The organism is Variovorax gossypii (assembly GCF_003965815.1).
GTDB classification, from domain to species: Bacteria; Pseudomonadota; Gammaproteobacteria; order Burkholderiales; family Burkholderiaceae_C; genus Variovorax; species Variovorax gossypii.
In genome coordinates this window covers 281,427-392,674 of the sequence record NZ_RXOE01000003.1, presented here as the reverse complement: position 1 = coordinate 392,674, position 111,248 = coordinate 281,427, and the positions used below count along the sequence as shown (strand labels likewise).

Here is a 111,248-nt window from a genome sequence, read left to right as displayed (position 1 = left end):
GGCTCGGGCGTCGACGCGACGGTGCCGGCCAGGTCGGCCACCAGTTCGAGCAGGATGTCCTTCACCGCCTGCGCGGGCTCCGACAGCGGCAGGTGGTCGGACTGGCACAGCGCCAGCGGCGCCTCGATGACCGGATCGACGATCGGGAACTGCCAGGCGCCGCAGCTCGCCACCACCTCGCGCGCCATCGACGCCGGCAGGATGGTGGCGCCCAGCCCGTCGGCAATGGCCGCCGTGAGGGTGAAGGCCGACTCGATCTCCGCCACCACGCGCGGCACCATGCCCGCGCGCACGAAGGCCGCGTCCACCAGCTTGCGCACCACGTTGTACGGGCGCGGCAGGAAGAGCTCGATGTCGCGCAGGTCGGCCAGCTTCACCGGCTGCGAGGGAGCGGGCATCGACGCGGGGCCGACCAGGAAGAGCGGCTCCTTGAGCAGCGGAAGGAAGGTCAGCCCGTGGATGGCCTTGTCGCCGTACAGCACGGCCAGGTCCATCCGGCCGTTCATGATGAGTTCGCTGAGCGTAGTGCCGTAGTTCTCGTTCAGGTAGAGCAGGATGCCCGGGTGCCGCGCGCGCACGGTGCGAAGCAGCGGCAGCGAGAGCGCCGAGGCGGCCGTGCCCGGCGCGAGCCCCACAGACACCTGGCCCGAGAGCCCCTCGCCCGCGGCCTCCATGTCGACACGCGCCTGCTCGCACTGGCGCAGGATGATCTGCGCATGGCGGTACAGCACCTTGCCGGCTTCGGTGGGCGTCACGCCGCGCTTGGTGCGCACCAGCAGCTGCTGCCGCACCTCGCCTTCGAGCGTGGCCAGTTGCTGGCTCAGCGCTGGCTGGGCGATGAAAAGAACCTCGGCCGCCTGCGTGAGGCTTCCGATGTCCACGATCTTCACGAAATATTTGAGGCGTCGCAGGTTCACGCCTTGTCCCCAAGCAAAAGCCAAGCCTAGCACCGGCCCCGCGCGGCGGATATGGGTGCTCACCATGAGTCATAAGCTGCGCCTATACGACCAGTGCAATCTCGTCTTGGCCTCGCGGGAGCGATGTGCGTACCGTTCGGTCCATGCAAGCCACTACCTCCAGCGCCGACTCCAACGTTGCCTCCCGCATTGCCGCCCGCGTGCGGCGCATCAAGCCCTCGCCCAGCACCTCGGCCGCCGACCGCGCCAACGAGCTGCGCAGGCAGGGCAAGTCGATCGTGAACCTCGTGGTGGGCGAGCCCGACTTCGACACGCCCGCCCACATCCGCCAGGCCGCGGCCGCCGCCATCGAGCGCGGCGCCACCCGCTACACGCTGATGGCGGGCACCGTGGAGCTGCGCGAGGCCATCGTCGCCAAGCTGCAGCGCGAGAACGGCCTGAGCTACGCGATGAACGAGATCATCGCCACCAGCGGCGCGAAGAGCGCGATCTACAACGCCTTCGCGATCACGCTGGAGCCGGGCGACGAGGTGATCATTCCGGCGCCCTACTGGGTGTCGTACCCCGACATGGTGCTGGCCTGCGAGGGCACGCCCGTCACCGTGGCCTGCCCCGAGGCCAACGGCTTCAAGCTGACGCCCGCGCAGCTAGAGGCCGCCATCACGCCGCGCACGCGCTGGCTGCTCATCAATTCGCCGAGCAACCCGACCGGCGCGAGCTACACCGCCGCCGAGTACCGCGCCCTGGCCGAGGTGCTCGGACGCCATCCGCAGGTGATGGTGATGACCGACGAGATCTACGAGCACATCCGCTTCGACAGCGAGCCGCTGCCGCACATCCTGGCGGTGGCGCCATCGCTGCGCGACCGCACGCTGATCGTGAACGGCGTCTCCAAGACCTATGCGATGACGGGCTGGCGCATCGGCTACGCGGCCGGGCCGGTGGACCTCATCAAGGCGCTGGACACGCTGCTTTCGCAATCCACCGGCAACTGCTGCTCGGTGAGCCAGGCCGCCGCCGCCGCGGCGCTGAACGGCGACCAGAGCTTCGTGGCCGAAAGCGTGGCCGTCTACCGGCAGCGGCGCGACCGCACGCTCGCACTCGTCAACGACATTCCCGGCCTGAGCTGCGCCACGCCGCCCGGCGCCTTCTACCTGTACATCAACTGCGGCGGGCTCGTCGGCAAGACCACGCCCCAAGGCAAGCGGCTGCAGGAAGACGGCGACGTGGTGATGTACCTGCTCGAGAGCGAAGGCGTAGCCGTGGTGGCGGGCACGGCATATGGCCTGTCGCCCTACTTCCGGCTTTCCATCGCCACGTCGCTCGAGACGCTGGAAGAAGGCTGCAGGCGCATCGCGCGCGCCGTGGCCGCACTGCGCTGAAGACTTCACGACCAGGACGATCCCCATGCCCTACAAAGCCATTCGCAAGAACCCGTCGGCCCCGCAGGTGGCGGCGCACATCCTCGCCGCGCTGCAAGACATTCCGGTCGCCGCGCTCAGCGACAACCTGCACCGCAACATCGGCAGCGTCGGCCTGCAGCCCTACCACCGCCCCGGCCACAAGACCATGGCGGGCACGGCCGTCACCGTGAAGACGCGCGGCGGCGACAACCTCACGCCCATGCGCGCCTTCGAGTTCTGCCGGCCCGGCGACGTGCTGGTGATCGATGCGGGCGGCGACGTCACCAACGCCGTCATCGGCGGCATCCTGTCGTTCTATACCGCGACCATCGGCACCGCGGGCCTGGTGCTCGACGGCGCGATCCGCGACGTGGCCGAGATCCGCGAGCGCGACTACCCGGTGTATGCGCGCGGCGTGAACCATCGCGGCCCCTACAAGGACGGCCCCGGCGAGATCAACGTGCCGGTGTCGGTCGGCGGCATGGTCGTGAACCCGGGCGACATCGTGGTGGGCGACCAGGACGGGCTGCTGGCCTTCTCGCCCGACGAGGCCGAGCTGCTGATCGAGAAGGCCCGCGCGCATCTGGAGACGGAAGCGCGCACCATCCAGGCGATGAAGGAAGGCCGGTGGGACCGCAGCTTCCTGGACGCGCTCGAAGCGCGCTGCATGAACTAGAACTCCCCCAGGCTTCGCGCACTTCGTGTCGCTGCGCCTACCCCCTCGCCGGGGGCGACACCTGCGGCCCGGCAAAGCCGGTTCCGCGGTGTCCCGCGAACAAGCGGGGCCAATCAGGCGGCTGAGGTGCTTTCGCTGACCAGCGCCCACAGCGCCTCGGCCACCGGCGCCATCTGCGCCTGCTGGCGGTACAGACGAATGTCCACCGGCACGCGCCAGCCGCCCGCGCCGGCGTCCGTCAGCGCACCAGTACGCAGATCATCGGCCACCAGGCTCATCGGCAGCCACGCAAGGCCGCGCCCTTCCAGCGCCATGGTGCGCAGCAGCGCGGCATGGTGGGCCGTGAAGACGATCGACAGCGACGCGGCGAAGTCCTTGCCGAACTCGCTGTCCTGCATGGCCCGCATGATCCGGCCGAGCCCCGAAGCCTCGCTGTAGGCGAGCACGGAGGGCGATCGGCCCTCGCCCAGCGCATGCTGCGGCGCGCCTTTCGCGTCGGGTGCGCTCACGGGCACCAGCACGTCCTCGCTCAATCGCTGCACCGGGTACTGCGCCTCGTCCAGCCGGCCGGGCGCACCCGCATGGCCGTGGCACAGCACGAACTGCACGCGGCGCTGCAGCATCAGGTCTTCGCAGGCGTACGAGCTGTCGGAGATGGTCTGGATCGGCCCCATGCTCAGGCTCGACTCCACTCCCGCCAGCCAGCGCGGGAAGAAGGTCAGCGAAAGCACATGGGTGGCGGCGAAGCTCAGGCTGGCCGCCGCGAGGTCGTGGGCGGCGCGGGCCTTGATGCGCGCGGCCTCCAGGCCCGCCAGCGCTTCCTGCAGCAGCGGCTGGAAGCGCTTGCCCGCCGCCGTGAGCGCGGTGGGATGCGCGCTGCGGTCGAACAGGTCGACGCCCACCCATTCCTCCAGCGAGCGGATGTGCCGGCTGAAGGCGGGCTGCGCGATGGAGCGGGCCTGCGCGGCACGCGAGAAATTGCCGGTCTCGGCCAGGGCCAGGAAATCTTCCAGCCATTCGAGGTCGAGCGGTCGGTTGCCGGGGCCCATGCGCTGCGCGATCGGTTGAATAGTTGTATGCGATTCGAGTATTGGACGGCCCGTGCCCCGCCGGCAAAAGATGCACCCATTCCTGCAACTTGAACCATCACGGAGACAAAGCATGCCTTCCATCGCGAATTATCGCGGGATCATCCCCGCCATTTCCTGCCCCTTCACGAACGACCACCGCATCGACGAACCGGCCCTGCGCAAGCTGGCCTCGTGGCTGGCCGGCCACGACGGCGTGGTGGCGATCATGACCAACGGCCACACCGGCGAGGTGTTCTCGCTCACGCCTTCGGAGCGTGCCGAGGTGACGCGCATCGTCGCCGACGAGCTGCGCGGCCGCATGCCGGTGATCTCGTCGATCGTCTGCGAGGGCCTGGCCGAGGCCGCCGAGCATGCCCGCGCCGCCCAGGCCGCCGGCGCGGTGGCGCTGGACGTGATGCCGCCGCACCACTGGCTGCGCTTCGGCTTCACGCCCGGCCATGCGCTGCAGTATTTCGAGGCCATCCACCGCGCCGCGCCGGAGCTGGACCTGGTCTGCCACGTATACCCGGCATGGACGCGCGCCTCGTACTCGTCGCAACTGCTGGCCGAGCTGGCGCGCCTGCCCTACCTGCAGGCCTTCAAGGTGGGCCAGCGCGACATGAACAAGTACGCCCGCGACATCCAGGCGATCCGCGAGGCCGATGCCTCGAAGGCCATCCTCACCTGCCACGACGAATACCTGCTGGCCTCCATGGTCCAGGGCGTGGACGGCGCGCTGGTCGGCTTCGCGACCTTCATCCCGCAACTGATCATCGACCTGTGGAACGCGGTGAAGGCCGGCGACCTGAAGAAGGCAATGGCGGTGCAGGCGCTCATCACGCCGCTGAAAGATGCCGTGTACGGCGGCGGCGAGCCCACCGGCGAGGCGCATGCGCGCATGAAGGGCGGCATGTACCTGGCCGGCGTGCTCGAGAACGCCACGGTGCGCCCGCCGACCGAGGCGCCGAACGCGCGCGAGATGGACGCGCTGCGCGCCGCCGTCGAGCAAGCCGGGCTGTCGAAGCGCTGAGCCCACGGGCCATGGCGCCCGATCGAGAAAACACAAGGAGACAAGAGACATGCAACGCAAGCACTTCCTGCGCGCCACCCTGGCCGCCCTCGCGCTGGCAGCCGCATCGACCGCCGGCTTCGCCCAGAACTGGCCCAGCCGCCCGGTGCGCATGGTGATCCCGTTTCCGCCGGGCGGCACGCTCGACACCATCGGCCGCCTGCTGGCGCAGAAGCTCGGCGAGCAGACGGGCCAGAGCTTCATCGTGGAGAACCGCGCGGGCGGCAACGGCGTGATCGGCGCCGACGTGGTGTCGAAGGCGCCGGCCGACGGCTACACGCTGCTGTTCAACGCCTCGACCTTCACCACCGCGCCGATGACCATGAAGTCGGTGCCCTACGAGGTGGTGAAGGACTTCACCCCGGTGGCGCTGGTGGCGAAGGCGCCGCTGTCGGTGGCGGTCAACAAGAACCTGCCGGTGAACGACGTGAAGTCGCTCATCGCATACGCCAAGGCGCACCCCGGCAAGATGACCTTCGCGGTGGGCTCCATCGGATCGGCGGGGCACCTGTCGACCGAGCTGCTCAAGCGCGCGGGCGGCGGGCTCGACTACCTGATCGTGCCGTACAAGGGCACGGCGCCGGCCTTCCAGGACCTGATCGGCGGGCAGATCGACGGCTTCATCGACCCGATCCTCGGCTCGCTGCAGTACCACAAGAGCGGCATGCTGAAGGTGATTGCGGTGACCTCGGCCACGCGCGCGACCAGCCTGCCGAACGTGCCCACGGTGGGCGAGAGCATCCCGGGCTACGAGTTCTACAGCTGGTACGGCCTGTGGGGCCCGGCGAAGCTGCCGGCGGCCATCACGCAGCGGCTGAACGCCGAGGTCAACAAGGCGCTGGGCACCGACATGCGCGAGACGCTGAATGCGCAGGGCCTGCTGTTGACGCCGGGCAGCGTCGAGGACTTCTCGAAGTTCCAGGCCGAGGACATGGCGCGCTCGAAGAAGATCATCATCGAAGGCAACATCCATGTCGAATGAGTTCGCCACGGCGCCCCATGCGGTGGTGACGGGCAGCAGCGGCGGCATCGGCCGCGCCATCGCCTCGCACCTGCTGGAGGCCGGCTGGCGCGTGAGCGGCGTCGACCTCGCCGCGCCGACGCTGTCCTCCCACGCAGGCTTCACGCACACGGCGGTGGACCTGTGCGATGCCGATGCCATCGCGCGCGCAGCCGCCGCGCTGCAGGATGCCGATGCGCTGGTGCATGCGGCCGGCGTGCTGCGCGTCGGCGAGCTGGGCTCGCTCGACCATGTTGGTGGCGAGCTGATGTGGCGCCTGCACGTCGACGCGGCCACGCGCCTGGCCGACGCGCTCGTGCCCGCGATGGCCGCGCGCGGCAGGGGCCGCGTGGTGTTCGTCGGCAGCCGCGTCGCGCAGGGCCTGCCCGGGCGCGGCCAGTACGCCGCGACCAAGGCCGCGCTGATCGCGCTCGCGCGAAGCTGGGCCGCGGAAGTCGCGGCCCGGGGCGTGACCGTCAACGTGGTGTCGCCCGGCGCGACGCAGACCTCGATGCTGCAGGACCCGGCCCGCGCGGGCAGCGCGCCGCGCATGCCGCCCATAGGCCGGCTGATCCAGCCCGGGGAGATCGCCGCGCTCGTGGGCTTTCTTCTCTCGCCGCAGGCGGCGGCCATCACGGGGCAGGACGTCGCCATCTGCGGCGGTTCGTCGCTGCACCGCTGAACAACCTTTTCGCTTCTTTCTCATCCCCGGAACCCGACCATGAAAATCGTCAACATCCTCGAATCCACCCGCCCCATCAAGTCGGACATCCGCAACGCCTACATCGATTTCTCGAAGATGACCCTGAGCCTCGTGGCCGTGGTCACCGACGTGATCCGCGACGGCAAGCCGGTCATCGGCTATGGCTTCAATTCGAACGGCCGCTACGGCCAGGGCGGGCTGATCCGCGAGCGCTTCCTGCCGCGCCTGCTGGAGGCCGAGCCCGCGTCGCTGCTCGACGAGACCGGCGACAACCTCGATCCGCACAAGATCTGGGCCCGCATGATGATCAACGAGAAGCCCGGCGGCCACGGCGAGCGCTCGGTGGCCGTGGGCACCATCGACATGGCCGTGTGGGACGCCACCGCCAAGATCGCAGGCAAGCCGCTCTACCAGCTGCTGGCCGAGCGCTACGGCACCGGCAAGCCCGACCCGCGCGTGTTCGTCTACGCGGCCGGCGGCTACTACTACCCCGGCAAGGGCCTCGAAGGCCTGCAGCGCGAGATGACCAGCTACCTGGAGCGCGGCTACTCGGTGGTGAAGATGAAGATCGGCGGCGCAACGCTCGCCGAAGACTGCGAGCGCATCGAGTCGGTGCTGAAGATCCTCGGCCCCGGCCAGCAGCTCGCGGTGGACGCCAACGGCCGCTTCGACCTGCAGACGGCCGTCGACTACGGCCGCGCCCTCTCGCAATACCCGCTCTTCTGGTACGAGGAAGCCGGCGACCCGCTCGACTACGAACTGCAGGCCAAGCTCGGCGAGGTGTACGCCGGTCCGATGGCCACGGGCGAGAACCTGTTCTCGATGCAGGACGCGCGCAACCTCATCCGCCACGGCGGCATGCGCCCCGACCGCGACTGGCTGCAGTTCGACTGCGCGCTGAGCTACGGCCTCGTGGAGTACCTGCGCACGCTCGACATGCTGAAGGAGAACGGCTGGTCGCCCTCGCGCTGCATCCCGCACGGCGGCCACCAGATGTCGCTGGCCATCGCCGCCGGCCTCGGCCTCGGCGGCAACGAGAGCTACCCCGACCTCTTCCAGCCCTACGGCGGCTTCCCCGACGGCGTGAAAGTGGACAACGGCTACGTCACCCTGCCGCCACTGCCCGGCATCGGCTTCGAAGGCAAGGCCGACCTGATCTCCGAGATGCGAGCCCTCGCCGCCTGAACAAGCGCGGCCCATTCGCGGGACACCGCGGAACCGGCTTTGCCGGGCCGCAGGTGTCGCCCCCCGGGCGAGGGGGTTGGCGCAGCGACACGAAGTGCGCGAAGCCTGGGGGGAGTATCAAGTTCAGGGCTGAAAGCCGGAGCGGCGCACGACCGGCTCCCACTGCGCGCGATAGGCCTTGAGCATCTGCGCGGTCTCGGCCGCGTTGCTGACCACCGGCGTGATGAAGAGCGCGTCGGCCGCCTTCTGCAGGCCCGGGTCCTTCATGACGTCGCGGATCGAGTTGGCCAGCAGCTGCACCCTGGCGGGCGCCATCGAGCTGGGCGCGAAGAAGGTGTTCCAGCCGTCGGCGTCGATCTTCATGCCGGCCTCGCGAAAGATCGGGATGTTGGGCGCGAAGCTCGCGCGCTTCTTGCCCGAGGTGGCGAGGATGCGGATCTTGCCGGCCACGTGCTGCGGATAGAGCGAGTCGAGCGTGTCGATGGCGATCGGCAGGCTGCCTCCGCTCAGGTCGGCCGCCAGCGGCGCGGAGCCGCCGTAGCCCTTGATCTGCGGCTGCACGCTCAGGGCGTCGCCCACCATCAGGCCGAAGAAGTGGGGCAGGCTGCCGGTGGCGGGCACGCCGAACACGGCCTCTTCCGGATGCGCCCAGAGCCGGCCCACCAGGAACATCGCGCGGTCGAGCTGGAGCTTCTGGCCGACCGCGAGCGCGAAGTCGTAGCTGCTGACCTGCGAGACGGGCACGAAGTCCTTGTCTGGGTCGTAGCCCGCGTCCTTGAACACCAGCGGCGCGACCACCATCACGGCGGGGTTGCCCAGCATCAGCACGTTCTGCCCGGCGGGCGCGCGCTTCACTTCCTTGGCCGCGAGCCGGCCGCCCTCGCCCGGGCGGTTTTCCACGCTCACCTGCACGCCGAGCTTCGGCCCGAGACGCTCGGCGATCAGCCGCGCGATGCGGTCGGTGCTGCCGCCCGGCGCATAGCCGACCACGAGGGTGAGCGGCCCGCCGTCCAGCGCGGCGGGCGCCTGGGCATGGGCCAGGGGAGCGCAAGCGGCAAGGGCCATGCCCCCTGCCATGATGAGCTTGCGCCTGGAAAGAAATGCGGGCATCGGATCTCCTGCGGGACAGTTGTCGTGAACGGGAAGGCGCGGGTTTCACGGCGAAAATCGCGCGTCAAGACTGTTTCCGCTCGTTCAAATTTGTTACTGGTTTATACGTATGGGCAAACAGTTGATCTAATCAATCAACTGCCCGCCGAGGCGGGCGAACCACACTCACCCCGCCGTTCCGCCACCCATATGCAACAAGCTTTTCCCGATGCAGGAGCGTTGCGCGCGCCCCGTTCCCTGGACGACCTGCTGCTCTATCGCATGGCGCGCGCCGTGCGCGCGGGCAGCGGCATGGCCACCCGGCTGGTCGAGGGCGGCTTCGGCATCACGCGCCGCGAATGGGGAATGATCGCCACGCTCGCGCAGGAAGGCGAGATGACGTCGTCGGCGCTCGCCGCGCAGCTGCACCTGGACCGGGTGCGCACCTCGCGCGGACTGCGCAGCCTTGTCGAGAAGAAACTGGTGCACCGCCGCCAGAACGCGGAAGACCGGCGCGAGGTGCACGTGCGGCTGAGCGCCTCGGGCCAGCAGCTGTTCGGCGGACTCTTCCCGCGCATCGCGGGGCTGAACACCGAGCTGCTGGAAGGCATCGCGCCCGCGGACATGGAGGCCTTCCTGCGCTGCCTGCGGCACCTCGAGCAGCGCGGGGAAGAGCTTCTCGCGCAGGGCGTAGTGGCGGAGAAGGCCGACCGGCGCTCCGGCGGCACGCGGCACCGGTGGCCCGAGCGCGGAGGCTGAGTCAGGCCTGCACGTCCACGATGCCGCCGATCGAAGCGTTGCGGCTGCCGTTGCCGGCACGCTGCGAGGCGGTGGCGCTTTCCTCCATCGACGCCATGGCGCTCTTCTGGACGGCGCCCATGCGCAGCGCGTTCATCTGCTGCTGCAGCATGGCCAGCTGGGCCGCCAGCGCCTGGAGCTGCTGCTGGACCATCTTGCGCGCATCGCCTTCGGGCGTGCTGAGCAGCAGGCCCTGTGTTTCCTTGATCTGCTTCTGCGTCGCCGTGATCTGGCGTTGAATCTTCGCAATCTCGACGTTCACGTCGCCCCCGCTTCTCGCGCTGCCGGTTGCACCGATGGCATTCACCATTTCGATCCTCCTTTTTCGTGTACGAGCAGGAGTTATCGGCAGCCGGCGCGAAAAATGAAGGGTAGCCTGCCCGGCTTGCATGGCCGCGATCGCGAACTAGACTGAAGTGTGGGCACCCGCGGTGCCGGGGGCCAAGGAGCCTGCCATGTACAAGCGCGTTCTTGTGGCGACCGACGGCTCGGCGCTGTCGGAGCAAGCGGTCAAAGCCGCCATCGACCTGGCTCTTCTGACCAATGCGGACCTGGTGAGCGTCACCGTCGCGCACATCGAGCCGGTCGGCTACTTCGAGGGCTCGATGATGCTGAGCCAGCGCGACATCCAGGAATCGCAGGCGCACACCGACCGGGCCGCGCAGCAGCTGGTCGACAAGGTGGCGGCTTCGGCACTCGCCAAGGGCGTGCGCAGCGCGCAGGCCATCGTCATGCGGTCGAACCAGGTGGCCGAGGCCATCATCACCACCGCGAAGAACCAGCAGTGCGACCTGATCGTGATGGCCTCGCACGGACGCCGCAGCCTCGCGCGCCTGCTGATGGGCAGCGAGACGCTGCACGTGCTGACGCACTCGCACATTCCGGTGCTGGTGCTGCGCTGACGGAACGGTCTCCTGCCTCCTGTTTCCTATTTCGGCGCGACCTTTCGCAGGCAGTCCATCAGCAGCAGGCTGGCCGGCGTCTGCGAACGGCCGCGCAGCGTGATGATGCCCACCGGCGGGAGTTCGATCGGCACGTCGATCTTCAGGATGCAGAGTTGTCCCTGCTTCGCGAAGTGCCGGGCGACGCCGCGCGCCAGGAAGCCGACGGCCGGCCGCTGGTGCATCACCGAAAGCGTCACGAGGAACGAAGCCGTCTCGACGATGTCCGCCGGCGGCACGAGACGATGCTTGTAGAACATCTGCGCCAGCTTCGAGCGCGACGAAGCCCACGGCGGCGGTACCACCCAGGGCAGCCCGGCGAGCATCGCCCAGTTCGGCCTGGAAGCCTTCGCCAGCGGATGCTCCGGGCTCACGACGATGCACATCGGCTCCGCGTAGAGGGCCTCGGTCTCCAGGTCGGGCGATGCATAGCCGGGCTCCAGCCGGCCGACGATCAGGTCGAGTTCGCCCACGCGCAGGCGGGGCAGCAGCCGCGTGAGATCGCCCTCCTCCACCATCACGGTGGTCAGCGCCGACTGCTTCTTCAGCCGCTGGATGGCCTGCACCAGCAGGCTCGGCGTGGCCACCACCATCGCGCCGACGCTGGTGCGGCCCGCGCCTCCGCTGGCCACGGCGTCGATCTCGTCGCGCGTGCGTTGGTAGTCGGCCAGCACCGAGCGCGCGAAGCGCACCACCGTCGCGCCGTAGGGCGTGGGCTCGGTGCCGCGCGTGGAGCGCACGAACAGCTTCAGGTCGAACATGCGCTCGATCTCCGCCAGCATCTTCGAGACGGCCGGCTGCGTGATCGACAGGAACTCCGACACGCGGCCCAGGTGGCGGAACTCGTCGAGCGCCACCAGCAGTTGCAGGTGGCGCAGCTTGAGGTTGGAGCGAAGCACGCGGTCGATCTGGCTCATGGTGTCGTGGGGCGTCATGCGGCCTTTTTCTCTTCATAACCTGAAGCTCATGAAGAGAGTCCGCTATTTCATTGGATGGCAATGATTGTCTCCGGAAGAATCCGCCCTGCCTGCCGAACAACGATTCCTGGAGACAACGATGAAAACCCCTCGCAAGCTGGCACGCCGTCAGTTCGTGCTGGGCGGCCTGGGCGCCGCCGCACTCGCCAGCGCACCAGCACGCGCGCTGGCCGCCGACTACCCCGAACGCCCCCTCACATTCATCTGCCCATGGCCCGCGGGCGGCACGGCCGACCGGTCGATGCGCATCATCTGCCAGATCGCGTCACGCGAACTCGGCCAGCCCATCGCGCTGGAGAACCGCGCGGGCGCCTCGGGAATGATCGGCACCAAGGCACTGGCCTCGGCACGGCCCGACGGCTACACCATCGGCCAGATACCGATCTCCGTGACGCGCTTCTCCCAGATCGGCACCGTGCAGCTCGATCCGCTGAAAGATCTCACCTACCTCGCACGCACTTCGGGCCAGACCTTCGGCATCGCGGTGCCCGCGCGCTCGCCGTTCAAGTCGCTGCGCGACGTGGTGGCGCATGCCAAGGCCCACCCCGGCACCGTCACCTACGCGCATGCCGGCATCGGCGGCGCGACGCACGTCGGCATGGAGCAGTTCGCGCAGGCGGCCGGCGTGAAGTTCAACGCCATCGCCTACAAGGGCGGCTCGGCCGCGCTGCAGGACGTGCTGGGCGAACAGGTCGACATGCTGGCCGACAGCAGTTCCTGGGCGCCGCACGTGGAAAGCGGCAAGCTGCGCCTGCTCGCCACCTGGGGCGAGACGCGCACGCCGCGCTTCAAGGACACGCCCACGCTCAAGGAACTCGGCTACGACGTGGTGGTGGAAGCGCCCAACGGCATCGGCGCGCCCAAGGGCTTGCCGCCGGCGGTCGAGAAGAAGCTGCGCGATGCGTTCCGCACCGCCGTCAACAGCGAGGAATTCCGCAAGGTTGCGGAAAGCATCGACGCCCCCGTCATGTACCAGGACGGCCCCGAGTACCAGAAGTACGTGCAGGCCGTCTACCGGCAGGAGACCGAGCTCATTCGCAAGCTCAACCTCAAGGAGCTGATGGAAAAGGGCTGAGCAAGCCTTCCATCCGCAAGCACCTTTCCATTCCTTTTTCTTCATGAACGACAGCCCCCTGCTTCGCCTGCATCCGAACGACAACGTGCTGGTCGCCAAGAACGCCATCGCCCTGGGCGAGGCGATCGCCGAGTTCGGCGTGCGCGCCAGGGCGCAGATTCCCGCCGGCCACAAGATCGCGTCGCGCGCCATCGCAGCCGGCGAGGAGGTGAGGAAGTACGACACGGTGATCGGGGTGGCCTCGCGCGACCTGCAGGCCGGCGACTACGTGCACAGCCACAACCTCACGCTGGTCGACAGCTACCGCGACCCGGCCTTCTGCCAGGACGTGCGGCCCGTGGACTTCGTGCCCGAAGCCGAGCGCGCGACCTTCATGGGCTTCGAGCGGCCCGGTGGCGGCGTCGGCACGCGCAACTTCATCGGCATCCTCTCGTCGGTGAACTGCTCGGCCACCGTGATCAAGCGCATCGCCGCGCACTTCACGCCCGAGCGCATGGCGGCGTTTCCCAACGTGGACGGCGTGGCCGCATTCGCGCAGACCAGCGGCTGCGGCATGTCGTCGCCGAGCGAGCACTTCGACGTGCTGCGCCGCACGCTGGCGGGCTACGCGCGCCATCCGAACCTGGCCGGCGTGCTCATCGTGGGCCTGGGCTGCGAGCGCAACCAGGTCGATGCACTGGTCGATTCGCAGGGCCTCCAGGCGGGCCGGCTGATGCGCACGCTGGTGATGCAGGAGGTGGGCGGCACGCGCGCGACCATCGAGGCCGGCATCCGCGCGATCGAGGAGATGCTGCCCGAGGCCAATGCGGCGCAGCGCACGCGCGTCGGCGCGCACCACCTGAAGATCGGGCTCGAATGCGGCGGCTCCGACGGCTTCTCGGCGATCACCGCCAACCCGGCGCTGGGCGCGGCGATGGACCTGCTGGTGCGCCACGGCGGCACCGCCATCCTGTCGGAAACGCCGGAGATCCACGGCGTCGAATTCATGCTCACGCGCCGCGCCGCCACGCCCGAGGTCGGGCAGAAGCTGCTCGACCGCCTCGCCTGGTGGGAGCGCTACGCGGCCGGCCAGAACGCGCAGTTCAACGGCGTGGTGGGCCACGGCAACCAGGCCGGAGGTCTGGCCAACATCTTCGAGAAATCGCTGGGCTCCGCCATGAAGGGCGGCACCACGCCGCTGCGCGCGGTGTACGAATACGCGGAACCCATCGACGAGCCGGGCTTCGTCTTCATGGATTCGCCGGGCTACGACCCGGTGGCCGTCACCGGCCAGATCGCCAGCGGCGCGCAGCTGATCTGCTTCACCACCGGGCGCGGCTCGATGTTCGGCAGCAAGCCCGCTCCGACGATCAAGCTCGCGAGCAACACGCCGATGTTCCGACGCCTGGAGGAAGACATGGACATCAACTGCGGCGTGGTGATCGACGGCGAACTCTCCGTGCCCGAACTGGGCCGGCACATCTTCGAGCAGATCCTGCGCCACGCATCGGGCGAGCCGACCAGAAGCGAGACGCTGGGCCTTGGCGACCACGAGTTCGTGCCATGGCACCTGGGCATCGTGAGCTGAGCGCGCCGTTCAAGAAAAAATGCAAGACGCAACCCCCATGCCCCTGACCCTCTTGCGCCCCGACCTGCAACGCACCGAAAACTTCATCGCCGGCGAGTGGCTGCGCACCGTCTCCGGCCGCACGCTCGACGTGACCGATCCGGCGACCGGCGCGCTGGTCGCGCAGGTTCCCGATTCCGATGCAGCCGACGCACGCGCGGCCACCGACGCAGCGCACGCCGCCTTCCCCGCATGGCGCGCCGTGCCCGCCAAGCAACGCGCCCAGATCCTCAAGCGCTGGAACGACCTCGTGATGGCGCACCAGGAAGACCTGGGACGGCTCATCTCCCGCGAACAGGGCAAGCCGCTGGCCGAGGGCCGCGGCGAGGTCGCCTACGCGGCCAGCTACATCGAATGGTTCGCCGAGGAAGCCACGCGCGCCAACGGCGAGATCATTCCCGCACCGGTGACCGGTCGGCGCATGCTCGCGCTGAGGGAGCCCGTGGGCGTGGTCGCCGCGATCACGCCGTGGAACTTCCCGGCCGCGATGATCGCGCGCAAGATCGCGCCGGCCCTTGCCGCAGGCTGCACCGTGGTGTGCAAGCCGGCCGAGGACACGCCGCTGACCTCGCTGGCGCTGGTGAAGCTGGCGCAGGAGGCCGGCGTGCCGCCGGGCGTGCTCAACATCGTGACCGCCTCGCGCGAGCGCACGCCCGAGGTGGTCGACGCCTGGCTCGACGACCCGCGCGTGCGCAAGATCACCTTCACCGGCTCGACGCCCGTGGGCAAGCACCTGGCACGCCGCTCGGCCGACACGCTGAAGAAGCTCTCGCTGGAGCTCGGCGGCAATGCACCCTTCATCGTGTTCGATGACGCGGACATCGATGCGGCGGTGGAAGGCCTGATGGCTGCCAAGTTCCGCAACGGCGGCCAGACCTGCGTGTGCCCGAACCGCGTGTTCGTGCAGGCCAAGGTGCACGATGCCTTCGTCGACAAGCTGGCGGCGCGGGTCGGTGCACTGCGGGTCGGGCCGGCCAGCGACGAGAGCTCGCAGATCGGGCCGATGATCAACGCGCGCGCGGTCGACAAGATCGAGCGCCACGTGCGCGACGCCGTCTCCCGCGGCGCGCGCGTGGTGGTCGGCGGCAAGCGGCTGCGCGATGCGCGCTGCGACGGGCCCAACTACTACGCGCCCACGGTGCTGGTGAATGCCGACTCGACGATGGAGTGCAGCTGCGAGGAGACCTTCGGGCCGGTGGTGCCGGTCACGCGCTTCGAGAGCGAGGCGGAGGTGATCGCCGCGGCCAACGAGACGCCCTTCGGGCTCGCGGCGTACTTCTATTCGACGGACGTGAAGCGCATCTGGCGCGTGGCCGATGCGCTGGAGTCGGGCATCGTGGGCATCAACGAAGGCGCGCTGGCGGCCGAGGCGGCGCCCTTCGGCGGCGTGAAGGAGTCGGGCTACGGCCGCGAGGGCTCGGTGCATGGGCTGGAGGACTACATGCACATCAAGTACGTGTGCCAGGGCCAGCTCGACTGACTTCATTCATCTCACTCATTTCCCGGATTCGAAAGCATGCCCGCAAGCAACTCCTTCAAGGCGGCCCTGGCCGCGCGCCAGCCGCAGGTCGGCCTCTGGCTCTCCATGGCCGATCCGTACATGGCCGAGGTCAGCGCGACCGCCGGCTTCGACTGGCTGCTGATCGACGGCGAACACGCTCCCAACGACCTGCGCTCCACGCTGGCCGCGTTGCAGGCGGTGGCGCCGCATCGCGCACAGCCGGTGGTGCGCGCCGTTCAGGGCGACACCGCGCTCATCAAGCAATTGCTCGACATCGGCGCGAAGAACCTGCTGGTGCCGATGGTCGACACCGCCGAGCAGGCACGCGCGCTGGTGTCGGCCACGCGCTACCCGCCGCTCGGCATCCGCGGCGTGGGCAGCGCGGTCGGACGCGCATCGCAGTGGAGCGCGCGCTCCGATTACCTCGACATCGCCGACGGCGAAGTCTGCCTGCTGGTGCAGGCGGAGACAGTGACAGCGCTTTCCAACCTCGAGCAGATCTGCGCGGTCGACGGCGTGAACGGCGTCTTCATCGGACCGGCCGACCTCGCCGCCTCGATGGGCCATCGCGGACGCCCCGGCCATCCCGAAGTGCAGGCCGCCATCGAGAACGCGATGCGGACCATCGTGGCCTCGGGCAAGGCGGCAGGCACGCTGACTTCAGACCCGAAGCTGGCGCGGCGCTATCTCGAACTCGGCTGCACCTTCGTGGCCGTGGGGGTGGATGTGCTGCTGTATGCCGGCGCGGCGCGCAGGCTGGCGGCGGATTTCCTCGGTGCGCCTGCCGCGGCACCTGCGCCTGCCGGGTCGCAGGGCGCGTACTGAGCAAGGCGTTCAACGCTCTAGTTCAGCGGCAGGCGGCGCAACGGACTGTCCACCGCAACCGCTTGCTAGACGCGCGCGCGCCGGTAATGCATGGCGACCACGCCGTTGCCGAGCGGATTCGCAGAGACCAGTTCGAGCCGTCGCGTACAGGGCAGTCCGCCCTGGTACAGGGTCGGGCCATGGCCGGCGATCCTGGGATGGACGAGGAACCTGTACTCGTCGATCAGATCCAGCCGGTCCAGCTCGGTCGCGAGCTTGCCGCTGCCGAGCAGCACGCCTGCCGGGGTCGCGTCCTTGAGCTTCTGCACCTCCGAGCGCAAGTCGCCGGCGACGTGGTGGCTGTTGGTCCACGGGAAATCCGATCGCGTCGACGACACGACGTACTTCGGCTTGATCTCCAGCTTGACCGCCCATTCGCGCACCGCCGGCGGCGCGTCCACATCGCCGCGGGCGACCGCCGGCCAGTAGCTCTCCATCATCTCGTAGGTGGTGCGGCCCCACAGCATCGCGCCACCCTCATCCATGAGGTTGGTGAAGAAGGCGTGCGTCTCGTCGTCGGCGATTCCCTCCTGGTGGTCGACGCAGCCGTCCAGGGTGAGGTTGAGGCTGAAGGTCAGAAGTCCCATGAGAGTCTCCTTCGAGTGGGGTGCTCCGCTGGAGCATTGCTTGTCGACGAATACCTCGCAGCGGCCGAAGTGGCGCGGGCACGGCAGGCGGGGCTCAGTTGATGATCTCTCCCATGCCAACGCGCACGCGCTCCCTGAGCTGCCGGATGTACTCCGGATCGAAGGGCTCCCAAGTCTCCAGTTCGCCGACGATTCGCAGCGGCTCCCTGCTTCGGTACGAGCGCGTGGGATTGCCCGGGAACTTCTTGTCGGTGACGTTGGGATCGTCCTCGCAGGCCCCCATGGGTTCGACGATGTAGACGCGGCCACGACCGTCGCCCTTCGCCATCTCGGCAGCCAGCCCGGCGCCCTTGGGCCAGGCGGTGAAGTAGATGTGGTTCATGACGACGCTGTCGTCGTAGTTCGACCGAAAGCCGGCCGTGAGCAAATCGCCTACCTGAAGGTCCGCGCGCGTGCCGTGGAAATAGGGGCCGGCATCCAGGATAGCCATCGCGGGTCGCACCTCTGCGGAAAGGAAAAGCCGCGGAGTCTACTCGTGTCGTTCTTCTTCGCGGAAGCCGCCTCACGTGAGGTCCGGTCCTGGACTAGACCTCGGGCCTGAGCTGCTTTCGCATCGGTTGCGCCTCCATATCGAAGGCCAGGACCGCAGGCCCTTCGGCAACGAATCCGTTGCGGAGATAGAACTCCCGGGCTGTACGCGTACTCTCCAGGCGCAAAGCCTCGACCCCCGATCGATTGGCCTCGTCTTCGATTGCCGTGAGCAGCGCCTTGCCCACTCCTGCGAAGCGCACGGAGGGCACGACGTAGCAGAGCGTCACCTCACCGGATCTCGAGGCCGACCCGAATCCGACCGTCACCCCGTCGACACTGGCAACAACCGAGAACGCGCTTGGCGAAGAGATGACCATGCGCACGAAATCAGGCGTCTTGTTGCGCAGCCACCCTTGAAGCACTTTCGTGTCGCCGCGGTGGTCGTCGTGACAGCACTCGAGGATTGAACTTCGAATGACATCGCAGGCGTCGATCGCATCGCCTGCCGTCGCTGGTCGGACTTGGATTTTCATTGGCTTCCAGGGTGTCGGCTCTTGGCCGAATTGTGCCGGTGAGCCTGACCAGTTGGCTCTGGCCGACTCGAGCCGCACGCGTGGCTCGCCCCTGAAGCCGGGGCCTCGACCATTCGCGTGCCGATGCACTGGAGCGAAGGCCTGCGCTCCGAGGTATGAGAAGGGCCGAGCTTCAGCTGAAACGTGGGTCACCTCTGCGCGGGAATCAACAGACCATTTACAAGCGCCGTACGCACGACACAGCACAACACAAACCACTGCACCGTTGCCCTCATAGTGCTCTTCCGCCGTCACCGGCGCGTTGCCACGGAGTTTGCGTAAGCCACCCCACAACGCCCTTCGGTCACCTTGCCGAGGGCCCATCGGAGCACAAGTCGTGTCATCGCCGAAAAAGAACGCCGCCTTCCTCGTCTCGATCTTGCCCCCTCCCGGCGTGGCCGTGGAGTCCAGGAAGAAGCAGGCCTCGTTCGCGTGGACCGGCCGGATCCAGCGCGCAAAAATTAGCGCTTTTTAGTTAATGCCATGTAACACCATCGGGCACTACCGACAGGCCAACCAGACGCTTGGACGCACGCGCATGGCTGAACGCACGCCGACTACGCGACGTCAGAGAGGCATGTCATGTTCACACGCTATGCCATCAGCGCCCTGCTTTGCATTGCCGCCGTGCCCGCCGTCTCCGAGGAGTCCGCCCCCGTCCAGAGCCGCGTGTTTCTAAGCAAAGCCGAGATCGAGACCACCTTGATCGGCAAGCCCATCATTTCAAGCAATCTTTCGACCGGCATGGTGTCGCGCTGGCAGTTCTATTCGGATGGCCGCGTCGACTTTGTCAATCAAAGCGGGCCCGGCAAGGCGTCGGGCAAGTGGGTTCTCAACCCCGACGGCTCGATGTGCGTGACGATGATCTCTCGAACCGGCTGTCGCTACTGGTTCAGGAACGAAAAGGACGGTGGCATTGCGAATGCCCAAACCAGGGAGCCGAATGCGCCTACCGTGGCTGAGATCCGATTTGAGTGATGGTGCGAGATTGGGTGGTTCGGCCTCGCATGCAAGGCCTCGCACAGCCCATCAGGTATACCGCTTCTCCAGCGCATCCCACTCCGGCTTCCCCACCAGCCGCTGCCGCTCCGCAAAAGGCGTGACCAGCCCGCTGGACTCCTGCACTTCCTTCTCGTCGCGCAGCACCGTCAGCGCCTTCTGCATGCCCGCCACCGCCCCCTGCAGCGCCGCGTTGGCATACAGGACGATGCCGTAGCCCAACTCGCCGAGTTCGGTCGCGTTGAAGATCGGCGTCTTGCCGCCGATCACCATGTTCATGAGCTGCGGCCTGTCCAGGCGCTTCGGCAGCGCCCGGACCTCCTCCTCTTTCGTCACGGCCTCGACGAAAAGGATGTCGGCGCCGGCCTCGGCGAACTTCTGCGCCCGCTCGACCGCGGCCTCGAAGCCGTGGACGGCGGCCGCGTCGGTGCGGGCCATGATCAGCAGGTCCTGGTCCTGGCGGGCGTCGACGGCGGCCTTGATCTTGCTCACGGCCTCCTCGGTGGAGATGACTTCCTTGCCCGAGAAATGGCCGCAGCGCTTGGGCGCCACCTGGTCCTCGAACTGGATGCAGTCGGCGCCGGCGCGCTCCAGCGTGCGGACCGTGTGGCGCACGTTCAGGGCATTGCCGAAGCCGGTGTCGGCATCGACGAGCAGCGGCACCGAGACCGCGTCGCGGATGCGCGCGGTGTGGTCTGCGATTTCGGCGAGCCCCATGAAGCCCTGGTCGGGCATGCCGAACCACATGTTGGTGACGCCCGCGCCGGTGATGTAGATCGCCTTGAAGCCCAGGTCTTCGATGACCCGGGCCGACAAGGCGTTGAAGGCGCCCGGCACGATCAGGCCGCGGCGGGCCTGCGCGAGGGACTTGAGTTGCTTGCGGGTAGACATTCGAAGAACTTCCAATCGATCAGAAACTGTCGCCGGGCACGCGCACCCAGCCTTCCATCAGCACTCGGGCGCTGCGGCTCATCAGGGCCTTGGTCACCACCCATTCACCGCCGCTCTTGCGGGCCTCGGCGCCAACGCGCAGCGTGCCCGAGGGATGGCCGAAGCGCACCGCCGCGCGTTCGCCGCCGCCTGCCGCGAGATTGACCAGCGTGCCCGGAATGGCCGCCGCCGTCCCGATGGCCACGGCGGCCGTGCCCATCATGGCGTGGTGCAGCTTGCCCATCGACAGCGCGCGCACGAGCAGGTCGATGTCCGCCCCGCGCACGGCCTTGCCGCTGGAGGCCGTGTAGTCCTTCGGCGGCGCGACGAAAGCGACCTTGGGCGTGTGCTGGCGCTTGGCCGCCTCGGCGATGTCCCCGATGAGGCCCATCTTCAGCGCGCCGTGCGCGCGGATCGCCTCGAACACCGCGAGCGCCCTGGCGTCGCCGTTGATCGCGTCCTGCAGCTCGGTGCCGGTGTAGCCGACGGCCTGCGCCTCCACGAAGACAGTCGGGATGCCCGCGTTGATCATCGTCGCGCGCAGCGTGCCGACGCCGGGCACCTCGAGCTCGTCGACCAGCCGGCCCGTCGGGAACATCGCCCCGCCCGCGCCTTCTTCTTCCGCCGCCGGGTCCATGAATTCGAGCTGCACCTCGGCGGCCGGAAAGGTCACGCCGTCGAGCTCGAAGCCGCCGGTCTCCTGCACCGCGCCGCCGGCCATGGGCACGTGCGCGACGATGGTCTTGCCGATGTTGGCCTGCCAGATGCGCACCACCGCCACGCCGTCGCGCGGCACGCGGATCGCGTCGACGAGGCCGTTGGTTATGGCGAAGGGGCCGACTGCCGCCGAGAGGTTGCCGCAGTTGCCGCTCCAGTCGACGAAGGGCTGGTCGATGGACACCTGGCCGAAGAGGTAGTCCACGTCGTGGCCGGGCCGCTCGCTCTTCGAAAGAATGACGGTCTTGCTGGTGCTCGAGGTGGCGGCGCCCATGCCGTCGATCTGCTTGCCGTAGGGGTCGGGGCTGCCGATGACGCGCAGCAGCAGCGCGTCGCGCGCCCTGCCGGGCACGCGGGCGGCCTCGGGCAGGTCCTGCAGGCGAAAGAACACGCCCTTGCTGGTGCCGCCGCGCATGTAGGTGGCGGGGATCCTGATCTGCGGTGCGAAGGAAGAAGCCATGGTGTCGCGATTCTCCGCTCAGGCGATGGCGGGCGCCGCCGCGTTCGAGGCGAGGAAGTCCTGCGCGAAGCGCTGCAACACGCCGCCGGCCTCGTAGATCGAGACTTCCTCGGCGGTGTCGAGGCGGCAGGTCATGGGCACTTCGAGACGCTCGCCGTTGCGGCGGTGAACAACCAGCGTCAGGTCGGCACGCGGCTCGCGCGCGCCGCTCACGTCGTAGGTTTCGGTGCCGTCCAGGCCCAGCGTCAGGCGGCTGGTACCGGGCTTGAACTCCAAAGGCAGCACGCCCATGCCGATCAGGTTGGTGCGGTGGATGCGCTCGAAGCCCTCTGCCGCGATGGCCTCCACGCCGGCCAGCCGCACGCCCTTGGCGGCCCAGTCGCGCGAGGAACCCTGGCCGTAGTCGGCGCCCGCCACGATGATCAGCGGCTGCCTGCGCAGCATATAGGTCTCGATGGCTTCCCACATGCGCATGACCTGCCCTTCGGGCTCCACGCGCGCCAGCGAGCCGGCTCGCACGCTGCCGTCTCCCTTGCGCACCATCTCGTTCTTGAGCGTGGGGTTGGCGAAGGTGGCGCGCTGCGCGGTGAGGTGGTCGCCGCGATGGGTGGCGTAGGAATTGAAGTCCTCCTCGGGCAGGCCCATCCTGTGGAGGTACTCGCCGGCCGCGCTGTCCATCAGGATCGCGTTGGAAGGCGAGAGGTGGTCGGTGGTGATGTTGTCGGGCAGGATCGCCAGCGGCCGCATGCCCCTGAGCGCGCGTTCGCCGGCCAGGGCGCCTTCCCAGTACGGCGGGCGGCGGATGTAGGTGGATGCGGGGCGCCACTCGTACAGCGGCGCCACCTTCTCGCCGGAGTCCGGCTGGATGGCGAACATCGGCTCGTACACCCGCCGGAAGTGTTCGGGCTTCACGCTCGACTTCACGATGGCGTCGATCTCCTCGTCGGCGGGCCAGATGTCCTTCAGGCGCACCTCCCTACCGTCGACCACTGCCAGCACGTCGCGCTCGATGTCGAAGCGCACGGTGCCGGCAATGGCGTAGGCCACCACCAGCGGGGGCGAGGCAAGAAAGGCCTGCTTCGCATACGGATGGATGCGGCCGTCGAAATTGCGGTTGCCCGAGAGCACCGCCGTCGCGTACAGGTCGCGATCGACGATCTCCTGCTGGATTGCCGGGTCCAGCGCGCCCGACATGCCGTTGCACGAGGTGCAGGCGTAGGCCACCACGCCGAAGCCGAGCTTCTCGAGCTCGCCCATCAGGCCGGCCTCCTGCAGGTACAGCGTCACCGCCTTCGAGCCCGGTGCCAGCGACGACTTGACCCACGGCTTTCGCACGAGGCCCAGCCGGTTGGCGTTGCGCGCCAGCAGGCCGGCGGCGATCACGTTGCGCGGATTGCTGGTGTTGGTGCAGCTGGTGATGGCCGCGATGATCACGGCGCCATCGGGCATGCGGCCCGGCTCGTCGCGCCATGGCGCCGCGATGCCGCGCGCCGCGAGCTCGATGGTGGCCACGCGCGCATGCGGATTCGACGGGCCCGCCATGTTGCGCACGACGGTCGACAGGTCGAAGTGCAGCACGCGCTCGTACACCGCGTCCTTCAGCGCGTCGGCCCACAGGCCGGCGTGCCTCGCATAGGTTTCGACCAGCCGCACCTGCTCGTCGCTGCGGCCGGTGAGGCGCAGGTAGTCGATGGTCTGCTGGTCGATCGCGAACATCGCGGCCGTGGCGCCGTACTCGGGCGCCATGTTCGAGACGGTCGCGCGGTCGCCGAGCGTGAGGCTGGCCGCGCCCTCGCCGTGGAACTCGAGGTACGCGCCCACCACCTTCGACTTGCGCAGGAACTCGGTCAGCGCCAGCACCACGTCGGTGGCGGTGATGCCCGGCTGCGGCCGGCCCGAGAGCTTCACGCCGACGATGACGGGCAGGCGCATCCACGAGGCCCGGCCCAGCATCACGTTCTCGGCTTCCAGTCCTCCCACGCCGATGGCGACCACGCCCAGCGCATCGACATGCGGCGTGTGGCTGTCGGTGCCGACCAGCGTGTCGGGGTAGGCCACGCCGTCCTGCGCATGCACCACGGGCGACATCCGCTCCAGGTTGATCTGATGCATGATCCCGTTGCCCGGCGGGATCACCTCCACGTTCCTGAAGGCCCGCTTCGTCCAGTCGATGAAGTGGAAGCGGTCTTCGTTGCGCCGGTCTTCTATGGCGCGGTTCTTCTCGAAGGCATCGGGGTCGAAGCCGCCGCACTCCACCGCCAGCGAATGGTCGACGATCAACTGCACCGGCACCACCGGGTTCACTTGCGCCGGGTCGCCGCCCTGCTCCGCGATGGCGTCGCGCAGGCCCGCCAGGTCGACCAGTGCGGTCTGGCCCAGGATGTCGTGGCACACCACGCGCGCCGGAAACCACGGAAAGTCGTGCTCCCTCTTTCCCTCGACGATCTGCGTCAGGCTCTGCCGGAGGATGGCCGGGTCGCAGCGGCGCACGAGGTTCTCGGCGTGCACGCGCGAGGTGTAGGGCAGCGTGGCCCAGGCGCCCGGGCGGATGGCCTCGACGGCCTCGCGTGCGTCGAAATAGTCCAGGGAGGTGCCGGGGAGCTTCTTGCGGTATTGGGTGTTCATGGGGCGGCGCTCGGGCCTCTTCTTCGTCTTGGCTTGTCTCGTCTCTTCTTCGCTTTTTACTTCCGATCCTGGATCGGCGCGAACTTCAGGTCTTCCGGGCCCGTGTAGTTGGCGCTCGGCCGGATGATCTTGTTGTCGACGCGCTGCTCGATGATGTGCGCCGCCCAGCCCGAGGTACGCGCGATGACGAAGAGCGGCGTGAACATCGCCGTGGGCACGCCCATCATGTGATAGCTCACGGCGCTGAACCAGTCGAGGTTGGGAAACATCTTCTTGGCCTCCCACATCACGCCCTCCAGCCGCTCGGCGATGTCGAACATCTTGGTCGAGCCGGCCTCCTGCGACAGCGACTTCGCCACGCCCTTGATGACCACGTTGCGCGGGTCGCTCACGGTGTAGACCGGGTGGCCGAAGCCGATCACGACTTCCTTCGCCTCGACCCGGCGGCGGATGTCGGCTTCGGCCTCGTCGGGCGAGTCGTAGCGCTTCTGGACCTCGAAGGCCACCTCGTTGGCGCCGCCGTGCTTGGGCCCGCGCAGCGCGCCGATGGCGCCGGTGACGGCCGAGTACATGTCGGAGCCGGTGCCCGCCACCACGCGCGCGGTGAAGGTCGAGGCATTGAACTCGTGCTCGGCGTAGAGGTTGAGCGAGGTGTGCATCGCGCGCTCCCAGCTCGCTGGAGGCTTGCGCCCGTGCAGCAGGTGCAGGAAGTGCGCGCCGATGGAGTCGTCGTCGGTCTCGACATCTATGCGCCTGCCCTGCGTCGACCAGTGGTACCAGTACAGCAGCATCGAGCCGAGCGAAGCCATCAGCCGGTCGGCGATGTCGCGTGCGCCCGGCAGGTTGTGGTCTTCCTTCTCGGGAAGCATGCAGCCCAGCGACGAGACGCCCGTGCGCATCACGTCCATCGGATGCGCGCCGGCGGGCAGTTGCTCGAGCGCCTCCTTCAGGCTCGCGGGCAGGCCGCGCATCGACTTCAGCTTGGCCTTGTAGGCGCGCAGCTCCGCTGCGGTGGGCAGCTTGCCGTGCACCAGCAGGTGCGCGATTTCCTCGAACTCGCAGACCTCGGCGATGTCGAGGATGTCGTAGCCACGGTAGTGCAGGTCGTTGCCGGTACGGCCGACGGTGCACAGCGCGGTGTTGCCGGCCGTCACGCCGGACAGGGCCACGGATTTCTTGGGCTTGAAGCCGGGAGCCGTGGGGGTTGCGATGTCGTTCATGCTTCTTCCTTCTCTCGATGCAGGTAGGCGCCGGGAATGCGCGCGGGCCGGCCGTTGCCGTCGACGGCGACCATCTCGAACCAGGACCGCAGCACCGCCCGCGGCTCGCGCCCGAGCTGCTGCGCGGTGCCGCTCACGCAGACCGTCAGCGAGCTGCGGCCGACGCGGCTGATCCAGCCGCGCAGATGCAGCACGTTGCCCACCGGCACGGGCGCGAGGAACTGCGCGTCGCCGCAACGGGCCATTACCACGTCGGACTTCGCGAACGCCCGCGCGCACAGGAAGGCCGCCTTGGACATCAGCATCAGCGCGTTGCCGCCGAAGAGCGTGCCGTAGTGGTTGGCGTGCTCGGGAAACACGATTTCCGTGAGCTCGACCGCCTCGTTCTGGTTTGTCATGGATTCGCAATTTACGCAAATGCGTGGCCATAATGAAGGACTGAAACAGCCAATCATTGCGAATGGAAAACGCGATATTTGCGAATATTGCAAATACGCCAGGAGCCGCACGATGAGCAAGACATTCATGGGCGTGCGCCTGCGCAAGCTGCGCGCGGAGCGCGGCATGACGCAGGTGGCGCTGGCCCAGGCGCTCGGGCTCTCGCCCAGCTACCTCAACCAGATCGAACAGAACCAGCGGCCGCTGACCGTGGCCGTGCTGCTGAAGATCAGCCGCACGCTGGGCATCGACGTGCAGCAGTTCTCCGAGGACGAGGAAGCCCGCCTCGTCTCGAGCATGCGCGACGCGCTGGCCGACAACCCCGGCGGAGAAGCCGTCGCGCTGCCCGAGCTGCGCGAAGTCGCCTCGCAGATGCCGGCGGTGGCGCGCGCATTGCTCGCACTGCACCACCGCCACCAGGAAGCCATGGAGCGGCTCGAGATCATGGCCGCCGGACTCGGCGACGGACGCGGCGAGCTCACGAGCGCGCGCCCCATGCCCTTCGAGGCCGTGCGCGACTTCTTCTTCGCCCACCAGAACCACTTCGAGGAGCTGGACCTGCGGGCGGAAAGGCTCGCGGAAGAAGCGCGCGGCCACGGCGGGCCGCTGTCCGAATGGCTGCAGCAGCGGCTGCTGGAGCAGCACGGCGTGCGCGTGGTGCCCACCGAAGACGACGCCATCGACAGCCAGCGCCGCTACGACCCCGCCAGCCGCGTGCTGCGCCTGTCGGGCGGCCTGGAGCCGGGCCAGCAGTCGTTCCAGCTCGCGACCCAGCTGGCGCTGCTGGAGCAGACGCGGCTGATCGAGTCATTGCTGGAAGGCGCCGGCTTCGACGACGCCCCGACGCATGCGCTGGCCCGCATAGGGCTGGCGAACTATTTCGCCAGCGCGGTGTTGCTGCCGTACGAACTCTTCCTGAAAGCCGCGGAAAGCCTGCGCTACGACATCGACCTGCTGGGGCGCCGCTTCGGCGTGGGCTTCGAGACGGTCTGCCATCGCCTGAGCTCCATGCAGCGGCCCGGCGCGCCCGGCGTGCCCTTCTTCTTCATCCGGGTGGACCGCGCGGGCAACATCTCGAAGCGGCAGTCGGCCACGCACTTCCACTTCTCGAAGACCGGCGGCACCTGCCCGCTGTGGAACGTGTACGAGGCCTTCGCGCAGCCCGGTCGCGTGCTGAGGCAGCTCGCGCGCATGCCCGACGGACGCACCTACCTGTGGGTGGCGCGCACGGTGTCGCACGGGCAGCGCGGCTTCGACTCGCCCAGCAAGACCTTCGCGATCGGCCTGGGCTGCGACATCCGCCACGCGCCGCGCCTGATCTATTCCAAGGGCCTCGACCTGGCCGACCAGGAGGTGCCCACGCCCATCGGCATGGGCTGCAAGGTGTGCGAGCGCACGGCCTGCCCCCAGCGGGCGTTCCCGTTCATCGGGCGGGCGCTGGACGTGAACGAGAACGAAAGCAGGTTCACGCCCTACGCGGTGGCGGACGCGTAGGGCGCCGCCTCAGACGGCCGACACGGCTTCGGACGCGGCGAGGCGACTGTCGCCGAAGACGGGCGGCGTCTTCACGATCGACTTCAGCGCCGGTTCTGCCGCGCGCAACGCGCTCAGGTCGGGAATCGGCCGGCACAGGCGCGGGTCGGGTGCGAACGCCGCCTCCATCGCATGCGCCGCGCCCAGCAGCTGGTGGTCGGCCCTGAAGCCGCCGACGATCTGCAGCCCGAAGGGCATGCCCGCGTGGTCGACGCCGCAGGGCAGCGAGATGGCCGGGTGCGTGGTCAGCGTGACCACGTAGGTCAGTGCGAGCCAGCGGTAGTAGTTGGCCTGCGGCTCGCCGTTGATGGTTGCGGCGTACAGCTGCGTCCACGGGAACGGCGAGACCGGCGTGGTCGGCGACAGCACCAGGTCGTAGTCGGCGAAGGTCGGCTGGAAGCGCTTGAGAAGCCGCGTCTGCTCGGCCTGCGCCCAGGCGCTGTCGAGCAGGCTCATCTTCGCGCCCATCTCGTAGTTGGCGCGCGGGTTGGGGCCCAGGCTTTCGGGGTCGCGTTCGTAGGCCGCCTGCATCCCTGCGACGAAGGCCTCAGCGCGCAGCACGTCGAAGCAGCGGTGCGCCTCGCCCATGTCGAAGCTGACCTCGTCGCAGCGGACGAACAGGTGCCGCATGGCTTCGATCTTCCGGCGGAAGGTGGCGCGGATGTCGTTGTCCACTGCGCAGGTGCCGAAGTCTTCGGTCCACGCCACGCGCAGCCTGCCGAGGTCGACGCGCTGCGGCACGAGGAAGGACAGCGGATCGAGCGGATAGCTCAGCGGATCGCCCGCAGTCATGCCCGCGGATGCCGCCAGTTGCAGGCAGGCTTCCTCCACGGTGCGGCCCATGGGCCCGACGACCGAGATGGGCGTCCAGCCCAGAGGCTTGCGCACGCTCGGCACCACGCCGGGCGAAGGCCTGAAGCCCACCACGCCGCACTTGGCCGCGGGAATGCGCAGCGAACCGCCGGTGTCGGAGCCGGTGCACACCGGCAGCATGTCGCAGGCCAGCGCGGCCGCGGAGCCGCCGGAAGAGCCACCTGCGTTCAGGTTCGGATTGAAGGGGTTGCCGGTGGCGCCCCACACGTCGTTGCGCGAATTGGCGCCCGCCCCCATCTCGGGCACGTTGGTCTTGCCGGCGACGATGGCGCCCGCGCGGCGCAGGCGGGCCACGAGTTCGATGTCTTCCGTGGGCACATGGTCGCGGTAGATCGGCGAGCCCCAGGTCGTGAGCAGGCCCTCTGTGGGCTCCAGGTCCTTCACGCCCATCGGCAGGCCGTGCAGCAGGCCGAGCGTGTCGCCGCGCATCACGGCGTTCTCCGCCTCGCGAGCCTCGGCACGCGCGCGCTCGAAGCAGGTGGCGGTCACCGCATTGACGAAGGGGTTCACGCGCTCGATGCGCGCGATGCATGCCTCCAGCAGTTCGACGGGCGAGACTTCCTTGCTGCCGATGAGGCGGCGCAGCTCGACGGCGGATTTCTCGACGAGCTCCGTGGCGGTGTCGTGCGTGGTTTTGGTGAAGCTCATCAGTCGGCGGTGATGTTGGCGCGCGCAGCGACGGCACGCATGATCGGCAATTCGCGGTTGATCAGCTCGACGCTCGCGGCGGCGTTGCTGTAGCTCGGCTCCAGGCCAGCGGCCAGCAGCTTGGTCTTCGTCTCCGGATCGGCGATCGTCGCGGCCAGCGCCTTCTCCAGCCTGGCCTTCACGTCGGCGGGCACGCCCTTCGGTGCCGCCAGCATGAGCCACGAATCCATGTCGACCTCGGCATAGCCGCTCTCGGCGAAGGTGGGCACGTCGGGCAGCAGCGCCGAGCGCCGCGCGGTGGTCAGCGCGATGGCCTTGATCTTGCCGCTCTTGAGCTGTGGGACGGCCGCGCTCACCGTGTCGATGCTGAACGGGATCTGGCCGCCCATCAGGTCGGTCATGGCCGGTGCGCTGCCCTTGTAGGGCACATGCGTCATCTTCAGGCCGGTGGCATGCAGCATGGTTTCGCCCGCGAACTGCGCGGTGGTGCCGGTGCCGAAGGAGCCGTACGAATACTTGCCGGGCGAGGCCTTCACGTACTCGACGAACTGCTTGACCGTCTGCACCGGCACTTCGCTGTTCGCCAGCAGGATCAGCGCGACACGTCCGGCGATGCCGATCGGCTCGAAGCTCTTCACCGGGTCGTAGGGCAGGTTGCTGCGGATCGCCGGATTGACGGTGAAGGTGGAGCCCGAACTCAGCAGCAGCGTGTAGCCGTCGGGCGCGGACTTCGCCACGTAGCTCGCGCCGACCACCGTGCCGGCGCCGCCGCGGTTCTCGATCACCACCGGCTGCCCGAGCTCCTTGCCCAGCCGCTGCGCGATCACGCGGCCGTTGACGTCGGTGGCGCCGCCGGGCGGGAAGGGAATCACCAGCGTGACCGGCCGGGCGGGAAAGCCCGTCTCGGCGGCAAGAGAAGTCAGCGGCACGGCGCCAAATCCAAGGCTGCAGCAAAGCAATGCCATGCGCGCCACGAGCGGGAGACGGTTCATCGGAACTCCTGGAATTTCGACTGGATGACGGGGGTTCGAGGTGCGAACGAGTTCATCCTAGGATCGTCATGCCGGTGTCACAAGCGCAATGTTTAGAATTCTGCGTTGCCGAATCGGCAATCGACAGCATCCATTCCACCCACGCGCAGGAGCCATTCATGCCGTCGCCTCGTGCCCTGCAGGAACCCGCGGTCCGCTACTTCCTCGAGGTCGTGAAGACCGGTTCGGTGAAGGAAGCCGCGCTCAAGCTCAACGTGGCGCCATCGGCCGTGAGCCGGCAGGTGGCGCGGCTGGAACGCGAACTCGACACGCTGCTCTTCGAGCGCCATGCGCGCGGCATGGTGCCCAACGCCGCCGGTGAGCTGCTGGCCGCGCACGCCAAGCGCGCGCAGCAGGACATCGAGCGCGTCGCCAACGACATCGCCGGCCTGCGCGGACTGCGCACCGGGCACGTGCGCGTGGCGAGCACCGAGGGCTTCGCCTTCGACTTCATTCCCAGGCTGATCGCGCAGTTCCGCCTCAAGCACGCGGGCATCCGCTTTCACCTGGAGGTCTGCGCGCCCGCCGACATCTCTCGGCTGGTGCGCGATGGCGAAGCCGACGTCGGCATCACCCTGGCCGCCTTGCCCGAACCGGGCGTCGAGGTCGAGCTGCGGCACCCGAGCCCCATCCTCGCCGTGATGGCCATGGACCATCCGCTCGCGCAGCAGCGGCAGCTGTCGCTTCGACAGGTGGTGGCGTATCCGCTAGGGCTGCCGCAGGAAGACAGCTCCATCCGCCGGCTGCTCGATGCCAGCTGCTCGCGGCAGGAGCTGCGCTACGAGTTGGCCATGTCCAGCAACCACGCGAATTCGCTGCTGAGCTTCGCGGCGGCTGGCGGCGGCAGTATCGCCTTCTACGGCCCGCTGTCGATCCGCACGCTGCTGCAGAGCAAGGCGCTGGTCGCCATTCCCCTGAAGGACCGCGAGATGCACGAGCGGCACCTCGCCATCGAAACCATGGCGGGCCGGTCGCTGCCCGATGCGGCAAGGGCCTTCGTGCGCTTCCTGGTCGACGCGGTGAAGGCTTCGGGCTGAGCCCTCAGGGCTTCAGCCTCTGCCCTACTGCTTCATCAGCGTATTCGAAGGCAGCGTCTCGTCCAGCAGCTTGCGTGCCGTCTCGACGCCCGCCACCGGCAGCAGCTTCGCATCGAGCAGCCCCACCTGCACCAGCACGCTGGCCTGGTCCCAGTAGATGTGCTCGTGATAGAGCTTGTCGCCGCGGAACTTGATGACCGCCAGCAGCGGGATCTCCACGCGCTTTCCGGTCGGTGCCACGCCCGGCAGCATCCACGGGATCTCGGTGGTGTGGGTGAAGCAGAACAGCATCTCGTCGACCACCTGCGTGGCGCCCACCGTGCGCGAGATCGGCACCAGCGAGGTGTCGGGCGGGTTGCTGTTGACGAAGTGGTTCGTATAGAACGCGTGCAGCGCCTTGTAGCCCACCCCGCCGGTCATGGTCGGGATGTGGTTGACGTAGGGCTCGGCCACCATGGTGGACATGGTGTCGTCGACGTTGCGGGTGCCGAACTCGTACTCGCAGTGCTTGTCCCAAAGCGCGGGCAGGTCGTAGTGCGGGCCGATGGCGCCCTTCAGCGTGGCGATGCTGCGCTCGTGGGCCATCAGGGCCGAGGGCTTGTGGAAGTGCTCGCCGCCCAGGCGGGCGAAGGCGTGGTCCATGCCCGGGTACACGTGCAGCGAAACGCCGGGGCGTCCCTTGAGTGCCGCGACGATGCGCTCGCGCGCCTCGGGCGGGCAGAACTTGTCGAGCTCGGCGATGTGCAGCGTGAGGGGGCGCTTGATGTTGTCGGCTTCGTCGAGGGCGGCGTCGATGCCCACGCCGTAGTAACCGACGGCGACGTCGGCGTCGGTGCGGCAGGCGCTGAGGTAGGCGAGCTTGCCGCCCAGGCAGAAGCCGAGCACGCCGACCTTGGCGTCCTGCACTTCGGGCCGCTGGCGCAAGGCGGTGATGGACGCCTGCATGTCCTCCATGCCCTTGGCTTCGTCGAAGCCCTGGTAGAGGGCGAAGGCGCGCTGCCAGTCTTCCGGCGAGTAGCCGAGCTGCACGCCGGGCTCCTGCCGCCAAAACAGGTCGGGCACGAGCACCACGTAGCCCTCTTCGGCGTAGTAGTCGGCCACCTCGCGCATCGTGGCGTTCACGCCGAAGATCTCCTGCGCCAGCACCAACCCCGGGCCGGTGCCCGAGCGCGGCACGGCGAGATAGCCGCTGAAGCTGCCGCTTCCATCGGTGGCCTGGATGCGGACCTGCCGCGTGGTGTCGGTGGCTTTTTGCTGCATGTGAATTGCTCCGTTCATTGGGTGAGTGGTTCAGGCTGCGCGCTCATTGCACGCACTCCGGGTGCCGCGTAGTCACCTGGTAGTAGCCCGAGTGAAAGACCAGCGGCTCGCCGTCGAAGCGCTCGTAGCGCTCGACCTCGCCGATGAAGATGAGGTGGTCGCCGCCGTCGTACTGCCTCACGTTGCGGCACACGAAGCGGGCGATGACGCCGTTGAGCAGCGGCACGCCGGCCGTGCCCTCGCAGCAGTCGACCCCACCGAACTTGTCCGGCTGCGGCGTGGAGAACTGCCGTGACAGGTGATGCTGGTTCGCCGCCAGCACGTTGATCGCGAAGTGGCTGGCGCCGGTGAAGTCGGCCACGCTCGGCGCCTGCCGCGCCAGGCTCCACAGCACCAGCGGCGGATCGAGCGAGACCGAGGAGAACGAGTTGGCGGTCATGCCCACGCGGCGGCCGTCGATGGCCCGCGTCGTGATGACGGTGACGCCGGTGCTGAACTGCCCGAGCGCCCTGCGGAAGTCGCGCCGGTCGAAGCGGTCGACGGCCGCCTCGCGCGCCCGGTCCTCCAGGAAGCGGTCGGCCTGCGCGGCGTCGAACCACCAGGGCGCGAACGCGCGCGGGTCGTCGAAGCCGTTCACGATGGTGCTCGCCACCGCGGGCATGTGGGTGGCGCTCTGCAGCAGCTTCTGCAGGTGGGGCCGGGGCGGGGCGAGCAGGCTGTTGGTCCAGTCCGTGGCCCAGCGGGCGTAGCCTTCCCAGTAGCGGTCGAAGGTCTGCTGCATCCATTCGGCGTCGAAGGGCGCGTCGACGTTCTCGAGGATGCGCTTCAGGTAGATGTCGGCGCACTTGGCGGCGTTGTTGGAGCCTTGCCCCGTGATCGGGTCGTTGAGCACGATCGCATCGGCCAGGCCCAGCACCTTGCGCCCCGAGGGCAGCGTCGCCACCGGCTTGCGCACCACCGGCGTGAAACGGCCCGAGAGGATGCCGTTGTCGTCGGTGAGCTCGATATCCCTGCAGCGCTCGGCTTCCCAAGGCAGGAAGGTTTCGAGGATCCGCTTGCTGCGCGCCAGATGCTCCTGCGGCGTCTTCACGTCCTCCCAGCAATCCATCGGGCCGCCGGGCACGCCTTCGAACACCATGATCTCGCAGGGGCCCGTGGTGGTCAGCGCGGGGAACACGAAGTATTCGCCCACGCCGGGGATCAGGTTGAAGCACACGGCCGAATGAGGCTCGCGCGGCTTCATGCCCTTCACATAGGTCAGCGCCAGCGCGCGCTGCGGCTTGTCGTAAGGAGACCGCGCCTCGTCGCGCTCGAAGAGCCTCGAGATCTCGCCCTTGCCGCTCGCGACGACCACGAGCTCGTGCGAGCGCGCGCAGGCTTCCAGCTCGTCGATCCCCACGTCCTGCAGCACCAGGGTGCCGCCGCGCTTCTCGAACTCGGCCATCCAGGCGGGTATCTTGAGCCGCTGGTCCACCGACCGGGCGGGGCCGTCCAGCATCGCGCTCCATTCGATGGCCTTGCCCCCTTCCGGATTGCGCACCGCCATGCCGATGCCCTGCACCGGCGGGCATTCGTCGGCCCACCAGTCCAGCTCCAGTTCGCGCTCGGTCTGCAGCGCTGTCTCGAACATGCACTGGCTGGACATCACCGGCCCCTCGAAGATCTCGCGCGGGGCGCGATTCGAGAAGACCGTCACCTCATGCCCGGCACGCTGCAGTCCCAGCGCGAGCTGCATGCCGGATTGCCCCGCGCCGACGATGGCCACGCGTCGCTTCATGCCTTCGCTCCGGCGTCGGTCAGGCGACCGCCGCGCAGGTCTCGATGTAGCGCCCGGCCTCGTCCGGATCGGCGAACCACGGGAAGTAGGTGCGCGGATCGTCGAAGCCGTTGGCGAACGCGCTGGCCAGCGGCGGCATCGCGCCGGCGGCGCCGAGCAGGTTGAGCACGTGGGGCGGCGGCGGGGCCAGCAGCATGTTGGTCCACTGCGTGACCCATTGCGCGTAGCCGAACCAGTAGCGGTCGAAGGTCTGCTGCATCCATGCGGCGTCGGCCGGGTCGTCGCCGCGCGCGAGGATGCTCTTGAGATAAGTGTCGGCGCACTTGGCCGCGTTGTTCGATCCCTGCCCCGTGATCGGGTCGTTGAGCACCACCACGTCGGCCAGGCCCAGCACCTTGCGGCCCGAGGGCAGCGTTGCCACCGGCTTGCGCACCGTCGGCGCGAAGCGGCCTGCGAGGATGCCGTTGTCGTCGGTCAGTTCGATATCCCTGCAGCGCTCGGCCTCCCACGGCGTGAAGGTGTCGAGGATCCACTTGCTGCGCGCCAGATGCTCCTGCGGCGTCTTCACGTCGGCCCAGCAGTCCATCGGGCCGCCTGGCACGCCCTCGAACACCATGATCTCGCAGGGGCCCGTCGTCGTCAGCGCCGGGAAGACGAAGTATTCGCCCACACCTGGAATCAGGTTGAAGCACACGGCCGAGTGCGGCTCGCGCGGCTTCATGCCCTTCACGTAGGTCAGCGCCAGCGCGCGCTGCGGCTTGTCGTAGGTGGACTTGTGCGCGTCGCGCTCGAAGAGCCTGGAGATTTCGCCCTTGCCGCTGGCCACCAGCGTGAGATCGTGGCTCTGCGTGCAGGTCTCGAGCTCGTCGATGCCCGCGTCCTTGAAGACCAGCTCACCGCCCTTCTTCCTGAATTCGTCCATCCAGGCCGGGATCTTCACTCGCTGGTCGACCGACTGCGCGCTCGAATTGAGCCGCGCCACCCAGTCGATGACCTTGGCGCCCTTCTGCTCGGGATGCGGCACGGCCAGGCCAATGCCGTCCACCGTGGGACACACGCTCGCCCAGTGGTCCAGGCCCAGGTCGCGCTCGATCTGCAGCGAGGTGTGGAACATGCACTGGCTGGACATGACCTTGCCCTGGCGGATGTCCTCGCCCGTGCGGTTGCTGAACATCGTGACCTCGTAGCCCGCGGCGAGCAGTCCGAGACCCAGTTGCAGGCCCGACTGGCCCGCGCCGACGATGGCGATTCGCTTCATTTCATGCTCCTTCGATGCTCCGCGTGGAGCGGGTCAGTCCATCAGCTTGGGAATGGCGGGCACGGCCTGCTCCGGGCCCATGGCGGAGTAGCCGCCGTCCACCGCATAGTCGGCACCGGTCACGAAGCTCGCGTGGTCGGAGCACAGGAACAGAACCACCTGCGCCACCTCGTCGGGGTCGCCGACGCGCCCCAGCAGGTGGAAGGGCGCGGCCACGCGGTCGGTCTTGGCGCGGTCGCCGTTGGTGAGCTGGTTCATCACGGCCGACCATGTCCAGCCCGGGGACACGCTGTTCACGCGGATGCGGTCGGGCGCAAGATCCATCGCCATGTTGCGGGTGAGCTGCGCCATCGCGGCCTTGCTCACCGGATAGAGCCAGCGGCCCGTCTGCGCCACGCTCGACGAGATGCTCGTGAAATTGACCACCGCCCCGCCGCCGGCCGCCACCATGTGCGGATGCACGGCCTGCAGCATCGCCACCGCGCTTGCCACGTTCACGTTGAACGAGGTGAGCCAGTCGGCGCGCGGCGACTTGAAACCGTCGTCCACGTACGAGCAGGCCAGGTTGATAAGGAAGTGCACGCCGCCGTGGCGCTCGGCCGCCTCCGCCACACAGGCCTTCACCTGGGCGTCGTCGGTGATGTCGGTGCGCACGAAGCGCGCGCCGGCGCCCAGCGAATCGGCCAGCGGCTGGCCGTTGCTGGCATCGATGTCGGCGATGACGACCTTCACGCCGGCCGCGTGCAGTGCACGCACCACGCCGGCGCCTATCAGCGTGGAACCGCCGGTGACGATGGCGCTCCTGCCTTCGAGTCCCTTGAACATGACGCTTGCTCTCCTCGGTTGATCGAACATCGGGCAACAGGCCGGGCGGCCTGTGGAGCGAACGTTATGGGGAGGAGAGCCCGCGGCGGATCCCGCAAACGCAGGCCGTGTCCCTGGCGCGCAGTTTTCTGGCCCGGGGCGTGCAGAGGTGCCGAGGGACTGCCCGAATTGTGGGCAGGAGCGGTTTTTGCTACGGTGCCCTCGCCCCATGGAAACCGCCGCGACCCCACAGCTGCCGCTGCAGCGCTACCGGCTCTTCGAGAGCCACGACGTGGACGAAGCCCGCGAAAGCGTGGCACGCGTGTTCTGCCCGCACGGCCTGGTCACCCTGCGCCCCCGCGCCGACCTCGATGCCTGCCACCACAGCGCCCGGCTGCACCGGGACGTGAGCCTCAACTACGTGCAGTACGGCCCCGGCGTGCAGATCGACCCCGGCTACCTGCAGGACTTCTTCCTGCTGCAGATTCCGCTGCGCGGCGCGGCCGAGATCCGCTGCGGCGCGCAGCAGGTGGACGCCACGCCCCGCCTCGCGTCGCTGCCCTCGCCCACCGAGCTGCTGTCGATGCGCTGGGCCGACGACAGCCCGCACCTGATCGTGCGGCTGGCGCGCCCCGCCCTGCTCTCGCGGCTCGAATCGCTGCTGCAGGCACCCGTCCGGCAACACCTGGTGTTCGACCTCGGCGTGCCGCTGGACAACCCCGCGCTCGCGCCGCTGGTGCACTTCATCGACTACCTGCGACTCACGCTCGACGCCGGCAATGCGCTGCAGGCCGGCAGCCCGCTGGCCGAGCACGCCGAGGCGTACCTGATGGCCAGCCTGCTGATGTCGGCCGGACACAACCACTCCCGCGCCCTCGCCGGCGACACCCAGCGGCGCAGCCTGCTGCCGCGCGTGGTCCGCAGGGCCCAGGAGTACATGGAGGCGCATGCCGACCAGCCTCTGTCGCTGGCCGATGTCTGCCGCGAGGTCGGGTGCAGCGCGAGGGCCCTGCAGCTGGCCTTCCGCCAGCATGCGGGACAGGGTCCGATGGAGTTCCTGCGCGAGACCCGGCTCGAGAGGGTGCGGGCCGAACTGCAGGCATCAGCCGGAGCCAACGGAGCCGGCGTACGCGAGGTGGCGCAGAAGTACGGCTTTCTTCACCTGGGACATTTCGCGGCGCAGTACCGTGCGCGCTTCGGGGAACGGCCTTCCGAGACGCTGGCGGAAGAACGCCACGGCTGATTCGCGGCTGCCGCACCTGCGGCCCGTTCGAAACACCGGGCCCGAGGGCGAAGGCTACGCAAAGTCGGTAGCGACGAAATCCTCGGCCACATGCACGCCGTCTTCGTCGCGACGCACCAGCCCGCGGATTTCCATGGCGCGCATGATCTTGTTGACCATCTCCCGCGAGAGCCCGGAGTACGAGGCGATCACCGACTGCGTGATGCGCTTGTCGTATCCGCCCGGGCCGATCGGTGCGAGGCGGGTGAGTTCATGCAGCACGCGCAGCACCAGGTCTTCGGCGGGAAGCACGGAGATGCGGCGGAACTGGTCGCGCAGCACGTTCATGCGCTTCATCGTGAGCCCGAGCAGGCCCAGCGCCACTTCGGGACGACGCACGCAGAGGCCGCGCATCTTCGCGATGGGTACGAGGAACACCGACGAAGGCAAGGTGGCGATCAGCGTCTGCTTCGTCCGGTAGCGGTCTTCCCGGATCGAGAGATCGAAGAAGAAGTCGTTCGGACCGATGAGCTCCGTCGTCATCTCGGAGCCTTCGGCGTGGCCCGGCGTGACCACGCGCAGCAGGCCGCTGGCCACGCAATAGATCTGGTCGGTCGTATCGCCTGCCGCCAGCAGGACTTCGTTTCGCTTGTAGGAACGAGGCCTGCTGCATTCGGCGAGCGCCTCTCGTTCCGCCGGCGGAAGTCCCGCCATCAGGGGGTGCAGATACATGCCTGCATGATGCGCACCAGAGCCCGTCGGCGAAACACATAAACATGGGGGGCTCAGTCGTTTCCGGAGTCGCGCTCCCCGCGCATGCGCAGCGAATCGAACAACTGCGGCGGCAGCATCGGGCCATCCGGCTGCTGCACCGCAGCGCCGGAAAGGCCGGGCTCGGCCGGCCGCAGCTCGCCGAAGTCGGTGGCGGCGAAGTCGGGCGACACGTGCACGCCGTCTTCGTCCCTGCGAACCAGGCCGCGGTTCTCCATCGCGCGCATGGTCTTGTTGACCACCTCGCGCGAAAGGCCCGAGTAGGAGGCGATCACCGACTGGGTGATGCGCTTGTCGTATCCGCCCGCGCTCGCCGGCGCGAGCAGCGTGAGCTGGTGCAGCACGCGGCTCACCAGGTCTTCGGCCGACAGTGCCGAGATGCGGCGCAGCTGGCCCCTGACCACGGCCATGCGCTTCATCGCGAGCCCGAGCAGGCCGATGGCCACTTCGGGATGCGCGGCGCACAGCCGCCGCATGGCGGCCACCGGCACCAGATAGACGGCCGAAGGCAGCGCCGCGATCAGCGTCTGCGTGGCCTGGTAGCCGTCCTGCGCAAGGGACGGCCCCATGAAGAAATCGTCCTGCCGGATGAAGTCGGTGGTGACGTCGGTGCCTTGCGCGCTGCCCTTGCCGTGGACGACGACGCGCAGCAGGCCGCTGGCCACGCAATAGATCCGGTCGGTCCAGGTATCGGCGGCGAGCACCGTCTCGTTGCGCCTGAAGGAACGCAGCTCGCAGCTCTGGACGAGCGCCTCGCGCTCTGCCGGAGGCACATTGGCAATGAGGGGATGCAGGTACATGGCTTGTGGAACACCCGGCCATGCAGCCGTGCACGCCGCGCTGGCGGAAAAGCCCCGGCGGGCGCACGAGCGCTCGCCGGGGCATGGATGGCGCGCCGGTCAGCGCGCCGAAGCGATGGTCGACACGGCGGAGTTGCCCACCGCGGTCGCCGTCACCTGGTTGCCGGCCGCGCGCAGCGTGCTGCCGGTGGTGGCGCCGGTGATGCCCGTGCCGTAGTTCACGCCGCTCGCAGTCGCGACGATGGCACCGCTGTTGGTCTGGTAGTTCGCCACCGCCACCGTCGGACGGTTCGCCACCGTGGCCGCGACGGTCACGGCGTTGGTCGCCGTGTTGCCGTAGGCCTGCGCAGCGACGGTGTTGTCCGTCAGCGCGGCGGTGCCGTTCGTCAGGCCGGGAGCCGTGCCCGCGCTCACGCCGTTGAGCGCGACCTGGTACGTGCCCGTGGCGCTGGCCGTCACGTTGCCGCTGTTGCCCTGCGTGTTGAGCAATGCCGCCGTGGCCTGCGTGGTGCCGCCCGCGGTGCTGCCCGCGACCGCCGCGGCGGCGGCATAGCCGCTGCCCGCCGACAGGTTCAGCGCGTTGGTGGCTGCGTTGCCGCGTGCCAGCGCCGTGGTGCTGTTGCCGTCGATCGTGATGCCGCTGTTCAGCGCCGCCGGCGTGGCCGGGCTGGTGCCTTCGAGCTTGAACGTGGCCGAGGTCGAGGCGCTTGCCGTCACTGCCGCGCTGCTGAGCTGCAGGTTGTTCAGGCCCGCGCTCGCGCCCTGCACCGCGGTGCCGTTGAGCGCCACGCTGTTGTCGGCACGGTTGGCCGAGGCTTCGGCGGTCGTGCTGTTGCCGCTGATGGTCGCGGTGCTGTTGACCAGGCCCGTCGTGGCCGCGGCCGTCTGGTCCTGGTTGTACAGGCGCGTGGTCGCGGTGCTGCTCACCGAGGTCGTCGCCAGCTGGGCATTGTTCAGCACGTGGTCGCCGGTGGCCGTGCCTTGCACCAGCACCGCGTTGCCGGTGGCGCCGGCCGGCGTCACGTTGGAGGCCTTCACGCTCAGGGTGTTGGTCACGTCGTTGATCACGCCCAGCGACGTGTTCTTGTTGCGCGACAGGTCCACCGACGATGCCGAGACAGCGCCCGGCGCGTACAGCTCGAGGTCCGAAGCCGCCGAGACAGCCGCGGCGCCCGACTGCGCCGACGACAGCGCCGACGTGCTCGCGACGTTGGTGCCGCTCAGGCTCAGGCTGTTGGCCGCGGTGTTCGCCACGGCGGTGCCGCGCTGGCTGTTGTCGGAGACGCTCAGCGCCGAACCCGAGATGGCCGCGCCCGCGGCAGTGTCGACGGCGAAGGTGCCGTAGACGCTGGTCGACAGCGCGGGCACGCCCGTGACCTGCTGCACGTTCGACACCGTGTGGTCGGCCTGCGCACCGGTCGTTCCGCCGACCAGGCCGCTCGCGCTGGCCGTGGTCGCGCCGCCCGAGGCGATCGTGTTGCCGGTGACCGAAGCGCTGTTGGTGGCGCTGTTGCCGGTGACGGCGGCGCTGCTGCTGTTGCCGGTCACGGCGAGCTGCGAGCCGGTGACGTTGCCGGCCACGGCCACCGTCACGCCGCCACGGTTCGGAACCGCGGCCACGGCCGGAGTGCCCGGGATGGTGGCATCGAACGGCACGGCGGAGCCAGTCTGCAGCTGGCTGTAGGTCGCGACCGAGACCGGGCCCAGGATGGACGCGGGCGCGGTCAGCATGCCGGCCGTGTTGCCGCTGCCGACGCTCCAGCCGTTGGCGGTCAGGTAGTTGATCTGGGCCTGCGTGAGGCTGGCGATCTGCACGCCCAGCACGCCGCTGGTGATCGTCGTGGTGTTGCCGACGGTGTTGCCGCCGAGCACGTCGGTGTCGATCACGTGCGCGCTGTAGCTGAAGGGCGCCGATGGCGACGCGGGCGTTCCCGGCGTGCCGGCCTGGCCCGCCAGTGCCTCGATGGCCGCACTGGTCGTCTGCACGTTCTGCACCGCGCTGGAGGTCGACAGGCTGTTGCCCGCGAGCGTCAGGCCGTTGACGGCGCTGTTGCTCGTGGCGGCGGCGCTGGCGCTGTTGCCGTTCGACGCCACGCTGGAGCCGGTGACGTTGCCGCCAACCTGCGTGCGGATCTGCGAAGCGTCCGTGCCCAGGACGCCGTTGCGCAGCGATGCGCTCAGGCTGCCCGAACCGTTCTGCACGCTCTGCACGCTGAAGGCCGCATCGGTCGTCGCGGTGGCGCCGACGCTCACGGCGCGCGGCTGTTCCGTGACGGTGGCCAGCGTATTGCCGGACACGTCGAGGGTATTGCCGCTCGCGCGGTTGCCGTAGGCCAGGGCCTGCAGCTGGTTGCCGGAGGTGGCGACCGTCGATGCCACGACGTTGTCCTCGATCGCAGTGGAGACCACGTTGCCGCCCGGCACCGATGCGGTGATGGCCGCGCCGTTCACGTTCTGCACGCTGGTGACATTGCCCACCGATGCCGCGCCGGCCACTGTGGCGCCGGTGCCCAGCGCCAGCTTGGCGGCGTTGGAGACATCGTTGCCGTAGGCGGCGCCGACCAAGGCGTTGCCCTGGTTCGAGACGGTGCTGCGGGTGACGTTGCCTTCGATCAGCACGGTCTGCGAGCCGACCGGCCCGACACCGCGGCCGTCCGCAACTGCCGAGACGTCACCGGACACCGACTGGTTGCTCAGCACGCCGTAGGCGGCATTGACGCTGGCCGTGCCGGCCGCGGGCGTCGCCACCGAGGCAGGTGTCTCCGACAGCGGCACGCTCGCGCTGTTGGCCGACACGTTCAGGCTGTTCGCGCCCGAGTTGCCGTACGCCACCGCGCGCTGCAGGTTGTTCGTCAGCGCGACGGAGCTGTCGGTGGTGTGCGTGCCGAGATAGACGCCGGCCACCGAGCTCGTCAGCTCCGCGCTGACCGGCGAGCCCTGGTCCACGACCTGGACGCTCGCCACGCCGGCGCCCGCGCCGACGGTGGTGCCGGTCAGCGACAGCGCGTTGTTGGCGCCGTTGCTCACGGCCACGGCTTCCTGCGTGTTGCCGCCCACGGTGAAAGTGCTGCCGTGGATGGTGTCGCCGCCGGTGCCGCGCGAATCGGCCATCAGGCCGATGACGGAGCCCAAGGTCTGGGCGCTGACGGGGGCGGAGTAGTTGCCCTGCAGGTTCGTCACCGTGGCCGCGCCCGCGGCCGTGACGTTCCCGTCGGGCAGGCTGCCGCCGGCGAGCGTGGCATTGGCGCCGGACAGCGGCAGTGCGTTCGCCTGGAGCGCGAGGCTCTGGCTCGCGCTGCTGCCGTAGGCCGTCGCGGCGGTGCGGTTGCCCGTCACCGAGACTGCGCTGGCGTTGTTGGTGCCGTCCTCGCCGCCGGTGATCGCGGCGATCGCGCTCAGGCCCGCGGCGGCGTTCACGCCGCCGTTGTAGTTGCTCTGCTGGTTCGCCAGCGCCGCGGTGGCGGTGAACGAGGCGGCGTCCTTGCCGCTGAGGATCGCGCTCGACGCGGCATTGCCGGTCGCCGATGCGGTGGTCGCGTTGTTCGCGACGGTGACGGTACCGCCGTCGACCGACTGCACGCCCGCGACGATGCCCGCGCCCTGCGTGGCCGCGCTGAGCGAGACGCCCACGTTGCCCTGGCTGTTCGACACGACCAGATCGGCCGCGACCGTGCTCGACAGGCTGCCCGCGTTGTAGACGCCGGTGTTGGAGGTGGCGCCGCCCGAACCGGCGACCGAGACGCCGTCGGCCAGCACGATGCGATTGCCGGCCGTGCCGGTGGTGGCGCCGAGGGCTTCGTTGCCGGTGGCGCTGCTGGAGATGGTGTTGCCCTGCACGGACAGCGCGCCTTGCAGCGTGTTGGTGCTGCCGGCGGTGTCGCTGCCGATGGAAGCGATGATGGCGTTGCCGCTGGCCGAGGCCGTGTGCGTCACCGGCGTGGCCGACTGGTTCAGCTGCTGGTTCGCGACGACGGCCGAGCCGGTGAAGGCCGGCGCGCCGCCGGCCTGGATGCTGGCCGTGCTGTTGGCCGCGTTGCCCTTGAGCGTCGCGGAGACAGTGTTGCCGTCGAGCGCCGGTGCGGCGTCGACCGCGTTGGTGCCGGGTGCCGTCAGCGTGAGCGTCAGGTTGTTGCCGCTGGCCGACGCGGACGAAGCCGCGCCGGTGGCCTGCTGCACGGAGTTGACGACCAGGCTGCCCTGGGCCGTCACGCTGCCGCCGGCGGGCGTGTAGGCCAGCGAGACCGAGCCCGGATTGGTCGAGGCATAGTCGACGGGCACCGCGCCCGAGATGGTCGACGAGCCGCTGTTGAGCGTGGTGCTCGCCGCGATCGTGTTGCTGGTGTTGGCGGCACCGCCGCTCGAGAAGCCGTCGAGATCGACCTTCACCGTGTTGCCAGTGGCGAGGCTGGAAACGACGCCGCTGTTGGTCTGCACGCCGAGCGAGGCCGCGCCTTCGGCGGGCGTCGCGCCCGTGCCGCCGGTCAGCGAGAGGTCGACCGCGTTGACGAAGGCGTTGCCCGTGGCGCTTGCCTTCACCGCGTTCTGCGTGACCGTGTTGCTGTTGCCGGTCTGCGGGCCGGCCGTCGTGATGTCGATGGTGGTGCCGGCGGCCGTGGCGGTCACCGGCAGCGTCTTGTCCTGCACCGACTGCACGCTCTGGTAGGCAGTGGTGTTGGCGGCCACGGGCGTGACGACCGTTTCGGCGGCCTGCGCGCCGCTGGCCACGAGCGTGGCCAGCACGGCCATGCCGATGCTGTTGAGCGGTGCGCCGTTGACGCGGCGGCCCGAGTGCTTGCGATTCTTCTGCATGACGTTCCTTTGATGGATCTGAAAGAAGGACTGACTGGATGGATTGCTGATCGGCGGATTGCCGTTGTTTGCTGCGATGAAGACCTTGTGTGTCCCGGTTACTTCCCTTCGGTTGCGTTCCCCTCACGGACCGGACGGGCCGGTCCACCCCTCACCGCACCCTGGACACGGAGCTTTGCGATCTCCTGCAGGCCGGGGCCGTCGCGATGAATCGACGTATCCGCCTTGTCCGGGCGCCATGTGACGCTGATGCCGCCGGGCGCCAGGCCGCGCGACGCGAGCGCCGTCGTGACCACGCCGATGCGCTGGTCGGTCAGCAGGTCGCGCTTGCCGGCGTCCCAGTTCTCGGTGTCGCGCGCGACCAGCACGACCTCGGTGGGCGCCTTGGCGGCGGCCGCCGCGATCTGGTCGAGAAGGTTCAGCGTGCCGCCCGTGAGCGCGGCCGCGCCGAACTCGAAGGGGATCTGCACGCTCGAGCCCGTCAGGCTCGCGCCGGTCTGGCTGGCCGCGTTGACGGCCTCGCCCTGCTGCACCACCGCGCCGGCCGAATCGACGAGCGGGTTGGCCACCTTGCGCAACTCCTCGGCGGGCGCGACGCGCAGGTCCTCAGTCAGGCGCATGCCCAGGCAGGGGTTGGGGTCGACCTTGGCGACCGCGGCCACCAGGCGCACCACGCCCTCTTCCAGCGCGGCGCGCACGCCCATCTGCACGGGCTCCTGGCCCTTGGCGCCGACGTCGATGTCGTAGAGCTTGCTGCCGAAGAAGCGGAAGACGTTGAAGCCGACTTCGTAGCCGTTGAACTGCTTCGTGAGGCTCACGGTCTTCACGATCATCAGCGTCTTGGTGTCGACGATGCGCAGGTCGACGCCCACCGACTGGGTGAAGGTGCGCGCCTTGATGCCCACCTGATTCACGCCGATCTCGGCACCGCCCGAGTTGATGTTGTAGTTGAGCTCGGTGATGCCGCCGACGATGAAGTAGTCGGACTTGTTGATGGTGCCGCCGAAGTACGGCAGCCACGGCACGGCCTGGCCGCCGCTGGGGCCGCCGAGCTGGTGCGTACGGCCGTCGCCGAGCTGGCGGCGATCGGCATAGCCCAGTTCACGTTCCGCGATGACCGGGTCGAAGCGCTCGGCCACCTGCACCGCGCCGCCGAGCTTGCCGAGCGCCGAATACACCATCAGCGCGCCGCCCTGCGTGATGGCGTTGCCTTCGTTGATGCTGTACTTGCCGGTGTAGTCCTTCACGTCGCCCACGGTGATGACGAAGGGCGGGCGCTGGGTGGCGGCCACGTGGTCGCCGAAGCAGGCGAGAACCGCCTCCATGGGCGTGACGTTCTGGCGCACGGCGGGGCCGAGCACCACGGGCGCTTCCTTCGGCGCCATCTGCTGCTGCGGCGCGGTGACGCAGCCGGCCAGACTCATGACGGCGGCCGCCGCGGCCAGTCCGCGCGACGCGGCTTTTCCGCGCGGCAACGCGCGGATCGACTTGAATGTGATCATTCCTCTTGCTTCCCTGTCTGCTTTGGGGGTCAGTTGAGCGCGCCGAAGGCGCAGGCCGAGCTGCCGCTGATGCTTGCGCTCTGGCTGCCGGTGTTGGTCTGGTTGGAGTTCAGGGCCTGGCTCGACCAGCCCTGCACGTTGCTGGTGGTGGAGCCGATCACCGCCGAGCCGACCGTGCCGCTGTTGGCCTGGCCGGTGCTCACCGTGCCCGTGCCGCCGACGCCGGTGCTCGAGTTGCCGGTGGAGTTGGCCGACGCGCCGCTGGTGCCGGGCGAGTTGGCGGTGGTGCTGTTGGTGCCCTGGTTGCCCTGCGCGGTCGAGGTGACGTCGCAGTTGTATTGCTTGCCGATGTAGTTGTTGGTGGTGTAGTTGGCCGCGCCGTACGAGCCGGCCTTCTTGCGCTGGATCATGTCCTGCACCGCCGCCTGGTTGGCCTTGTCGGCGGAAGTCTGGAACTGCCACGCGGCGTTCTCTCCGACGTTGTTGGCCAGCGCGCATGCGCCGGTGGCGGCCAGCAGGCCGAACAGCGCGGCGCGCGTGGTCCTGGAAACCCTGGTGATTTGAGTAAGCATGAAAGTCCTACGAAACGAAATGGGAGAAGGTCGAGGCCGATGCGCGAAGCGGTCAGGCGCGCATCGCCGCCCTTCGCATGGGAACCGGCTCGGTGAAGCCCGGCCACACGAGCAGCTCGGCGTCCTCCTGGGTGGCTGGCGCGGCCGGTCTGTCGGGCGCATGCAGCGCGGCCTCCAGCGCGCGGTACTGCGCCGCGGCGATCAGGTCGCTTTCGCTCATGCCGGGAGGCTGCGGGGTGCACTCGAGCATCAGCTCCTGGACGGCACGCTGCAGCAGCAGAAGGTCGGTGCTCAGGCGCGCGAGGCGCAGCTGGATGTCGGTGTTCAGGAGGCTCATGGTCATTCAGCCTCCGCGCTGCCACCGGCGTCGCCGCCAGCGGGCGAGCCGATGCGCGCATGCCGCTCCGCGCCTCGCACGCCGAAGCCCTGCATCCACTGCGCGCCGGCCTGCGACGCGATGTGCAGGTCGTCGTCGCGCTCGATGCCGTCGACGACCACGTGCGGCGCGAGATGCGTGCACAGCGACAGCATGTCGCGCAGGCACTCGCGGCCGAACGCGCCTTCACGCGCGCGGCGCAGCAGGGCGGCGTCGAGCTTGACGATGTCGGGCCTGCAGGCTTGGACGGCCGCGAGGTTGTCGGCACCGCTGCCGAAATCGCGGATGGCGATGCGGCAGCCGCGCAGCTGCAGCTGCACGCAGAAGTCCCGTGCGGCCTCGAAGTCGGGCAGCGCCGCGCTGTCGACGATCTCTATCACCAGCCGCGAAGCCAGCGCGGGCTCCTTGTCGAGCACCGCGAGCAGCGAGGCCCACCAGTGATCGACGCGCACGCCCTGCGCCGAGATGCTCACGCCGATGTGCGCGGAAGGCTGCATCCGCAATGCGGCGACGGCATGCCGCATGACGGTGCGGTCGAACGCGCGCGTGAGGCCCAGCCGCTGCAGGCAGGGCATGAACACGTCGGACTCCAGCAGGCCCTGTTCGCCCCGGCCCGATGCGATGCGCGTGCGGCCTTCGCGGTAGAGCACGGTCGCGGCGCTGCCCGGTTGCACGACCGGCCGCCACGAGAACGTCAGCTCCTCGCCGCGCGTGGCCTCGCTCAGGCGCACGGCCATGTCCATGTCGGCCCGGTAGAGCTGGCGCCAGCCGTCGGCGCGGGTCTCGTGCGCCTCGGGAAAGGGCTGCGCGGTCCACAGTGCCAGTTCGATCTCGGAGGCGCCGAGTTGCTCGGGCGGGCATACGTCGATCCAGTCCGCGTGCAGCTGCACCAGCGCGGCGATGCCGCCGGCGCGCACGGGCTCCGCGCCGAGCACCGCGAGCAAGGCCTCGATGGGACGGCTCGCGCGCCGCATCGTGCGGGGAAACTCGCCCGGCGCACGGCCTTCGAAGATCGCGCATTCGAAGGCTTCGTTGTGCCAGAGCAGGAAGCAATCGTCCCGCAGCCTGGCCATGTCGGACGACGCAGACACGACGAAGTTGGCGCAGAGCCGGCGCTGGATCTCCAGGCTCGCGGCCGATGCGAAATCCTGTCCGTACGCTTCCGCGAGGAGCGGAAGGTTCGCGACGAACACGAAGGCGCAGGCCCTGCGCGTCGCCGCACGGCCCACGGGCGCCGCGAAAGCATGCGCGACGCTCGCGACAGGCTCGGTGCGCGAGTCGTGCAGACACACCCCCGTCGAAGCGCGCGGGGCCCGCACGGCGGGCCGGTGCGCACCTGAGGGCCAGGCGGTCAGTGCTGAGATAGCAGCCATTGCATCCTCGATCCAAAAATCTTCTCGAACCCTGTAAGGGAGGACCGGCCGCTTCTGTCGCGGCAACGGCTCTCCATCTCGCGCAGCGGCGCGAGATAAAAATCGAAATCCGAAAGTCAGCGGACGAACGCGAGCCGCCATGCACGAGCCCTCGCAAGGGCCATCGGCAAGCAGCTATCGGGTCGCTGAAGGCAGTCGCACGGTTCGCGGCGGATCGCCGCGATGCGCATCACTGCAAGGAGAACACTAGGAGTCGGGCTTCATGATCGTGGCCTTCGATGTGACGGGGCCACGCGCTCGTGCGGCATGCCCACGAACCGCATCGAGCGGCTCGTACGTTCGGAAGAACGAGGGTATGCAGGTCATCACGTGCAAGCTCCGTAGGACGTTTTTGAAACAAAATGAATACTACGGATTGCAGTAGGTCTTGGCATTCGCTTTCGGATCGCGGATGTGTGCCAGTTCACATTTGTCAGCAGCTGGCACGAAAGACATCGCTACTGCTCCCATCAACATGGGAGGTGCCGGGATCACCGCCCCGGCGTGCGGGGAGCAGTTCAGCTTTTCGCCGGCTCCTGGCGCCATTCCTGCTGGATCAGCGCGAGGCCTTCGCGGTACGTGGTCACCTCGAAGTCGTGGAACCGGCGCTTGAACTTCGTGGAATCGAAGAGGTTGTCCTGCTCGTAGCGCGGCAGCAGTTCCGCGATCTCGCGCACCCGCCTGGAGAAGAGGCCGGCGGCAAGCAAGGTCCGCTTGCCGATGACCGAGAAGGCCGCATCGCGGCCGAAGACCTCGGCGGCCATGGCGACGAAGCTCCTGTAGGTCTGCCGGTCATCGCAGCAGGGCAGGTGCCAGGTCTGACCGAATGCATCCGGCGTGTTGCCGAGCATGGCCAGCGCGCGGCTCGCATCGGGCGTCCAGATGAGCGTGCGCAGCGTGTCGTCGCGCACCGGCACGCGAGGCTTCTTCGCGGCCTTCAGGTTGTCGATGACCAGCGCGTTGGTGAAGCTCTGCGTCTTGCCGGGTCCATAGAACTCCGGAGCCCTTCCGATGAGCACCGGGATGTCGCCTCGCGCCATCTCCTCGAGCACCATGGACGCCATCGCCGCGCGCACGCGGCCCTTGCGCCCCACCGGCGCGAAGGGCGTCTGCTCCGTCTGCAGCCGGTCGTCCTGCGGGTACATGTAGGTGTTGTCGAAATAGGCGAACTTCGCGCCCGCCGCCCTGCTCGCCTCGAGGGCGTTATTCAGCATCGCCGGAAACTGCTCTTCCCACAGCCGGGAGTCGGGCGGCAGCCCGGCGGTGAAGTAGACGATGCTGCTGCCCTCGACCGCTTCGGCGGTGCGGCGCGCATCGAGAAGGTCGGCCTGCACCAGCACGTCGGTGTCATTCACCTTGCGTGGATTGCGGCTCACGAGCCTCAGTTCGCGCGTGTACCCGCTGTGCAGTTCACGCGCCAGTTCCACCGCGATCTGGCCGTTCGCACCCAATATCGTCTGCATGCCGTTTCCTCGAATCGCAGCGCCGCATCGCGCTGCATCTGCTGCCTGTGCCGCACCTCGTGCGTATCGGCGCGAGAGTAACCTTGAAGCAAGGTTCAATGTCAAACTGCAGCTTCGCATGGAGCACGGCCCACATGAAGATCGGAGAACTCGCCCAGCAGACAGGCCTTGCGGCTTCCCGCATCCGCTTCTACGAACGCATCGGCCTGCTCAAGACCGCCGAGCGCCAGGCCAACGGCTACCGCAGCTATCCCGCCGACGCGGTGCTGATGCTCCAGCTGATCGCCACCGCGCAGCGAGCGGGCTTCAGCCTCGACGAATTGCGCGCGCTGCTACCCGGCGATCTCTCGCAATGGGAACGCGGCAGCTTGCTCGACACGCTGCGCCGCAAGGTGGAAGACATCGAGACGCTGCAGGTGCAGCTCGCGAAGAGCAAGGCCCAACTGGTCGAGCTGATGGCGCAGATCGAGGCGAAGCCCGACGACATGAGTTGCTCCGCCAACGCGAGGCGCGTGCTGTCGGAGATGAAGTTGTCCTCCCTGGCAAGCGAGGCAAGGCCCACGAAGGCTTCACGCAACGCCTGAGCTGCGAAAGCGCAACCGGACGACTCCCGCCGATCAGAAGGCGTGGCGTATGCCGAAGTCGTAGCCGATCGCGCTGCGCGGCTCCATGCCACCGGTGGTGACGTACGCAGCCTGCGGAAATATCGCCGGCAGGCTCACCACCAGCGGCGTGACGCCCATCACCGTCGGGTTGTTGTGCCCGTTTCGGATGCCGATGCGCGCCACCGTCGCATACAGCGCGGTGCGCCTGGACAGGTTGTGCACGTAGCCCAGCGCCAGCTTGTCGACCGAGGCGTCGCTGTTCGGCAGGCCGTTGCCGTTCTTGAAATTCACGCGCGCGAACGAAGCGCGGATGACGCCCGGCCCCACCGGCATGTTCACGCCGGCGACGAAGCCGTCGTAGCGGTCGGTGGAGCGCGTGCCGAAGAGCCCGGCGTTGTCGCGCGCGTCGCGCACGCTCGACCATTCGCCGAAGACCTTCACCGCGCCGAAGTCGTAGGAGCCGCCGAGGTTCAGGCTCTTGATCTTCTCGCCGGCGGGTGCGGCGCTCACGAGCGTGCTCTCGCCGTAGGCCAGCGCCACGTCGGCCGGGCCGCTGGCCCACCCTACGCGCGCGCCGGCATAGCGCCCGCGCCCGGAGGGGCTGTCGGTCGTGCCGCTCGTCTTCACGTTCTCGTGGAAGGCGTACTGCACCTGGCCGTAGAAGCCGCCGAGCCCCGGCGGCAGGAAGTAGCTGACGGCATTGCTGGTGCGCAGGTAGCTGTCGGTGCCGGCGGAAAGCCCGCCGTTGAGCAGGCCGCCGGTGGCCAGCGCCCGGGAGGCGGCGATATTGCTGTTGACCACCGCGACCAGGTTGGTGCCCACGCCGTTGACGGAGAAGGGATCGAACACGGCGTCGTTCCAGAACGACGCCGTGTAGTCGCGGCCCAGTCGCAGTTCACCGAAGGGCCCCGACAGGCTGAGCGTGGAGCGGCGACCGAAGTTCGCGATGCCGCCGCCCGTGTCGTTGGCCAGCGGCGCTTCCAGCCAGAAGCCCGCCGCGAGGCCGCCGCCCAGGTCCTCGGTGCCGCGAAAGCCCAGCCGGCTCGACGCATAGCCCGAAGGCGACAGCACCGTCTGGCTCTGCGTCACCTGCCGGGCCGGTGTGCCGCCCCAGGACCGGCTCTTCGTGCTGTAGTGGCTGACGCCGGCGTCCATCACGCCGAACACGGTGAGCGACGACTGCGCCGCGGCGCCGCCGGAGACAGCAAGCACGGACAGCAGCAGCATTGTTCTTTTCATGGACATGTTCTCCTCACGTGGACCAGGTGGATCGCGACAGGCGCGGTGAAGCGCCCCGGTGCTTCGAGAGCACCAGGGCATCGGGGGACTTCGGTATCAGGGGCTTGAGCGGATCAGGGAATCAGGACGGTCGATCCGGTCGTCCTGCGGGACTCGAGCGCACGATGCGCCTGCGCAGCGTCGGCGAGCGCGAAGCTCTGCTGCGGTTCGCTGACGATGCGCCCGGCCAGCACGTGGTCGAACAGCTCGCGAGCCATGTCGAGCATGTGGGCGCGCGGGTGGATGTAGTGCACCATCGCCGGCCGCGTCATCCAGATGGAGCCCTTGGCCGCGAGCAGCTGCGAGTCGACCACCACGGAGCCCGACGAAGTGCCGTTGCTCACCAGCGTGCCGCGCGGCTGCAGGCAGTCGAGCGAATCCATCAGCGTGTCCTTTCCCACCGAGTCGTAGACCACCGGCACGCCACGGCCCTCGGTGATCTCGCGCACGCGTTGGACGATGTTCTCGCGCGAGGTCACGATGGTGTGCGCGCAACCGTTGGCGCGGGCGAGCGCGGCCTTCTCGTCGCTGCTGACGGTGCCGATCATCGTCACGCCCAGCGCGCGCGCCCACTGGCAGGCGATCAGGCCCACGCCGCCGGCGGCCGCGTGGTACAGGATGGTCTCGCCGCCCTCGAGCGGATAGACCTGGCGGAACAGGTACTGCGCCGTCATGCCCTTCATCATCAGCGTGGCGGCGGTGCGGTCGGAGATGCCATCCGGCAGCGGTATCAGCACGTCGGCCGGCATCACGCGGGCCTGCGAATAGGCGCCCTGAGGGCCGAGGAGATAGCCGACGCGATCGCCGGGCCTGACCTCCGTCACGCCCGGCCCGACGGCCTCCACCACGCCGACCGCGTCGGACCCCAGCCCGTTGGGCAGTGCCAGCGGATAGCGGCCGGTGCGGAAGTAGATGTCGATGAAGTTGACCGCGATGAAGCTGTGGCGCACGCGTGCCTCGCCGGGCCCGGGGTCCGCGACCTCGACGTCCTCGAGCTTCAGCACTTCGGGCCCGCCCGTCTCGTGGAAGCGGATGGCCTTGACCATGTGATCTCTCCTCGTTTTGCTGTTTGTCGGCACTGAGCCCCTGCTCAGTTCAGCCTGATGTCGTAGCTCTTGACGATCCCGGCGTTGCGGGTGAACTCTTCCTGCAGCTCGACCTGCGCCTGCGCGGGCGTGCGCTCCGCCATCGGTTCGAAGCCGGCGTTGGACGCGCTCGCGCGCACCGCCGGGTTGGCCGCGACCTTCTGCAGCACCGCATGGATCTTCTCGACCAGCGGTGCCGGCATCTGCGAGGAGGCGATCACGCCGGTCCAGTTGCCGAAGTCCAGCGCCGGATAGCCCAGCTCCGCGAAGGTGGGCACGCCGGGAAACTCCGGCAGGCGGGCCTTGCTCGCGACAGCCAGCAGCCGCACCTTGCCCGCGGCGATCAGCGGCCTGGACGTGACCGCGCCGTCGAACATCAGCGGCACCTGCCCGCCCATCACCTGGGCCAGCGCCGGAGCGGAGCCCGGATACGGAACGTGCTGCATGTCCAGCCCCGCCGTCTTGTTCAGGATGGCACCGGCGTACTGCGACGCCGTGCCCGCGCTGTAGGAGGCATAGGACAGCTGGCCCGGATGGGCCTTCGCGTAGGCGATGGCCTCCTTCGCGTCCTTCGCGGGAAACTGCGGCGAAGCGATGAAGAGCATCGACGAGCGCGCGATCAGCGCGACGGGCTTCACGTCCTTCAGCGGATCGAAGCCGCCCTTGAGCACGTGCGGCACCTCGGTGAGCACGTTGCTGGCGGTCATCATCAGCGTCTGGCCGTCGGCCGGCTGCGACAGCAGGTACTTGACGGCAATGGCCCCGCCGGCGCCCGGCTTGTTCTCGACCACCACCGGCTGGCCGATGTCGCGCGAGAGCTGGTCGCTCACGATGCGCGCGAGCACGTCGATGGTCCCGCCCGGCGGCGCGGGAACGATCATCTTCACCGGCTTGTCGGTGTATGCGGATGCCCACGGCGAGCCCAGCGCGGCAGTGGCGGCGACGAGCATGGCGGCAAGAAGAGAAAGACGCGGCATGGCTGCTCCGGTGATCGGTGAAATCGGGGAATCCGGGGGTTCCGGGGATTCAGGCCGCCTTGCGCAGGAAGCCCTGCTGGCCGCCGTTGCGGTTGGGCGCGAAGCCGTTGGCCAGCAGCGACTCTTCCGTCGTGTCGTAGAACACGCCGATCTTCGAGATCTCGCGCGCCTGCTGCGCCGTGGCGATCGGGCGGCCGAACTCGCGTGAGATGCGCACCAGCTGCTCGACCTGCGCCGCCGTGCCGATCTTGGCCGTGCGCGACTGGTTCCACAGGTTGTCCTCGGTGCCGCAGCGCACGTGCAGGCCCATGGCGATGCCCATCATGTTCACGGGCAGCACGTTGAGCACCGAGCTCTCCACCGTGAGCACCGCGCCGTCGGGCACGGCGCGCACGAAATTGGCGAGGCTGTAGATGTTCGGCGCGTCCATGCCGCCGCCGATGGCCACCCAGTTCATCACCAGCGGGCCCTTGTAGATGCCCCGGCGCATGAGCCGCTCTACCGATTCGAAGCTGTTGATGTTGTAGCACTGGAAGGCGCTCTGGATGCCCGCTGCCGTGAGTCGGCGGATGTGCTCCTCGGCCCACCCCGGCTGCGCCGGCACCGTCATTTCCTTGTATGCGTTGAAGACGGCCGGGTCTTCCATCGAGGTGCCGCGGATGTCCCGTGCATCGAACTGCTCGAGGATGTTCATCTGCGAGGTGTTGATGGTCACCGTGACCTGGTCGGGCTTCGGATCGAGTTCGGCAAGCATGTGGCGCGTGTCGTCCGAGAGCCACTTGGCAGCGGCGCCTTCGGTTTCCGGCGCGAAGCTGATGGAGCCGCCCACCTGGATGATCATCTCCGGCACGCGCGCACGCACGCCGGCGATCAGCTCGTTGAACTTCGACAGCCGCTTGCTGCCCTTGCCGTCGAGTTCGCGCACATGCAGGTGCAGCACGGTGGCGCCGGCGTTGTAGCAGTCCACCGCCTTCTGGATCTGCTCTTCCATCGTCACGGCGATCTCGCCGGGAAAGTCCGAGGGCAGCCATGAGGGCGCATAAGGGGCGGCGGTGATGATCAGCGGCTGCTGGTTTTCGGGGAACAGGTGACCGTCGAGGAAGTTCATCGGGAGCTCCGTGGGAAATGCGGAAGAAGAAAAAGAAGAAGCGCGAGGATCAGAAGGTCGGCGTGCCGACGATGCCGGCGCGCTCCATCTTTCGGTGGCATGGCGGGTAGTCCATCACCGCGTAGTGCTGCGTGGCGCGGTTGTCCCAGATCGCCACGCTGTCGGGCTGCCAGCGCCAGCGCACCTGGTACTCGGGGATCGCGGCCTGGCTGATGAGGTACTGCAGCAGCGACGAGGCGCCCTGCGTGAAGTCCTGGCCGTATCGCACGTTGGCCGGCGTATGGAAGTTGGTGAAGTGCGTGGCGAATCCGTTGACGAACAGCACCCGCTCGCCGGTCTCGGGATGAGTGCGAACCACGGGGTGCTCCGCATCCGGGTACTGGGCCTTGAGCGCCAGGCGCTTCTCGATCGGCATCGCCGCGCCGAAGGTGCATTCGATGCTGTGGCGGGCGCGCAGCGGCTCGATCAGCTCCTTCACATGCCCGGGCAGCCGCTCGTAGGCCATCGCCATGTTGGCCCACATGGTGTCGCCGCCCACGGGCGGGCATTCGACGCAGCGGAGCACGCAGCCCATCGGCGGGGCCTCGCGCCAGGTGGCATCGGTGTGCCAGCTGTTCTCGTAGCGGTCGTTGGGCGCGTCGGGCGTCTTGTAGATGCGCACCAGGCCCGGGTGCTCCGGATCGCTGCCGGCGACGGGATGGTCTTCGAGTTCGCCGAAGCGCCGCGCGAAGGCCACGTGCTGCGCCCGGCTGATCTTCTGGTCGCGCAGGAACAGCACCTTGTGCCGCAGCAGCAGCGCCTTGATCTCCGCGAACAGGGCGTCATCCCGTGCCACATCGGCCAGGCTGACTCCGACGAGTTGGGCGCCGATGGCGCAGGTCAGTGGTTCGATCCGCATGTCTTGTCTCCATGTGGGCCGGCGGCAATCCACGGCCTGGTCCGCGGAAAGTCTTGTCGTCGTGCGTTTCTTTTTTCTTGCCTGCCCTTGCTCCAGGGTCAGTGCATGAAGGGAACTGTAGGAGTGCAAGTGCCGCTGCGCTTTGCATTTCGTGCCATTCGCTTTGCATTTGATGCCAGAATTCCCCGCACTTGAGCACTTGTGAAAGGCCCGGCATGACGGCTCTGGTGCGCGCGGCGGCACTGACGAACTTCCCGGAAGTGGCGCAGGAACTCGGCTATGACCCGGGCGCGGCATTGCGCAGGGCCGGGCTTCGCGCGCAGCTCGTCAGGGAACCCGACCAGCTCGTCGAGGCCGATCGCGTGGCGCGCCTGCTGGAGGACGCGGCGAGCCAGACGGGCTGCGAATCTTTCGGGCTGCGCATCGCGGCGCGGCGCCAGCTGTCGAACTTCGGCATGGTCAGCCTGCTGCTCATGCACCAGCCGACGCTGCGGCAGGTGCTGCTCACGCTGATCGAGCACCTTCACCTGCTCAACGAGAGGCTGGCCATCCAGGTCGAGGACGTCGGCAGCATGGTCGTGCTGCGCGAGGAGCTGGCCTTGTCGGAGCCCGCGCGGCAGTCCATCGAACTGGCGATCGGCGTGCTCTACCGGATGTGCGAGGCACTGCTCGGAGACAGGTGGCAGCCGGCCAGCGTGAGCTTCGCGCACGAGCCGCCCGCCGACCCCGCCTTTCACCGCCGCTTCTTCAGATGCCGCATCGAGTTCGACGGCGGCTTCAACGGGCTGGTGTGCCGCGCGGCGGACCTGGACGTACCCAACCCGGGGGCCGACCCCGTGCTCGCCGCCTACGCGCGCAAGCTGATCGCGACGCTCCCCGACGATCGCCAGCGCTCGATCGACCAGGAAGTGCGCAAGGCCATCTACCTCATGCTGCCGGCAGGACGCGCCACCTGCAAGTCGGTGGCGCTGGGCCTGGGAATGAGCATGCGCACGCTGCAGCGCGAACTCGATGCACGCAAGCTGACCTTCAAGCAGCTGCTCAACGACGTCCGGCAGGAACTCGCCCGCCGCTATGTGGCCAACAGCCGCTACAGCCTTGGCGAGGTGGCTGCGCTGCTGGGCTACAGCACGCACAGCGCATTCACGCGATGGTTCGGTGCGCAGTTCGGCTGCTCACCGGAGGCTTGGCGCGGCAGCCGCGTGGATTCGCCGACGCCTCGCACTACACGAGCCGTGCAATCACGCGCTAGGAAATACGGGAACACGGCGATCAAGTGAGGCCGTTGCGCCCACGACCTGGCGCTTCAACCCGCTTGAAGAGATTGCACGAGGCGCACAACGTCGAACTGCCGGCGACAGCCGGTCTTGCGCATCAGGTTCTTGAGATGGCTGCGCGCGGTATGCATGGTGCAACGCTGCAGAGCCGCGAAATCGAACACCGTCTTCCCTGCAGCGAGGCTTGCCGCGAGCCTGGCTTCCGTCGCCGTCAGCCCCAGCTGGTCGGCGATCACGTGCGACGCCGCGAAGGACGCGGACTGGGAGGCCACGATGAAGACCAGTGCCAGCGGGACCGAGCGAGGCGATGCGAGAGGATGGCTGGCCTTCAACGGAAGGACGGATACCTGCAACGGCGGTCCTTCCCCGGACCGCATGCGGAACCCGCCGCCGATGGTCGAGCTCCGCCCCGGAACGCACACGTTTCGCACGAGTTCCTCCAGCCGGGCCTGCGCGTCCTCCTCCCGGAATTGCCAGTATCCGCACAGCATGCGACACGGGCCCGAAGATGTGCAGAGACTGTGCGCAAGACGGTTGACGTACTTCACGCGGCAATGCGGGTCGAGCACCGCGATGGCCTGGGGCAGGCTTTCCAGCGCCGACAGCCCGATGGCCGCATGGTTCGCGAGTTGCCCCGCGTGATCGACGGGGATGTGAGCGGGAGTCTGCCGTGACATGAACCTTGGACCGGAATACCTGAACGAACGGTGATCCTAGGAGAGCGGCTTCGGGTGCGCATTGGACCAAAGTCCAATGCGCCGCACGCCGGCCCTGCATAGCATGGAAGACCGATCGTTCCTCCACCACCGCACCAGAGGGTCTTCTCTTCATGCTCGACATTCCGCAAACAGCATTCGATGCGCTGGGCAAGAGCCTCGCCCAGTACTACGAGAAGGAAATGACAGCGGGCGTGCGCATGCTCCTGGACCGCATGCGCACCAAGGACTGGGGCGTGGTGAGCGCGGCCGTCGTGCAGAAGACCGACTTCGTCGAGCGGAGCTGGGACGCCTTTCGCGCAAAGTCCAACGACAGCTTCAGCGTTCCGTTCAAGAAGAAGCTGACCATGCTGCTGGGCGAGTACTGCGGCAACACCGCCGACATGCAGAAGCTGGTGCTCAAGGGCGTTGCCGCGGTGGCCAAGGCGGGACTGGGCGCCATCCCGGTGCCCGGTGCCAAATACCTCAAGCAGGTGGTGACCGGCGGCGTCAAGATAGGAACGCTGCTCGTGGGCCAGGCCGAAGGCGGCATCGACACCTACCTGCACGGCAAGAGCATCCGCGAGGCCGACGCCGTGATTTCCGCGCGCGGCAACAAGGACACCGCGCCGCTCTTTCGCGACGACCGCGATGCAATGGCAGCGGCGGAGGCGGCCATGGCCCAGTACAAGCACATCGCCAACCTGATCAATTCGATGCCGGACCAGATCACCGGCCTGAACGACGCAGTGCTCTATCCGGGCGTGGCGGCCAAGGTGCGCATGGCCGCGTCCGACCTGCGCCAGCAGCTCATCAGGATCAACGCCTTCGTGGAAGACATGCAGAAGCGATCTGAGCGCATCGCGGAGCTGATGCACTCGGACACCGACCAGATCTCCGAGCGCATGGTCGACATCGCCAAGGACGTGGTGTTCAACGCGTATCACACGGCCCGTGCGGATGCGCGGCAGGCATTGACGGGGATGGGTCCCAAGGGCAAGCCTTACCAGGCAGCCAGCCGGCCGGTGCTCAAGCCGCTGCTGCCTGGCGAGGGCGGCGCCACGCAGCTGGCCAATCTGGTCGCCTACGCGCTGGCGCTGGGTAACTACGACGCGCTGGAGATTACGCAGCCGACGCTGGTGTCTTCTTCCAACCCGGCGGTGCAGATCGGGCGGGGGCGCAGCAATGCGGTGGCGGCTGTTGGGGGACAGTTGCCGAGGGTTCCGCCGCCGGTGCCGCCTCGGCCTTGGTGATGGGGTAGCCGCAGCAATATGAAAAAAGTCCCGTCGCAGAGGCTGCGCGGGACTTTCAAAAACTGCCAGAGATTGATTCTGGCGGAGAGTGTGGAACTCAAATAGCTATATATGTCAATAACTTAACTTCAGAGTACCACAGCGAATACCTCATTCCACCGAGGCTTGCGGACGACCCGTCGGCAGCCGTCATAAGTCGGCCGCGCTCGGAACGCGCACCTGAGCCGAAGATTTGCGAACGACGCAAAAAGTTCGCACACCAAGTTGTAACGCGCAATCGTCCACGGTCGCATCGGATGATTCAGATCATGGCTCACTATTAATTTTTCTCGACTCCCGAATCACTTTCAGCACATCGTTGATTTTCTCGTCTCCGTACTTTTTGCGCAGTATTTCCTGCGTCGCTTTGCTTAGGCCACCGAAACTTCGTTTGTAAGACATAGCAAGATATTTGTCGATATCATTGAACATCATTGCCCGCCTCACAATTCCAACCTTTGTTCCTGGAGCCGTTTGGTTGATATTCAGCAAGAATTCGGGCGAGAGAAGTTTTCGCAAATCCCCAACGCTCGATACCCCAAAGTTTACCAACTCGTCGAATGCCGAAACAAGCGACGATCCTCTTTTATCGGGATCAATGCTTTTACCAAACGGCATCGACTCAAGAAATCGACCGACTATCTCCGGATTCAGTTCCTCCGCATCATTTATCGCAAGCGGTTCTTCTGTGGTTTTTTGTTTCGCATGCTCATCTAGATCTTTAGCCAGCGTAGAAAACTCCCTATCAACCAACTCCAATGTCCCAGCGAGCAAATTCAATCGCCGCCGAATTGCTTGAGGCAAATCACCAGAAAACTTGTAACTTCTATCGTGTTCAATCTCCGCCCATGCATGTTGAAGAACCGTTCTAATCTGAATTTCAAACTTTAGCCCTTTGTACTGCGCCAGCTCTGGCAATTCGAGACGCTTCAACCCCAGGTCACAGATATAGTGCACCGACCTGTAACCAATTTGATCAACAGCAAGCTCCTCAGATTTGTCGACGCCCAGCTCGGGATGAGCATGGAATGCTTTCTCCAAAAGTCGACAAACCACCGGGATTTCAGAATCTAAGTAAACAATTACCCTAACGCCTAGAAAATCTGTTAAATCTTCAAATGAATCGTAACGCTTTCGTGAAAATTTCTCCAAAAGACTTTCCAGAGTCTTCACCCGAGCCGATACCGTTAAATATGCAACTCCTTGCTCTTTCAGCAAACTATTAATAGTGGCTGCGACGTTATCTGCCAACGCTCTAAAGCGTGGCTCAGCGGCTCGATACCAGGCAGCCAGTTCATCTGTTGAAGGAGTTTTTGTACTTTCCATGATTGCTCGGTTGCTGAATCGGGCTAAGATTGCATCAACCTTTGTCGTGGATCAATTACTTCATCTTACAGGCTCGATTCCTGTTGAAGGCACCAACAAGCCGTTGATATTCAACGGCTTTTTTTCGACCAGGACAAGACCGGGACAAAGCGAGCCGAACTTGGCCACCGAGTAAACCAAATCTATCCGTTGTCAGACATACGAAACCGAGGCGTTCCCTGTAAAACTAGACAGTGCATCACCGCTGCACAGCGACACACGAAAAGGTTTTACGCCTCCACCGTCGAACCATATCGAGCGGCTACGGTTGCGCGAGCAACCGCCACCGGCGGCGACTCGCCCTCCAGCCACGGGCCGCGCCCTTCAGGCAACCGTCCGCCAGGGCGACCTACCACGATGGCACACCACAGATACCGCTTACCGGGCAGCGGGGCGACTTGGATTGCATCGCGATCTAGCACCCGGTCGAAGCCCGGCCATGCTTCAGAGTAGGCGACGCCGGGCGGCTCGCCCCAGCGCTCGCGCCCCCCATTCATCGAGCGCCGCGCCGCTCAACAATGCGACCTTCATTGCCGGGCCTTCGTCAGCTTGCCCGTGAAGGTTCGCGCGTTGCGCTGCCCCTTGTCCTCGTGGCAGTTGTTGAAGATGACGTGCGTGTTTCTCACCTTGAACGCCAAACACACTGCCTCGCCGGCCAGCTCGCCGCGTACGCAGGCAGCACGATGCCGAGCTGCTGCGCGAGGTCTTGCGCCTCTTTGATCTTCAGCATGGTGTCGTAGAAGTCGCGGCCCATCTGCGCGCTCAGGTCTTGCGGCGCCACCAGCCCCGCACCCACGCCGGCAATGCGCGCGTTCATGTCCTTGAGCGGGTCCACCCACTCCCAGCGACGGCCGAGCCAATCGTGCGGCGCGAACTTCGCGACTTTCGCCGCCGGCAGCGGGCTACCGGTGGGCATGGTGATCGCGTTAGACAGCAGAGACATCACGAGCCATTCGGAGCGCACGCGCTTGAGCAGGATGTCGATGAACCACTGCTGATCCGAGGACCACCGGTCGCGCTCATCGAGCGTGCCGCTGCGGATGCTGAAGAAGTTGACGCCTTCGAGGTCGTTCGCGAGCGCGTGATACGAAACCCGCCAGCCGCTCGCGACACGCTGCAGGGCCGTCTTCACGAACGGACCGAAGACCTCGTTCGGGTACTTGCTCTCGTGCGGCTTGAAGTCATAGCCAGGCGGCAACGTGTCGTAGACGCCGGGCTGACTCGTGGTGATGGCCTCACCGCCTTCGCCCTCTTCGTGCTGGCCCACTGGCAACACGCCCGGGGTCGCATCGTTGTTCTGCGTGAAGAAGCCGAAGTGATTCGCGCCGTGCTCGGCCGCCAGCACCGCGGCCAGCATGAAGCCGCCCAGGTGGTGCAGGCTGAGCATGCCCGGCGCCATCCACGGAATGCCGCGCACCTGCTCGGCGCGCTCGACCTTGAAGCCGTGAATCACGTCCTCGGCCGGCAGGCGCACGCGCCGGCGCGATGTGCGCGGGCCATCGTTCGGATGCGCCTCGAAGATGTGGATCGCGACGGTTCGCCGCCAGGCGTTGACCTCCACGCCCATGATGACGGTGTTGCCCGTCGATGGCTCGATTCCGTTGAACGTGGTATCGATGCGATCCACGTCGATGAGCTGCAGCGCGAAGTTGAACTCGTTGCCAGCGTCGGGCCCGCGCACGAGCCGCACCAGAAACTCGCCATCGCTCGGCAAGCCACCGACAAGGGTCTCGCACATGTCGCGCAGCGACTGCCGTCCGGTCACGTCGCACACCGCCTGCCAGCGCACGAAAGCGGCCTCTATGGCGTCGTTGGCGAGCTTGTCGGCCTTGCCTGGTGCGTTCTCGCTGCGTGCCTGCATGACGAAGCCAGCCGGCCCGACCATGTTGGTTTCGACCATGCCGCAGAACTTGCGCGCGTAGTCGTTGTTGTTGCGCAGCTCGCGGCCACGCGCGCGCAGCCGGTCGAGGTCGCCGCGCAGCTCTTCGTTGATGCTGGAATAGGTCGCGATCCAGTCGGCCGAGAGCCGATCAATGCGGGCCGCCTGGAAGCGGCGGACCTGTGTCTTCTTGGCCGCGAACTTGCCGCCGAAGACGCGGTGCAGGAAGGCGGGCGTCTTCATTGGCCGAACCTCACCATGATGCGACCCGATACGCCTCGCGGTCCGCTCTTGCCCTCCTCTGCCGCGACCTCGCGCTGGTACTTCGTGCGCAGTGCGTGCAACTCGGTGAGCGGGATGTACTTCAGGCGCCGGCCGTTGATTTCGTATTCGGCGGTCGCGCTGGTGGCCCGGCCTTCGAGAACCGCCTCGATGGCCTCCAGCGTGCGCCGCGCGTGCGAGCGGATGTCTGCCACCGCGCCGAATGACGGAGTGACCGTCAGCCGCCCCGTGGCGACCGTGTAGACCTCATCGGCATTCGTGACCCGGGCACGCCAGTCGTAGGAGCCAGGCGCATAGGTTTGCGTAGTCTGCGGAGAGACGACGACGCGGTGTGCGTTGCCGTTAGCCGTTGCGGCGATTTCGTAGCGGTGCTGCGCGTTGAGCAGTTCGTAGCTCAGTGCCCAGCCTGCAGAGGGCGGATAGTCGGCGAGCGTTCGCGTCCATTTGACGCTGTCGCCGGGAATGATGGAAATAGGTTCGGTGTTGAAAGCGTCGATAGCCACGGTCGGGCCTTTGGTCAGTGTTGACCGGACTATCGAAGACGCACGCCGACATCAACAAGGCATGGAGTGTCACCATTCCCCAGCCTGGTGGGCCCCATCCAGGACGCATCTCAACGCGAACGAGACTAAGACGCCTGTTCAACCTGCGGCGCTTTTGCAAACATCGAGAGTCTCTCCGCTATTTCCTCTACAGTTTTCGCGATATTTTTTTGAGTACCCGCCTGCAGTTTCTCCATCTCAATCAGCCCCGACTCCACTTTTCGAAGAAATTCGAACGCATGAATTGCCTTGGCTGCCCCATGAGATTTTGCCCACCCCGAATTTCGCTGCCCTTTGCCAAGCACAGCTTCGGCCGCAACATAATTTTTATAATCATCCGCCTCAAAAATATCTTCTATTCCATCACACCCTGCCAATTTATACATTCTCTTTTTTGCCCAGGACGAATCATCCAAAAACATATCCCGCTTCAGACGATTAAAAACACCTCGACCTGTTGCCTCGTCATCCACAACAACAAGAAATTCGAGCCCCCATCCCAAGAATAAATTTGCAAGCATGGGAATATTTGAAGCACCAGTTGCGGCAAGAAATTGCACCTCTTGAGTGCTTTTAGCCAAAAGCCAAAATGCCCTCAAATAATACTGAGCACTCAATTCCTCAAGAATTACGTTATTTCTTTGCTTGATAGAAGTTTGCCGCGCCAAAGAAACGCCCATTGCAACATATATTGGGCTGAGCGTATCGATATTTGCCGCACCAAGTGCATGAGCGCCTATTAACTTCGTAGGATTGCCCGGTTCCGCAGAATCGCGTTCCACCGCAACAACTCGATTCAAGCGATCATGACGAATCAAATGGGGACTGTGTGTAGAGTAAATGACTCCAACTTTGGAGCTGATTTTCTCCACCAACTCCATGACATCCGTTTGTGCTCGCTCATGAAGATTGGAACCCGGTTCATCGAGCAGAAAAAAGTGATCTGAATCCGCCTCCGCGGCTGCGCGCAGTTGAAGAAAGAAGGAGATGAACCATCTAGTCCCTTTGCTTCTTTGCCGGGGATGAAGCGTATTATCTCCATCGCTAATTAAGAACTCCAAAAAAGACTGCCCTTGCTTTTCTCTTCCCGTCGGATACTGATGCACAGCACAGCTCAATTCAATTCCGCTAACCTCTCCAATATTCTGTTTCCAGAAAGCTCGAAAATCGTCTGTAATCTTCTTATTTGCTCGCCTCAACAAAGCGGTTTGCCCTTTGGTATCACTAGCAAGAAGCGTATTTAATTGAATCCCAGCAATAGACAAGAAATTCAGGGCAGCAACAGAGCCGGCGCCTTTAAGAACGGCATTCGCCGAAACATCGATTCGATTCGGCAATAAGCCAGACTCCTCATCGAATGGAACGAACGTCGGGGCAGATTTATAAATAGCTTTCCTGAATTTCGAAATTTCATCCTTCAATGCAAGTCGAGCTTCTTCAAGCGCCACAGCATCCAACTCGTCGCGCGCCTCAACATCCAAATCACCTAGCGGCAAATTATCAAATACATGCGTAATTCTAGGCTGCTCTTCATCAACAGAATAAACAAAGAATTGCCACTGCAACACGCCATTCAGAGGAATTAATCTTTTCGCGACCTTTGCCCGTAGCGCCTCGTTGGAAATTTCAGAAAGCATTCCTTCGAGCTCGGATGAAGAGGACTGCGTTTCAAGAAAAACCGCTGGGGGTTTTTCGCCATACCTAAAATCCTCAACAGAAGGATGCAAATCTGTAAAAGTAAGAGCCAACGCGTCTAGAACCGCCGACTTTCCCGATTCATTTTGTCCGACCAATGCCGTAATGTTGTCACCAGATAGTTGAATGCGCCCCGTATCAACAATCGATCTAAAGTTAGTCACTCGAAACGCCACAATTTTCATTATTTAATCTTCACTAGAAAAAGGACTCACGCCTCATCGTTAAACAAACGCAACGGATGACAGTGCCATCTTTAGATTGTGTATTCGATATTTCCCGCACAACGAGGGGTTTCCACCAGTTTTCGCGCGCCTAGTCGAGACGCCGAGTGCCACCCCTCATTCATGAGTTCAGCGAAGCCATTTTGAGACAAAGGCGCTGGGACGCTTGACGATCCGCAGAACCTGGCGCTCCGAAAGCTCATAGCGACGGGCAAGCAGCTTCAATCGCTCCCCGCCGAGGTAATCTCTCATGATCCGACTGTTGCGGTTGCTGTGCCCCTCGCCACGGTGCTTCGCGATGAACACGCGCACCGCCCCAATCGGCGCGGACGCTCGCCTCCACCCCCTTCACCAACTCGGGCGTCAGTTCGCCTTTTGCCTTAACAAGTGCGTCTTGCACGCGAAAAAGGATGTCGAGAACGATATCGTTTTGGTTCGTGTTGCTCACCATGTTCTAGCTGAATGAGATTGACGGAAAGGACGTTGGATAGCCCGGCGCGGCAGTGCCGGTTTCGTGGGTGCGACTGGCGGCAACGGTGCTGTCAGTACGGGAGACGAAGGCGTCTTCATCGCGCTCGGCTCGACGCTCGCTGGTTCGGAAGGCTGCTCGACCGATTGCGTTTCGCGTGGAATATCCGCCGGTGAAACCTCTGCAGTCTGTTCCACGCGAAACAGATCTGCCGTTGGCGGCTGAACGATGGACTCCAACCGCTCCCACATCTTTCCGGTGTACAGGTGCAGCCCGAGCATGTGTGTGCAGAAGACCGCGTAGACGGTGGAGTCCAACGCCTCATTGCGAGCGCCCGGCGACTTCATCCACCGGTAGGCTTCGCCACCGGCCACGCGCTGCGGCACGCGCGCCTCGGAGGTGAGCTGCGTATAGAACTCCTGCGGCAAGTCCTTGCTGAAGTGAACGAAGCCGGCACCTCTCTTCTCGACGCACAGGCGCCCGTAGATCAAGTCCTTTGCCGTGTCGGTGCCCACGTACCAGAGCCGAGCAGAGGGAATGCATACCGCTCCAATGTGTTCTCGACCTGAATTTGATGCTTGCCGTTGGAGAGGGTCGGCAGCTTCGCCTTGAGCCAGTCGCGCGCCACGGCTTCGAAGGTCGGCGCTGCGGCAGCCGCTGGCGGCCCCTCGCGAGAAGACGCATGCGCTTTGCGTGCATCAGCGAGGCTTACCGCAGGATAGAGACCATAGGTCTTCGTCTTTTGCTTTCCGCTGGCGGTGTAGTTCGCTCGCCAGCTCTTCGCACCGGTCGGCGAGACGAACAAATAAAGGCCGTGCGCGTCGGTCAGCTTGTAGGCCTTCTCGCGCGGTTTGGCCGCATCAACAGCTTTAACAGTGAGGGTCATGGTATCGGCTTGAAAATACCATGATTGATGCCACGTTTGGCGTTCGGCTAGGGGGGATCTGTGGCAGATCGCACCGGACCGAAAAGGACATCTGCCCCAATGAAAAAGTCCCGCCGCATGGACTGCGAGGGACTTTCAAATACCGCCAAGGATTGATTCTGGCGGAGAGTGTGAGATTCGAACTCACGGACGCTTTCACGTCGGCAGTTTTCAAGACTGCTGGTTTAAACCACTCACCCAACTCTCCGAAGCCTGCAATTTTAAGCCGACCGCGCCGCCCTACTCCCCGTCGGGCAGAAACATCGCCTGCAGGTCGCTCAGGAAGTCCAGTCCGCGCTCGGTCGGCCATACGCGGAACAGGTCGCGCGCCACGAGTCCCTTGCGCTCCGCCTCCTCGAGGCCGCGCTGGATGGAGGTCATCGCCAGCCCGGTGCGCTCGCTGAACTGCGGCAGCGTAAAGCCCTGCTTCAGTCGCAGCGCGTTGAGCATGAACTCGAACGGCAGGTCAGCCAGCGCCACTTCGTCGCTCTGCGACACCGCCGCGCCTGCGCGGGCGTTGTCCATGTACAGACGCGGCTCGCGAAAGCGGACCTGGCGCACGATGCGGTGCGCAAAGCTCAGCTTGCTGTGCGCGCCTGCGCCGATGCCAAGGTAGTCGCCGAACTGCCAGTAATTGAGGTTGTGCGCGCACTGATGCCCCTCGCGCGCATAGGCCGACACCTCGTAGCGCGACATGCCCTTGGCGCCGGTGCGCTCGGTGATGCGGTCGAGCATGGCGTAGGCGATGTCGTCCTCGGGCAGCGTGGGCGGGAACTTGGCGAACCAGGTGTTGGGCTCGATGGTCAGGTGGTACACCGAGAGGTGCGGCGGCGCGAGCGCCAGCGCCTGCGACAGGTCGGCGTCGAGGCCTTCCAGGGTCTGGCCCGGCAGGGCGTACATCAGGTCGAGGTTGAAGGTGTCGAAGGTGGCGGCGGCCTCTTCGAGCGCTGCAATGGCCTGCGCGCGGTCGTGCACGCGGCCCAGCGCCTTCAGGTGTTCGTCATTGAAGCTCTGCACGCCCACCGACAGGCGCGTGACGCCGGCGGAACGGTAGGCACGGAAGCGGTTGCGCTCGAAGGTGCCGGGGTTGGCCTCGAGGGTGATCTCGCAGTCGGGCGTGAGCTTCAGGCGCGCGCGCATGTCGCCCAGCAGGCGGTCGATGGCCTGCGGGGAAAACAGGCTCGGCGTGCCGCCGCCGATGAAGATGGTGTGGACGGTGCGGCCCCAGATGAGCGGCAGCGCGGCATCGAGGTCGGCCACGAGCGCGTCGATGTACGCCGCTTCGGGAATGCCGTCGATGTCCGCCTCGCTGGTCGCGCGCCATTCGTGCGAGTTGAAGTCGCAGTACGGGCACTTGCGCAGGCACCACGGCAGGTGGATGTACAGCGACAGCGGCGGCAGCGCGCTGAGCTGCAGCGGACCGGGCCGCATCCAGTGCAGCACGTCGTTGGCCTGCGCAGCACCGACAGGCTGCGCCGGCTGGATCGGGAAGGTGGTGGCCATCAGGACTGCAGCCAGCGTTCGCGCATCAGCGCCAGCATGGCTTGCGCCGCGCGGCCGCGGTGGCTGTTCGCGTTCTTCACTTCGGGCGGCAGCTGCGCGAAGGTCTTGCCGAAGGCCGGCAGGTACATGACGGGGTCGAAGCCGAAGCCGTTGTCGCCGACGGGCGCGGGCGCGATCTCGCCGACCACGCGGCCGACGGCGATGAGCGGCTCGGGGTCGTCATGGCTGCGCAGCGCGACCAGCGTGCTCACCAGCGCCGCACGGCGATTCGCCACGCCGTCCAGCTGCTCGAGCAGCGCCTTCACGTTGTTGGCATCGCCCTTGGCGTAGCCGAACTGCGTGGCGTAGTAGGCGGTGTCGACGCCCGGCAGGCCGCCGAAGGCATCGACGCACAGGCCCGCGTCGTCCGCCATGGCCGGCAGGCCGGTGGCTGCGCTGGCATGGCGTGCCTTGGTCAGCGCGTTCTCGACGAAGGTACGGAAGGGCTCCTCGGCCTCGCCCACGCCCAGCGCCGATTGCGGAACGAGGGTGACGGCCAGCTCCGCGAAGAGCTGCTGGAGCTCGGCGAGCTTGCCCGCGTTGTTGGAGGCCAGGACCAGCTTCATGGATCAGCTCTCGAGCAGTGCCTGCTTCTGCAGGGTCACGAGCTCGCCGATGCCCTTCTCGGCCAGGCCGAGCAGGATGTTCATTTCCTCGCGCGTGAAGGCCACGCCTTCGGCGGTGCCCTGCACTTCGACGAAGTGACCGGCGCCGGTCATGACGACGTTCATGTCGGTGTCGCAGGCCGAGTCCTCGGTGTACTCGAGGTCGAGCAGCGGCGTGCCTTCGACGATGCCGACCGAGATGGCGGCCACGTGGCCCTTGATGGGCGAGGCGGCCAGGGCGCCGGAGGCGATCAGCTTGTCGACGGCGTCCTGCGCGGCGACGAAGGCGCCGGTGATGGCCGCGGTGCGCGTGCCGCCGTCGGCCTGCAGCACATCGCAGTCGAGGTGGATGGTGCGTTCGCCGAGCGCGGCGAGGTCGAACACGGCGCGCATCGAGCGGCCGATGAGGCGCTGGATTTCCTGCGTGCGACCGGTCTGCTTGCCCTTGGCGGCCTCGCGGCTGCTGCGGGTGTGCGTGGCGCGCGGCAGCATGCCGTATTCGGCCGTGACCCAGCCTTCGCCGCTGCCCTTCTTGTGCGGCGGAACCTTCTCCTCGACGGAGGCGGTGCACAGCACGCGAGTCTGGCCGAACTCGATGAGCACCGAGCCTTCGGCATGGATGGTGAAGCCGCGGGTGATGCGCACCGGGCGCAGCTGGTCGGCGGCGCGGCCGCCGCTTCGTGTGAAAGCAGTCATTGTCGAATCCAAGAAAAGAAAAAAGGGGCGGCCGCTGTCGCGCGGCCTGTTCAGCTAGCTCTTGCGCGCGGCCGATCGGCGGATGGCTTCGTTGATCTCGGCGATGGAACGCTCGATGGCGTCTTCGTCGAGATCGTCGATCTCGTTGTCCGCGGGCATGCCGGCCTGGATGGTCGAGGCGAACACGCCATCCTCGATGGTTTCGGTGGAAACGCCGCTGCGGTCGTCCGCGCTGTCGGGCATTTCCCATTCGAGCGCGATGAGCGTGACGTTGTCGCTGTGGCTGCCGCCCTTGCGCAGGGCCATCTCGGCGAGGTCGGGGGCGGCGTCGGACACGGGCTTGCCGGAGGAAAGCGTGTGCACGATCAGCTCGTCGTCGAGCACGCCCCAGACGCCGTCGGAGCACAGCATGATGCGGTCGCCGCGCTGCAGCTGCAGCGGCGCCGAGACGTCGAAGAGCGGCGTGGTCGGCGAGCCGAGGCAGGTCAGCAGCAGGTTGCGGTTGACGGGCATGTCGGAGCCGTGCGGCTTGGGTCGCTCGGCGTGCGAATGGTCGCGTGTGCGCACCAGCAGGCGGCCGTCGCGCACGACGTACAGGCGCGAGTCGCCGCAATGCATCCATGTGGCGGCGTTGCCCTGGAGCACCGCCGCGACAACGGTGGTGCGCGGGGTGTCGAGCATGGCCTTGTGGCTCGCGTAGCGCATGATCTGCTGGTGCGCGGCCATGGCCGATTCGGCCAGGAACGACTTCACGTCCTTCACCGTGGGGCGCGCCTCGCGCTGGAACAGCGCGGCGATGGTCTGCAGCGCGAGCTGCGCCGCCACTTCGCCTTCCGGGTGGCCGCCCATGCCGTCGGCGAGCACGAACAACCCCGATTCCCGCGTGTAGCAATAGCCCATGCGGTCTTCGTTCTTGAGACGCCCGCCCTTGCGGCTGACCTGGAAGACGGAGAATTTCATGATGTCATGCAGGGCGCGTGGTGGGCGCGGCAGCCTTGGGCAGGCCCTTCTTGTCGAAGGAACGGATGTTGTCGATCGACAGGCGCACCTTCTCGCCCACCGTGAGCTTCGTATAGCGGCGCTCGCCCTCGCGGCTGAGCTCCTTCTGCAGCGCGAAGACCGATTGCGGGCGCGACAGCGGATCGAGCGACATGCACCACTCGACCACCTCGATCAGGTTGTCGGAGTACACGCCGCGAAGGCGCGACAGCGACAGGCTGAGGCGGTCCTTCTCGATGCGCCGGGGCGCGTCGTTGGGCGGGTAGCCCTGCATGCAGGCGTAGATGCAGGCGCCGATGGCATAGATGTCGGTCCAGGGGCCCATGGACGAATCGCGCCGGTACATCTCGGGGGCTGCGAAGCCAGGGGTGTACATCGGGCGGATGAAGATGCCTTCCTTGCTGAGCACTTCGCGCGCGGCGCCGAAGTCGATCAGCACGGCACGGTCGTCGTCGGTAACGAAGATGTTGGCCGGCTTGATGTCCAGGTGCAGCATCTTGTACTGGTGGACGATGCGCAGGCCGCGCAGGATCTCGTCGAAAAGCGAGCGGATGGTCGACTCGCGGAACACCTTCTGCTTCTTCAGGTCGCGCGCCGTGACCACGAAATCCTGCAGGGTCGCGCCCTCCAGGTAGTTCATGACCATGTAGACGGTCTCGTTCTCGCGGAAGAAGTTGAGCACGCTCACCACCGATGCGTGCGAGATCTGCGCCAGGGAGCGCCCCTCCTCGAAGAAGCTCTTGAGGCCCAGCCGGTAGAGGGACAGCTTCTCCGGCGGCACCTGCGGAGCAAGCTCGCCCGGCCCCCGGGTGGCGAGCGACGACGGCAGATATTCCTTGATGGCAACCTGCTGTCCGCTGGAATCGATGGCGAGGTAGACGACACCGAAACCGCCCGCGGAAAGCCGGCGTACAACGCGGTAACCACCAATGACCGTATCGGGCGGCAGGGGCGTAGGCTTGACCTTTGACATAATCCGGGAGTTTCGCCCGAAGGCGATGGTGCGGCAAGCGAACGCGGTGCCGACGCCTCGGTGCATGCAAGCAAAACCACAGTGAGGCGCAATGCCAGTTTACAGCATGACCGGCTACGCCAGCGGCCAGAACGGCCCCGCAGGCAGCCACTCCGAAGCCGAAGCACGGCCTTCCGCCGCGGGCCGGCTCGGGGTTGAAATCCGCTCGGTCAACAGCCGCTTCCTCGATCTCACCTTCAAGCTGCCGGAGGAACTCCGCCAGCACGAAACCGCGCTGCGCGAGCTGCTCACGGGCAAGCTCAAGCGCGGCAAGGTCGAAGTTCGGGCCGCCATCGAAAGTGCGGCCCAGGGAGGCGTGGTCGAGCCCTCCGTCAAGCTGCTGCAGCGGCTCAACGGCGTGCAGGACAGCATCAAGGCATGGCTGCCCAGCGCACGGGAGCTCAGCGTGGCCGACGTGCTGCGCCTAGCCGGCGGCGACAGCGCCACCCGAGGCGACTGGGGCCCCGACCTGCTCGAAGTGACGGGCAAGGCGCTCGAAGGCCTGGTGTCGGCCCGCCAGCGCGAAGGCGCCCGGCTGGCAAAGATGCTCGAAGACCATCTCGCCCAGTTGCGCACCCTGGTGCAGCAGGCCGGCCCGCTGGTGCCCCAACTGGTCGAGCAGCAGCGCACCCGCTTCCTGGAGCGCTGGCAGGAGGCCATGGGCCTGACCTCCGGCACGGGCGGTACGCTGCCCGAAGCCGCCCAGGACCGCGCGCTGACTGAGGCCACCGCCTTCGCGATCCGCATCGACGTGGCCGAGGAACTCACCCGGCTGAACTCGCATCTGGACGAGATCGAGCGGCTGCTCAAGAAGGGCGGCGAGATCGGCAAGCGCCTCGATTTCCTGATCCAGGAGCTTCACCGCGAGGCCAACACCCTGGGCTCGAAGTCGGCGGCACTGGAGCTCACGCGCATCGGCGTGGACATGAAGGTCCTGATCGAGCAGATGCGCGAGCAGGTCCAGAACATCGAATGACGACGAAGACGAGCGAAAGAATGGATTACCCCGGCAATATCTTCGTGGTGGCGGCGCCCAGCGGCGCGGGCAAATCGAGCCTGGTCAAGGCGCTGATGGAACTCGATTCGGCGGTCCAGCCCTCGGTTTCCCACACGACCCGGTCGCCCCGCGGGCAGGAAAAGCATGGCCGCGAGTACTTCTTCGCCTCGCCGACGGAGTTCGACGCGATGATCGCGGCCGACGGCTTCGTGGAATGGGCCCATGTGCACGGCCACCGCTACGGCACCTCCAAGAAGGCCGTCGAAGACCGCATCGCCCAGGGGGCCGACGTCATCCTCGAGATCGACTTCCAGGGCGCGCTGCAGATCCGCAAGACCTTCGCCAACGCGGTCATGATCTTCATCCTGCCGCCCAGCTGGGAAGAACTGCGCTCCCGGCTCGAACGGCGCGGGGAAGACAGCGCCTCGGTCATCGAACTGCGCCTGAAGAACGCCGCCGAAGAGATGGCCCAGGCGGGACAATTCGACTTCGTTATAATCAACGAGTTATTTGAGCGGGCACTTTTCGATCTCAAGGCGATTGTCCACGCTCAGCGGCTCCGGTATTCCGCGCAGCGCCGAGCGCGTGCCGACACCTTCGCCGCACTGAACATCCCCTGATTTCCGAGCCCACCCGCTCCCAGACCGACCGAAAGATCCTCATCATGGCCCGCATCACCGTCGAAGATTGTCTCGTCAACATTCCGAACCGCTTCCAGCTCGTCCTGGCCGCCACCTACCGCGCGCGCATGCTGAGCCAGGGCCACGCCCCCAAGATCGAGAGCAAGAACAAGCCCGCCGTGACCGCCCTGCGCGAGATCGCAGAAGGCAAGATCGGCCTCGAAATGCTCAAGAAGGTGCCGGGCTGATCTGACGCAGCCCTGCAACGAAAAGGCACCGCAATGCGGTGCTTTTTTTATGTCCGGACGCGTCCACACATCGGTCACGCTAAAGTGGTAGGCATGAGCGCGGTCGCCAAATCTCAGTCCCATGCCCCCAAAGGCACGCCGAAGCCGAGCCCGGCGGCGCTGAATGCGGCCGCCGCGAGCTTCGCCGCACTGACCGCGCGGCTGGACTACCTGAGCCCTGAAGACACCGAGCTGGTCCGCCGCGCCTACCGTTTCGCGGACGAGGCGCACCTCGGTCAGCTGCGCAACAGCGGCGAACCGTACATCACCCACCCCATCGCCGTGGCGGCGCAGTGCGCCGAATGGAAGCTCGACGCGCAGGCGCTGATGGCCGCCCTGCTCCACGACGCCATCGAGGACTGCGGCGTCACGAAGCCCGAGCTCATCGAGCGCTTCGGAGCCCCGGTTGCCGAGCTGGTCGACGGGCTCACCAAGCTCGACAAGCTTCAGTTCAACACCCGCGAAGAGAACCAGGCCGAGTCGTTCCGCAAGATGCTGCTGGCGATGGCACGCGACGTGCGCGTCATCCTGGTCAAGCTGGCGGACCGCACGCACAATATGCGCACGCTGGCCGACGCACCGCGTGAAAAGTGGGGCCGGATCTCGCGCGAGACTCTGGACATCTACGCGCCCATCGCCCATCGCCTGGGGCTGAACCAGACCTACCGCGAGTTGCAGGAGCTGTCGTTCCGGCATTTGAAACCGTGGCGTTATGCCACGCTGTCGAAGGCCGTCGCCAAGGCGCGCGGCCGACGCCGCGACCTGATCCAGAAGGTGCAGAAAGAGGTCGAAGCCGCCTTTTCGGCCGCCGGCATGACGCTGCGGATCGCCGGCCGCGAGAAGACGCTTTATTCCATCTACCGCAAGATGGAGGAAAAACACCTGAGCTTCGCCCAGGTGACCGATATCTACGGTTTCCGCCTGATCGTGCCGAACGTGATCGCCTGCTACACCGGGCTCGGCATCCTTCACCAGATGTACAAGCCCCTGCCGGGCAAATTCAAGGATCACATCGCGATCGCCAAGCTCAACGGCTACCAGTCGCTGCACACCACGCTCGTGGGACCGGCCGGCGTGAGCGTCGAGTTCCAGTTGCGGACCGAGGCGATGCACGTGGTGGCCGAATCGGGCGTGGCCGCACATTGGCTGTACAAGGCCGCCGAGCCCAACGCCGCCAGCAACGACCGGCTGGGCACCAAGTGGCTGCAGTCGCTGCTCGACATCCAGGACGAGACGCGCGACGCCGCCGAGTTCTGGGACCACGTCAAGGTCGACCTGTTTCCCGACGCGGTCTACGTGTTCACGCCCAAGAGCCAGATCATGGCGCTGCCCCGCGGCGCCACGGTGGTCGACTTCGCCTACGCCATTCACAGCAACATCGGCGACCACACCTCGGCCGCGCGCATCAACGGCGACCAGGTGCCGCTGCGCACCGAGCTCAAGAACGGCGACGTGGTCGAGGTGATCACGGCACCGGTGTCGACGCCCAATCCGGCCTGGCTGGGCTTCGTGCGAACCGGTCGGGCGCGCTCCAAGATCCGCCACTACCTGAAGACGCTGGCGCATGCCGAGTCCGAAGGGCTGGGCGAGAAGCTGCTCGCACAGGCACTGCGCGCCGAGGGCTTGAGCAAGCTGCCCGAGGACGACGAGGAACATCAGGCGCTGTGGGAGAAGCTGCTGCGCTTCACCGGCAACCGCACCCGCTCCGAACTGCTGACCGACATCGGCCTGGGCAAACGCATCGCGAGCATCGTCGCGAAGCGTCTGGTGGCAATGCTTTCCGAACTGGGCGAACGGCCCGACGCGCTGCTGCTGAGCCGCGAGCGCTTCATTTCGCATGAAACGGTGTCGCAAGGCGCTGTCACGCTGGACGGCAGCGAGAACTCTTCAGTGCGCTTCGCGCTGTGCTGTCGACCGATTCCCGGCGACCCGATCGTCGGCTACCTCGGCCATGGCGAAGGCCTGGTGGTGCACACCGAAGACTGCGGCGTCGGCCAGCGGCTGCGCCACAAGGACAGCGAGCGCTTCTTCGCCGTCGAGTGGGCGGACGAGCCCACGCGTGCCTTCGAGACCGGAGTGGTGATCACCGTGCGCAACGACAAGGGCGTGCTGGCGCGTGTCGCAGCCACGCTGGCCGATGCAGAGGCCGACATCACGCACGTGGAGATGGCCGACGAAACTCCGCAGGATTCGACCGACCTGCGCTTCGTGATCGCCGTGCGCGACCGCGCGCATCTGGATGCGGTGCTGAGGGCGGCGCGGCGTACGGCCTCAGTGCTGACCGCTTCCAGGACGGTTCCCGCGCCCTGACCCTCCGTTATTCCGTGGCCGGACGCGGCGCCGGATAGCTCACGGACAGGATCTCGACATCGTGCGCCCCACCCGGCGTGACGAGCTTCACCACGTCACCCTCGCGCGACTTCAAGAGCGCCCGCGCGATCGGCGATATCCAGCTGACCTGCGACTTCGCACTCTCCGCTTCGTCGATGCCGAGGATCGTGACGCTGCGCTCGGCGCCGGTTTCGTCGGCATAAAGGACGGTGGCACCGAAGAAGACCTGATCGCGGCCATGGTGCACAGACGGATCGGTGACCTCCGCGATCTCGAGGCGCTTGGTGAGAAAGCGGATGCGACGGTCGATCTCGCGCAGGCGCTTCTTGCCGTAGAGGTAGTCGCCGTTCTCGGAACGATCGCCGTTCTTCGCGGCCCAGTGCACGGTCTCGACGATCTTCGGGCGCTCCTCGTCCATCAGCTGCAGCAGTTCGTCGCGCAGACGTGCGTAGCCTTCGGGGGTGATGTAGTTCTTGCCGCCCGCGGGGATCGGAGGCGAGGCACCATCGGCGCCGTCGTCGTCTCCGTCGGAATCCGTTTCCTTGGTGAATGCCTTGTTCACGCCAAACCTCCGAAAAGAAAAAAGCCCGCAACTCGCGTTGCGGGCTTTCTTTATAGTGGTGCGGCTGGCAGGAATCGAACCCACGACCCCTTGGTTCGTAGCCAAGTACTCTATCCAGCTGAGCTACAGCCGCACAGCTAGCAATTATAGCCCGCTTTATTGTCCTTTTCGGATTTACTCGGGCGAACTGTCACGAAAGTAGCGCAAAGCCCGAAAAAGAAAAATGCCCGGAAGACGAATCTTCCGGGCATTTTCAAGATGGTGCGGCTGGCAGGAATCGAACCCACGACCCCTTGGTTCGTAGCCAAGTACTCTATCCAGCTGAGCTACAGCCGCGAAGCTCTCGATTATAGCCTGTTTTTGGCTGCTCCCCGAAAGCACGACAAAAGATGCAAAGATCGAATCGCCGAGGGAGTGGTGGTAGGCCGTGCTGGGCTTGAACCAGCGACCAACGGATTATGAGTCCGCTGCTCTAACCAACTGAGCTAACGGCCCACGCGGAACGATTCTATTCGCGCCGCGCGACCTACTTGCGATGACTGAGCGCATTGCTCACCAGACGCGACGTGATGTCGACGATCTGGATCATGCGCTCGTAAGGCATGCGCGTCGGCCCGATCACGCCCAGCGTGCCCACGACCTGCCCGTCGACCTCGTAGTTGGCACTGACGATGGACAACTCCTCGAACGGCACCACCTGGCTCTCGCCGCCGATGAAGATGCGCACGCCCTCGGCCTTGCTCGACACGTCCAGTAGGCGCATCAGCTGGGCCTTCTGCTCGAAGAGCTCGAAGGCGCGGCGCAGCTGCCCCATGTCGCTGGAGAAATCGCTCACCGCCAGCAGGTTGCGCTCGCCGGAGATCACGACGTCGTCTTCCTGCGCCTCGGTCAGCACTTCGGAGCTGACCTGCACAGCGGCCTGCATCAGCGTCGCGATCTCGCCGCGCAGCATCTCGATCTCGGACTGCAGCCGGTCGCGCACCTGCTCGATGGTCAGGCCAGCGTAGTTCGCGTTGATGTAGTTCGAGGCCTCGACCAGTTGCGACTGCGAATAGTCGGCCTCCGGAAAGATCACCCGGTTCTGCACATCGCCGTCGGGCGAGACGATGATCACCAGCAGGCGTCGTTCCGACAGCCGCAGGAACTCGATCTGCTTGAACACAGAAGCACGCCGCGGCGCCATCACCACGCCGACGAACTGCGACATGTTCGACAGCAGGTGCGCCGCATTGGCGATCACCTTCTGCGGCTGGTCGGGCGCGAGGCTCGGCGCGGTCATCTGCTCGCGCTGGGCGGTCAGCATCGTGTCGACGAAGAGGCGATAGCCGCGATGCGTTGGAATGCGGCCAGCCGAGGTGTGCGGGCTGGCGATCAGCCCCAGCGCCTCGAGGTCGGACATGACGTTGCGGATGGTTGCCGGCGACAGATCGAGCCCCGAGGAACGCGAAAGCGTCCGCGACCCCACGGGTTGCCCGTCAGCGATGTAGCGCTCGACGAGCGTCTTGAGCAGCAACTTGGCACGGTCGTCCAGCATTGCAAGATTTTAGTGTTGTAATTTGTGAGATATGACCTCTCGCTTTCGTCACGTAGCCCTGATCGGCAAATACCAGGCTTCCGGCGCCCGGGCGCAGGCGGATGCGCGCGACAGCGTCATGGAGGGCATCGGCGCCTTCCTCGAATCCCAGGGCTGCACGGTGTTCGTAGAGCGCCCGACGTGCGAAGAAGCCGATGACGGCGCCCCCGCCCATCCGCGCTACCAGGCCCTCACCGTCGAGGAAATCGGCCAGCGCTGCGACCTCGGCCTCGTGGTCGGCGGCGACGGCACCATGCTCGGCATCGGCCGGCAACTGGCCAGCTACGGCATTCCGCTGATCGGCATCAACCGCGGCCGGCTCGGCTTCATCACCGACATCCCGCTCGACAACTACCAGGCCACGCTCATTCCGATGCTGGCCGGCGAATACGAGGAAGACCACCGCAGCCTGATGCAGGCGCAGGTCGTGCGCGACGGCGTATCGGTGTTCGACGCCTTTGCGATGAACGACGTGGTCGTCAATCGCGGCGCCACCTCCGGCATGGTCGAGCTTCGCGTGTCGGTGGGCCGGCATTTCGTTGCCAACCAGCGCGCCGACGGCCTGATCATCGCCACGCCCACCGGCTCGACCGCCTATGCGCTGTCGGCCGGCGGGCCACTCTTGCATCCCGCCGTGCCGGGCTGGGTGCTGGTACCCATCGCACCACACACGCTGTCGAACCGCCCCGTGCTGCTGCCCGACGCCGACGAGATCGTCATCGAGCTGGTCGGCGGGCGCGACGCCAGCGCCAATTTCGACATGCAGTCGCTGGCCTCGCTGGCGATTGGCGACCGCGTGGTGGTGCGCCGCTCCGACTTCCGGGTGCGCTTCCTGCATCCGCGCGGCTGGAGCTATTTCGACACGCTGCGCAAGAAACTTCACTGGAACGAAGGGGGCTCCTGAAATGGCGCTGCGACGCATCGCACTGCGCGACTTCGTGATCGTGCGATCACTCGAACTCGACCTGTCCGGCGGCTTCACGGTATTGACCGGCGAAACCGGTGCGGGCAAATCCATCCTGATCGACGCGCTGCAGCTGGCGCTGGGCAATCGCGCCGATGCCGGCGCGGTGCGCGAAGGCGCCGAGCGGCTCGACGTGAGCGCCGAGTTCGATGCCGATCCGGCCCTCGGCAGCTGGCTCGACGAAGGCGGCTTCGAGGCCGGCGACGCACTGCTGCTGCGCCGCACGGTCGACCTGCAGGGCCGCAGCCGCGGCTGGATCAACGGCAGCCCCGCCACCGCCACGCAGCTGCGCGAACTCGGCGACCGCCTGCTCGACATTCACGGTCAGCACGCCTGGCAGAGCCTGACGCGGCCCGAGGCGGTGCGCGGCCTGCTCGATGCCTACGCCGGCGTGCGCACCGACGCGCTCGATGCCGCATGGCAAGCCTGGCGGCAGGCGCTTTCCGCGCTCGAGCACGCGCGCTCGGCGCAAGACTCGCTGCAGCGCGAACGCGAGCGGCTGCAATGGCAGATCTCCGAAGTCGCCAAGCTCGCGCCGGGTGCCGACGAGTGGGAAGAGCTCTCCACCAACCACTCGCGCATCTCGAACGCGCAGGCGCTGATCGACGCGGCCCAGGGCGCCAGCCAGGCGCTCGAAGACGACGACAACGGCGCCCTCTCCGCGCTTCAGCGCGCGGCCACGCTGCTGCAGAACTGCGAGCACATCGAGCCCGAGTTCCGCGCACTGGGCGAGGTGCTCGCCTCCTGCGTGGCGCAGGCCTCCGACGCGGCGCACACGCTGCACGGCTACCTTCGCGATGCCGACACCGACCCGCAAAGCCTCGCCGAACTCGACGAGCGCATGGGTCTGTGGATGTCGCTCGCGCGCCGCTACAAGCGCCCGCCGGCCGAGCTGCCGGCACTGCTGGCCGGCTGGCAGGCCGAGCTGCAGGCGCTCGACGCACAGAGCGATCTCGAAGGCCTGGAACGCGCCGAGCAGGCCGCGCAGCAGGCCTACATGAAGGAAGCCAAGGCGCTGGGCAAGGCCCGCAAACAGGCCGCGCCGCGCCTCGGCCAGGCCGTCACCGACGCGATGCAGGGCCTGGGCATGCAGGGCGGGCGCTTCGAAGTCGAGCTTCAGCCGCTGGCACAGCCCAGCCGAGCAGGCCTCGAGGACGTCGCCTTTCTCGTGGCCGGCCACACCGGCAGCACGCCCCGGGCCATCGGCAAGGTGGCTTCGGGCGGCGAACTGTCGCGCATCGCACTGGCCATCGCAGTCACCACCAGCCAGCTCGGCGCCGCGCAGACGCTGATCTTCGACGAGGTCGACTCCGGCGTTGGCGGGGCGGTCGCGGAGACCGTCGGCCGCCTGATGAAGCAGCTCGGCCGCGACCGCCAGGTGCTCGCCGTGACCCACCTGCCCCAGGTGGCCGCCTGTGCCGACCACCACCTCGTGGTGGCCAAGCGCCAGACAGCCGCCACCGGCAGCGACGGCCCGCGCACCGAGAGCGGCGTGTCGCGCCTCGACGACGACAGCCGCGCCAGGGAAATCGCCCGCATGCTTGGCGGCGAGAAGGTCTCGCAGACCTCGCTCGCCCACGCGCGCGAAATGCTCGGCCACAAGACTTCGGCAGCCCTGCAATGACCCTCGATCTCGTGCTCATCACGGGCATGTCGGGTTCCGGCAAGTCGGTGGCCCTGCATGCGCTGGAAGACGCGGGCTACTACTGCGTCGACAACCTGCCGCCCGAGCTGCTGACTTCGTTCATCGCGCTGCAGCACGAGCAGCAGGCCACGCGCGTGGCCATTGCCATGGACGTGCGAAGCGGCGTCTCGCTGCCCATCGTTCCGCAGCAGCTCGAGGCGCTGCGCCGTGACGGCGGGATCTCGCTGCGCTCGCTGTTCCTAGACGCGACCACCGACGCCCTGCTGCGCCGCTATTCGGAAACCCGCCGCCGCCACCCGCTCTCGCGCCAGGAAGGCCGCACCGACGCACCCGAGCAGCACCGCGTGCTGACCCAGGCCATCGAGCTCGAGCGCGAGCTGCTGGCCGACCTGCGCGACGGCGCCGACGTGATCGACACCAGCCTGATCCGCCCGGCGCAGCTGCAGAGCTACATCAAGTCGCTGATCTCGGCGCCGCAGAGCGCGCTGACGCTGGTGTTCGAGTCTTTCGCCTTCAAGCGCGGCGTGCCGCTGGACGCCGATTACGTGTTCGACGTGCGCATGCTGCCCAACCCGCACTACGTGCCGGCGCTGCGCCCGCTCACCGGCCGCGACGAGCCGGTGATCGAGTGGCTGCGCGAGCACGACGACGTGGCGCGCATGTACGACGACATCGAGCAGTTCCTGACGCACTGGCTCGACGCGCTGGCGCGCGACCATCGCAGCTACGTGACGGTGGCCATCGGGTGCACGGGCGGACAGCACCGCTCGGTGTTCCTGGTCGAGCAACTGGCGCGCTCGTTCGGCGCCCGCTGGGGTGCGCTCAAGCGCCACCGCGAACTCGACGCGATTTGATCGACTGGCGGGCTGGCTAGGCCTCGCCGCCTTCCAGCAGCTTGCGCATCGGCGCCGGCAGGCCCAGCCGGCTCCACTCCTGCGCCTCGAACCAGCGCGCGCCCTCGCCTTGCGGGTGGCCGTCCTGGATCTGCACCGGGTGCAGGTGCAGATCCTTGTGGGTCAGGACGTGCACGAAGGCCGGCAGGTCCTGCGCACCACGTCGCGCCGCCGCAGGCAGGGCGGCAAGAAGCTCTTCGCGGCTGTCGAACACCGGCAGGCAATAGAGCCCGGCCCAGACGCCCTTCGACGGCCGCTTCTCCAGCCACACGCGGCCTTGCGCATCGCGCGCCAGCAGCACCCAGAGCGACTGCGCGCTGCGCTTGAGCTTGCGCGTCTTGACCGGGTAGCGCTCCGGCGCACCTTCACGCAGGGCCACGCAGCTTTTCTGCACCGGGCAGATCATGCAGCTCGGCTTGCGCGGCAGGCACACCGTGGCGCCCATGTCCATCACGCCCTGCGTGTAGGAGGCAATGGCTTCCTTTTCCTTCGCGGACGGAAGCAGTTGCGTCGCCAGGTCCCACAAAGCGCGCTCCTGCGCCGCGGAAGACATGTCGCCAGCGAAGCCGAGCACGCGCGTCAGCACACGCTTCACGTTGCCGTCGAGGATCGCCACGCGCTCGCCGAAGCAGAAGGCCGCGATGGCAGCCGAGGTCGATCGACCGATGCCCGGCAGGGTGACGAGTTCAGCCGCGGTACGCGGAAACTCGCCGCCGAATCGCGCGACGACTTCCTGCGCGCAGCGATGCATGTTGCGCGCCCGGCTGTAGTAGCCCAGCCCGCTCCAGAGCCCGAACACCTCGTCCTCGGTGCCGGCGGCCAGCGCCTTCACATCGGGAAAGCGTTCGAGAAAGCGCGCGAAGTAGCCCAGCACGGTCGACACCTGCGTCTGCTGCAGCATCACTTCCGACAGCCACACGCGATACGGGTCGCGCGTGTTCTGCCACGGCAGCTGGCTGCGCCCGTGGCTGCGCTGCCAGCTCACGATCTGCGCGGCGAAATCCGGGGGCAATGACAGGGTTGCAGTCGCCGCCTTGGAGGCGGAATCTTCAGGCCGCACGCAGTTCGCCGATGGTGGCCGCGGGCTGCGGCCTTCCGTGCTGCGCGATCAGCGAAGTGAACTCGCGCAGCTGCACATGAAGCTCGGAGAGATTGCTTTCCTGCGCGGCGAGTTCGACCAGCCGCTCGTCGAGGTTGCCCGCCGCGCTCTGGATGCGCTCGATCGCCTCGATGCGCTTGCTGAAGTTGCGACGGCGCTCCTTGAGCTGCGCATCGATCTGCGCGCTCGCGCCCTTGCTCCAGCGCTCGACCTCGGTCATGGCGGCCTCGTTGACCAGCCGCAGCCGGCTGGCGAGCGCGCGGACCAGCTTGTCGCAGAAGTCGGCCTGCGCGAGCTTCAGCAGGTTGCCCACGCCCAGGTAGTGGATGTGGCTGCGCTCGATCTGCGCCAGCTCCTGCTCGAAGCCCGTGAGGTCGGGCTCGGCCGGCGCCTGCAGGGTGAAGCCCTGCTCGGCGTTGAGCTGGCGAAAAGTGGCGTGCAGCATCGACTGGATCTCTGCCGTGGTCGCCTGCACCTCGCGCAGGTTGTTGCGCAGCGAGTCGAATGTCTCGGCGTACACCTTGCGCACGTTGAACTTGACGCCGGGGCGCTTGAGCGCGGCCGAGAGCTTCACCATGTCGGCTTTCAGCGCGGTGCGGCCGAGCACGGCATACACCTCGCGCAGCAGCTTGCCCTGCACCGAGCGCAGCGCCAGGATGCGCGTGTTGCTGCCCTCGAACTCGGCGTGCTCCTGATCGATGCGCGCGCGCATGTGACGGATCACCGAGACGTTCTTGCCGCGCAGCCCCTGCAGCTCGAGCGCCTGCTCGGCCAGGTCGCGCTGGCGCACCTTCAAAATGCGCTCGGCTTCGGCGCGCAGCGCGGTCATGCCCGCATCCACCGCGAGCCGCAGCATGGTCTCGCGCTTGCCGAGCACGCCTTCGGCGAGCAGCGATTCGAGCGCCGGCAGGCGACTGGCCTGCAGCAGCTGGCCGTCGTGCTGGATCTTGGCCTGCAGGCCTTTCTGCGCGGACACGGGCAGCACCTGCGCCAGCGGCACTTCGAGCAGGCGGGCCGCGCCTTCGCGCTGGCGCTCGATCTGCTGCTCGATCTGCGCGGGCGTGCTGAGCGTGTCCCACATGGTGTCGATCTTGTTGAGCACCACGAAGCGCGTGTCGTTGCCTTCGTCCTCGGTGATCAGGTGCTCGCGCCAGATGGAAAGGTCGGAGCGCGTCACGCCGGTTTCGGCGCCCAGGATGAAGACCACCGCGTGCGCCTGCGGGATCAGGCTCACGGTGAGTTCGGGTTCGGCGCCGATCGCGTTCAGACCCGGCGTGTCGAGGATCACCAGCCCCTGCTCCAGCAGCGGGTGCGGCATGTTCAGCACCGCGTGGCGCCAGCGCGGAATTTCCACGCGGCCTTCGGCGTCCTGCACCGGGTTGTCGTCGGGCGTGTCGTCGTTCCAGAAGCCCAGCGTGCGGGCCTCGTCCTTGCTCACCCAGCGCACCTCGGCGACCTTGCCCATCGCCTGCGCCAACTGCTCGGCGTTGCCGACGTCGATGGCGATCTCGGTCCAGCGCGTGGGCTTGTCGCGCCAATGGGCCAGCGAATGAGGCTCCAGCCGGGTCTCGATGGGCAGCAGCCGCAGCTTGGGCGCATGCGCGGCGTCGTAGCCCAGCTCGGTCGGGCACATCGTGGTGCGGCCGGCGCTCGCGGGCATGATGCGCCGCCCGTAGCCGGCGAAGAAGATGGCGTTGATCAGCTCCGACTTGCCGCGCGAGAACTCGGCCACGAAGGCGACCATGACCTTGCTGGTGCGGATCTGCGTCTCGAGCCCGCGCAGGCGCTCAGCCACTGCCTGGTCGAGCAGCTCGTTCTCGGTCAGCCAGCGGGACAGCCACTGCAGCCGGTGGGCGAAATTGCTTCGCCACGCACCGTGCTGATCGAGTTGTTGGTTGAAGGAGCGGCTCAAGGGGAATATGTAAGAAACAATTTACAAATATACATCGGCGGGCGTGCTGCCACCGTTTCTAGATTGTTTCTATTTTGCTGTTTCCATCGTGCGAGCCTGCGCCTACTTCTGGCAGTTGGGGCAGTAATAGGTGGCGCGCTGCCCCTGGCGCAGCAGCCGGATCGGCGTTGCGCAAACCCGACAGGGCTCGCCGGCCCGGCCGTAGACAGTCGCTTCGAGCTGGAAATAGCCATTCTGTCCGTCCACATTGGAGAAATCGCGCAGCGTGCTGCCGCCCTTCTCCACCGCCCGCGCCAGGATCTCGCGCACCGCCGCATGAAGCTTGGCGGCTCGTGGGCGGCTGATGCGCGCCGCCGACAGCGTCGGCCGGATACCCGCCTGGAACAACGCTTCCGACGCGTAGATGTTGCCCACGCCCACCACCACGTCGCCCGCCAGCAGCACCTGCTTGACGGCGGTCTTGCGCTTCCTGAGGCCAGCATGGAAGGCATCGAGGTCGAAACCCTCGTCCAGCGGCTCCATGCCAAGGCCGCCCAGCAGCTTTATCGCCCAAGGCGCGGACTCGTCTTCCACGTAAACAACTGCACCGAAGCGGCGCGGGTCGTTGAGCCTGAGAGTGCCGCGGTTGGTAACAAGATCGAAGTGATCGTGCGGGCCAGGCGGCGGCAGCGCGGCATCGAAGCGCAGGCTGCCCGACATGCCCAGGTGCAGCAGAAGGATGCCGCGGTCGAGATCGATCAGCAGGTACTTGCCGCGCCGGCGCACCTCGCGCACCTGCCGTCCGACCAGCGCCTCGGGCAGCACCATCAGCGCCCAGCGCAGGGGCTTGCCGATGCGCACCGCTTCGATGCGCCCGCCTGCGATGCGGTCGGCAAACCCACGGCGGGTGACTTCGACTTCGGGTAGCTCGGGCATGAAAAAGTAAATCTTCGGCAAACGCCAGCGGCAACGAAGCCCCACGCGATGCTCGTACAAAAGGCTGGATTATTATGGTCAGATGAATCTTTCGCCCCGCCGACACCGCCTTGCGGCGGCCGCGTCTCTCGCCTTGCTGGCCTGCGCCGTCCAGGCGCAATCCCCCGATCCCGCAGCCCCCACCAGCCCCGCTCCCGTCATCGAACGGCCGGCTCCGTCGAAGCCCGTGGTCAGGCCGCGACCGGCCGCAGCCAAGGCGGCTGCCGAGCCCGCGCCGCTGCAGTCAGCGCTGACGGCCGACCTGTTCTACGAGATCCTGATGGGCGAGATGACGGCCCGTTCGGGCGATCCCGGCTCCGGCTATGCGTTGGTGCTCGACGCCGCACGGCGGCTGCGCGACGGCAAGCTGTTCCAGCGCGCGGTCGAGATCGCGCTGCAGTCGCGCTCCGGCGACGCGGCGCTTGCCGCGGCACGGGCCTGGCAGGAAACCCTGCCGAACTCGCGCGACGCGCGACGCATCGAGTTGCAGATCCTGATCGCGCTGAACCGCATCAGCGAAACCGTCGAGCCGCTGCGCGCCGAGGTGACCGCCACCTCGCAGATCGAGCGTCCGCTGCTGATGGCCGTGATCGCGCGCAACTACTCCCGCGCATCCGACAAGAAGCTGGCCGCCTCGGTGGTCGAGCAGGCGCTGGTCGACGAGCTGAAGAGCCCCACCACCGGCGGGCTGGCCTGGGCCACCGTCGGCAGGCTGCGTCTCAACGCGGGCGATGCTTCCGGTGCGCTGGAAGCCGCGCGCAAGGGCCAGGAGATCGACCCGGCCTCCGACGCGCCCGCCGCTCTGGCACTCGAGATGATCGACCCCGGCCAGCCGCTGGCCGAACCGATCGTCACGCGCTTCCTGAACAACAACCCGAAGGCCTCGCCCGACCTGCGCGTCGCGTATGCGCGCGTGCTGGTCGAGAACCGCCGCTACAGCGACGCCTCCGCGCAGCTCCAGGCGCTGACCACTTCGCGCCCCGAGCTCGCGGAACCGTGGCTGCTGCTGGGCAGCCTGCAGATGCAGGCCCGGCAGGACGCCGCGGCCGAGGCTTCGATCAAGCGCTTCATCGAGCTGTCGGCCGGTTCGAAGAGCGGCAACAGCAAGGATGCCGACGATGCGGCCGACCGCAAGCGCGGCGTGTCGCAGGCGTACTTCGCGCTGTCGCAGCTGGCCGAGCGGCGCAAGGACTATGCGGCGGCCGAGCGCTGGCTCTCGCGCGTCGACGGCGCCGACGAGGTGGTGGCCGCGCAGACCCGCCGCGCGACCCTTCTGGCGCGCCAGGGCAAGCTGCCCCAGGCCCGCGAGATCATCCGCGGCCTGCCCGAGCGCACGGCCGACGACAAGAAGCAGAAGTTCCTTGCCGAAGTGCAGCTGCTGCGCGACGCGAAGCAGTACCAGGCGGCCTACGACATGCTCGCCCAGGCCTCGGCAGCGTCGCCGGACGATGGCGACCTGGTGTACGACCAGGCCATGATCGCCGAGAAGCTCAATCGCCTCGACGACATGGAGCGCCTGCTGCGCCGCCTCATCGAGCTCAAGCCCGACAACCAGAACGCATACAACGCGCTGGGCTACTCGCTGGCCGATCGCAAGATCCGTCTCGAGGAGGCACGCACGCTGATCCAGAAGGCGGTGCAACTGGCGCCGGAAGATCCGTTCATCGCCGACAGCCTGGGCTGGGTCGAGTTCCGGCTCGGCAACACGGCCGAGGCCATCCGCATCCTCGAGGCGGCCTACAAGACCCGGCCCGATCCCGAGATCGGCGCGCACTTCGGCGAAGTCCTGTGGACCTCCGGCCAGAAGGACCGCGCGGTCACGATCTGGAAGGAAGCCCTGCTGAGCGACGCCGAGAACGAAACGCTGCAGGAAACGCTGAAGCGCCTGCGAGTGAAGCCCTGACATGGCGCAGGCAGGAGCACTCGCGCCGATGCAGGCCGGCCGCCATGGCCGTCGCGCATTTCTGGCGGCGGGCGGTGCGGCGGCACTGCTGGCCGCCGGATGCGCGCAGCTGTCCGGCGGCTCTGCCGTGCCGAAGCCTTCGGAGAGCTGGAGCGGCCGCATGTCGCTGCGCATCGAGAGCGAGCCGGTCCAGACCTTCGCCGCGCTGTTCGAACTGCGCGGGTCTGCCGAGGCCGGCGACCTCACGCTCACGACGCCCATCGGCAGCACCCTCGCCCAGTTGCACTGGGCGCCGGGGGAAGCACTGCTGAAGGACGGAAGCAAGACACGGCGCTTCGACTCCGTCGACGAACTGATCGAGGCGGCCACCGGCGCGGCCATTCCGGTCGGCGCCCTGTTCGGCTGGCTGGCCGGCCGCAACGAGCCCGTGCCAGGCTGGAAGCCTGATCTTGCGCAACTCGGCGCCGGGCGGCTGAATGCCGTGCGCGAATCGCCGAGCCCGCGGGCCGACCTGCGCATCGTGTTCGAGCGGTCATGAAGGCGATCTACGACCTTCCCGCGCCGGCCAAGCTCAATCTCTTCCTTCACATCACCGGCCGGCGCGACGACGGCTACCACCTGCTGCAGTCGGTCTTCATGCTGATCGACTGGTGCGACACGCTGCACGTCGAACTGCGGCGCGACGGCCAGCTGAGCCGCGAAGACCTGACGACTGAACTGCCCGCGGACGACCTGATCCTGCGCGCCGCACGCGCCCTGCAGCCGTTCGCGGCGCCCGGGCAGGGCGCGCACATCGGCGTCGCCAAGCATGTGCCGGCACAGGCGGGCATGGGCGGAGGCTCGTCGGATGCCGCCACCTGCCTGCTCGCGCTGAACCGCCTGTGGGGGCTGAACCTGCCGCTGTCGCGGCTGGCCCACATCGGCCTGAAGCTGGGCGCCGACGTGCCCTTCTTCCTCGGTGGCCGCAACGCGTGGGTCGAGGGCATCGGGGAGCAAATCACACCGGTTACACTCCCATCCGCGCGTTTCGCGGTAGTCAAACCACCCGAGGGACTCGATACCCGATTAATTTTTTCGGCTTCAGATCTCCAACGCGCTACGCCTGTTGCTATAATCTCAGGCTTTGCTGCAGACAGCGAATCGTCTGAAGCGACAAACTTGGGAAACCAGGTTTTCGACTTCGGTCACAACGACCTGCAGCCGGTTGCCCAGCGACTTTGCCCCGCGGTCACCGAAGCCATCGAATGGCTCGGCACCCAGGGATTGAAGGCCCGGATGACCGGCTCCGGAAGCTCGGTGTTCGCGATGCTGCCGCAATCGCCGCAGGAAGCGGAACTGCTCGAGGCCCCCGAAGGCTGGCAAGTTCGTCAATGCAGCAACCTGGAAGTTCATCCGCTCCTTGGATGGGCAACCTGAAGATGATCGGATCGTTCATTCGGTTCGATGCGACGTATATCGGTTGGTGGTGAAAACCATCGACCCGTGTAGGGGAGTCGCCAAGCTGGTTAAGGCACTGGATTTTGATTCCAGCATGCAAAGGTTCGAATCCTTTCTCCCCTGCCAAATCTTCACGACTGCGGCCCGATGGCCGCAGTCTTCATTTGCAGCCCACCCGCTGCAATAATCGGCGGCTCACCGGCCGCCACGCATACGAACCTTTTGGCGGCTTCCTAAGCCCACTTGCACTGCCGGGACGCGCTCATGCAGGCTAATCACCCTGATTTCATGGTTTTCACCGGCAACGCCAATCCGGGCCTTGCCGCAGAAATCGCGCACAACCTCGGCACTTCGCTGGGCGCTGCCCGCGTCGGCCGCTTCTCCGACGGAGAAGTCACCGTCGAGATCAACCAGAACGTCCGGGCGCGCGACGTGTTCGTCGTTCAGTCGACCTGCGCGCCGACCAACGAAAACCTGATGGAACTGCTGATCATGGTCGACGCGCTCAAGCGCGCATCGGCCGAACGCATCAGCGCCGTGATCCCCTACTTCGGCTACGCCCGCCAGGACCGCCGTCCGCGCTCCAGCCGCGTGCCGATCTCGGCCAAGGTGGTGGCCAACCTGCTGGAAACCGTCGGCGTCGAGCGCGTGCTCACGATGGACCTGCATGCCGACCAGATCCAGGGCTTCTTCGACATCCCCGTCGACAACATCTACGCCTCGCCGGTCCTGCTGGGCGACCTGCGCGCCAAGAACTACGAAGACCTGATCGTGGTCTCGCCCGACGTGGGTGGCGTGGTCCGCGCCCGTGCGCTGGCCAAGCAGCTGAACTGCGACCTCGCCATCATCGACAAGCGCCGCCCGAAGGCCAACGTCAGCGAAGTCATGAACGTGATCGGCGAGATCGACGGCCGCAACTGCGTGATCATGGACGACATGATCGACACCGCCGGCACGCTGGTCAAAGCAGCCGAAGTGCTGAAGGAACGCGGCGCCAAGAGCGTGTACGCCTACTGCACGCACCCGATCTTCTCGGGCCCGGCCATCGAGCGCATCACGCAGGGCTCGGCCCTCGACGAAGTGGTCGTGACCAACACCATTCCCCTTTCCGACGGCGCCAATGCCTGCGGAAAGATCCGCCAGCTCTCCGTGGCGCCGCTGATCGCCGAAACGATCCAGCGCATTGCCAAGGGCGAGTCGGTGATGAGTTTGTTCTCGGATCAGGACAACCTGTTCTGACCGGGGCATGAAGCGGGCCTCCTTTGCTGGAGGCCTTTTTGAACCGGAGTCGCACTGGTCGCGGTGGACTCTCACAGGAGCTAGTTATGAAATTCGTCGCTTTTGAGCGCGCAAAGCAGGGCACGGGTGCGAGCCGCCGTCTCCGCATCTCGGGCAAGACCCCCGGCATCGTCTACGGTGGCGACACCCAGCCGCAACTGATCGAGATCGATCACAACGCGCTGTGGCACGCCCTGAAGAAGGAAGCCTTCCACTCGAGCGTTCTCGAGATGGAACTGGGCGGCAACGTCAGCAAGGTTCTGCTGCGCGACGTGCAATACCACCCCTTCCGCCAGCTGGTTCAGCACATCGACTTCCAGCGCGTGGACGCCAAGACCCGCATGACCCTGAAGGTGCCCGTGCACTTCAAGGGCGAGGAAGAGTCCGAAGCCGTCAAGCTCGACCACAACCTGGTCAACCACGTCACGACCGAACTGGAAGTGAACTGCCTGCCGACCGACCTGCCCGAGTTCATCGAAGTCGACCTGTCGGGCCTGAAGAAGAACGGCACCGTCACGCTGAAGGACATCAAGCTGCCCCGCGGCGTGAAGTGGGTCAGCCACGGCAAGGCAAACCCGGTGCTGGCTTCAGCCGTGACGCCGGCTGCTGAAGAAGAAGCTCCCGCCGAAGGCGCAGCTGCTGCCGACGCAGCCGCCGCTCCGGCCGGCAAGGGTGGCAAGGCCGCGGCCAAGACGCCCGCTGCCAAGGCACCTGCCAAGAAGTAATCCGCTTCTTCGCATTCGTTGCTTCTCGAAGGCCCGCCTCGTGCGGGCCTTCTGCTTTTCCGGCGACCGGATAATCCACGACCATGATCAAGCTGTTTGTCGGCCTCGGAAATCCGGGCCCCGAGTACGAAGCCACGCGGCACAACGCAGGCTTCTGGTGGATCGACGCCCTCGCGCGCGAATGGAAGCTCAATCTCGTGCCCGAGCGCAGCTACCACGGCCTTGCCGCGCGCACGAGCATCGGCGGCCAGAGCATCTGGCTGCTGGAGCCGCAGACCTTCATGAACCTGTCTGGCAAGTCGGTGGCCGCCTTGGCGCGCTTCTTCAAGATCGCGCCCGAGGAAATCCTGGTGGTGCACGACGAACTCGACGTTGTCCCGGGCCAGGTCAAGCTCAAGTTCGGCGGCAGCCATGCGGGCCACAACGGGCTGCGCGACATCCACGCCCAGTTGGGCACCGGCGACTACTGGCGGCTGCGCCTCGGCATCGGGCACCCCGGCGTGAAGTCGGAGGTCGTCAACTGGGTGCTCAAGAAGCCGCTCAAGGAACAACGCGAAGCGATCGAGGACGCCATCACCCGCACCCTGCACGCGATCCCCGCGCTGGTGGCGGGCGAGATGGAGAAGGCGACCCTGGTCATTCACACGAGCAAACCGCCCCGGCCCAAGCCGCCGCGGAGGGAGCCCGGCGAAGGGGGCACAACGCCTGCCGCCACCTAGCCGGCCATTGAAGTGCAGGGAGGGAGAGAAATAAAAAATGATGAGCGAAAAGAAGAAAGAGAAAGAGGAAAGCAGGAAGACGGCTTCGAAGGCCGCAGCTGCTATGTTTTCAATAGCACTCGGCATTTGCTCCGCGGGCGCCTACGCCCAGGGAGCGAGCACCTGGCGATGCGGCAACGCCTATTCCGACCGCCCCTGCGAGGGCGGCAGCACGGTGAAGGTGGACGACCGCCGCAGCAACGAAGACCGCCGCGCCGCCGATGCCGGCACCCGCAACGCGCAAACCCAGGCCGACCGCATGGAGCGCAACCGCCTGTCGCTGGAAAAGGCTGCCCATGACCGCGACCAGCGGGCCGCGCGGGAAGCGAGAAGCGCCGCGCTCGCGGAAAAGCGCCTCGCCATCGCCGAGCAGAAAGAGCGGGACCGCGCACGCAAGGAGGCTGGCGAGCCGCGCAAGTCGAGCATGAGCTTCACCAGCGGCCAGAGCGCGAAGGCAGCCGGCGACGCGCCGGAGCGCAAGAAAAAGAAGCGGAAGTCGGCCGACTAGGCGCCGGACGAAGCAGATGATGCCGCCGCCGCGGCAGTCACCTTGATCGCCGTGAGACGCTGGTACTTCTGCATCAGCGTCTCGCGGCTTTCCACGTGCTCGGGATTCACGGGAATGCAGGCCACCGGGCAGATCTGCACGCACTGCGGCTCATCGAAATGGCCTACGCACTCGGTGCACTTGTGCGGATCGATCTCGTAGAACGCCTCGCCCATGTAGATCGCATCGTTCGGGCACTCGGGCTCGCAGACATCGCAGTTGATGCATTCGTCGGTGATCATGAGGGCCATACCCCCGATTATCGCGGCTCCCAACGGGCGGGCCGTCGGTGAATGACAAAGGCCACATTCGGGGCACACTTGTTGCAGGAGTCAGTTATGCTGCGCCCCGCCCCATGAGTCTGTTTCTAGTCAAGCGCTTCGCCACGCTGATCGGCACCCTGATCGGCGCCTCGGTCATCGTCTTCCTCGTGCTGGAGATCCTGCCCGGCAACGCCGCGCAGATGCTCATGGGCCCCGACGCCTCGCCCGAGGCCGTGGCCGCCCTGGCCACCAAGCTCGGCCTCGACCAGCCCGCATGGACGCGCTACTGGCACTGGATCGGCGGCCTGCTCACCGGCAACCTCGGCGACAGCTACGCCTACAGCTCCCCGGTGCTCGACCTCATCCTCGAACGCCTCGCCTTGACGGTGCCCCTGGCCGTGCTGGCCATGACCTTCACGGTCGTGATCGCACTGCTGGTCGGTGTCACAGCCGCGGCCCGCCACAACAAGCTCGGCGACGTCGGCCTCATGGGCATGGCCCAGGTCGGCATCGCCATCCCCAACTTCTGGTTCGCCATCCTGCTGATCCTGGTGTTCTCGGTGCAGCTGCAGTGGTTCTCCGCCGGCGGCTTCGAGGGCTGGGGCGAAGGCATCTTCGCGGGGATCAAGTCGCTGCTGCTCCCAGCACTGTCCCTGGCGGTGGTGCAAGCGGCGATCCTCGCTCGCATCACCCGCTCGGCGGTGCTCGAGGTGATGCGCGAGGATTTCGTACGCACTGCCCGCGCCAAGGGCGTATCGCAGCGCATGGTGCTTTGGACCCACGTGCTGCGCAACGCGATGATCCCGGTGATCACCGTCATGGGCATGCAGTTCTCCGAGCTGCTGGCCGGCACGATCGTGGTGGAGAACGTGTTCTATCTGCCGGGCCTGGGCCGGCTGATCTTCCAGGCCATCAGCAACCGCGACCTGATCGTGGTGCGCAACTGCGTGATGCTGCTGGCGGCCATGGTGGTCATCGTGAACTTCGTGGTCGACGTGCTCTACGCCGTCATCGACCCGCGCATCAAGGCCAGCGACATATGAGCACCGCCGCAGTCCCGAGCGCCGCGGCGCTCAAGGTTCCGGGCTTCTGGCGCCGCGCGCTGCACCACCGCAGCTTCGTGCTGGGCGGAACGCTCACGCTGCTCCTGCTGCTGGCCGCCGCCGTATCGCTGGTGTGGACGCCCTGGTCGCCCTACGAAATGGACATGGCCAACAAGCTGAAGCCTCCGACGGGCTCGCACTGGCTGGGCACCGACACCTATGGCCGCGACGTGGCCTCTCTGCTGCTGGTGGGCGCACGCGCGTCCATCCTCGTGGGCATGATCGCGGTCGGCATCGGCCTGGTCGTCGGCACCGCGCTCGGCCTGCTCGCCGCTGCGAAGCGCGGCTGGGTCGAGGAAGCCATCATGCGGCTGACCGACTTCTCGCTGGCCTTCCCCGCCATCCTCTCGGCCATCATGATGACGGCCGTGTTCGGCGCAGGCATCGTCAACGCGATCATCGCGATCGGCATCTACAACATCCCGACCTTCGCGCGCATCACGCGCGCATCGGCCAACGCGATCTGGTCGCGCGAGTACGTCGCCGCCGCGCGCGCCTGCGGCAAGGGCAGCTTCTCGATCACCATGCAGCACGTGCTGCCGAACATCTCGGCCGTGCTGATCGTGCAGATCACCATCCGCTTCGCCATCGCCATCCTTGCCGAAGCCGCCCTCTCCTACCTGGGCCTCGGCACGCAACCGCCGCAGCCCTCGTGGGGCCGCATGCTCAGCGAGGCCCAGACGATGATGTTCCAGGCGCCCCTGCTCGCGGTATTCCCCGGCATGGCCATCGCCTTCGCGGTGCTCGGCCTGAACCTGCTGGGCGACGGCCTGCGCGACCTGCTCGATCCGCGACTGGCCCGCGCGAGGTAGGCAAGGTAAGCAAGATGCCCCTGCTCGAAGTCAAGGACCTCCGCATCGGCCTGCAGACGCAGCGCGGCCCCGCCGAGGCCGTGCGCGGCATCGACTTCACGCTGGAGCGCGGCGAAACGCTGGGCATCGTCGGCGAGTCGGGCTGCGGCAAGTCGATCACCGTGATGTCGCTCATGGGCCTGCTGCCCTCCACCGCGAAGGTCGGCGGCAGCATCCGCTTCGACGGCACCGAGATCGTCGGCCTGCCCGAGAAGCAGATGTGCGAGATCCGCGGCAACCGCATCGGCATGATCTTCCAGGAGCCGATGACGGCGCTGAACCCGGTGCACACCATCGCGCGCCAGGTGGGCGAGCCGCTTCGGCTGCACCGTGGGCTCTCGAAGGCCGACGCCCGCAAGGAAGTGCTCGCGCTGCTGGAGCGCGTGGGCATTCCGGACGCAGCTTCGCGCCTCGATGCGTACCCGCACCAGTTCTCCGGCGGCCAGCGCCAGCGCATCGGCATCGCGATGGCGCTCGCCTGCGGTCCCGACCTGTTGATCGCCGACGAGCCCACCACCGCGCTCGACGTCACCATCCAGAAGCAGATCCTCGAGCTGATCAAGAGCCTCGTGGCCGAGCGCGGCATGGCGCTGATCCTGATCTCTCACGACCTCGGCGTGATCGCGCAGACGGTCTCGAAGATGCTCGTGATGTACGGCGGCAGCGTGGTCGAGAGCGGCCCCACCGAGGCCGTGTTCGCACGCCGCGCCCATCCCTACACGCAGGGCCTGTTCGCCGCGCGTCCGGCCATCGGCGCGCCGCGCGGCCTGCGGCTGGCCACCATCAGGGGCAGCGTGCCCGAGCTGGTCGACCTGCCGAAGGGCTGCCCCTTCGCGGGCCGATGCAGCTACACCATCGACGCCTGCAGGACCACGCCGCCGCCGGCCACGATGCTGCCGCACGAGCATGCGGTGCGATGCATCCGGCTGGAAGAGATCGCGACCGAGGTCGCCGCCGCACCATGAGCGAGAAGACCAACGTGCCGCCGCTGCTGAAGGTCACCGACCTCGTTCGCCACTACGCGCTGCCGCGCGAGAAACTCTTCGGCCCGCCGCCCACCGTGAAGGCGCTCAACGGCGTGAGCTTCGAAGTGCAGGCAGGCCGGAGCGTGAGCATCGTCGGCGAATCGGGCTCGGGCAAGTCGACCATCGCTCGCCTCGTGATGGCGCTCGACACGCCCACCTCGGGCACCGTCTCGCTCGAAGGCCGCGACCTGCACGCGCTCTCGAAGGAAGAGCTGCGCGTGGCGCGACGCGACTTTCAGATGGTGTTCCAGGACCCTTATGGCTCGCTCGATCCGCGCCAGACCGTCGCGCGCATCGTCGCCGAGCCGCTCGAGGCATTGGCCGCTACCAGCCGCTCGGAGCAGCGCGAACGCGCCTCGGACAGCCTGGCCGCAGTAGGCCTGCGCACCACCGACCTCGATAAGTACCCGCACGAGTTCTCCGGCGGCCAGCGCCAGCGCATCGCCATCGCACGCGCGCTCATCACGCGCCCCAAGCTCATCGTGGCCGACGAGCCCGTGAGCGCGCTCGATGTCTCGGTGCAGGCCCAGGTGCTCAACCTCATGCAAGACCTGCAGCAGCAGTTCGGCATCAGCTACCTGCTCATCAGCCACGACCTCGCGGTGGTCAACCATCTATGCGACAACGTGTGCGTGGTGTGGAAGGGGCTGATCGTCGAGCAGGGCCCGCCCGCCGAGCTCTTCCATCATGCGCAGCACGAGTACACGCGCACGTTGCTCGACGCCGTGCCTCGCACGCCCACGGGCGGCACGCTGCTCGCGGCCTGACTGACATCGAAGCGTCGCCCACCCTGCTTAGGATGAGTGGGTCATAAGCATCTGGTTGCGCATGCGTCCGCCGTCGCGGATGATGCCTGCCCCCTGTTTCGAGGACACCGCTCCATGCTCAAACGACGCACCCTGCTCGCCACCGGCGCCGCAGCCCTGACACCGCTGGCCCTGCCGACGCTCGCGCTGGCACAGAAGAGAAAGGATGCGCTGGTCATCGGCCTCACGCTCGAGCCCACGGGCCTGGACCCCACGGCCAAGGCCGGTGCCGAGATCGCAGAGGTGGTGCTCTACACCGTCTTCGAAACCCTCACCAAGATCAACTCCGACGGCAGCGTCACGCCGCTGCTGGCCGAAAGCTGGGAGGTGTCTCCCGACCTCAAGACGCTCACCTTCAAGCTCAGGCGCGGCGTGAAGTTCCAGAACGGCGAGCCCTTCAACGCGCAGAGCGTGAAGTTCTCGTTCGACCGCGCGGCCGCCGCCAACAGCACCAACAAGGACAAGCGCACCTTCACCAACATCGCGACGCAGGTGGTCGACGAGCACACGGTGGTGCTGATCACCAAGGAGATCGAGCCCGACCTGCTGTTCCTGCTCGGGCAGGCCTCGGCCATCATCGTCGAGCCCAAGACGGTGGAGACCAACGCGACCAAGCCGGTCGGCACCGGCCCCTACAGGCTCGACAACTGGGCCAAGGGCTCGAGCATCGTGCTCGCCAAGTGGGACGGCTGGCGCCATGCCGACGCGGTGCAGATCCGCAAGGCCAGCTTCCGCTTCATCTCCGAGCCGGCCGCGCAGACCACCGCACTGCTCTCGGGCGACGTCGACCTGTTCCCGCATGCGTCGGTGTCGCGCAGCCTGCCGCAGTTCCAGAACGACAAGCGCTTCCAGGTGGTGTTCAACGCATCGCGCGGCAAGACCATCCTCGCCATCAACAACCGGCGCAAGCCGCTGGACGACGTGCGCGTGCGCCGAGCGATCTCCGCGGCCATCGACCGCAAGGCCGTGATCGAAGCCGCCGTCGACGGCCGGGGCATTCCCATCGGCAGCCACTACGTGCCGGGCGCGCCGGGGTACGTCGACACCACCGGCATCAACCCATACAACGTCGAGAAGGCGAAGCAGCTGCTGGCCGAGGCCGGCGTGAAGACGCCGCTCGAACTCGAACTGGTGCTGCCGCCCCCGCCCTACGCACGCCAGGGCGGCGAGCTGATCGCCGCGCAGCTCGCCAAGGTGGGCATCGTCGCGAAGATCCAGAACGTCGAATGGGCGCAGTGGATCAGCGGCACCTACGGCAACAAGAACTACGACCTCTCGCTGATCCTGCACGTCGAGCCCTTCGACCTGGTGAACTACACCAAGCCGGAGTACTACTGGGGCTACCAGTCGGCGAAGTTCAACGAGGTCTTCGACAAGGCGCGCAACGCCGCGCGCCCCGCCGACCGCCTGCGCTACCTGGGCGACGCGCAGCGGCTGCTGGCGGAGGACGCGGCAAACGTCTTCCTGTTCCAGCCGCAGTTCATCACCGTGGCCGGGCGCAACCTGCGCGGGCTGTGGAAGGACACGCCGATCTTCGTGAACGACATCGCGTCCCTGTCCTGGGCCTGAGCCCGGCGCGCCTTCGCCGCGGCGACTCCAGGGCTCTACGGGAACCTCCCGAGGAAAAACCGGCCCGAGGGCCGCGCACCGGCGCGCCCGCTGCGAGAGAATGACCGGCCGCGCACGTGGCATCTTTCGTGCTGCGTGCCGTGTCTTTCGCGGCGTCGCGCCTCCCTTCGGGGCACGGCGTGCGCCGGAGCAGTCGCCCGCCATTCGAATCTGGCTTGTTTTTCCGGAGATCACACGTATGTTGAACCGTCGCACCCTCCTTACCACCGCCGGCGCCACCGTGGCGCTGGCCAGCCCGCTCGCCGGCATGGCGCAGGGCAGGAAGGACGCCATCGTGATCGGCATGGCGCTCGAGCCGCCGGGGCTCGATCCGACCACCGGCGCCGCGGCCGCCATCGCCGAGGTGGTGCAGTACAACATCCTGGAGACGCTCACCAAGATCAATTCCGACGGCAGCGTCACGCCGCTGCTGGCCGAGAGCTGGGAAATCTCCCCCGACCTGAAGACCTACACCTTCAAGCTGCGCCGCGGCGTGAAGTACCAGAACGGCGAGCCCTTCAACGCGGCCGCGGTCAAGTTCTCGTTCGACCGCGCCGGCAGCGAGAAGAGCACCAACAAGGACAAGCGCACCTTCGCCAACCTGAGCACGCAGGTGGTCGACGACTACACCGTGGTGATCATCAACAAGGAGATCGACCCCGACCTGCCCTTCGTGCTGGGCCAGGCCACGGCGGTGATCGTCGAGCCCAAGAGCGCCGAGGGCAACGCCACCAAGCCGGTCGGCACCGGCCCCTACAAGCTCGACAACTGGGCCAAGGGCTCGTCGATCACGCTGAGCAAGTGGGAAGGCTTCCGCAGCCCCGCCACCGCCAAGATCAACAAGGTCACCTTCCGCTTCATCTCCGACACGGCGGCACAGGCCGCGGCCATGCTCTCGGGCGACATCGACGTGTTCCCGCGCATCGGCACGCGCGTGGTGCAGCAGTTCAAGATGAACCCGCAGTTCCAGGTGATCCTGGCCGGCTCGCGCGCCAAGACCATCCTGTCGATCAACAACAGGAAGAAGCCGCTGGACGACGTGCGCGTGCGCCGCGCCATCCTCGCGGCCATCGACCGCAAGGCGGTCATCGAAGGCGCGGCCGACGGCTTCGGCGTGCCCATCGGCAGCCACTACGTGCCGGGCGCGGCGGGCTTCGTCGACACCACCGGCATCAACCCCTTCGACATCGAGAAGGCCAAGAAACTGCTGGCCGAAGCCGGCGTGAAGACGCCGCTCGAGCTGAAGATGACGCTGCCCCCGCCGCCGTACGCGCGCCAGGGCGGCGAGGTGATCGTGGCCCAGCTGGCCAAGATCGGCATCGTGGTGAAGGTGCAGAACGTCGAGTGGGCCCAGTGGCTCAGCGGCACCTACGGCAACAAGGACTACGACCTGTCGATCGTGTCGCACGTCGAGCCCTTCGACCTCGGCAACTACGCCAAGGCGGACTACTACTGGGGCTACCAGTCGAAGGCCTTCGACACGCTGTTCGACAAGATCAAGACCACCGCCAACGCCACCGAGCGCAACAAGCTGCTGGGCGACGCGCAGAAGATGCTGGCCACCGACGCGGCCAACGGCTTCCTCTACCAGCCGCAGTTCCCGACGGTCGCGAAGAAGAGCGTCAAGGGCATCTGGAAGGAAAACCCGATCTTCGTGAACGACCTCTCCGCACTCTCGTGGGGGTGATCAAGCTCGCCCCCAGGCTTCGCGCACTTGGTGTCGCTTCGCCAACCCCCTACCGGGGGCAACACCGGTGGCCCGGCAAAGCCGGTTCCACGGTGTTTCCCGAAGGAGCCGTGGGCATTTCGTGCGCTGCGAATCGCGCGGAATGCGGAGCATGAGTGAGTAAAGCAATGTCCGATGTCGCCTTGCTGAGCAGTCTTTCCGCGCAGGAACTCGCGGTCGCCTACCGCGACCGCAAGCTCTCCCCGGTCGAGGTCACGCAAGCCGTGATCGCGCAGGTCGAGCGCTGGGAGCCGCACCTGCAGGCCACGTGGCTCTTCAGGCCCGAGGCCGCGCTCGGGCAGGCGCGCGCCTCGGAGGCGCGCTGGCTGCGCGGCGACGCGCTCGGCCCGCTCGACGGCGTGCCGGCCACCATCAAGGAGAACATCGCGACGCGCGGCGACCCGATGCCCGCGGGCACCGCGGCCGTCGACCTGAAGCCCGCGACCGCCGACGCACCGCCGGCCGCGCGCCTGAAGGAAGCCGGCGCGGTGATCGTGAGCAAGACGACGATGCCGGACTACGGCATGCTGTCCTCGGGACTTTCGAGCTTCCACACGCTGGCGCGCAATCCGTGGGACCTGCGCCTCACGCCGGGCGGTTCCAGCGCGGGTGCCGGCGCTGCCGCCGCGGCGGGCTATGGCCCTCTGCACCTGGGCACCGACATCGGCGGCTCGCTGCGCCTGCCGGCGAGCTGGTGCGGCATTTTCACGCTCAAGCCGAGCCTGGGGCGCATTCCGATCGACCCGCCCTACATGGGCCGCGCAGCCGGGCCGATGACCCGCACCGTGGGCGACGCCGCGCTGCTGATGCAGGCGCTGTCGAAGCCCGACGCGCGCGACAGCATGAGCCTGCCGCCGCAGGAGATCGACTGGGCCGGCTTCGACGTGTCGCCCGACCATCTGCGCGGCCTGCGCATCGGGCTGCTGCTGGACGCGGGCTGCGGACTGGCTGTGGAGTCGGAGATCCAGGTGGCCGTCGAGCAGGCGGCACGGCTCCTGGAAAAGGCCGGCGCCATCATCGAGCCGATGCAGCCTTTCATGTCGCAGGCCATGCTCGACGGCATGGACCACCTGTGGCGCATGCGCTCCCTGGTGGACCTGAAGGGCCTGCGCGCCGACCAGCGCTCGAAGGTGCTGCCCTACATCCGCGAATGGGCCGAGAGCGCAGCCGAGTTCAGCGGCGAGCACGTGTTCCGCAGCTTCAGCCAGTTCCACGCGACGCGCGTGGCCGCCGTGAGCGCATGCGCGCGCTTCGACTACGTGATCTCGCCGGTGTCGCCGAACATGCCTGCAGCGGCCGAGGCCCCGTCACCCACCAACGACCCGCTGCGGCCGCTGGAGCACATCGGGTTCACGGTGCCTTTCAACATGTCGGAGCAGCCGGCCGCCTCGGTGAATTGCGGGTACTCGGCGGGCGGATTGCCGATCGGGCTGCAGATTGCCGGCCAGCGATTCGACGACCTCGGGGTGCTGCGCGTCGCTCGCGCCTTCGAGCAGATCCGCGAGCCGCAGCGGCCCTGGCCCAAGGCCCCGGGGCCCTAGGCGCGCCCGTCAGCGCAGCCCGGCGCCCTCGTCCTTCGACAGCTTGGTGAACGACAGCAGGGACAGCAGCGTCATCGCGCCCACCACGCCGAAGGCCGGGGAAAAGTCCGCCGCGCTCAGCTGGCTGGTGCTGCTGCCGTTCCACCATGCCGCCAGCGTGACCAGCGTGGCGCCGAGCGTCACGCCCAGGCTCAGGGACAGCTGTTGCGCCATGCTGTTGAGGGTGGTCGCGTGGCTCATGCGCGGCTTGGGAATCTGCGAGAAGCCCAGCGTCTGCAGCGACACCATCGCCATCGAATTCACCAGCCCGCCGAACAGCAGCGTCACGAAGATCTGCACATGCGGCGTGGCGGGCCGGAACTGGCCGTAGCTCACATAGCAAAGGCAGGTCAGGCAGGTTGCGCCGACCAGCAGCGAGCGGAAACCCACCGTGCGTATCGCCCTCGCCATGACCGTGCGCGTGGCCAGCGAGCCCAGCGCGGCGGCCATCGTCAGGCTGCCCGAGGCCAGCGGCGAGAGCCCGAAGCCCAGCTGCAGCATCAGCGGCAGCAGGAAGGGCGAAGCGCCGATCGCGATGCGCAGCGGCGTGCCGCCGATGATCGACGCGCGGTAGGTCGAGAAGCGCAGGATGCCCAGGTCGATCAGCGGCTCGGCCTTGCCGCGGCTTCGCAGGTGGTAGACCAGCGAGGCCAGCACGCCGACGCCCGCCATCGCCCAGATGACCGACACCGGCAGCAGCGCCTTGCCCACCATCTCCAGGCTGCCGAGCAACGCCGTCAGCCCCAGGGCCAGCAGCACGAAGCCTTCGATGTCGAAGGGCGCGGGAGAGCTGTCTTCGGGCAGATCGCCGATGAAACGCATCGCCCCGGCGATGGCGATCAGGCCGAAGGGGATGTTGACCAGGAAGATCCATCGCCACGAAGTCAACGTGACGATGGCCCCGCCGAACAGCGGCCCCGCCAGCCGGCCGAAAGCGGGCGGCACCGTGAACCACACCATCGCCGAGACCATCTGCGCAGGCGGCACGCTGCGCAGCAGGATGAGCCGGCCGACCGGCAGCATCATCGCGCCGCCCATGCCCTGCAGCACCCGGAACGCCACCAGCTGCGGCAGCGTCTGCGCCGCCCCGCACAGGGTGGAGCCCAGCGAGAAGAAGGCCACCGCCGCGCAGAACACCCGCTTGGGCCCGAAGCGATCGGCCAGCCAGCCGCTGACGGGCAGGAAGACCGCCAGGCTCAGCAGGTACGAAGTGATCGCGAGATTCAGGTGCAGCACGCTGACGTCGAGCGCGTGCGCGATGGTCGGCAGCGCCGTGGCCATCACCGAGGTGTCGAGGTTCTGCAGGAAAAGAGGCGCGGCGACGATGAGCGGAACGATGCGGTAGCGGGGCGGCATGGGCGCATTGTCCGGGAGGCGAATTAGACGAGACTTCGCGGCGCCGGGCCGTTCTCAGGTGGCCGCGTACCGCCCAGGCTTGTGATTGACCCAGAGAAAGATCCCCATCACCACGGCAGCCAGCACCGACCACCCCACGCGCTGCGGCGGAATCACGAACAGGGCAAGCAGCACCACCGAGCAATCGATGCCGATCTGCACCTTGCCCGCGGGCCAGCCGCGCTTTTCCTGCAGGTACAGCGTCAGCACGGTCGCCCCGCCGAGGCTCGCGCGATGGCGGGCGAGGAACAGGCAGCCGGTGCCCAGCAGCAGCCCGCCGAGCACAGCGGCAAAGGCCGGGTTCAGGGAATCGATCGACAGGTAGCGCGGCGCCAGGTCGGTCATCACCGAAAGCAGCGCGATGGCCGAGAAAGTCTTCATGGTGAACGCCCGCCCCATGTGGCGCCAGGCGAACCAGTAGAACGGCAGGTTGACCAGGAAGAACAGCTTTCCGAAGCTCAGGCCGGTGGCGTAGTGCAGCAGGAACGCCACGCCGGCCGTGCCGCCCGTGAGCAGACCCGCCTGGCCGAACAGCATCATGGCGATGGCGACGAAAAGCGTGCCCGAGAAGATCGCCTGCGCGTCGTCGAAGCGGGAATGGCGTAGCCAGTCTGGCTGGGTGGTGGGAGGTGGCGCGTCCATGGCTCTCTTGACGCAAATCCCGCGCCACCCTGGCGCCCGGCTCACACCAGATGGGTGGCCAGCAGTTCCCGGGCACGGGTCACGAACGCGGTTTCGCCCCGGCGGCCGGGCAGAAACTCGAAGGCCACGCGCGGCAGCGCCGGCAACCCGTGGGGCGTGGCGAGCCGCGTCACCCCCTCGCTGATCGCCGATTCGTTGAGGCAGGCCACGCCCAGCCCCGCCGCCAGCGCCGACTGCAGCCCCGCCACGCCAGACGCCACGTGCGCCAGCGTATAGGGCACATGCCTGCGCCTCAGCAGCGCCACCGTGAACTGGTGCAGCGAACAGGTGTCGGGCAGCACCAGCAGGCGCACCGGCTCGCCGCGCACCAGCCGCATGCCCGCCGCACCCAGCCACACCAGCGACTCGCGCCGGATCACCGACGCCCGGGGCTGCGCGGCGGAAACACCGGCGATGTTCATTCCCACCGCCACGTCGAAGTCGCCGCGCGCATAGGCGGCGCGCAACTCGTCGCTCTTCAGGATGGCGACGTGCAGCCGCACCTGCGGATAGCTCTCGCCCAGCCGCCCGAGCAGCCGGGTCAGGTCGCCGGGCCGGAAATAGTCGGTGACGGCCAGCCGCAGCTCGCCCTGGAGCGTTTCGCCGTGCAGGTCGCGAAAGGCCTCGTCGCTCAGCGCCAGGATGCGCCGCGCATAGCCCAGCAGCCGCACGCCCGCCTCGGTGGGCGCAACGCCGGCCTTGCTTCGCGTGAGCAGCGACTGCCCCGCGCGCTCTTCCAGCTTGCGGATCTGCTCGCTCACCGACGACTGGGAAAGAAAGACGCGCGGCGCCGCCGCAGTGAGACTGCCGGCGTCGACGACGGCGGCCAGGGTGCGCAACTGCTCGAGATCGAATCCCTGCATGGCTCTTCATCCATCCGTTATTCCGATGGAATGCATCATATCTTCCCGCTTTTCCGATGGCCATCGGACTCCCACAATCACCCCATCGACAACCCGTTAATCCAAGGAGTCCACCATGCCCCACATCGTCGTCCACCTCTCCGGCCAACCCAACGCCGACCTCACCCGCAAGACCGTCGACGTCGTTGCCGAGCTCACGCAGAGCGTGCTCGGCAAGCAGCTGCCGGTCATCGCCATCACCGTGCAGTACATCGCCGCCGACGCCTGGTTCATCGGCGGGCAGTCGCTGGCCTCGCTGGGCAAGTCGGCCTTCCACCTCGACATCAGCATCACCGACGAGACCAACACCAAGGCCGAGAAGGCGCGCTACCTGCGCGAGGTGCACGCGGCCATGGCGAAGATCCGGCCGGACCTGCACGAGGTGTCGTACATCCACGTGATCGACGCGCGCGGCGCGGCCTACGGCTACGGCGGCAGGACGCAGGAGTACCGCCACCAGCAGGCCGGCGTCTGAGCCGCGTCGTCGAACATCGTCGCACGACGTTGAAGCATCGCCGGGGGCATGGCACCATGCCGCCATGCCCTCCGGAACCCCCACGAACAGCGCCCCGCCCTTCGCCGACAGCCTCGGCAACCCGCTCACCCTCGACGATGCCGCCAGCCTGCCGCTGGTCGACGACTTCGTCATGGGCTTCATCTCCAGCGAAGCCCGCGCCGTCAACCTGATCGCGCTGGCGGACGCCGACGCGAGTCCCATCGTGCAGGCCTACTGCGCCACGCTGCACCTGTTCGCCGAGTCGCGCGAGGCCGCGGCCAATGCGCGGCCGTTCCTCGCGAAGGCCCGTGCCGGCGCTGCACGCGCGACGCCGCGCGTGCAGCGCTACATCGCAGCCATCGAAGCCTGGGCCGACGGCGACATCGCACGCGCCATCGCGCTGCACACCGAGCAGGCCCTGGAGCATCCGCGAGACCTGGTCTCGGTCAAGCTCGGCCAATACCACTGCTTCAACACCGGCGATTGCCCCGGCATGCTGCGGCTCGCGCTGGCGGTGCTGCCGCATGCGGCCGACGTGCCCTACGTGCACGGCATGGCGGCCTTCGGCTACGAGCAGTGCCACCTGATGCGCGAGGCCGAGGCGAGCGCGCGCCGCGCCATCGCCATGTGCCGCAAGGAGCCGTGGGCCCATCACGCGCTGGCGCACGTCATGCTCACCGAGGGCCGGCTCGCCGAGGGGCTGGCGTTCATGGAAAGCGTGAGCGACACCTGGACCGGGCTCAACTCCTTCATGGTCACGCACAACTGGTGGCACGTGGCGCTGTTCCTCATCGACATGGGCCGCGATGCCGAGGCGCTCGCGGTGTACGACGAGCATGCGTGGGGCGTGGTGAAGGACTACTCGCAGGACCAGATCGGCGCGGTCTCGCTGCTCGCACGGCTGGAGCTCGCGGGCATCGACGTGGGCGATCGCTGGAGCGACGTGGCGGGCTACCTGCGGCAGCGCCAGGCCGACCATGTGCTGCCCTTTCTCGACCTGCAATACCTCTACGGCCTCGCGCGCGCCGGCCGCCCGGAGGCCGATGCCTTGCTGCGCAACATCGTGGCCTTCGCGCCGGATGCACCTGCCTCGACCCGCGCGGCATGGCAACGCGTGTGCGTGCCGGCCGCGCACGGGCTGGTGGCGCATGCGCGCGGCGACCTCGCTGCGGCCATCGAGGGCCTGGGCACGGCCCTGCCGCGCATGATCGAGATCGGCGGCAGCCATGCGCAGCGCGACCTGTTCGAGCAGGTGTACCTCGATGCGCTGGTGCGCAGCGGCACCGAAGCCTCGCTGGCCGCCGCGCAAGGCATCCTGCAGCAGCAGCTCAACGGCCAGCCCGAGTCGCTGCGGCTGCGCCGGCAGACGGCGGCGGTGTACCGGCGGCTGGGCCTCGGGCAGCTCACGACACAGGGCTGAGCACGGCCCGGCAGCCCATGCCTTCAGGTCATGGGGCATGGTGCAAAAGGAATTGGCGAGGGCGCGGAGACGGCTCCTAAACTGGCCGCACTCCTTCAACAAGAAGCCTTCGCGGGCCAACCATCCCATGCGCAAGTCCCTCGTCACGCTGGCGGTTCTCTCGACCCTCGCGCCCTTCTCCGTCAACCTGCATGCCGCCAACGAAGCCCCCGTCGCGCTCGACCTGCTGCTGCGCGGCGGCACCGTCTACACCGGCGACTCCGACACGCCGGTGGTGGGCGACGTTGGCATCGCAGGCGATCGCATCGTGTTCGCCGGCAAGGCTGCGCCGACGCAGTTCACCGCGAAGCGCGTGATCGACGCCACGGGCATGGTGGTGGCGCCGGGCTTCATCGACGCGCACACGCATGCGGATGCCGACCTGCACTCCAGCGACCCGAAGAAGCGCCTGAACATTCCGTTCATCACGCAGGGAGTGACCACCGCGGTGATCGGCAACGACGGCTTCGGCGGATTCGACATCGCGGCGCAGGCGCAGAAGCTGCGCGCCGCGCCGGTGGGCACCAACGTCGCCATGTACGTGGGCTTCGGCCCGGTGCGCATGAGCGAGCTGGGCGAGGCCAACCGGGCGCCGACGCCCGAACAGCTCGAGGCGATGAAGAAGCGCGTGAGCCAGGGCATGTGCGAAGGCGCGCTGGGCCTGTCGACGGGCCTCTTCTACACGCCGCAGAACTTCTCGAAGACCGAGGAGGTCATCGAGCTCGCGAAGGTGGCGGCGCGGCATGGCGGCCTCTACGACAGCCACATCCGCGACGAGTCCATGTACAACATCGGCCTCAAGGGCTCCATCGACGAGGTGATCCGCATCGGCCACGAGGCGAAGCTGCCGGTGCACGTGGCGCACATCAAGGCGCTGGGCGTCGACGTGCAGGGCCAGAGCGGCGACATCATCAAGCGCATAGAGAAGGAACGCGCGGGCGGCCTGGACATCACGGCCGACCACTATCCGTGGACTGCGTCGAGCACCCGCTTCTCGGCCGCGCTGCTGCCGCCCTGGGCCAACGAAGGCGGCCGCGCGGCGACGCTGCAGCGCTTCGACGACGCCTCGCAGCAGGAGCGCCTGCGCAAGGACATGCGCGAGAACCTGCGGCTGCGCGGCGGCCCCGAGACCATTCTGTTCTCGGCCGGCAGCACGAAGTACGTGGGCAAGACGCTGGCCGACGTGGCCAAGGCGTCGAACGCCGATCCGGTGGACGCAGCCATCGCCGTGCTGCGCGACGGCGACCTGATGATCGCCTCCTTCAACCAGAGCGACGACGACGTGCGCGCCTTCATGAAGCGGCCATGGGTCATGACCTCGTCCGACTCCTCGCTGGGCCATCCGCGCGCCTACGGCACCTTCGCGCGCAAGTACGACCAGTACGTGGTGAAGGAGCACACGATCTCGCTGGCGCAGTTCATCCGCGGCAGTTCGTCGCTCACGGCCGACACGCTGGGGCTGAAGCAGCGCGGCCACCTGCGTCCGGGTTACTACGCGGACGTGGTGGTGTTCGATCCGGCGCGCTATGCGGCGAAGGCCACCTACACGCAGCCGACGTTGCTGTCGGAAGGCGTGACCACGGTGCTGGTGAACGGACAGCTCGCGGTGGACGGCGGCAAGCCCACGGGCGTGGGCGCCGGCCAGCCGCTGCTGCGCACGCCGAAGCCGGGGAGCTGCGGCTCGGCCGGCTGAGGCAGCCTCAGCCCTTGTTCTTCAGGTGCCGCGTCTGGTCGTAGGTCGGCTGCGGCGGCAGGTCGGCCAGGTGCCGGGTGTCGGCCCACTCGACGATCTCGATGTCGTCGGGCCGCTGCGGATCGGCGATGCGGATGCGATTGAAGCCCGCGTTGGGAATCTCGCTGCGGCGCGGCCCGCTCAGGCTGAGCCCCCTGGCGGTGCGCCACACCATGTCGAGCACGCCGCCGTGGGTGACGACGATCAGGTGCTGCCCCTTGTGCGCGGCCGCGATGCCGCCCAGCGCCGCGACGATGCGCGTGTGGAACTCGCGCGCCGTCTCGCCCTCTGGCATGGCGTGGTCCTCGCGGAACTCCAGCCATTCCTCCCAGGCACGCGGATGCAGGCTCTGGATCTCCTCGGAGCGCATGCCCTCGACCACGCCGAAGAACTGCTCGCGCAGCGCCGCCGAGGTGACCACCGGCAGCGACAGCTGCTGCGCCCCGGGCGCCGCCGTCTGCTGCGCGCGCATGAGGTCGCTGCTGATGACGTGCTGCACCGCCGTCTCGCTGGCCAGCCTCAGGCCGAGGCGGCGGGCCTGCTCGTGGCCGATGTCGTTGAGCGGAACGTCGGCGTGCCCCTGGAAGCGGAGCTCGCGGTTCCAGGCGGTCTCGCCGTGGCGGATGAGGATCAGGTCGGTGGTGGTTTCGGGCTTGGGCGTTGGCATTGCCGCCCATTTTCCACCCTGCGAGTGACGCTCAGGTTTTCACGCTCGCACCCTGTTGCACGACCGCCACCACCGCTTCGGCCGCGGACACCGCGCCCAGTCGCATCGGCGACGGCGTGAGCAGCGCCAGCACCCAGGCGATCACCACGCCGCCGACGATGGCGCAGACCACCACAACGGCGGTGTACGCCACGGCCTTGTCGGGCGGGCACTTCATGAGCACCGGCAGGCCGGTGTAGAGCAGGTAGACGCCGTAGAGCGCCGCCAGCGCGCCGAGGACCGACAGCGAGGGCAGCAGGCTGAAGACGCCGCCCACGAAGGCCGCAGTGCTCGCATAGGCCGAGAGCTTGAGCGCACCGATCTGGCTCTTGGTGCCTTCGAAGGTGGGCGCCATCGCGTCGATGATGAGCGCGAGCACGAACACCATCACCAGCGACAGCACGTAGCCCACGATCATGTTCGCGAGCCCCGAGGCCAGCGGCACGCGGAAGCTCACGCCGAAGGCGCCGATGCCGATGAGCGACAGGCCGATGAAGCTGGCCACCGCCGGGATCAGCGCGAGGATCATCACGTAGTTCTTGTAGAGCGATGCGGCGTCGGCCGGCTCCGAGTCGATCTCGGGCCAGGTGGCCTTGGGCTTGAGCAGGATGGCTTGGACGCGTTCGACCAGATTCATTGCGGGGTTCCCGGACATGTGACTTGGAGTATGTCGAGGCCGGCCTCCGATGGCTGCTGGCCATGAGGCCTATGCCGCGACCTATGCCGCTGCGCTCGCTGCGGCAATCGCGCAGAATCCGTGACCATGCCCAATCTGATCCTGCTGCCCGGCCTCGCCTGCGACGAGCGCATCTGGGAAGCCCAGCTGCCCGCCCTTCCCCCCGCCTTCGGCGCGCGCGTGAGCGACGTCCAGCGGCACAACGACACCATCGAAGGCATGGCCGCAGCCGTGCTGCGCGACAACGAGGGGCCGCTGGTGCTCTGCGGTGCCTCGATGGGCGGCATGGTCGCCATGGAAGCGGCCCGCCAGGCCCCCGAACGCATCGCCGGGCTCGCGCTGCTCGGCACCAGCGCGCGGCCCGAGACGCCCGACATGTTCACGCTGCGCGAAGGCGCCATCGAGTACTTCGAGCGCGGCGAGCTGCGCGAGGTCATCGAGCCGAACGTCTACTTCGCCTTCCACCCCGCGCAGGCAGCCGACGAAGTGCTGGTGCAGCGCTACCTCGACATCGTGCTCGGCGCGGGCGCCCGGCAGCTCATCAGCCAGAACCGCGCGGTGATGCGCCGGCCCGACGCCCGCCTGCACCTCGCATCGGTACGCGCGCCCGTGCTGCTGGTGTGCGGCAACGAGGACCGGCTCGCGCCCCCCGAGTGCACGACCGAGATGGCGGCGCTTCTGCCGCAGGCGCAGGTCGTCTGGGTGCCCGATTGCGGCCACATGCTGACGATGGAGAAGCCCGCGCTCGTCAACGCCGCGCTCAACGGCTGGCTGGCGAAGCACTTCCCGGCCGCCTGAGCCCTTAAGCCTCCCGGCCGGCTCAGTGCAGCCGGCCGCCGGTCTCGGCGATGTCGTGCTCCACCGCGAGCGCGGTGGTCACGGCGACGCGCAATGCCTTGACCAGCGTTTCGAGCGACATGCTCGGCGCGCCCGGAAAGCGCGCCGCCTGCTGCGGAAGGTAGGGAATGTGGATGAAGCCCCCGCGCAGCCCCGGCACCGGATGCGTCGCGATGCGGTGCATGAGGCCGTAGAAGATGTGGTTGCACACGAAGGTGCCCGCGCTGTTCGAGACCGAGGCCGGAATGCCTGCCGCGCGCAGCTCGCGCACCATGGCCTTGATCGGCAGCGTCGAGAAGTACGCGGCGGGAGCGCCCGGCACCACCGGCACGTCGATGGGCTCCCGGCCCTTGTTGTCGGCAGTACGGGCATCGTCGATGTTGATGGCGATGCGCTCCGGCGTGAACTCGGCGCGTCCGCCGGCCTGGCCGATGCAAAGCACCAGCTGCGGCTGGAGTTCGTCCATCGCGCGCATCAGCGCATCGATGGCGTCGCCGAAGACGCAAGGCACCAGGCGCGCATGCACCGTCGCGCGGCCGACCTTCCAGCCGTCGAGCTCGCGCACGGCGTCCCAGGAGGGGTTGAGCGTCTCCTGCTCGAAGGGCTCGAAGCCGGTGAGCAGGACCTTGATGGGCTTGGCTGCCACGGCCTGCCTTGCTCGTTCAGGCGTTCGAGCCGTCAGGCCATCGCCTGTACGGCGATGCCCTCGGCCTGCAGCCGCTCGCGGATGCGGCGCGCGAAGGCCAGCGCATGGGCGCCGTCGCCGTGCAGGCACACGGTCTGCGCGTTGACGGGCACGACGCTGCCGTCGATGGCGGTCACGCGGCGGTCGCGCACCAGCGAGAGGGTCTGTGCGATCGACTGCTCCTCGCTCTCGATCAGCGCGCCCGGCTGGCTGCGCGGCACGAGGCTGCCGTCGGGCATGTAGCCGCGGTCGGCGAACACTTCCTCCACGGGCTCCAGGCCCGCGCGGCGGGCCGCGTCGATCATGTTGCTGCCCGCGAGCCCGAAGAACCTGAGCGAGGGATCGAAGCGGCGCACCGCCTCGCACAGCGCATCGGCGAGTTCGGGCTCCTTCACGGCCTGGTTGTAGAGCTGGCCGTGCGCCTTCACGTGCGAGAGCTTGCCGCCCTCGGCCTTCACGATGGCCGCCAGCGCGCCCACCTGGTAGAGCACGTTGGCCACGATCTCCTCGGGCGGCAGGTGCATGGTGCTGCGGCCGAAGTTCTCGCGGTCGGGAAAGCTGGGATGCGCGCCGATGGCCACGCCGTTGCGCAACGCCCAGCGCACGCACTGCTGCATGGTCTTCGCGTCGCCTGCGTGCCAGCCGCAGGCGATGTTGGCGGAGCTCACCAGCGCGAGCAGGGCTTCGTCGTTGCCGGCGCCTTCGCCGAGGTCTGCGTTGAGGTCGATTTGCATGGCGGGGCTTCCTTTTGCTGTCGCGGTTCTCTCGCGACTATCTCGCGGTTTTCTGCAAAGTCTATGCCGCGCGCGACCAACCCGCAGCAGCAAGCCCTTGCGCCACCTGCGACAGGTAGCGCTGCTGGCCGGCCCACGCATCCAGCGCCTGCGGCTGGTCGACCTGCACGAGGCGCAGCCTGCCGTTGAGCGGCGCCTGCGCGAGCTTCCAGAGATCGGCGCGGATGACCACGCCGATGCGCGGATAGCCGCCCGTGGTCTGGGAGTCGCCCATCAGGATGATCGGCTGGCCCGAGGGCGGCACCTGGATCGTGCCGGGGATCACGCCCGAGGAGAGCATGTCGCCGCTGCGCTTGCGCTTGAGCTCGGCGCCTTCAAGCCGGCTGCCCATGCGGTTGCTTTGCGGCGTGATGCGCCAGCGCTCGCCCCAGAGCTGCTCGCGCGCGGCCAGCGTGAACAGTTCGAACTCGGGGCCGGGCAGCACGCGCAGGGAGATGGCGCAGTCGTCCTCGCCAGGTCCCCAGTCGGGGCCCCGGACGCCGAAGGCGCGGTGCTGCCGCTGCGCGGCGTCGAGCCTCGAAGCGCCCGTCGGCAGCCGGTCGCCCTTGCGCAGCGCGCGCCCCTCGTGTCCGCCGAAGCCGGCCTTGAGGTCGGTGCTGCGCGAGCCGAGAACCGCCGGCACCTCTACGCCGCCCGCCACCGCCAGCCAGCTGCGCACGCCGGCCTTCTTCACGCCGGGCGCGTTGGCGCCCGCGAGCCTGAGCGTCTGGCCGGCCGCGACCGGCACGCTCCAGCAGGGCCACAGCGGCACGCCGTCGAGGGTGGCCTGGAAGTCGTCGCCGGCGAGCGCGATACGCGTGTCGGTCTCGAACTGCAGCTCGCAGCCGCCCATCGTGAGTTCGAGCCCCGCGGCGCCGTCCGCATTGCCCACGAGCCGGTTGGCCAGC

General features: G+C 67.3%; 103 protein-coding genes, 5 tRNA genes and 1 pseudogene (2 of these 109 cut by a window edge). 45 read left to right on the top strand and 64 right to left on the bottom strand.

Going from position 1 to position 111,248, the window contains the following annotated elements; translation table 11 throughout:
• Positions 1-917, bottom strand: the 5' portion of a protein-coding gene (gene nac, locus EJP69_RS16775; protein WP_093209927.1) for a nitrogen assimilation transcriptional regulator NAC. The gene continues 22 nt to the left of window position 1, outside the view; the window shows 917 of its 939 coding nt (coding positions 1-917); the start codon lies at positions 915-917; its stop codon lies off the left edge, out of view.
• A gap of 143 nt (positions 918-1,060) precedes the next feature.
• Between nac and EJP69_RS16770 the strand changes: the two genes are divergently transcribed.
• Both EJP69_RS16770 and EJP69_RS16765 read left to right on the top strand, forming a co-directional pair.
• On the top strand, positions 1,061-2,299 hold the full coding sequence (locus tag EJP69_RS16770; RefSeq protein ID WP_126471554.1) for an aspartate transaminase: 1,239 nt from the start codon (positions 1,061-1,063) through the stop codon (positions 2,297-2,299).
• Positions 2,300-2,324: 25 nt separating this feature from the next.
• A complete protein-coding gene (locus EJP69_RS16765; protein WP_093209931.1) occupies positions 2,325-2,996 on the top strand; it encodes an RraA family protein in 672 nt (223 codons plus the stop codon).
• 113 nt (positions 2,997-3,109) lie between these two features.
• On the opposite strand, the gene EJP69_RS16755 is transcribed toward EJP69_RS16765, so the two are convergent.
• Positions 3,110-4,045: a LysR family transcriptional regulator gene (locus EJP69_RS16755; protein WP_126471552.1), complete on the bottom strand. Its 936-nt coding sequence runs from the start codon at positions 4,043-4,045 to the stop codon at positions 3,110-3,112.
• Between the two features lie 112 nt (positions 4,046-4,157).
• On the opposite strand from EJP69_RS16755, the gene EJP69_RS16750 reads away from it, so the two are divergent.
• Genes EJP69_RS16750 through EJP69_RS16735 form a run of 4 tightly spaced genes read left to right on the top strand, consistent with a single transcriptional unit; the run spans position 4,158 to position 8,023 of the window.
• Positions 4,158-5,096 carry a dihydrodipicolinate synthase family protein gene (locus EJP69_RS16750; RefSeq protein ID WP_093209934.1) on the top strand — a complete coding sequence of 313 codons (939 nt, stop codon included), beginning with the start codon at positions 4,158-4,160 and terminating at the stop codon, positions 5,094-5,096.
• A 49-nt stretch (positions 5,097-5,145) separates the two neighbouring features.
• Complete coding sequence (locus EJP69_RS16745; protein ID WP_126471550.1) at positions 5,146-6,117, top strand: Bug family tripartite tricarboxylate transporter substrate binding protein; 972 nt, start codon at positions 5,146-5,148, stop codon at positions 6,115-6,117.
• Complete coding sequence (locus EJP69_RS16740; protein WP_126471548.1) at positions 6,107-6,817, top strand: SDR family NAD(P)-dependent oxidoreductase; 711 nt, start codon at positions 6,107-6,109, stop codon at positions 6,815-6,817. The genes EJP69_RS16745 and EJP69_RS16740 overlap by 11 nt, the downstream gene beginning before the upstream one ends.
• Positions 6,818-6,856: 39 nt before the next feature.
• On the top strand, positions 6,857-8,023 hold the full coding sequence (locus EJP69_RS16735; RefSeq protein ID WP_093209940.1) for a mandelate racemase/muconate lactonizing enzyme family protein: 1,167 nt from the start codon (positions 6,857-6,859) through the stop codon (positions 8,021-8,023).
• Positions 8,024-8,146: 123 nt separating this feature from the next.
• On the opposite strand, the gene EJP69_RS16730 is transcribed toward EJP69_RS16735, so the two are convergent.
• Entirely contained in the window at positions 8,147-9,133 is a 987-nt protein-coding gene (locus EJP69_RS16730; RefSeq protein WP_093209942.1) for a tripartite tricarboxylate transporter substrate-binding protein, read from the bottom strand.
• A gap of 189 nt (positions 9,134-9,322) precedes the next feature.
• Between EJP69_RS16730 and EJP69_RS16725 the strand changes: the two genes are divergently transcribed.
• Positions 9,323-9,871 (top strand): MarR family winged helix-turn-helix transcriptional regulator, encoded by a 549-nt coding sequence (locus tag EJP69_RS16725; RefSeq protein ID WP_093209943.1) that lies wholly within the window; start codon positions 9,323-9,325, stop codon positions 9,869-9,871.
• A 1-nt stretch (position 9,872) separates the two neighbouring features.
• On the opposite strand, the gene EJP69_RS16720 is transcribed toward EJP69_RS16725, so the two are convergent.
• Complete coding sequence (locus EJP69_RS16720; protein ID WP_170217139.1) at positions 9,873-10,220, bottom strand: FlxA-like family protein; 348 nt, start codon at positions 10,218-10,220, stop codon at positions 9,873-9,875.
• Between the two features lie 145 nt (positions 10,221-10,365).
• On the opposite strand from EJP69_RS16720, the gene EJP69_RS16715 reads away from it, so the two are divergent.
• Complete coding sequence (locus EJP69_RS16715) at positions 10,366-10,812, top strand: universal stress protein (protein ID WP_093209947.1); 447 nt, start codon at positions 10,366-10,368, stop codon at positions 10,810-10,812.
• A gap of 26 nt (positions 10,813-10,838) precedes the next feature.
• Here EJP69_RS16715 and EJP69_RS16710 read toward each other — a convergent pair whose 3' ends face one another.
• The gene (locus EJP69_RS16710) at positions 10,839-11,768 is read right to left on the bottom strand and encodes a LysR substrate-binding domain-containing protein (protein ID WP_126471588.1); all 930 of its coding nucleotides are present in this window, start codon (positions 11,766-11,768) and stop codon (positions 10,839-10,841) included.
• 139 nt (positions 11,769-11,907) lie between these two features.
• On the opposite strand from EJP69_RS16710, the gene EJP69_RS16705 reads away from it, so the two are divergent.
• Genes EJP69_RS16705 through hpaI form a run of 4 tightly spaced genes read left to right on the top strand, consistent with a single transcriptional unit; the run spans position 11,908 to position 16,835 of the window.
• Entirely contained in the window at positions 11,908-12,903 is a 996-nt protein-coding gene (locus EJP69_RS16705) for a tripartite tricarboxylate transporter substrate binding protein (protein ID WP_093209949.1), read from the top strand.
• 43 nt (positions 12,904-12,946) lie between these two features.
• The gene (locus tag EJP69_RS16700; RefSeq protein ID WP_093209951.1) at positions 12,947-14,470 is read left to right on the top strand and encodes a UxaA family hydrolase; all 1,524 of its coding nucleotides are present in this window, start codon (positions 12,947-12,949) and stop codon (positions 14,468-14,470) included.
• A gap of 37 nt (positions 14,471-14,507) precedes the next feature.
• Positions 14,508-15,989, top strand: coding sequence for an NAD-dependent succinate-semialdehyde dehydrogenase (locus EJP69_RS16695; protein WP_126471544.1), 1,482 nt, complete (start codon positions 14,508-14,510; stop codon positions 15,987-15,989).
• A 36-nt stretch (positions 15,990-16,025) separates the two neighbouring features.
• Positions 16,026-16,835: a 4-hydroxy-2-oxoheptanedioate aldolase gene (hpaI, locus tag EJP69_RS16690; protein ID WP_126471542.1), complete on the top strand. Its 810-nt coding sequence runs from the start codon at positions 16,026-16,028 to the stop codon at positions 16,833-16,835.
• A 65-nt stretch (positions 16,836-16,900) separates the two neighbouring features.
• Here hpaI and EJP69_RS16685 read toward each other — a convergent pair whose 3' ends face one another.
• The 3 genes from EJP69_RS16685 to EJP69_RS29500 all read right to left on the bottom strand — a co-directional run bounded on the left by EJP69_RS16685 (position 16,901) and on the right by EJP69_RS29500 (position 18,525).
• Positions 16,901-17,461 (bottom strand): dihydrofolate reductase family protein, encoded by a 561-nt coding sequence (locus EJP69_RS16685; RefSeq protein ID WP_126471540.1) that lies wholly within the window; start codon positions 17,459-17,461, stop codon positions 16,901-16,903.
• A gap of 94 nt (positions 17,462-17,555) precedes the next feature.
• Positions 17,556-17,951 (bottom strand): NAD(+)--rifampin ADP-ribosyltransferase, encoded by a 396-nt coding sequence (gene arr, locus EJP69_RS16680; RefSeq protein WP_093307678.1) that lies wholly within the window; start codon positions 17,949-17,951, stop codon positions 17,556-17,558.
• 94 nt (positions 17,952-18,045) lie between these two features.
• Positions 18,046-18,525, bottom strand: coding sequence for a GNAT family N-acetyltransferase (locus tag EJP69_RS29500; protein ID WP_170217138.1), 480 nt, complete (start codon positions 18,523-18,525; stop codon positions 18,046-18,048).
• A gap of 621 nt (positions 18,526-19,146) precedes the next feature.
• On the opposite strand from EJP69_RS29500, the gene EJP69_RS16670 reads away from it, so the two are divergent.
• Positions 19,147-19,542 carry a hypothetical protein gene (locus EJP69_RS16670; protein WP_126471535.1) on the top strand — a complete coding sequence of 132 codons (396 nt, stop codon included), beginning with the start codon at positions 19,147-19,149 and terminating at the stop codon, positions 19,540-19,542.
• A 51-nt stretch (positions 19,543-19,593) separates the two neighbouring features.
• Here the strand turns inward: EJP69_RS16670 and EJP69_RS16665 are convergent, their stop codons facing one another.
• From EJP69_RS16665 to EJP69_RS16645, 5 genes are read right to left on the bottom strand one after another with little or no spacing between them, the layout of a single operon-like run.
• Positions 19,594-20,454: an isocitrate lyase/PEP mutase family protein gene (locus tag EJP69_RS16665; protein WP_093210072.1), complete on the bottom strand. Its 861-nt coding sequence runs from the start codon at positions 20,452-20,454 to the stop codon at positions 19,594-19,596.
• 19 nt (positions 20,455-20,473) lie between these two features.
• A complete protein-coding gene (prpF, locus tag EJP69_RS16660; protein WP_126471533.1) occupies positions 20,474-21,670 on the bottom strand; it encodes a 2-methylaconitate cis-trans isomerase PrpF in 1,197 nt (398 codons plus the stop codon).
• An 18-nt stretch (positions 21,671-21,688) separates the two neighbouring features.
• Positions 21,689-24,295, bottom strand: a complete 2,607-nt coding sequence (acnD, locus tag EJP69_RS16655; RefSeq protein ID WP_126471531.1) for a Fe/S-dependent 2-methylisocitrate dehydratase AcnD — start codon at positions 24,293-24,295, stop codon at positions 21,689-21,691.
• A 56-nt stretch (positions 24,296-24,351) separates the two neighbouring features.
• Entirely contained in the window at positions 24,352-25,515 is a 1,164-nt protein-coding gene (gene prpC / locus EJP69_RS16650) for a bifunctional 2-methylcitrate synthase/citrate synthase (RefSeq protein WP_093210068.1), read from the bottom strand.
• The gene (locus tag EJP69_RS16645; protein WP_093307669.1) at positions 25,512-25,913 is read right to left on the bottom strand and encodes an acyl-CoA thioesterase; all 402 of its coding nucleotides are present in this window, start codon (positions 25,911-25,913) and stop codon (positions 25,512-25,514) included. Before EJP69_RS16645 ends, prpC begins: the two co-directional genes overlap by 4 nt.
• A gap of 112 nt (positions 25,914-26,025) precedes the next feature.
• On the opposite strand from EJP69_RS16645, the gene EJP69_RS16640 reads away from it, so the two are divergent.
• Positions 26,026-27,447, top strand: coding sequence for a short-chain fatty acyl-CoA regulator family protein (locus EJP69_RS16640; RefSeq protein ID WP_126471529.1), 1,422 nt, complete (start codon positions 26,026-26,028; stop codon positions 27,445-27,447).
• Positions 27,448-27,456: 9 nt separating this feature from the next.
• Here EJP69_RS16640 and EJP69_RS16635 read toward each other — a convergent pair whose 3' ends face one another.
• Positions 27,457-29,007, bottom strand: a complete 1,551-nt coding sequence (locus EJP69_RS16635; RefSeq protein WP_126471527.1) for an amidase — start codon at positions 29,005-29,007, stop codon at positions 27,457-27,459.
• Positions 29,007-29,999 (bottom strand): Bug family tripartite tricarboxylate transporter substrate binding protein, encoded by a 993-nt coding sequence (locus EJP69_RS16630; RefSeq protein ID WP_093210062.1) that lies wholly within the window; start codon positions 29,997-29,999, stop codon positions 29,007-29,009. The genes EJP69_RS16635 and EJP69_RS16630 overlap by 1 nt, the downstream gene beginning before the upstream one ends.
• Before the next feature lie 158 nt (positions 30,000-30,157).
• On the opposite strand from EJP69_RS16630, the gene EJP69_RS16625 reads away from it, so the two are divergent.
• Positions 30,158-31,075 (top strand): LysR family transcriptional regulator, encoded by a 918-nt coding sequence (locus EJP69_RS16625; protein WP_093210060.1) that lies wholly within the window; start codon positions 30,158-30,160, stop codon positions 31,073-31,075.
• 24 nt (positions 31,076-31,099) lie between these two features.
• Here EJP69_RS16625 and EJP69_RS16620 read toward each other — a convergent pair whose 3' ends face one another.
• From EJP69_RS16620 to EJP69_RS16605, 5 genes and pseudogenes are all read right to left on the bottom strand, one after another.
• Positions 31,100-32,335: a dienelactone hydrolase family protein gene (locus EJP69_RS16620; protein WP_126471525.1), complete on the bottom strand. Its 1,236-nt coding sequence runs from the start codon at positions 32,333-32,335 to the stop codon at positions 31,100-31,102.
• A gap of 43 nt (positions 32,336-32,378) precedes the next feature.
• Positions 32,379-32,903, bottom strand: coding sequence for a flavin reductase family protein (locus EJP69_RS29880; RefSeq protein WP_240652178.1), 525 nt, complete (start codon positions 32,901-32,903; stop codon positions 32,379-32,381).
• 459 nt (positions 32,904-33,362) lie between these two features.
• Positions 33,363-33,779, bottom strand: a pseudogene (locus EJP69_RS30090) (styrene monooxygenase/indole monooxygenase family protein); the annotation flags it as partial.
• Between the two features lie 352 nt (positions 33,780-34,131).
• Positions 34,132-35,370, bottom strand: a complete 1,239-nt coding sequence (locus EJP69_RS16610; RefSeq protein ID WP_126471522.1) for a styrene monooxygenase/indole monooxygenase family protein — start codon at positions 35,368-35,370, stop codon at positions 34,132-34,134.
• Positions 35,371-35,403: 33 nt separating this feature from the next.
• Positions 35,404-36,195, bottom strand: a complete 792-nt coding sequence (locus EJP69_RS16605) for an SDR family oxidoreductase (RefSeq protein ID WP_126471520.1) — start codon at positions 36,193-36,195, stop codon at positions 35,404-35,406.
• A gap of 208 nt (positions 36,196-36,403) precedes the next feature.
• Here EJP69_RS16605 and EJP69_RS16600 point away from each other — a divergent pair, with 208 nt between their 5' ends.
• Entirely contained in the window at positions 36,404-37,417 is a 1,014-nt protein-coding gene (locus tag EJP69_RS16600) for an AraC family transcriptional regulator (RefSeq protein ID WP_126471518.1), read from the top strand.
• A 54-nt stretch (positions 37,418-37,471) separates the two neighbouring features.
• On the opposite strand, the gene EJP69_RS16595 is transcribed toward EJP69_RS16600, so the two are convergent.
• The 8 genes from EJP69_RS16595 to EJP69_RS16560 form a co-directional block, all read right to left on the bottom strand.
• A complete protein-coding gene (locus EJP69_RS16595; RefSeq protein WP_093209753.1) occupies positions 37,472-38,128 on the bottom strand; it encodes a Crp/Fnr family transcriptional regulator in 657 nt (218 codons plus the stop codon).
• 53 nt (positions 38,129-38,181) lie between these two features.
• Positions 38,182-38,967 (bottom strand): Crp/Fnr family transcriptional regulator, encoded by a 786-nt coding sequence (locus EJP69_RS16590; RefSeq protein ID WP_126471516.1) that lies wholly within the window; start codon positions 38,965-38,967, stop codon positions 38,182-38,184.
• A 99-nt stretch (positions 38,968-39,066) separates the two neighbouring features.
• Positions 39,067-43,776, bottom strand: a complete 4,710-nt coding sequence (locus EJP69_RS16585) for a beta strand repeat-containing protein (protein WP_126471514.1) — start codon at positions 43,774-43,776, stop codon at positions 39,067-39,069.
• Positions 43,777-43,874: 98 nt separating this feature from the next.
• On the bottom strand, positions 43,875-45,278 hold the full coding sequence (locus tag EJP69_RS16580; protein WP_126471512.1) for a CsgG/HfaB family protein: 1,404 nt from the start codon (positions 45,276-45,278) through the stop codon (positions 43,875-43,877).
• 29 nt (positions 45,279-45,307) lie between these two features.
• Positions 45,308-45,850, bottom strand: coding sequence for a hypothetical protein (locus tag EJP69_RS16575; RefSeq protein ID WP_240652177.1), 543 nt, complete (start codon positions 45,848-45,850; stop codon positions 45,308-45,310).
• A 52-nt stretch (positions 45,851-45,902) separates the two neighbouring features.
• Positions 45,903-46,187, bottom strand: a complete 285-nt coding sequence (locus EJP69_RS16570; RefSeq protein ID WP_126471510.1) for a hypothetical protein — start codon at positions 46,185-46,187, stop codon at positions 45,903-45,905.
• 2 nt (positions 46,188-46,189) lie between these two features.
• Complete coding sequence (locus tag EJP69_RS16565) at positions 46,190-47,599, bottom strand: EAL domain-containing protein (protein ID WP_240652176.1); 1,410 nt, start codon at positions 47,597-47,599, stop codon at positions 46,190-46,192.
• A 557-nt stretch (positions 47,600-48,156) separates the two neighbouring features.
• A complete protein-coding gene (locus tag EJP69_RS16560; protein WP_126471508.1) occupies positions 48,157-49,101 on the bottom strand; it encodes an NAD-dependent epimerase/dehydratase family protein in 945 nt (314 codons plus the stop codon).
• A 134-nt stretch (positions 49,102-49,235) separates the two neighbouring features.
• On the opposite strand from EJP69_RS16560, the gene EJP69_RS16555 reads away from it, so the two are divergent.
• Complete coding sequence (locus tag EJP69_RS16555) at positions 49,236-49,685, top strand: MerR family transcriptional regulator (RefSeq protein WP_126471506.1); 450 nt, start codon at positions 49,236-49,238, stop codon at positions 49,683-49,685.
• A gap of 33 nt (positions 49,686-49,718) precedes the next feature.
• Here EJP69_RS16555 and EJP69_RS16550 read toward each other — a convergent pair whose 3' ends face one another.
• The 5 genes from EJP69_RS16550 to EJP69_RS16530 form a co-directional block, all read right to left on the bottom strand.
• On the bottom strand, positions 49,719-50,945 hold the full coding sequence (locus tag EJP69_RS16550; RefSeq protein WP_093307646.1) for a porin: 1,227 nt from the start codon (positions 50,943-50,945) through the stop codon (positions 49,719-49,721).
• A 113-nt stretch (positions 50,946-51,058) separates the two neighbouring features.
• Positions 51,059-52,030, bottom strand: a complete 972-nt coding sequence (locus EJP69_RS16545; protein WP_093209739.1) for a quinone oxidoreductase family protein — start codon at positions 52,028-52,030, stop codon at positions 51,059-51,061.
• A 44-nt stretch (positions 52,031-52,074) separates the two neighbouring features.
• Complete coding sequence (locus tag EJP69_RS16540; RefSeq protein WP_126471503.1) at positions 52,075-53,046, bottom strand: Bug family tripartite tricarboxylate transporter substrate binding protein; 972 nt, start codon at positions 53,044-53,046, stop codon at positions 52,075-52,077.
• Positions 53,047-53,095: 49 nt separating this feature from the next.
• A complete protein-coding gene (locus EJP69_RS16535; RefSeq protein ID WP_126471501.1) occupies positions 53,096-54,154 on the bottom strand; it encodes a beta-keto acid cleavage family enzyme in 1,059 nt (352 codons plus the stop codon).
• A 49-nt stretch (positions 54,155-54,203) separates the two neighbouring features.
• Positions 54,204-55,052, bottom strand: a complete 849-nt coding sequence (locus tag EJP69_RS16530) for a TauD/TfdA dioxygenase family protein (protein WP_126471499.1) — start codon at positions 55,050-55,052, stop codon at positions 54,204-54,206.
• A gap of 215 nt (positions 55,053-55,267) precedes the next feature.
• On the opposite strand from EJP69_RS16530, the gene EJP69_RS16525 reads away from it, so the two are divergent.
• Positions 55,268-56,332 carry an AraC family transcriptional regulator gene (locus EJP69_RS16525; protein WP_126471497.1) on the top strand — a complete coding sequence of 355 codons (1,065 nt, stop codon included), beginning with the start codon at positions 55,268-55,270 and terminating at the stop codon, positions 56,330-56,332.
• Between the two features lie 26 nt (positions 56,333-56,358).
• Here the strand turns inward: EJP69_RS16525 and EJP69_RS16520 are convergent, their stop codons facing one another.
• Positions 56,359-57,006 (bottom strand): helix-turn-helix transcriptional regulator, encoded by a 648-nt coding sequence (locus EJP69_RS16520; protein ID WP_126471495.1) that lies wholly within the window; start codon positions 57,004-57,006, stop codon positions 56,359-56,361.
• Between the two features lie 152 nt (positions 57,007-57,158).
• On the opposite strand from EJP69_RS16520, the gene EJP69_RS16515 reads away from it, so the two are divergent.
• Positions 57,159-58,277, top strand: a complete 1,119-nt coding sequence (locus tag EJP69_RS16515; protein ID WP_126471493.1) for a hypothetical protein — start codon at positions 57,159-57,161, stop codon at positions 58,275-58,277.
• A 306-nt stretch (positions 58,278-58,583) separates the two neighbouring features.
• Here the strand turns inward: EJP69_RS16515 and EJP69_RS16510 are convergent, their stop codons facing one another.
• From EJP69_RS16510 to EJP69_RS16450, 13 genes are all read right to left on the bottom strand, one after another.
• Complete coding sequence (locus tag EJP69_RS16510; RefSeq protein ID WP_126471491.1) at positions 58,584-59,642, bottom strand: GTP pyrophosphokinase; 1,059 nt, start codon at positions 59,640-59,642, stop codon at positions 58,584-58,586.
• A gap of 661 nt (positions 59,643-60,303) precedes the next feature.
• Entirely contained in the window at positions 60,304-61,803 is a 1,500-nt protein-coding gene (locus tag EJP69_RS16505; RefSeq protein WP_126471489.1) for a phage portal protein, read from the bottom strand.
• Entirely contained in the window at positions 61,800-62,345 is a 546-nt protein-coding gene (locus EJP69_RS16500; protein ID WP_126471487.1) for a hypothetical protein, read from the bottom strand. Before EJP69_RS16500 ends, EJP69_RS16505 begins: the two co-directional genes overlap by 4 nt.
• 125 nt (positions 62,346-62,470) lie before the next feature.
• Positions 62,471-64,264, bottom strand: a complete 1,794-nt coding sequence (locus EJP69_RS16495) for an ATP-dependent nuclease (RefSeq protein ID WP_126471485.1) — start codon at positions 64,262-64,264, stop codon at positions 62,471-62,473.
• A 168-nt stretch (positions 64,265-64,432) separates the two neighbouring features.
• On the bottom strand, positions 64,433-64,609 hold the full coding sequence (locus tag EJP69_RS30085) for a Mor transcription activator family protein (RefSeq protein ID WP_170217137.1): 177 nt from the start codon (positions 64,607-64,609) through the stop codon (positions 64,433-64,435).
• Positions 64,610-64,747: 138 nt separating this feature from the next.
• Positions 64,748-65,311 (bottom strand): terminase gpA endonuclease subunit, encoded by a 564-nt coding sequence (locus EJP69_RS16485; protein WP_338067632.1) that lies wholly within the window; start codon positions 65,309-65,311, stop codon positions 64,748-64,750.
• Positions 65,260-65,658 carry an Arm DNA-binding domain-containing protein gene (locus EJP69_RS16480; protein WP_126471481.1) on the bottom strand — a complete coding sequence of 133 codons (399 nt, stop codon included), beginning with the start codon at positions 65,656-65,658 and terminating at the stop codon, positions 65,260-65,262. The genes EJP69_RS16485 and EJP69_RS16480 overlap by 52 nt, the downstream gene beginning before the upstream one ends.
• 159 nt (positions 65,659-65,817) lie before the next feature.
• Positions 65,818-65,905 (bottom strand) — tRNA-Ser (locus EJP69_RS16475).
• Positions 65,906-65,937: 32 nt separating this feature from the next.
• On the bottom strand, positions 65,938-67,200 hold the full coding sequence (gene hemW / locus EJP69_RS16470) for a radical SAM family heme chaperone HemW (RefSeq protein WP_126471479.1): 1,263 nt from the start codon (positions 67,198-67,200) through the stop codon (positions 65,938-65,940).
• Entirely contained in the window at positions 67,200-67,805 is a 606-nt protein-coding gene (locus EJP69_RS16465) for a non-canonical purine NTP pyrophosphatase (protein ID WP_093209724.1), read from the bottom strand. Before EJP69_RS16465 ends, hemW begins: the two co-directional genes overlap by 1 nt.
• 3 nt (positions 67,806-67,808) lie before the next feature.
• Entirely contained in the window at positions 67,809-68,540 is a 732-nt protein-coding gene (gene rph / locus EJP69_RS16460; protein WP_126471476.1) for a ribonuclease PH, read from the bottom strand.
• A 54-nt stretch (positions 68,541-68,594) separates the two neighbouring features.
• Positions 68,595-69,500 (bottom strand): PP2C family protein-serine/threonine phosphatase, encoded by a 906-nt coding sequence (locus EJP69_RS16455; RefSeq protein WP_093209721.1) that lies wholly within the window; start codon positions 69,498-69,500, stop codon positions 68,595-68,597.
• Positions 69,501-69,504: 4 nt separating this feature from the next.
• Positions 69,505-70,512, bottom strand: coding sequence for a serine/threonine protein kinase (locus EJP69_RS16450; protein WP_019656438.1), 1,008 nt, complete (start codon positions 70,510-70,512; stop codon positions 69,505-69,507).
• A gap of 91 nt (positions 70,513-70,603) precedes the next feature.
• On the opposite strand from EJP69_RS16450, the gene EJP69_RS16445 reads away from it, so the two are divergent.
• The 4 genes from EJP69_RS16445 to EJP69_RS16430 all read left to right on the top strand — a co-directional run bounded on the left by EJP69_RS16445 (position 70,604) and on the right by EJP69_RS16430 (position 74,765).
• Positions 70,604-71,527 carry a YicC/YloC family endoribonuclease gene (locus EJP69_RS16445; protein ID WP_093209719.1) on the top strand — a complete coding sequence of 308 codons (924 nt, stop codon included), beginning with the start codon at positions 70,604-70,606 and terminating at the stop codon, positions 71,525-71,527.
• A gap of 20 nt (positions 71,528-71,547) precedes the next feature.
• Entirely contained in the window at positions 71,548-72,168 is a 621-nt protein-coding gene (gene gmk, locus EJP69_RS16440; RefSeq protein WP_093209718.1) for a guanylate kinase, read from the top strand.
• A 44-nt stretch (positions 72,169-72,212) separates the two neighbouring features.
• Positions 72,213-72,416 carry a DNA-directed RNA polymerase subunit omega gene (rpoZ, locus tag EJP69_RS16435; protein WP_007835875.1) on the top strand — a complete coding sequence of 68 codons (204 nt, stop codon included), beginning with the start codon at positions 72,213-72,215 and terminating at the stop codon, positions 72,414-72,416.
• A 93-nt stretch (positions 72,417-72,509) separates the two neighbouring features.
• Entirely contained in the window at positions 72,510-74,765 is a 2,256-nt protein-coding gene (locus EJP69_RS16430; protein ID WP_093209716.1) for a RelA/SpoT family protein, read from the top strand.
• A gap of 7 nt (positions 74,766-74,772) precedes the next feature.
• Here the strand turns inward: EJP69_RS16430 and greB are convergent, their stop codons facing one another.
• From greB to hrcA, 5 genes are all read right to left on the bottom strand, one after another.
• The gene (greB, locus tag EJP69_RS16425; protein WP_126471474.1) at positions 74,773-75,348 is read right to left on the bottom strand and encodes a transcription elongation factor GreB; all 576 of its coding nucleotides are present in this window, start codon (positions 75,346-75,348) and stop codon (positions 74,773-74,775) included.
• A 56-nt stretch (positions 75,349-75,404) separates the two neighbouring features.
• Positions 75,405-75,481: transfer RNA gene (locus tag EJP69_RS16420), tRNA-Arg, on the bottom strand.
• A 126-nt stretch (positions 75,482-75,607) separates the two neighbouring features.
• Positions 75,608-75,684: transfer RNA gene (locus EJP69_RS16415), tRNA-Arg, on the bottom strand.
• Between the two features lie 82 nt (positions 75,685-75,766).
• A tRNA-Ile gene (locus EJP69_RS16410) sits at positions 75,767-75,843 on the bottom strand.
• Between the two features lie 31 nt (positions 75,844-75,874).
• Positions 75,875-76,882 (bottom strand): heat-inducible transcriptional repressor HrcA, encoded by a 1,008-nt coding sequence (gene hrcA, locus EJP69_RS16405; RefSeq protein WP_093209713.1) that lies wholly within the window; start codon positions 76,880-76,882, stop codon positions 75,875-75,877.
• A gap of 31 nt (positions 76,883-76,913) precedes the next feature.
• Between hrcA and EJP69_RS16400 the strand changes: the two genes are divergently transcribed.
• Genes EJP69_RS16400 through rapZ form a run of 3 tightly spaced genes read left to right on the top strand, consistent with a single transcriptional unit; the run spans position 76,914 to position 80,384 of the window.
• Positions 76,914-77,825, top strand: a complete 912-nt coding sequence (locus EJP69_RS16400) for an NAD kinase (RefSeq protein ID WP_093209711.1) — start codon at positions 76,914-76,916, stop codon at positions 77,823-77,825.
• Position 77,826: 1 nt separating this feature from the next.
• The gene (gene recN / locus EJP69_RS16395; RefSeq protein ID WP_126471472.1) at positions 77,827-79,509 is read left to right on the top strand and encodes a DNA repair protein RecN; all 1,683 of its coding nucleotides are present in this window, start codon (positions 77,827-77,829) and stop codon (positions 79,507-79,509) included.
• Positions 79,506-80,384: an RNase adapter RapZ gene (gene rapZ, locus EJP69_RS16390; protein WP_093209708.1), complete on the top strand. Its 879-nt coding sequence runs from the start codon at positions 79,506-79,508 to the stop codon at positions 80,382-80,384. The genes recN and rapZ overlap by 4 nt, the downstream gene beginning before the upstream one ends.
• Before the next feature lie 16 nt (positions 80,385-80,400).
• Here rapZ and mutY read toward each other — a convergent pair whose 3' ends face one another.
• From mutY to mutM, 3 genes are all read right to left on the bottom strand, one after another.
• Positions 80,401-81,435 carry an A/G-specific adenine glycosylase gene (gene mutY, locus EJP69_RS16385; RefSeq protein ID WP_206169339.1) on the bottom strand — a complete coding sequence of 345 codons (1,035 nt, stop codon included), beginning with the start codon at positions 81,433-81,435 and terminating at the stop codon, positions 80,401-80,403.
• Between the two features lie 37 nt (positions 81,436-81,472).
• Complete coding sequence (locus EJP69_RS16380) at positions 81,473-83,434, bottom strand: dynamin family protein (protein ID WP_093209705.1); 1,962 nt, start codon at positions 83,432-83,434, stop codon at positions 81,473-81,475.
• A 102-nt stretch (positions 83,435-83,536) separates the two neighbouring features.
• Positions 83,537-84,349 (bottom strand): bifunctional DNA-formamidopyrimidine glycosylase/DNA-(apurinic or apyrimidinic site) lyase, encoded by an 813-nt coding sequence (gene mutM, locus EJP69_RS16375; RefSeq protein ID WP_126471581.1) that lies wholly within the window; start codon positions 84,347-84,349, stop codon positions 83,537-83,539.
• An 82-nt stretch (positions 84,350-84,431) separates the two neighbouring features.
• Between mutM and EJP69_RS16370 the strand changes: the two genes are divergently transcribed.
• The 8 genes from EJP69_RS16370 (at position 84,432) to EJP69_RS16335 (ending at position 90,997) form a co-directional block, all read left to right on the top strand.
• A complete protein-coding gene (locus tag EJP69_RS16370) occupies positions 84,432-86,291 on the top strand; it encodes a tetratricopeptide repeat protein (RefSeq protein ID WP_126471470.1) in 1,860 nt (619 codons plus the stop codon).
• A gap of 1 nt (position 86,292) precedes the next feature.
• The gene (locus EJP69_RS16365; RefSeq protein ID WP_126471468.1) at positions 86,293-86,829 is read left to right on the top strand and encodes a lipoprotein insertase outer membrane protein LolB; all 537 of its coding nucleotides are present in this window, start codon (positions 86,293-86,295) and stop codon (positions 86,827-86,829) included.
• The gene (ispE, locus tag EJP69_RS16360) at positions 86,826-87,707 is read left to right on the top strand and encodes a 4-(cytidine 5'-diphospho)-2-C-methyl-D-erythritol kinase (protein WP_126471466.1); all 882 of its coding nucleotides are present in this window, start codon (positions 86,826-86,828) and stop codon (positions 87,705-87,707) included. The genes EJP69_RS16365 and ispE overlap by 4 nt, the downstream gene beginning before the upstream one ends.
• A 70-nt stretch (positions 87,708-87,777) precedes the next feature.
• Positions 87,778-87,854 (top strand) — tRNA-Gln (locus tag EJP69_RS16355).
• A 138-nt stretch (positions 87,855-87,992) separates the two neighbouring features.
• Positions 87,993-88,967, top strand: coding sequence for a ribose-phosphate pyrophosphokinase (locus EJP69_RS16350; RefSeq protein ID WP_081269883.1), 975 nt, complete (start codon positions 87,993-87,995; stop codon positions 88,965-88,967).
• 86 nt (positions 88,968-89,053) lie between these two features.
• Positions 89,054-89,731 (top strand): 50S ribosomal protein L25/general stress protein Ctc, encoded by a 678-nt coding sequence (locus tag EJP69_RS16345; RefSeq protein ID WP_093209698.1) that lies wholly within the window; start codon positions 89,054-89,056, stop codon positions 89,729-89,731.
• 83 nt (positions 89,732-89,814) lie between these two features.
• On the top strand, positions 89,815-90,450 hold the full coding sequence (gene pth / locus EJP69_RS16340) for an aminoacyl-tRNA hydrolase (protein ID WP_093209697.1): 636 nt from the start codon (positions 89,815-89,817) through the stop codon (positions 90,448-90,450).
• A gap of 214 nt (positions 90,451-90,664) precedes the next feature.
• Positions 90,665-90,997, top strand: a complete 333-nt coding sequence (locus EJP69_RS16335; RefSeq protein ID WP_240652175.1) for a hypothetical protein — start codon at positions 90,665-90,667, stop codon at positions 90,995-90,997.
• Here the strand turns inward: EJP69_RS16335 and EJP69_RS16330 are convergent.
• Positions 90,994-91,287 (bottom strand): YfhL family 4Fe-4S dicluster ferredoxin, encoded by a 294-nt coding sequence (locus EJP69_RS16330; RefSeq protein ID WP_093308005.1) that lies wholly within the window; start codon positions 91,285-91,287, stop codon positions 90,994-90,996. The two genes, EJP69_RS16335 and EJP69_RS16330, sit on opposite strands and share 4 nt — an antisense overlap.
• A gap of 104 nt (positions 91,288-91,391) precedes the next feature.
• On the opposite strand from EJP69_RS16330, the gene EJP69_RS16325 reads away from it, so the two are divergent.
• The 7 genes from EJP69_RS16325 to EJP69_RS16295 all read left to right on the top strand — a co-directional run bounded on the left by EJP69_RS16325 (position 91,392) and on the right by EJP69_RS16295 (position 99,959).
• Positions 91,392-92,342, top strand: coding sequence for an ABC transporter permease (locus tag EJP69_RS16325; protein ID WP_126471462.1), 951 nt, complete (start codon positions 91,392-91,394; stop codon positions 92,340-92,342).
• A complete protein-coding gene (locus EJP69_RS16320) occupies positions 92,339-93,214 on the top strand; it encodes an ABC transporter permease (protein ID WP_126471459.1) in 876 nt (291 codons plus the stop codon). The genes EJP69_RS16325 and EJP69_RS16320 overlap by 4 nt, the downstream gene beginning before the upstream one ends.
• Positions 93,215-93,228: 14 nt before the next feature.
• Positions 93,229-94,218, top strand: a complete 990-nt coding sequence (locus EJP69_RS16315; RefSeq protein WP_126471457.1) for an ABC transporter ATP-binding protein — start codon at positions 93,229-93,231, stop codon at positions 94,216-94,218.
• Positions 94,215-95,045 carry an ATP-binding cassette domain-containing protein gene (locus tag EJP69_RS16310; RefSeq protein WP_126471455.1) on the top strand — a complete coding sequence of 277 codons (831 nt, stop codon included), beginning with the start codon at positions 94,215-94,217 and terminating at the stop codon, positions 95,043-95,045. Before EJP69_RS16315 ends, EJP69_RS16310 begins: the two co-directional genes overlap by 4 nt.
• Before the next feature lie 114 nt (positions 95,046-95,159).
• The gene (locus EJP69_RS16305) at positions 95,160-96,653 is read left to right on the top strand and encodes an ABC transporter substrate-binding protein (RefSeq protein ID WP_126471453.1); all 1,494 of its coding nucleotides are present in this window, start codon (positions 95,160-95,162) and stop codon (positions 96,651-96,653) included.
• Between the two features lie 238 nt (positions 96,654-96,891).
• Positions 96,892-98,379, top strand: coding sequence for an ABC transporter substrate-binding protein (locus EJP69_RS16300; RefSeq protein WP_126471451.1), 1,488 nt, complete (start codon positions 96,892-96,894; stop codon positions 98,377-98,379).
• Positions 98,380-98,546: 167 nt separating this feature from the next.
• Positions 98,547-99,959, top strand: coding sequence for an amidase (locus EJP69_RS16295; protein WP_126471449.1), 1,413 nt, complete (start codon positions 98,547-98,549; stop codon positions 99,957-99,959).
• 9 nt (positions 99,960-99,968) lie between these two features.
• Here the strand turns inward: EJP69_RS16295 and EJP69_RS16290 are convergent, their stop codons facing one another.
• Genes EJP69_RS16290 through EJP69_RS16280 form a run of 3 tightly spaced genes read right to left on the bottom strand, consistent with a single transcriptional unit; the run spans position 99,969 to position 102,937 of the window.
• Positions 99,969-101,354, bottom strand: a complete 1,386-nt coding sequence (locus EJP69_RS16290) for an MFS transporter (RefSeq protein WP_093304201.1) — start codon at positions 101,352-101,354, stop codon at positions 99,969-99,971.
• Positions 101,355-101,408: 54 nt separating this feature from the next.
• Positions 101,409-102,035, bottom strand: coding sequence for a YitT family protein (locus tag EJP69_RS16285; RefSeq protein ID WP_126471447.1), 627 nt, complete (start codon positions 102,033-102,035; stop codon positions 101,409-101,411).
• A gap of 41 nt (positions 102,036-102,076) precedes the next feature.
• Positions 102,077-102,937 carry a LysR family transcriptional regulator gene (locus EJP69_RS16280; RefSeq protein ID WP_126471445.1) on the bottom strand — a complete coding sequence of 287 codons (861 nt, stop codon included), beginning with the start codon at positions 102,935-102,937 and terminating at the stop codon, positions 102,077-102,079.
• Positions 102,938-103,052: 115 nt separating this feature from the next.
• Here EJP69_RS16280 and EJP69_RS16275 point away from each other — a divergent pair, with 115 nt between their 5' ends.
• The 3 genes from EJP69_RS16275 to EJP69_RS16265 all read left to right on the top strand — a co-directional run bounded on the left by EJP69_RS16275 (position 103,053) and on the right by EJP69_RS16265 (position 106,624).
• On the top strand, positions 103,053-103,451 hold the full coding sequence (locus EJP69_RS16275; RefSeq protein WP_126471443.1) for a tautomerase family protein: 399 nt from the start codon (positions 103,053-103,055) through the stop codon (positions 103,449-103,451).
• Positions 103,452-103,515: 64 nt separating this feature from the next.
• Complete coding sequence (locus EJP69_RS16270; protein WP_126471441.1) at positions 103,516-104,892, top strand: tetratricopeptide repeat protein; 1,377 nt, start codon at positions 103,516-103,518, stop codon at positions 104,890-104,892.
• 127 nt (positions 104,893-105,019) lie between these two features.
• Positions 105,020-106,624 (top strand): N-acyl-D-amino-acid deacylase family protein, encoded by a 1,605-nt coding sequence (locus tag EJP69_RS16265; RefSeq protein ID WP_126471439.1) that lies wholly within the window; start codon positions 105,020-105,022, stop codon positions 106,622-106,624.
• Positions 106,625-106,631: 7 nt separating this feature from the next.
• Here the strand turns inward: EJP69_RS16265 and EJP69_RS16260 are convergent, their stop codons facing one another.
• Positions 106,632-107,330, bottom strand: coding sequence for a histidine phosphatase family protein (locus EJP69_RS16260; RefSeq protein WP_126471437.1), 699 nt, complete (start codon positions 107,328-107,330; stop codon positions 106,632-106,634).
• 31 nt (positions 107,331-107,361) lie between these two features.
• Positions 107,362-108,006, bottom strand: coding sequence for a Yip1 family protein (locus EJP69_RS16255; RefSeq protein ID WP_126471435.1), 645 nt, complete (start codon positions 108,004-108,006; stop codon positions 107,362-107,364).
• 126 nt (positions 108,007-108,132) lie between these two features.
• Here EJP69_RS16255 and EJP69_RS16250 point away from each other — a divergent pair, with 126 nt between their 5' ends.
• Positions 108,133-108,843 carry an alpha/beta fold hydrolase gene (locus EJP69_RS16250; protein ID WP_093206693.1) on the top strand — a complete coding sequence of 237 codons (711 nt, stop codon included), beginning with the start codon at positions 108,133-108,135 and terminating at the stop codon, positions 108,841-108,843.
• Positions 108,844-108,865: 22 nt separating this feature from the next.
• Here the strand turns inward: EJP69_RS16250 and pcp are convergent, their stop codons facing one another.
• The 3 genes from pcp to EJP69_RS16235 all read right to left on the bottom strand — a co-directional run.
• Positions 108,866-109,528 (bottom strand): pyroglutamyl-peptidase I, encoded by a 663-nt coding sequence (gene pcp / locus EJP69_RS16245; RefSeq protein ID WP_126471433.1) that lies wholly within the window; start codon positions 109,526-109,528, stop codon positions 108,866-108,868.
• Positions 109,529-109,560: 32 nt separating this feature from the next.
• Positions 109,561-110,301, bottom strand: a complete 741-nt coding sequence (pxpA, locus tag EJP69_RS16240) for a 5-oxoprolinase subunit PxpA (RefSeq protein ID WP_093206691.1) — start codon at positions 110,299-110,301, stop codon at positions 109,561-109,563.
• 61 nt (positions 110,302-110,362) lie between these two features.
• Positions 110,363-111,248: the 3' portion of a 5-oxoprolinase subunit C family protein gene (locus EJP69_RS16235; RefSeq protein ID WP_126471431.1), read on the bottom strand. Its footprint extends 113 nt past the window's final position; the window shows 886 of its 999 coding nt (coding positions 114-999); the start codon falls outside the window, past its right edge — the gene reads right to left on this strand; it ends in the stop codon at positions 110,363-110,365.

Bases quoted from the DNA above. Each gene is read 5' to 3' on its own strand.
- EJP69_RS16770 (WP_126471554.1), top strand. From the start codon at position 1,061: ATGCAAGCCACTACCTCCAGCGCCGACTCCAACGTTGCCTCCCGCATT.
- EJP69_RS16765 (WP_093209931.1), top strand. From the start codon at position 2,325: ATGCCCTACAAAGCCATTCGCAAGAACCCGTCGGCCCCGCAGGTGGCG.
- EJP69_RS16755 (WP_126471552.1), bottom strand. From the start codon at position 4,045: ATGGGCCCCGGCAACCGACCGCTCGACCTCGAATGGCTGGAAGATTTC.
- EJP69_RS16750 (WP_093209934.1), top strand. From the start codon at position 4,158: ATGCCTTCCATCGCGAATTATCGCGGGATCATCCCCGCCATTTCCTGC.
- EJP69_RS16745 (WP_126471550.1), top strand. From the start codon at position 5,146: ATGCAACGCAAGCACTTCCTGCGCGCCACCCTGGCCGCCCTCGCGCTG.
- EJP69_RS16740 (WP_126471548.1), top strand. From the start codon at position 6,107: ATGTCGAATGAGTTCGCCACGGCGCCCCATGCGGTGGTGACGGGCAGC.
- EJP69_RS16735 (WP_093209940.1), top strand. From the start codon at position 6,857: ATGAAAATCGTCAACATCCTCGAATCCACCCGCCCCATCAAGTCGGAC.
- EJP69_RS16730 (WP_093209942.1), bottom strand. From the start codon at position 9,133: ATGCCCGCATTTCTTTCCAGGCGCAAGCTCATCATGGCAGGGGGCATG.
- EJP69_RS16725 (WP_093209943.1), top strand. From the start codon at position 9,323: ATGCAACAAGCTTTTCCCGATGCAGGAGCGTTGCGCGCGCCCCGTTCC.
- EJP69_RS16720 (WP_170217139.1), bottom strand. From the start codon at position 10,220: ATGGTGAATGCCATCGGTGCAACCGGCAGCGCGAGAAGCGGGGGCGAC.
- EJP69_RS16715 (WP_093209947.1), top strand. From the start codon at position 10,366: ATGTACAAGCGCGTTCTTGTGGCGACCGACGGCTCGGCGCTGTCGGAG.
- EJP69_RS16710 (WP_126471588.1), bottom strand. From the start codon at position 11,768: ATGAGCCAGATCGACCGCGTGCTTCGCTCCAACCTCAAGCTGCGCCAC.
- EJP69_RS16705 (WP_093209949.1), top strand. From the start codon at position 11,908: ATGAAAACCCCTCGCAAGCTGGCACGCCGTCAGTTCGTGCTGGGCGGC.
- EJP69_RS16700 (WP_093209951.1), top strand. From the start codon at position 12,947: ATGAACGACAGCCCCCTGCTTCGCCTGCATCCGAACGACAACGTGCTG.
- EJP69_RS16695 (WP_126471544.1), top strand. From the start codon at position 14,508: ATGCCCCTGACCCTCTTGCGCCCCGACCTGCAACGCACCGAAAACTTC.
- hpaI (WP_126471542.1), top strand. From the start codon at position 16,026: ATGCCCGCAAGCAACTCCTTCAAGGCGGCCCTGGCCGCGCGCCAGCCG.
- EJP69_RS16685 (WP_126471540.1), bottom strand. From the start codon at position 17,461: ATGGGACTTCTGACCTTCAGCCTCAACCTCACCCTGGACGGCTGCGTC.
- arr (WP_093307678.1), bottom strand. From the start codon at position 17,951: ATGGCTATCCTGGATGCCGGCCCCTATTTCCACGGCACGCGCGCGGAC.
- EJP69_RS29500 (WP_170217138.1), bottom strand. From the start codon at position 18,525: ATGAAAATCCAAGTCCGACCAGCGACGGCAGGCGATGCGATCGACGCC.
- EJP69_RS16670 (WP_126471535.1), top strand. From the start codon at position 19,147: ATGTTCACACGCTATGCCATCAGCGCCCTGCTTTGCATTGCCGCCGTG.
- EJP69_RS16665 (WP_093210072.1), bottom strand. From the start codon at position 20,454: ATGTCTACCCGCAAGCAACTCAAGTCCCTCGCGCAGGCCCGCCGCGGC.
- prpF (WP_126471533.1), bottom strand. From the start codon at position 21,670: ATGGCTTCTTCCTTCGCACCGCAGATCAGGATCCCCGCCACCTACATG.
- acnD (WP_126471531.1), bottom strand. From the start codon at position 24,295: ATGAACACCCAATACCGCAAGAAGCTCCCCGGCACCTCCCTGGACTAT.
- prpC (WP_093210068.1), bottom strand. From the start codon at position 25,515: ATGAACGACATCGCAACCCCCACGGCTCCCGGCTTCAAGCCCAAGAAA.
- EJP69_RS16645 (WP_093307669.1), bottom strand. From the start codon at position 25,913: ATGACAAACCAGAACGAGGCGGTCGAGCTCACGGAAATCGTGTTTCCC.
- EJP69_RS16640 (WP_126471529.1), top strand. From the start codon at position 26,026: ATGAGCAAGACATTCATGGGCGTGCGCCTGCGCAAGCTGCGCGCGGAG.
- EJP69_RS16635 (WP_126471527.1), bottom strand. From the start codon at position 29,007: ATGAGCTTCACCAAAACCACGCACGACACCGCCACGGAGCTCGTCGAG.
- EJP69_RS16630 (WP_093210062.1), bottom strand. From the start codon at position 29,999: ATGAACCGTCTCCCGCTCGTGGCGCGCATGGCATTGCTTTGCTGCAGC.
- EJP69_RS16625 (WP_093210060.1), top strand. From the start codon at position 30,158: ATGCCGTCGCCTCGTGCCCTGCAGGAACCCGCGGTCCGCTACTTCCTC.
- EJP69_RS16620 (WP_126471525.1), bottom strand. From the start codon at position 32,335: ATGCAGCAAAAAGCCACCGACACCACGCGGCAGGTCCGCATCCAGGCC.
- EJP69_RS16610 (WP_126471522.1), bottom strand. From the start codon at position 35,370: ATGAAGCGAATCGCCATCGTCGGCGCGGGCCAGTCGGGCCTGCAACTG.
- EJP69_RS16605 (WP_126471520.1), bottom strand. From the start codon at position 36,195: ATGTTCAAGGGACTCGAAGGCAGGAGCGCCATCGTCACCGGCGGTTCC.
- EJP69_RS16600 (WP_126471518.1), top strand. From the start codon at position 36,404: ATGGAAACCGCCGCGACCCCACAGCTGCCGCTGCAGCGCTACCGGCTC.
- EJP69_RS16595 (WP_093209753.1), bottom strand. From the start codon at position 38,128: ATGTATCTGCACCCCCTGATGGCGGGACTTCCGCCGGCGGAACGAGAG.
- EJP69_RS16590 (WP_126471516.1), bottom strand. From the start codon at position 38,967: ATGTACCTGCATCCCCTCATTGCCAATGTGCCTCCGGCAGAGCGCGAG.
- EJP69_RS16585 (WP_126471514.1), bottom strand. From the start codon at position 43,776: ATGCAGAAGAATCGCAAGCACTCGGGCCGCCGCGTCAACGGCGCACCG.
- EJP69_RS16580 (WP_126471512.1), bottom strand. From the start codon at position 45,278: ATGATCACATTCAAGTCGATCCGCGCGTTGCCGCGCGGAAAAGCCGCG.
- EJP69_RS16575 (WP_240652177.1), bottom strand. From the start codon at position 45,850: ATGCTTACTCAAATCACCAGGGTTTCCAGGACCACGCGCGCCGCGCTG.
- EJP69_RS16570 (WP_126471510.1), bottom strand. From the start codon at position 46,187: ATGAGCCTCCTGAACACCGACATCCAGCTGCGCCTCGCGCGCCTGAGC.
- EJP69_RS16565 (WP_240652176.1), bottom strand. From the start codon at position 47,599: ATGGCTGCTATCTCAGCACTGACCGCCTGGCCCTCAGGTGCGCACCGG.
- EJP69_RS16560 (WP_126471508.1), bottom strand. From the start codon at position 49,101: ATGCAGACGATATTGGGTGCGAACGGCCAGATCGCGGTGGAACTGGCG.
- EJP69_RS16555 (WP_126471506.1), top strand. From the start codon at position 49,236: ATGAAGATCGGAGAACTCGCCCAGCAGACAGGCCTTGCGGCTTCCCGC.
- EJP69_RS16550 (WP_093307646.1), bottom strand. From the start codon at position 50,945: ATGAAAAGAACAATGCTGCTGCTGTCCGTGCTTGCTGTCTCCGGCGGC.
- EJP69_RS16545 (WP_093209739.1), bottom strand. From the start codon at position 52,030: ATGGTCAAGGCCATCCGCTTCCACGAGACGGGCGGGCCCGAAGTGCTG.
- EJP69_RS16540 (WP_126471503.1), bottom strand. From the start codon at position 53,046: ATGCCGCGTCTTTCTCTTCTTGCCGCCATGCTCGTCGCCGCCACTGCC.
- EJP69_RS16535 (WP_126471501.1), bottom strand. From the start codon at position 54,154: ATGAACTTCCTCGACGGTCACCTGTTCCCCGAAAACCAGCAGCCGCTG.
- EJP69_RS16530 (WP_126471499.1), bottom strand. From the start codon at position 55,052: ATGCGGATCGAACCACTGACCTGCGCCATCGGCGCCCAACTCGTCGGA.
- EJP69_RS16525 (WP_126471497.1), top strand. From the start codon at position 55,268: ATGACGGCTCTGGTGCGCGCGGCGGCACTGACGAACTTCCCGGAAGTG.
- EJP69_RS16520 (WP_126471495.1), bottom strand. From the start codon at position 57,006: ATGTCACGGCAGACTCCCGCTCACATCCCCGTCGATCACGCGGGGCAA.
- EJP69_RS16515 (WP_126471493.1), top strand. From the start codon at position 57,159: ATGCTCGACATTCCGCAAACAGCATTCGATGCGCTGGGCAAGAGCCTC.
- EJP69_RS16510 (WP_126471491.1), bottom strand. From the start codon at position 59,642: ATGGAAAGTACAAAAACTCCTTCAACAGATGAACTGGCTGCCTGGTAT.
- EJP69_RS16505 (WP_126471489.1), bottom strand. From the start codon at position 61,803: ATGAAGACGCCCGCCTTCCTGCACCGCGTCTTCGGCGGCAAGTTCGCG.
- EJP69_RS16495 (WP_126471485.1), bottom strand. From the start codon at position 64,264: ATGAAAATTGTGGCGTTTCGAGTGACTAACTTTAGATCGATTGTTGAT.
- EJP69_RS16480 (WP_126471481.1), bottom strand. From the start codon at position 65,658: ATGACCCTCACTGTTAAAGCTGTTGATGCGGCCAAACCGCGCGAGAAG.
- hemW (WP_126471479.1), bottom strand. From the start codon at position 67,200: ATGGCCACCACCTTCCCGATCCAGCCGGCGCAGCCTGTCGGTGCTGCG.
- EJP69_RS16465 (WP_093209724.1), bottom strand. From the start codon at position 67,805: ATGAAGCTGGTCCTGGCCTCCAACAACGCGGGCAAGCTCGCCGAGCTC.
- rph (WP_126471476.1), bottom strand. From the start codon at position 68,540: ATGACTGCTTTCACACGAAGCGGCGGCCGCGCCGCCGACCAGCTGCGC.
- EJP69_RS16455 (WP_093209721.1), bottom strand. From the start codon at position 69,500: ATGAAATTCTCCGTCTTCCAGGTCAGCCGCAAGGGCGGGCGTCTCAAG.
- EJP69_RS16450 (WP_019656438.1), bottom strand. From the start codon at position 70,512: ATGTCAAAGGTCAAGCCTACGCCCCTGCCGCCCGATACGGTCATTGGT.
- EJP69_RS16445 (WP_093209719.1), top strand. From the start codon at position 70,604: ATGCCAGTTTACAGCATGACCGGCTACGCCAGCGGCCAGAACGGCCCC.
- gmk (WP_093209718.1), top strand. From the start codon at position 71,548: ATGGATTACCCCGGCAATATCTTCGTGGTGGCGGCGCCCAGCGGCGCG.
- rpoZ (WP_007835875.1), top strand. From the start codon at position 72,213: ATGGCCCGCATCACCGTCGAAGATTGTCTCGTCAACATTCCGAACCGC.
- EJP69_RS16430 (WP_093209716.1), top strand. From the start codon at position 72,510: ATGAGCGCGGTCGCCAAATCTCAGTCCCATGCCCCCAAAGGCACGCCG.
- hrcA (WP_093209713.1), bottom strand. From the start codon at position 76,882: ATGCTGGACGACCGTGCCAAGTTGCTGCTCAAGACGCTCGTCGAGCGC.
- EJP69_RS16400 (WP_093209711.1), top strand. From the start codon at position 76,914: ATGACCTCTCGCTTTCGTCACGTAGCCCTGATCGGCAAATACCAGGCT.
- recN (WP_126471472.1), top strand. From the start codon at position 77,827: ATGGCGCTGCGACGCATCGCACTGCGCGACTTCGTGATCGTGCGATCA.
- rapZ (WP_093209708.1), top strand. From the start codon at position 79,506: ATGACCCTCGATCTCGTGCTCATCACGGGCATGTCGGGTTCCGGCAAG.
- mutM (WP_126471581.1), bottom strand. From the start codon at position 84,349: ATGCCCGAGCTACCCGAAGTCGAAGTCACCCGCCGTGGGTTTGCCGAC.
- EJP69_RS16370 (WP_126471470.1), top strand. From the start codon at position 84,432: ATGAATCTTTCGCCCCGCCGACACCGCCTTGCGGCGGCCGCGTCTCTC.
- EJP69_RS16365 (WP_126471468.1), top strand. From the start codon at position 86,293: ATGGCGCAGGCAGGAGCACTCGCGCCGATGCAGGCCGGCCGCCATGGC.
- ispE (WP_126471466.1), top strand. From the start codon at position 86,826: ATGAAGGCGATCTACGACCTTCCCGCGCCGGCCAAGCTCAATCTCTTC.
- EJP69_RS16350 (WP_081269883.1), top strand. From the start codon at position 87,993: ATGCAGGCTAATCACCCTGATTTCATGGTTTTCACCGGCAACGCCAAT.
- EJP69_RS16345 (WP_093209698.1), top strand. From the start codon at position 89,054: ATGAAATTCGTCGCTTTTGAGCGCGCAAAGCAGGGCACGGGTGCGAGC.
- pth (WP_093209697.1), top strand. From the start codon at position 89,815: ATGATCAAGCTGTTTGTCGGCCTCGGAAATCCGGGCCCCGAGTACGAA.
- EJP69_RS16330 (WP_093308005.1), bottom strand. From the start codon at position 91,287: ATGGCCCTCATGATCACCGACGAATGCATCAACTGCGATGTCTGCGAG.
- EJP69_RS16325 (WP_126471462.1), top strand. From the start codon at position 91,392: ATGAGTCTGTTTCTAGTCAAGCGCTTCGCCACGCTGATCGGCACCCTG.
- EJP69_RS16320 (WP_126471459.1), top strand. From the start codon at position 92,339: ATGAGCACCGCCGCAGTCCCGAGCGCCGCGGCGCTCAAGGTTCCGGGC.
- EJP69_RS16315 (WP_126471457.1), top strand. From the start codon at position 93,229: ATGCCCCTGCTCGAAGTCAAGGACCTCCGCATCGGCCTGCAGACGCAG.
- EJP69_RS16310 (WP_126471455.1), top strand. From the start codon at position 94,215: ATGAGCGAGAAGACCAACGTGCCGCCGCTGCTGAAGGTCACCGACCTC.
- EJP69_RS16305 (WP_126471453.1), top strand. From the start codon at position 95,160: ATGCTCAAACGACGCACCCTGCTCGCCACCGGCGCCGCAGCCCTGACA.
- EJP69_RS16300 (WP_126471451.1), top strand. From the start codon at position 96,892: ATGTTGAACCGTCGCACCCTCCTTACCACCGCCGGCGCCACCGTGGCG.
- EJP69_RS16295 (WP_126471449.1), top strand. From the start codon at position 98,547: ATGTCCGATGTCGCCTTGCTGAGCAGTCTTTCCGCGCAGGAACTCGCG.
- EJP69_RS16290 (WP_093304201.1), bottom strand. From the start codon at position 101,354: ATGCCGCCCCGCTACCGCATCGTTCCGCTCATCGTCGCCGCGCCTCTT.
- EJP69_RS16285 (WP_126471447.1), bottom strand. From the start codon at position 102,035: ATGGACGCGCCACCTCCCACCACCCAGCCAGACTGGCTACGCCATTCC.
- EJP69_RS16280 (WP_126471445.1), bottom strand. From the start codon at position 102,937: ATGCAGGGATTCGATCTCGAGCAGTTGCGCACCCTGGCCGCCGTCGTC.
- EJP69_RS16275 (WP_126471443.1), top strand. From the start codon at position 103,053: ATGCCCCACATCGTCGTCCACCTCTCCGGCCAACCCAACGCCGACCTC.
- EJP69_RS16270 (WP_126471441.1), top strand. From the start codon at position 103,516: ATGCCCTCCGGAACCCCCACGAACAGCGCCCCGCCCTTCGCCGACAGC.
- EJP69_RS16265 (WP_126471439.1), top strand. From the start codon at position 105,020: ATGCGCAAGTCCCTCGTCACGCTGGCGGTTCTCTCGACCCTCGCGCCC.
- EJP69_RS16260 (WP_126471437.1), bottom strand. From the start codon at position 107,330: ATGCCAACGCCCAAGCCCGAAACCACCACCGACCTGATCCTCATCCGC.
- EJP69_RS16255 (WP_126471435.1), bottom strand. From the start codon at position 108,006: ATGAATCTGGTCGAACGCGTCCAAGCCATCCTGCTCAAGCCCAAGGCC.
- EJP69_RS16250 (WP_093206693.1), top strand. From the start codon at position 108,133: ATGCCCAATCTGATCCTGCTGCCCGGCCTCGCCTGCGACGAGCGCATC.
- pxpA (WP_093206691.1), bottom strand. From the start codon at position 110,301: ATGCAAATCGACCTCAACGCAGACCTCGGCGAAGGCGCCGGCAACGAC.